This is a genomic window from Pseudomonas sp. FP2309 (genome assembly GCF_030687575.1).
Taxonomy (GTDB): domain Bacteria; phylum Pseudomonadota; class Gammaproteobacteria; order Pseudomonadales; family Pseudomonadaceae; genus Aquipseudomonas.
In genome coordinates this window covers 1552221-1664181 of the sequence record NZ_CP117439.1, presented here as the reverse complement: position 1 = coordinate 1664181, position 111961 = coordinate 1552221, and the positions used below count along the sequence as shown (strand labels likewise).

The following is a 111961-nucleotide window of genomic DNA, read 5'->3' as shown; positions in this document are numbered from 1 at the left end:
TATGGCCCCTGACATGCAGGGCCGGCGGGGTGAACAGATCGCCGGCAATTTTGTATTGGTTGGTATGGAAGAACTCCAGCTTGCCGAACTCCAGGTTCTTGCGGTCTTCCAACGGCAGTGTGGCGATCAACTGCCTGACCTTGCCCTGGTGCCCCTCTTCCTGGGCGCGGATAGCCCCGTCGAAGGCGCTCTTGAACGCGTCGGCCACCCCCAGCTTGCCCCTTTCGTAAAGGCTGCAAAATGCAGTGATGGGAAGGCGGCTGTCGTTACTGACCCAATGTTCCTCGGCCTTCAGCTTGCCGCCCTCCATGACGATGTCCAGCATCGACCGCGCGCCCGGATGCAGCCCTGGCCGTCCCGTTTTGAGCCTGGCTTTCTGAATGCTTTTGACCTCGAAAAGGCGAGGATCCAGATCAGGAAAGGCCGCCGAGAGCTGGGCCAGCGCCAACGCCCTACGGCTCGGAATTTGCGTTTGCAGCAAGGTAGTGGTGGTTTTCAGGGCGCTGAGCTGATGGTTGTACGCGGCCCGCACACGCTCCATCTCGGTCACCGAGGGCGTCTCGGCAGCGCTGCGCAGCACGCCGTTGACGACGCCCCAGTCCCGGAGTGCGTCATGGTTGATCGCCTGGCCCAGGGCTGGGTCGCTCTTGAGCTGCTCGGCGGCCAGCAGGATCTGCGCATAGCCCATGGCGAGCGTACGGCCAGGGGTCTGCGCTTCGATCCTGGCCACCGCCATCGCCAGTTGCGCCCACATCACGCTGCCATAGGTCACACCGGCCGGGAGGTCTTTGACCAGATACTGCGGTGCCGTCCGCGCCAGCAGCAGGTACGCCCCCAGCCTGGCGGTGCGTGCGCTGACCCGGCCTTGCTCAAGTAAATGCTTGCCCAACCCGTCAATCACCGCCGAGGCCGGTTGCCCCCAGTATTGACTGCTCGCCAGATCGAACCCGGCAATGTGATTGCGCGTGGGGGCCGCCTGATCGTGGGGATCGAGGCCCAGGTGCAGGGCGGTCAACACATAGTCGTCGCCCGCGCCGGGTGTCGGCACGCCGCCCAGCCGGGTCTGAAGCACTTCGCCCAACGCCTGGGCCTTGGGCGAAGCGAGCAATTTCTCCAGGGCGAGCATTGGGTCCGCGAGGTCGGCGTCGGACACCGAACTGCCGCTGAGCAGGTAGCCCAGGGTGCCGGTGCCGCCTTCGGGCAGCGGCAGCCCCGGCACCTGGCGGGTGCTGCTGTGCAAGAAATTGACGAGGCTGTCCTGGTCCTGGCCGGGCATCGCCAGTGGCCAACCCAACGCGCCGCTGAAATTGCCCAGGGGGTGAATCTGCGCCTGCCTGGCGGTTGAGTCCTTGAGGTCGATCAACGCCTCCAGGGTCGTGGGCGGCGTCAGGCCCCAGCCGCGCAGATAAGCGTCCAGGCTGATCAACCGGTTGGCGGGTAAAGGCGGTTGCGGGGGATAGGACGAGTCTTCGCACACGTACATCAGCGTGCTTTTAAGGCGCGCGGCCAGCGTCGCTTCCATCTGCGCCCTGACCGCTGGCAAGGACGACGACGCCTCGGCACGTACCTGTGCGGGGAGCGTCTGCACGATGTGCTGGAGCCGGTCGACCAGAGTCCGTCGGTTGCACTGGTCGCCCAACGCCGTTTTCAACGCCGATATCTGGCGGGGTGCAGGCGAGTCGCTGGCGACGGACCTGGGCGTTTCGTCAAGCGGGGTGAGCGAATGGGGAAGCGCCAAAGGGCGCATATAAAGCGGGGGCGCAATGAGAGAGGTCATGAGCGTGCCTGTCCTTAGTCAAATGAATGTCCTTCAAGGCGCCTGTGCAGACGCCTTGCGGGCACTGGGTGGAACGACCGGGCAAGGCAGTTCCAACTTGACTATGAGGCGATGTGTATCGGCGCCCGGTTGCCGGGCGCCCACCTCAGTAACCGCGTTCGAAGCTCACTTCGCCGCGCAAGGCATGCCCGGCTTGATAGGCGCGCACGTTTTGCACAAATAACTCCACCATCATCGACGGCGAGGTCGGTGCCGAGCTGTGACCGGTCAGCAGCAGGCCCCACGCGGTCCAGAACGGATGACGCTGAGGCAAAGGTTCCTGGCGGCACACATCAATCACCGCGCCGGCCAGGTGCCCTTCTTTCAAGGCCTCCACGAGATCGGCATCCACCACTGCCACGCCGCGCCCGACGTTGATAAACAGGCCGGTGGGCTTGAACTGCTTGAACAGCGCCGCGTCGTACAGGTCATGGGTATTGGGTGTGTTGGGCAGCAGATTGATCACATAGTCGACTTCCCCCACCAACCGACCCAGTTGATCGAGCCCGGCCACTTCGATAAACGGCGCTTGCTCACGTGCGGTACTGGCGATGCCATACAGCTTGACGCCAAACGGCACGAGGAACTCGGCGACGCTCTGGCCGATGTCACCGGTGCCGACGATCAGCGCCTTGCGCCCCGCCAGGCTTTGGCCGGTGCGGTTGTCCCACTTGCGCTCGACCTGGCTGACCAGCCGCGCCAGCACTTCACGTTCGTGGCCCAGCATGTAGGTGAGGACAAACTCGGCCATGACCTGGCCGTAAATACCCACCGCGCGGGTCAGGCGGTAGTCGCGGGGCAAGCCTTCGGCCAACAGCGGCGTGATGCCGGCCCAGGTCGATTGCAGCCACTGCGGGCTGTGGCCCTGGCGCAACAGGGTGGCCAGCAGGTCCGGTTGGCCCAGCCATACCGGGCAATCGGCGGCCAGGCGTGACAGCTCGGCCGAGTCGCCGCTGGTCAGTACTTCAAGGTCGGGAGCGGCTTCTTTGAGCAGTTGGGCGTAGAGCGGGTGATCCTGTTCAGCAATCAGAACACGCATGGTTCAAACCTTTCAAAAACAGTGCAGACGGCCGCCCGCTTCCTTACGGCCACCGCCCGCCAATACGATTTCATTGAAGCAGGTGCCCCAGGCAGGGCACCGGTCGCTTACATCGGGTCGTTGCGACGCAGCAGCTCTTCGGGCAAGTGCTCGATGTACTCGTCCTCGGCCGGCGGCATTTGCAGGTGATAGCCCTGGGTGTCGAGGTTTTCCAGGACCACCACGATGTCTTCGCGCGACAGCTTGCGCTCGGGCGTGAGCACCATATCGAATGCGTGGTGCGGCTTGCCGAAGGCAGCCATCAAGGGCTCCGGCACGCGCTCCAGGGCATCGCTTTTGAGCACGTAGAGGTACATGCCGTCTTTTTTCAGGCTGCGATAGATGGAGCAAATACGTTTCAAGGCTGTTCTCCGGCAGTGGCCAGGCTGTCGAGCAGCGCCTGGCCCATCAACTCGCGGCGCCAGCCACGCAGCGAGTCTGGCAATTGGTAAGGCCCATCGGGGTAGCCACTTTTGACCAGGGCTTCGAGGGTTTTCTTGCGCAGCATCAGCTCCGGCGCCATGTCCAGGCGCTCGGCGAACGTCTGGCCCAGGGCGCGCAGTTGCTTGATCAGCGCCGCGGCGTCCACCGGCAGCGGCTCAGCCACGGCCGGCGGCCATTGGTCCATGGGCACGCTGGCGGCACGTTTGATCAGGTCCAGCAGGAACTGGCCATCCTGACGCACGGTGCGCGGGTGCATGTCTTCGATCTTGCCCAGGGCGGCGAGGTTGTCCGGCTGCGATTTGGCCAGCGGCCACAACGAGTGCTCGCGCACGATACGGTTACGCGGCAGGTCGCGGGCGCGGGCTTGCTGTTCGCGCCAGGCGCACAGTTCACGCAGCACCGCGAGTTGCGCGCGGGACAGTTTCCACGCCAGCTTGGCGTCGCGGTACACCTCGTAAGGGTCGATTTCGCGGCGCAGGTTGGCCACCAGTTCGGCGCCGTCCTCCAGCACCCAGGCGTATTTGTCGTCACTCAGTTGCGGGCGAAGACGGATGTAGACCTCGGCCAAATGCACCGCGTCTTCGGCGGCATAGCTGATTTGCGTCTCGGACAATGGCCGCTGCAGCCAGTCCGAGCGGGTCTCGCCCTTGGGCAATTCGATGTCGAGCACCGCTTGCACCAGGCGCGAATAGCCCATGGAGAACCCGAGGTTCAAGTACGCCGCCGCCAATTGGGTGTCGAACAACGGCACCGGCAGGCTGCCGGTCAGGCGCAGCAAGACTTCGAGGTCTTCACTGCAGGCGTGCACCACCTTGATCACGGCCGGGTTTTCCAGCAGCGCAGCCAGCGGTTGCCAGTTGTCGATGGTCAGGGGGTCGATCAGGTAAGCGCGTACGCCATCACCGATCTGGATCAGCCCGGCAATGGGATAAAAGGTGTCGACCCGCATGAATTCGGTGTCGAGGGCGACGAATGGCAACTGCTGCCATTCGGCGCAGTGCTGGCCGAGGCTATCGTTGTCGCAGATCCAGTGAATATCGATGGCCACACGGCTCTCCCTTGAAGAATGGCGCGCAGTATATATCGCGAACGGGGCTAGCGAGCATCCGCAGTGCACAGGCAACCATGAAAACTCAGACAGGAGGCGAGGAATAGTCCGACAGGCGGGCGTTATCCTCTCTTACGCAGAACATAGACCCGCCACAGCGCGGAGCCCGGAATGAATTCCTGATGATTCAGGACCTTGAAGCCCGCCTGGCGAAACTCGTCCTCCACCGCCGTGCGCGAGTTGACCGAGACGATCACCGTGTCGCGGCTGACCCGGTGAAACTCGCGCAGCAACGCCAGCCGCCCTTCACCGCTGGGGACATGGCGAAACAACTCCAGGCAGAAGATGCAGTCGACCGCATTCGCCGACAAGCCGATATCAAACGCAGAGCCCTGGAAGGTCTTGACCCGTTTGAGCAGTGCCGCCGGGTGGTGGGTACGGGCGTGATCGAGCATGGCCTGGGAATTGTCCGAGGCCAGGATCACGCGGTTGATATGCTCGGCCAACACCGGCCAGAACCGCCCCGACCCGCAGGCCAGGTCCAGGATCAGGCCCGGCTCGCCGGCGACTTTCAACGCCTGGCGCACCAACCATTCGTCGCGCCACGACGCCAGACGGCGACGCAGCCCAGGCGGGCGCGTGTCGCCGCAGACCCTGGCGTGTTCACGGTCACAGCGTTCGGCGTATTCGATCTCGATAGACGATGGAGGTTGTGGCGACATCATGGGCTCATAGGGGGTAAACGACCTTGGTTGGCAGCTTAACCACCCCAACGTGAAAAAAAGGTAGAAGCCTTCCCCCCTTCAATCGACTCAGGCCTGATGCAGGTACCAACGCCAATCCTGCTCACCCACCTGGCCCATGAACTGACGGTACTCGGCGCGCTTCACCGCCAGGTACACCCCAAGAAACTCACTGCCGAACGTCTCACGGGCCCAGTTCGAAGCTTCCAGCGCGCGCAACGTGGTGAGCCAATCGGTGGGCAGTAATTGCTTGGCCTGGGCGTAGCCGTTGCCTTCGACCGGGGCGCCGGGGTCGCGCTGTTCGCGAATGCCCCGGTGGATGCCGGCAAGGATCGCGGCGGCGGCCAGGTAGGGGTTGGCGTCCGCACCACAGATGCGGTGTTCGATATGCCGGGAATGGGCCGGGCCACCGGGCACGCGCAGGCTGACGGTACGGTTGTCCACGCCCCAGGTGGCCGCCAACGGCGCATAGCTGTTGGTTTGGAAGCGCCGATAAGAGTTGGCGTTGGGGCAGAACATCAACAGCGAGTCGAGCAACGTGCTGAGCATGCCGCCCACCGCATGGCGCAACAGCGGTGTACCGTCGCCGGCCTCGCTGGCGAACAGGTTGTTGCCGTGGGCATCGGCCAGGCTCACGTGCATATGCATGCCGGTGCCCGCCAGGTCATCGAATGGCTTGGCCATAAAGCAGGCAGTCATTGCGTGTTTATGCGCCACGCCCTTGACCAGCCGCTTGTAGCGCACCGCTTCGTCCATGGCTTGCAGGGCGTCGGCGCGATGCTCCAGGGTGATTTCCACCTGGCCTGGGGCGTATTCCGAGATCGCCGTGCGCGCGGGGATGCCCTGCAGTTTGCAGGCGCTGTAGAGGTCGGCGAGGAACGGTTCGATCTGCTCCAGTTCGCGCAGGCCGTAGACCTGGGTCGCGCGCGGGCGGCCGCCATCCACGTCCCGCGCCGGTTGCGGGCGCCCGTTGCTGTCGGGTTTCTGGTCCAGCAGGTAAAACTCAAGCTCAGCGGCCATCACCGGGAAATAGCCGTCGGCCTTGAGCCCATCGATGACCCTGGCGAGCAAATGCCGGGGGTCGGCCACGGTGGCGGGCAGGCCTTCGGTGGGGTGCATGCTGACCTGCACCGCCGCCGTCGGGATCAGGCGCCACGGCATACGCTGCAGACTGCCGCTGATCGGGTAGGCGCGGCAGTCAATATCGCCGACCTCCCAGACCAGCCCGGAGTTTTCCACGTCATCGCCATTGATGGTCAGGCCGAGGATGGTGCTGGGCAACGGGCGGCCGCTTTCATACAGCGCCAACAGCTCATCGCGGTGCAGCAACTTGCCGCGTGGTACGCCGTTATTGTCGAGGATAAACAGCTCGAACATCTCGATGTCCGGGTGTTGCTCAAGAAACGACTGGGCTTCGTGCAGGCTGGCAAAAACACTCATAGGGGGTCTCATACGTTTGCTTCAGGCAGGCGCGCAGGCGCCGCCGGGCAGATGCGCACAGGTGCGCGTCATCCATGGAGTCGATCAACGTAGGAGAGAGGTATCTGGCGGGCGCGCGTGCCGACAGTGAAACAGCGCCCAGAACGCCAGCGTGGACGGCAGTGTCGCAAGGTGAGTGGCGGCGGAACCGTCCATGGGCGAATCACGATGAGGGAGATCCGCCCAGCGTCACACGCCTGCGTAAGCACTTAAATTCACCGATTACGGAGTAGGGTTGCAGCCCCGCTAAACATTCATCGCGCCTTGCCACCCTGCCCCACGCTGGAAATAATGGCCGCCCCACCATGCCCCAAGGACTCGACCGCATGAAAGCTCCGCTAGCCCTGTGTGTATTGGCAACCCTGGCCACCAGCGCCCTGGCCGACACCGCCCCCTCGCGCCTGGACGAAGTGCTGCAGCGCGGCACCCTGAGCGTGTGCACCACCGGCGACTACACGCCTTACACCAAGTTGCGCGCCGACGGCCGTTATGAAGGCATCGACATTGCCATGGCCGAGTCCCTGGCCAAGAGCCTCAACGCCAACATCACCTGGGTGCCCACCACCTGGAAAACCCTGATGCCAGACTTCGTTGCTCAGCGCTGCGACATCGCCGTGGGCGGTATTTCGGTGTCGCTGGAGCGGCAGAAGAAGGCCTTTTTCAGCCAGTCCCTGGGGGTCGACGGCAAGATCCCGCTGGTGCGCTGCGCCGACGTGCAGCGCTACCAGACCGTCGAGCAGATCAACAAGCCCGAGGTGCGCGTGATCGAACCGGCAGGCGGCACCAACGAGGTGTTTGCCCGCGCCCACCTGGGTCAGGCGCAGATCCGCCTGCACGACAACGTCACCATTTTCGACGAACTGCTCGCCGGCAAGGCCGACGTGATGATCACCGACGCCAGTGAAGCGCGTTACCAACAAAAACAGAAGCCAGGGCTGTGTGCGGTCAACCCTGAGCGGCAGATGCAGTACAGCGAAAAAGCGTTTTTGCTGCCCCGCGATGACGTGGCGTGGAAGAGCTATGTCGACCAGTGGTTGCACCTGAGTGTGGCGACCGGCGCGTACCAGGGCATCGTTGATCAATGGTTGGCGGCGCCCTGAGCCAGAGCCGTCTACGCTGTGGTCACACCGACAAGAACGAGGGATAGACCATGAAGGCAATGCTGCGAATCACCTGGCTGCTGCTGTTGTGTTTCGGCCAGGTGCAGGTTGCAACGGCTCACGAAGAAGACGCCCAGGCGGCCAAGGCCTTGCTGCAAAAAGCCCTGGCCTACTACCAGGAAAATGGCGACAAGGCGTTTGCCGCGTTCAGCCGCCAGGGTGACTTTATCGACAAGGACCGCTATGTGTTCGTGGTCGACACCAAAGGCGTGCTGCTGGCCAGCGGCGGGCCGTCCTCCGCGCTGATCGGCCGGGACGTGAGCGAGGTACTGGGGCAGGATCTGCGCCAGTCCTTTGCGGACGCGCTCAAAGTGCCTGAAGACCAGGGCATGCAGCAGGCCGATTACCGCTGGCAGAACTGGAACGACGGCAAGGTCGAGCACAAGCACGTGTTTTACCAGCGGGTCGGCGAGCGCATCCTCGCGGTGGGGTACTACCTGCCACGGGCCACCCCGGAACAGGCGCGGGCCCTGCGCAAGAAGGCAGTCAACGCGCTGGTCAAGGATGAAGCCGGCACGCTCAAGGCCATCAACTCATTGCAGGGCGGCTTCCTGCAGGATGACCTGTATGTGTTCGTGGTGGACCTGAACACCCATCGCTACGTGGCCCATGGCACCAATCTGCGGTTGATCAACACCGACTTCAGCAAGGTCAAGGACCCGGACGGCAAACCGGTGGGCGAGCCGATCCTCAAACTCATGGCCGAACAGGATCAGGGCGAATACAAGTACCGCTGGAAAAACCCGGTGACCGGCAATGTCGAGAACAAGCACGCCTATATCCGCAAGGCGGGGCATTTCATGGTAGCCGTGGGGTATTACAGCCCGTAATCCAGGCCTTGGAATACGAGCGACTGTGGGCGCTGACTTGACAGCGGCGGGCCAGCGCCCACAGGTTGATCGTCATCGTTTCAGTTAGTCAGTCTTTTCTGCACGACCGCGCAAGGTCCGGTTGGGCATCGCTATCGCCGCCGCCAACCCCAGCAACGACACCGCCGCACTGACCATCAGCAAATGCCGGAACGTCACCGCCAACTCGCCGCGCAGCGCATCCTGAGCCGGCCCGGGGGCGGCGTTGAGGCCGTCCAGGAGCACGTTGCCGGAACTGCCTTCGGCCACCAGCGCACCGCTGGCCAGGTGGGCGAAGCTGGAGTCCTGCAACAGCGCCAGCAGCAACGCCGACATACACGCCACCCCCACCGCGCCGCCCAGTGAGCGGAACAGGTTGGTGGTGCTGGTAGCCACGCCGATATCGCGTTGCTCCACAGCGTTTTGCGCCCCCACCAGGGAGGTGGGGAATTGCATGCCGGCAGCGATCCCGCACAGCAGCATGAACAGGGCGGTGAGCAGCACGTCCTGGGGCGCACTGAAGGCCATGCCCAGAATCGCCAGCGGGCTCAATATGGCGCCGCCCAGGATCATCGGTTTATAACGCCCGGTCACCGAGGTCATGCGCCCGGCGGTATACGCGCCCATCGGCAGGCCCATCGCCAGGGGCAGCAAGTGCAAGGCAGCGCTGTCGGCTCCGCCGCCGGTCACCGTCTGAAAGCGCAGCGGCATGAGGACCGTGAGGGAAATCGCCTGGAAACTGGTGAAAAAAATCGTGCACCAGCACAGCACCGCACTGCGATTGGCGAACAGGTGCATCGGCAGCAAGGGCTCCGGCGCGCGGCGTTCGTGCCACACAAACAGCGTCAGGGCCACCAGTGCACAGGCCAATAGGCCCAGCACCTGGCTGTCACGCCATTGATGGCCCTGGCCGATTTCGGTGATGCCCAGTAACAAGGCGGTGAGGCCGATGATCATCAGCACCGTGCCGAGGTAATCAATGATCGGCTTGCGTTGCGGCGTCGGCAGCCCCACCAGGGTGCGATGGGCCACGTACCAGGCGCCGGCCCCCAGCGGCAGGTTGATCAGGAACACCCAGCGCCAGGACAGGTACTCGGTCATGTAACCGCCCAACACCGGCCCAGCCACGCTCGCCACCGCGTACATGCTGCTGAAATACCCCTGATAACGCCCTCGTTCGCGGGGCGGAATGATGTCGCCGATAATCGCCTGGCTCACCGAGATCATGCCGCCGGCGCCGATGCCCTGCAGCACCCGCGCCAGCACCAGTTGCTCCATGCTCTGGGCCATGCCGCAAAACAGCGAGGCCACGGTGAACAGGCCCATGCCGATCAGCATCATCGGCCGGCGCCCGTACAGGTCGCCGAGTTTGCCGTAGATCGGCACCGCCACGGTCATCGCCACCATGTAGCCGGAGATCACCCAGGCCAGCAGGTTGACGTCATGAAACTGTGCGGAAATGGCAGGCATGGACACGGCGACGATGGTCTGGTCCAGGGCGCCAAGGAAGATCGCCATCATCAGCGAGGCGAGAATACTGCGCACCGCAGGCAACGGCGGCGCGGGTTGATTGAGCTGAGTCACGGCAGAACCTTCGAGCAGGGCCCGTGGAAACAGGCAGCCCACGGGAATGCTCGATACGATAGCAGGCTATTCGATAGCTTCGTAAGGAAGTCCGACGTAATTTTCCGCGATGGTTTTACGCCCGGCTTCGGAATCAATGAAGTACTCCAGCTCGCTCTGGGCAATGCGCTGGCTGAAGCCGTCGGCCTCCGGGAACTGGTGCAGCATCGAGGTCATCCACCAGGAAAACCGCTCGGCCTTCCACACACGCCGCAGGCAGATCGCGGAATAGCGTTCGAGCAGATCCACCCTGCCCTCGCCATAGACCTTGAGCAAAATCCGAAACAGCGTACTGACGTCGCTGGCCGCCAGGTTCAAGCCCTTGGCCCCGGTGGGCGGCACGATGTGCGCCGCATCGCCGAGCAGGAACAGGCGCCCGTACTGCATGGGCTCCACAACAAAACTGCGCAGTGGCGCGATGCTTTTTTCGATCGACGGGCCGGTCACCAACCGCTCGGCCAGCGCGCTGGGCAGGCGGGTTTTCAGCTCGTCCCAGAAGCGCGCATCCGACCATTCGTCCAGCGGCTCTTCGGCGGGCACTTGCAGGTAATAGCGACTGCGGGTCGGCGAACGCATGCTGCACAGGGCGAAGCCTCGCGGGTGTTTGGCGTACACCAGTTCTTCATGCACCGGCGGGGTGTCGGCGAGAATGCCGAGCCAGCCGAAGGGGTAAACGCGCTCGAAGATCTTCAACGACTCCGCCGGGATCGACTGGCGTGCCACGCCGTGGAAGCCATCACAACCGGCGATGTAGTCGCACTCCAGGCGAAACGCCTGGCCCTGATGCTCGAAGGTCAACCAGGGCTGATCACTTTTGAGGTCGTGGGGCTGCACCTGGCTGGCTTCGTACAGGGTGGTGGCGCCAGCGGCCGCGCGGGCGGCCATCAGGTCGCGAGTGACTTCGGTCTGGCCGTAGACCATCACCGATTGGCCGCCGGTCAGGGCCTTGAGGTCGATGTGGGTGAGTTGGCCATTGAGCGCCAGTTCGAAGCCGTCGTGCACCAGGCCTTCGGCGTCCATGCGCTGGCTCACACCGGCCTCGCGCAGCAGGTCGACCATGCCTTGCTCCAACACCCCGGCGCGGATGCGGCCTTGCACGTACTCGGCACTCTGGCGCTCGAGAATGAGGGTCTGGATGCCGGCGTTGTGCAGCAGTTGACCGAGCAACAGTCCCGAGGGACCGGCGCCGATAATGGCGACTTGGGTATTCAGCGTTTTCATTATTTTTATCGCCCGCAAGTTCCACTCGAACAGATTGAGTGAAAGAGTTGTCATTGATCGTGTGGCTGACATTTTTCACTTGAGTGCGCGCCATAAGAAGGTGAAAACTGCGCCAAAGCCTGCGCTTTTTGCCAATTTGGGCGATTACCGAACCACTTTCCTGAGTATCGGATTGAAACCATGACCAATACCGCGATTCCGGTCTTCAAGCTTTACGGTGAAAGCCAGCAATGGCCGACCCCCGATTTGTTGCACTGCGAAACCATTTCCCGGCGCAGTCGGGAGTACCAGTGGGAAATCCAGCCCCACCGGCACGCGGATCTTTGCCAGCTGCTGTACGTGCACAAAGGCCAGGCACAGCTGGAAATCGAAGGCCAGCGCACCACCCTCAATGAGGCGACCTTGCAGGTACTGCCGCCGTTGTGCGTGCACGGTTTTCGGTTTTCTGAAGACGTCGAAGGCTACGTGGTGACCCTGTCGGCACCGCTGGTCAGCCATTTACAGGCGCAGTTGGGCGCGGCGGCGGGCGGTTTGCAGAGTTTGGGCAGTTACCCGGCGGGCAAGGACAGCGACTACCTCAACAGTCAGTTCGCGCGTTTGCAGGATGAATACGCCGACGCGCAACCGGCACGGGACATGATGATGCACGCGCTGGTCAGCGTGCTGCTGGTGTGGATCAGCCGCCAGGCCATCCAGCGCCGCCATCCACGCGCGCCACGGGGCCGCGAGTATTTCCGGCGCTTTACCCAACTGGTCGAACAGCATTACCGCGAGCACCCCAAGATCGAGGACCTGGCCCACAAGCTGGGGATCTCGGTTTCACACTTGAACGGGACGTGTCGGGAGCTGGGCGGGCAGCCGGCGTTGCAGATCATGCATGACCGTCAGTTGCTGGAAGCCAAGCGCCTGCTGACCTACACCAGCATGACCATCAATGAAATGTCGGAGGTGTTGGGCTTTTCCGACCCGACCAACTTCTCTCGACTGTTTCGCCGACGGGTCGGGTTCTCACCCAAGGCGTTTCGCGAGCAACTCAAGGGCGATTGAGGGCGGCACAGAATGTTCCTGGCTGCCTTCGCGGTTACCTGAGTGCGCTGAAACTGCCGGTGTGAGGCACGCATTGGTCTTGATGGCAGCTGATCGCAAAGGTCGGCTGCATACGGGTCATTTCCACCCGGTAGGCCGCGGTCCCATAGAGGGCGCTGGCCAAGGCGCACAGGGCGAAAATCATCAGGTACTTTCTGGTTTTGATGTTCATGGCACAGACCTCTGAACGGATCTACACGGTGCTGTTTAAAGCATAGGTCAGTCAGGGCAAGTTGCCATTATTGGGCGACATTCAACCGGGTGATGTCGCCCTAAAGACCGACGTCCCACGCCGGCTCCGGCGGGAACCTCACCACCAGAAAATCCAGCAGGCTGCGCAGCGCCGACGGCATGTGCTTGCGCGAGGCATACACCGCGTAAATGCTCATCTGCCGGGGCTCGGCGTGGGGCAGCAGGCGCACCAGGTCGCCACGGCGGATGTGCTCACCGGCCTGATAACTGGGCAACATCGCCACCCCGGCGCCGGCCAGTGTCACGTGCAGCAACGTACTGGCTTCATTGGAGGTGATGTTGCCGTGCACCGGCACCGAGACCTGCTCGCCGTTTTCCTCGAAATGCCACAGGCTTCGGCCGAAGTAGGAGTGGGTCAGGCAGTTGTGCGCAGCCAGGTCTTCGGCTTTGTGCGGCGCCGGGTGCTCCAATAGATACGCCGGCGCGGCGCAGATTACGGAGCGACAGACGGTGAGGCGTCGGGCGATCAGGTTCGGGTCCAGGTCATTACTGGTACGGATGGCCAGGTCGATGCGCTCATCCACCAGGTTCACGGTGCGGTCGAGCATTTGCAGGTCGACCGTGACCAACGGGTAGCGCGTGACGTACTCGGCAATGGCCCCGGCCAATTGCGCCTGGCCAAACGAGGTGCTGGCGCTCAGGCGCAGCAGGCCACGGGGCGCATCATCGGGCTCGCTGACGGCGGCCTGCATATCGCCGCACAGTTCCAGCAGTTGTCGGCAACGCGGCAGGGTTTCGCTGCCGGCGGCCGTGAGGCTGAGCTTGCGCGTGGTGCGGTGCATCAAGCGCGCGCCGACCCAGTCTTCCAATTCGGCCAGGTAACGCGATACCACCGGACGCGACAGGTCCAGATGGTCGGCGGCGGCGGACTGGCTACCCAGGTCGACCACGGTGACAAATACGCGCATTGCTTGAAGACGGTCCATGATCTGCCCGATTTTAGAAACAAACTATGTCCCAGCATCGCATTTTTAGTCGTGTTTGGTGCAACTAAGCTCTGTGCATCCTTTGAACCGATTGCTGGAGTTGCCCGATGTTGTCCACCCTCAAGCGCCTGACCCTGGCCACCGCCGCCCTGGCCTTTACCGCCCATGCGGCCGCGGCCGACCTGACCCTGGACGTGTACAACCCAGGCGAGGCAGCGATCTTCCCGGTCACTTCGGTGCTGGTCAGCGGCGCCAAAGACGCGATCCTGGTGGACGCGCAGTTCGGCAAGGGCCAGGCCGAGCAACTGGTGCAAAAGATCCGCGCCAGCGGCAAGCACCTGACCACCATCTACATCAGCCACGGCGACCCGGACTACTACTTCGGCCTCGACACCCTGACCGCTGCCTTTCCGGACGCCAAGGTAGTCGCGCCGCAACCGGTGATCGACCATATCAACGCCACCGTGGCCGGCAAACTGGCGTTCTGGGGTCCGAAAATGGGCGCCGACAAACCGGCTAAAACCATCGTGCCGCAACCGCTGCAGGGCCATAGCCTGATGCTGGAAGGCCAACAACTGGACGTGATCGGCCTGGACGGCCCGCAGCCTGATCGCAGCTTTGTGTGGATCCCGTCGATCAAGGCCGTGGTTGGCGGCGTAGTGGTCGCAGAAAACATCCACCTGTGGATGGCCGACACCCAGAGTGCGCAATCTCATAAAGACTGGCTGGCCACCCTGCAACGCATCGAAACCCTGAAACCACGCACCGTGATCCCCGGCCACTACCTGGGCAGCCCCAGCCTTGCGTCGGTGAAATTCACCGCCGACTACATCAAGGCTTTCGACAGCGAGACCGCCAAGGCGAAGGACTCCGCCGCGCTGATCGCCGCCATGAAACAGCGTTACCCCACCCTTGCCGACGAAAGCTCGCTGGAACTGAGCGCCAAAGTCGCCAAGGGCGAAATGAAGTGGTGAAACCGTTCATCCCTTAACCGTACTGGAGAACAGCATGAGCAAGATCGCAATCATTGGGGCTACCGGCCGTGCAGGTAGCCAATTGCTGGAAGAGGCCTTGCGTCGTGGGCACAGCGTTGTGGCCATTGCACGCAACACCGACGCACTGGCCGCGCGCCCAGGCGTCACCGTCAAACGCGTCGACGCGCTGGACGCCGAGGCACTGCAACAGGCCATCAGCGGCAGCGACGTGGTGATCAGTGCGGCACACTTTGCCACCCTGCCCGCCAGCGCCGTGATCGGCCCGGTGAAAAAAGCCGCGGTGAAACGCTTGCTGGTGGTGGGCGGTGCCGGTTCGCTGCTGCTGCCAGATGGCGGACGTGTGATCGACAGCGCAGGTTTCCCCGAGGCATACAAAGTGGAAGCCAGCGCAGGCGCGGCATTCCTCGACGCGCTGCGCCAGGAGAAGGAACTGGATTGGACCTTCCTCTCGCCATCGGCCTTGTTCGATGGCACCCAACGCACCGGTCAATTCCGCCTGGGCCAGGATGATTTGCTGGTCAGCAGCGACGGAACCAGTTCAATCAGCTTTGCCGACTACGCCATTGCCATGCTCGATGAAGTGGAAACACCGAAGCACTCGCGCCAGCGTTTCACCGTCGGTTACTGAGACAAGCCGGTCACCACAATTGATGGCTTGGCATACTGCGGCCGCCCATGCATGAGCGGATTCTGACGGACTTTTTGTGCTGAGCGGGCTTGTTGTGGTGAGCAGGCTTGCCCCGCGCTGGGGCGCGAAGCGGCCCTGAAACCAGGCACTGCGGTTCACCTGGATAAGTGCGGTGAGCTTCGCAGCCCAGCGCGGGACAAGCCGCTCACCACACTAAGCCCCGCTCAGAACTCAGCTGCGTTCATCACATTCAGGGCTGTTGCGCTTGGCTCACCAGCCAGTCCATCAACGCTTCAAGCTCCACCGACGGTTGGCTGCCCGGTGGGTACACCAGGAAGTAGCCCTTCCCGGTCGGTACCCGCAGATCAAACGGCATTACCAGCCGGCCCGCCTTCACATCCTCGCCAATCAACGCACTGTCGCCCATGGCAACTCCCGAGCCCTGAGCGGCCACGTTCATGGCCAGATCCAGCGTTTCAAAATGGTGCCCCTGGCTGAGGTTGCCCAACCGCGTATCCGCCGCCGTGAGCCATCGCGCCCAATCGCGCTCGTCACGCGTGGGGTGCAGCAGCACTTGGTGCTGCAAATCCTCGGGTACGTGCAACCCCTTGAGCAGCGCCGGTGCGCAGATCGGGGTGAGGGATTCATCGAACAAATGCCGCGCCTCGGCCGGCTGCTCGGCGATAGGCGCGTAGATCACCGCCGCATCGAAGGGCTCGCGGCGAAAATCCACGCCATAGGCCACGGTGGTGGTGAGTTCCACCGGCACATCCGGGCGCTCCTTTTGCCACTGCATCAGACGCGGCAGCAGCCAGCGCATCACGCAGGTAGAGGCTTTGAGTTGCAGGGTCTGGCGGCGGCGGCCGATCTGCTCCACCGCCTCCCCGAGCAGGCCAAACACCTGCTGCGTGCGCAGCGACCATTCGCCGCCCTCTTCGGTCAGGCTCAAGCCCCGCGCCTGACGATGAAACAGCGCATAACCCAAGTGCTGTTCCAGACCGGCGATCTGTCGGCTCACGGCGCCCTGGGTGATGTGCAATTGCTCGGCGGCGCGGGTGAAGTTGCAGCACTGGGCCGTGACCCAGAAGGTGTGCAGTGCAGGCAGTGGCGGAAGGCGTTTCATTGGAGCGCAGCCATGACGTGGGGACATGGCGAGTATGACTTTTTATCGATTGTTGCCGCTATGGGCCTGCCGTTCCAATACCGCCTCGAATTCATCACAAGAGCGACCTGTATGGCGACCTGCGGCGAAGTGTTGGTCAACCTCCTGGAAGGCTACGGCGTGGACCAGGTGTTCGGCATCCCCGGCGTGCACACCGTGGAGCTGTACCGCGGCCTGGCCCGCTCGTGTATCCGTCACGTCACCCCGCGCCACGAGCAAGGCGCCGGGTTTATGGCCGACGGCTATGCACGTACCAGCGGCAAGCCGGGCGTGTGTTTCATCATCACCGGTCCCGGCATGACCAATATCACCACGGCCATGGGCCAGGCCTACGCCGACTCGATCCACATGCTGGTGATTTCCAGCGTGCAGTCGCGCAGCCAGTTGGGCGGCGGGCGCGGCAAGCTGCATGAGCTGCCGAACCAGAGCGCGATGATCGCGGGCGTCGCGGCGTTTTCCCACACGTTGATGTCGGCGGCAGAATTGCCCGGTGTACTGGCGCGCGCATTCGCGCTGTTCCAGGCGGGCCGGCCACGCCCGGTGCATATTGAAATCCCCCTGGATGTGCTGGTGGAAAACGCCGACGCCGTGCTCGCCAGCGCGCCGGTCAGCGTTGCGCGTGCCGGTGCTGCGCCGGCGGCAATCAAGCAGATGAGCCAGTTACTGGCTGCGGCCAGGCGCCCGTTGATCCTGGCCGGTGGCGGTGCCATCGATGCCGCGCCCGCGTTGACCCGCCTCGCCGAAACCCTCGGCGCGCCAGTGGCCCTGACCATCAATGCCAAAGGCCTGCTGCCCGCCGCGCATCCGCTGCTGATCGGCTCGACCCAGTCCCTGGTCGCCAGCCGCGCGCTGGTGGCCGAAGCCGACGTGGTGCTGGCGATCGGCACGGAGCTGGCGGAAACCGATTACGACGTGACCTTCGCCGGCGGGTTCGAGATTCCCGGCGCGCTGCTGCGCGTTGATATCGACCCGGACCAGACCGTGCGCAACTACCCGCCCCACCTCGCCCTGGTGGCCGACGCACAGATCGCCGCCGACGCGCTGCTGAGCGAACTGAACCGCCACCCCTTGCCTACGCGCAGCGATGACTGGGGCAGCCAACGCGTCGCCCGTCTGTGGGCCGAACTGACGCCCACTTGGGACGCCGCCACCCGCGCGCACACCCTGTTTCTGCGCAACGTTTTGCAGACGTTGCCCGCTGCAGTCATCGTCGGCGACTCCACCCAGCCGGTGTACAGCGCCAACCTGACCCTGAACCTCGACCACCCACGCCGCTGGTTCAACTCATCCACCGGCTACGGCACCCTGGGTTACGCCCTGCCCGCCGCCATCGGCGCCTGGCTGGGGCGCGGCGATGGCCAGCCGGTGGTGTGCCTGATCGGCGACGGCGGGCTGCAATTCACCCTGCCGGAACTGGCCAGTGCGGTGGAGGCACGCACGCCGGTGATCGTGCTGCTGTGGAATAACCACGGCTATGAAGAGATCAAGCGATACATGCTCAACCGCGCCATCGAACCGGTTGGCGTCGACATCTATACCCCGGACTTTATCGGCGTGGCCAAGGCGCTGGGCTGCGCCGCCGAACGCATCAACGGAATTGACGATTTACCTGTGGCATTGCGCTCGGCGGCGGATCGTCACGGGCCAACCTTGATTGAAATCGACCAACAGCTGTGGATGAGAGAGGTGGCGGTATGAACGATGCAGTGAACGGTGTGTATATCAATGGTGCATGGCGTGCCGGCCATGAAGTGCTGGAGGTGATCAACCCAGCGACTGAAGCTTGCCTGGCGCTGGTCAGCGTCGGCGACGCCAGGGATGTAACCCAGGCGGTGGACGCTGCCAGCCACGCGTTTATCGACTGGTCGAAAAGTACCGGCCGCGACCGTGGCGCTCTGCTGCGCAGGATCGCCAGTGGCGTGAGTGCCAGGCGCGAATCGCTGATGCAATTGCAGGCGCGCAACAACGGCAAGCCGCTGTTTGAAGCGGCCATTGATGTGGACGATGTGATCGCCACCTTTGAGTATTACGCGGCTGTCGCCGAGGCCATGGACGCCACGCAGGACGCCGCGGTCGCGCTGCCCGATGAGGGCTTCAGCGCGCGCCTGCGCCGCGAACCGTGCGGCGTGGTCGGGCTGATCGTGCCGTGGAATTTCCCCATGGTCACCACCGCCTGGAAGCTCGCCCCGGCCCTCGCCGCCGGGTGTTGCGTGGTGCTCAAGCCGTCGGAAGTCACGCCTTTGGCGGAGCTGCAATTGGCGCGGATCATTGCCGATGCCGGCTTGCCGGACGGCGTGTTCAACCTGGTCTGCGGCACGGGCCTGGCGGTGGGCGCACCGCTGGCGGCGGATCGACGCATAGCCAAAATCTCCTTCACCGGCAGTAACGCGGTGGGCGTGCAGGTGATGCAACGCGCGGCCGAAACCATCAAGGGCGTGAGCCTGGAGCTGGGCGGTAAATCCTCGCTGTTGGTGCTGGCGGACGCCGACCTCGAACTGGCGGTGGAACTGGCGTGTGGCGGTGGCTTTTTCAACGCGGGGCAGATGTGTTCAGCCACCAGCCGCGTGCTGGTGGCCGACAGCCTGGCGGACGAATTCATGCAACGCTTGCAGACGCGGGCGCAAGGCATACGTGTGGCAGATGCCTTTGCTGAAGACGTGGAGATGGGCGCGTTGATCAACCGCGCGCAGTATCAACGGGTGTTGGGGCATATCAGGCGCGGCATCGAGGACGGCGCGCGGTTGCTGTGTGGTGGCGAGCGTCCGGCTGATCTGCCGAAGGGCTACTTTATTCGCCCCACGGTGTTTACCGACGTGCCGCTGGACAGTGCGTTATGGAACGAGGAAATTTTTGGGCCGGTGTTGTGTGTACGGCGCTTTGCCACTGAGCAAGAGGCCGTTGCCCTGGCCAACGACAGCGATTTTGGTCTGGTCGCCAGTGTGGTCAGCCGCAATCTGGACACCGCAGAACGGGTGGCCAATGCCTTGCAGGTGGGGATGGTGTGGATCAATGCGCCGCAGGTGATCTTCCCGCAGGCGGCATGGGGCGGTTACAAACAGAGCAGCATCGGGCGGGAACTGGGGCCTTGGGGGTTGGCGGCGTTTCAGGAGATCAAGCATGTGATCCGATCCAACTGACGCTTGAGGCGCCGCCGGTTGATCGGCGGCGTGTCGGCATCTGCAATTTTTAGATAGCCCCAACGACTTTCTCATTTGCCCCGCGCGCCCGCCCATGGCCTGATTCGCCCTTGTTCACTCAAGGCAGGCCCATGGAAAACGTTCAGGCAAAACCCGCCACCGCCGTTTGGCTGATGATCAGTGTGGTGCTGGTCGCGCTCAACCTGCGCCCTTCGATGGCGGCGGTGGGCCCTTTGTTGTCGTCGATTCGCGCTGAAGTACCGTTGAGTTTCAGCAGCGCGGCCTTACTGACCATGCTGCCGGTCATGGCCATGGGCCTGGCGATGTTCTTTGGCATGGGCCTGGCCAAGCGCATTGGCGAGCACCGCAGCATCGTGCTGTCGCTGGGGGTCATTGGCGTGGCAACGCTGTCGCGCCTGTTTCTTGATTCGGCCCTGGAGCTGATCGTCAGCGCCATTGCGGCGGGTATCGGTATCGCGCTGATCCAGGCGTTGATGCCGGCGCTGATCAAGTCGCGCTTCAGCGCCAACGTGTCGCTGTTCATGGGCCTGTACGTCACGGCGATCATGGGCGGCGCCGCGCTGGCCGCGTCGTTCTCACCCTTTGTGCAACTACACACCGGCAGTTGGCGCATCGGCCTGGCGATCTGGGCCGGGCTGGCGCTGCTGGCGTTGCTGGTCTGGTACGCCCAGCGTTCGGCGCTGCCGCCCTTGCCCCACACTGCTTCCAGTGCGCAGGTGTGGTTTTTCGGCAACGGCCGCGCGTGGCTGCTGGCGCTGTTTTTTGGCCTGGGGACCGCGTCCTACACCTGTGTATTGGCGTGGCTGGCGCCGTACTACGTCGAGCAGGGTTGGAGCGAACAGAACGCCGGGTTGCTGCTGGGGTTTCTCACGGCGATGGAAGTGGTGTCCGGCCTGGTCACGCCCGCCATCGCCAACCGTCGCCAGGATAAACGCGGGGTGGTGGCGGTGTTGCTGGTGCTGATCATCGTCGGCTTCTGTGGGCTGATCCTGAGCCCGCAGCACCTGAGCCTGCTGTGGCCGTGCCTGCTGGGGCTGGGCATTGGCGGGCTGTTCCCGATGAGCCTGATCCTGTCCCTCGATCACCTGGACAACCCGCGTCGCGCGGGCAGCCTGACGGCGTTCGTGCAAGGCGTCGGTTACCTGATTGCGGGCCTGTCGCCGCTGATCACCGGGATGATCCGCGACTACCTGGGCAGTTTCGAGTGGGCCTGGTGGGCGCTGACGGCGATCGTCGTGGTGATGCTGCTGATCGTCACACGCTTCAACCCCAGGCACTACGCGCAACATATCCGTTGAAGTCGTGTTGCAAACAGTATTTGTCCCACGGCTAACATAGAAACGCCCTACAGCGCTTTCTATTGGTACGTACGTTCCGTTAAGCTTTTGCGCGGTTGTGTACTGAGTTCGGTACAGCGGGTTTACGGATGGAATGGATGCTAAACAGTAACTTGCTCAGAAAGCTCGATATGCAGGACTTGATGGTGTTTATCGCCGTCTATGACCAGAGCAGCGTTACCGAGGTGTCAGAAACGCTGTTCGTCAGCCAGTCCACCGTCAGCTACAGCTTGAAGAAGCTGCGCACCAGTTTTGAAGACGAGTTGTTTATCAACACGCGGGCGGGCATGCGTCCTACCTACAAGGCCACGACCATGTACGGTCATGTGCAGAAGATCCTCGAAAGCATCAACCTGTGCCACGCCGGTGGCCAGGCGTTCGATCCGACGCACAAGGCGGTAACCTTCAATGTGTGCGCCCCGGAATATTTCGAACAGTTGATTCTGCCGCGCCTGCTGCACACCTTCGACCGCGCCGACCTGCCGGTGATCGTCAATGTACAGAAGCTGGAAACCGACATTCCCGCCGAGGACCTGCGCGAAGGCCGTTTGGACCTGGTGATTTGTTTCGGCCCGCACTTTCACCGCGCCCACAAAGACTTCAAGACCCAGATGCTGCTGGAGGATGACCTGGTGTGCGTGTTCGACCGGCGTGCCGCACCCCGTGAGCCGGCGTTCAGCCTGCAATCGTTCGTCGAGCGTCGCCACGTATTCCCCACGCCATGGACCTCCGACACCAACATGATCGACGGCTGGCTGGCGCGCCAGGCCCGCAAGCGCCAGGTGATCGCCCGCGCTAACAGCTACAGCGCCGCGTTGAAGATGATCACCGGTACCGACTTCATCGTCACCCTGCCCCGCCGCGTGCAAAAACTGCTGGCGCCGGCGCCGACCTTCGGCCACTGCGAGGCCCCCAATGGGTTGCCGGGTTTCACCCTGGACATGCAGTGGAACGAAACCAGTGAACAGGACAGCGCCAATACCTGGTTTCGCGAACAGGTGGTGAAAGTGTGCGCAGATCAGGGGTTGCTATAGCGCTCAGCCAATGGCGACTTTGCTGTAGGCATCGCGGTCCATGTCGCGCAGCTCAACGCTCAGTTGCACCTTTACGTCATCGGGCCATGGGCCAAGGTCTTGCAACACCGTCAGCAGGCTTTCCGACAGCTGCTTCTTGACCTGCGGCGAACGCCCGCTGAGCAGTGCCAGACGCACCGCGACAAAACCACGTTGATCCAGGCTGGTGCCCACACGGAATCGCTCGACTTTCACCGCACGGCTTTTGATATCAAACTCGGCGCCGAACTGACCGGAGGCCACCAGCGCATGATTGAGGCGCAACAGAGCCTTGTCGGCGTCCAGTTGCGTCAGGTTGGCGGTGTATTCCAGGTGCAGATGCGGCATGGGTAGCTCCGAGCTTGTTGTAGGAAGATTCTCGAATATATAGCGTCAGGCCTTCGTCCCCAAGCCTCGATCACTCATAAAGGCTTCCAACCGCGAACGCACCCACCGCTCGGCCGGGTCGGTGTCGACGTGGCTGAGCCAGACCATCGACAAATCCAGCGTCGGGGTTTCGAACGGGAACGGCTCACAGAACAGCTGGCCCGACACCGCCATGGCTTCGGCGGTGTAATCCGGCAGGCTGGCGATCAGGTCGGTCCCGGCCAGCAAGGCGGGCAATGCGCTGTACTGCGGCACGGACAGCACCACATGACGCTTGCGACCGATCTCGGCCAGCCACTCATCGGCAAACCCCGACACGTTGGCCGTGTGGGACACCAATACATGGGGCCGCGAGCAGTATTCATCGAGGGTCAGCGGCGTGTCGGAGGCATCGGCGCGCAACAGCCGTGGACGAATATGGCGCAACAATTTGCGCTTGGCATTCGCCGGCAGGCCACGGGTCTGGGTGATGCCCACGGTGATATCGCCGGACGCCAGCAGGTCGGGAATGCGCCAGTAATCCACATGCTGCACCACGAACACCACCTGCGGCGCCTCCTGGCGCAACGCGCGCAGCAAGGGTGGCAGCAGGCCAAACTCGACGTCGTCGGACAGGCCGATGCGAAAGGTCATGGTGCTGATGGACGGGTCGAAATCATGGGTCAGGCTCAGGGCCGACGACAGCGAATCCAAGGCCGGCGACAGGTGCTGGATGATCTCTTCGGCACGCGCCGTGGGCTCCATGCGATGGCCGACGCGAATGAACAGTGGGTCGTTGAACAAGGTACGCAGACGGTTGAGCGCCGAGCTGATGGTGGGCTGGCCAAGAAACAATTTCTCGGCCACCCGTGTCACGTTGCGCTCGAGCATCAGTGCTTCGAAGACCACCATCAGGTTGATGTCGGCCTTGCGTAATTCATTGCGATTCATCGGCGCCTGCCCTTAGCCCAAGACAGCCCGCAGTGTAGAAAGCGCGACGGACGGCGTCTATGCGCCTATCTGCTGATAGGCCCGATTCGCGAATCGGGGTTGCACTTCAAGGCTTGAGCGGAAACTCCTGATCGCGCTCCGAAAGCTCTGTACCGTCGTCCGGATGCTTCCAGGTCTGGGGTTTTTCTTCTTCGCGCTGCCGCGCGGGCTGCTCGTGCTCCGACTCATCCGAGCGTTTGTGTTCGTTGCCCATCGCCACCTCCCATCCGTAAACATTGGTCACACCTTCCAGCATAGAACAGGCGCGACAACTTGCTGAAATCAACGATTCATAGCCGTCAAGCATGAATAAAACTAAATTTTTCACTTATCATTTCTAAATGTGTCAGCCACTATCTTCAGTCTTACGTGAAATAAGCACTTTAAAAAGAAAGCTGGAGACACAAAACCATGACAAGCCCTTCCCGGCCCGCCTCTGCCCGCTCCAAGATTGGCGCGGTTTTCCGTGTCACTTCGGGCAACTTCCTCGAACAGTTTGATTTCTTCCTGTTCGGCTTCTACGCCACCTACATCGCAGCTGCGTTCTTCCCCGCCGCCAATGAGTTCGCATCCTTAATGATGACCTTCGCCGTGTTCGGCGCCGGCTTCCTGATGCGTCCACTGGGGGCGGTGATTCTGGGTGCCTACATCGATGACGTCGGTCGCCGCAAAGGCCTGATCGTGACCCTGTCGATCATGGCCAGCGGCACGCTGTTGATCGTGCTGGTGCCGGGTTATCACACCATTGGCCTGTGGGCACCGTTGCTGGTGCTGCTCGGTCGCCTGTTGCAGGGCTTCTCGGCCGGCGCGGAACTGGGCGGTGTGTCGGTGTACCTGGCCGAAATGGCCACGCCGGGCCGCAAAGGGTTCTACACCAGCTGGCAGTCGGGCAGCCAGCAGATCTCGATCGTGGTCGCAGCGGCACTGGGCTATGGCCTGAACGTGTGGATGGAACCGGCCGTGGTTGCCGACTGGGGCTGGCGCATTCCGTTCGCCGTGGGTTGCGTGATCATTCCGTTCATCTTTGTGTTGCGTCGCAACCTGCAGGAAACCGAAGAGTTCGCCAACCGCAAGCATCGCCCCACCATGCGCGAAGTCATGGCGACCCTGGTGAAAAACTGGACGGTGGTCATCGGCGGCATGCTGATGGTGGCCATGACCACCACCGCGTTCTACCTGATCACCGTGTACGCACCGACCTTCGGCAAGACCGTACTGCAACTGAGCACCTCCGACGCCTTGCTGGTGACCTTGCTGGTGGCGGTGTCGAACTTTGTCTGGCTGCCGATCGGCGGCACCTTGAGCGACCGCTTCGGCCGCAAGCCGGTGCTGATCGCGATGACCGCGCTGACGGTTCTCACGGCTTATCCAGCGTTGTCCTACGTGGTTAACGCGCCCAGCTTTGCGCATATGCTGGAAACCCTGCTGTGGTTCTCCTTCCTGTATGGCATGTACAACGGCGCGATGATCCCGGCGCTTACTGAAATCATGCCGGTGGAAGTGCGCGTGGCGGGCTTCTCCCTGGCTTACAGCCTGGCGACTGCGGTGTTTGGTGGCTTCACCCCGGCCATTTCCACCTGGTTCATTCACATCACCGAAGACAAAGCCTCGCCGGCCTACTGGATGATGTTCGCTGCGGTGTGCGCGCTGTGTTCGACACTGGCCTTGTATCGCCGCGCCAATACCCGTGGGCAGGTCATGCAGGAGGCCGTGTGATGAAGCCGCTGTTCTACGCCCTGACGGCCGCGGCCCTCGGCGCCCTGGCGCTGACGGCTCAGGCCGAAGAACTCAAGGTCATGACTTCCGGGGGCTTCACCGCTGCGTATAACGTGCTTGGCCCGCAGTATGCCAAGCACAGTGGCGATACCCTCCAGACCACCCTCGGGCCGTCGATGGGCAAAGCGCCGGAAGCGATTCCCAACCGCTTGGCCCGTGGTGAACATGCCGATGTGGTGATCATGGTTGGCTACGCCCTGGACGACCTGATCAAACAAGGCAAGGTCGACCCTGCGTCCCGCGTGGAACTGGCGGACTCGCGTATCGGCCTGGTGGTCAAGGCTGGCGCAGTGAAGCCGTCCATCAGCACCGATGCCGCGCTGAAGGCCGTGCTGAGCAAAGCCAAATCGGTGGCGTATTCGGACAGTGCCAGCGGCGTGTATGTGGAGAAAGAGTTGTTCAAGAAACTCGGCATGCCGGCCAAGGGCACGATGATTGAACGTATCCCGGTGGCTTCGGTGGTTGCCAACGGTGACTACGAAGTCGGTTTGCAGCAGGTGGCGGAATTGTTACCCGTGCCAGGCGTGACCTATGTGGGCAAGATTCCCGAAGATGTGCAATCGGTGACGCGCTTTGCGGCGGGTATCCCGGTCAACGCCGAGCACCCGCAGCAGGCCCAGGCCTTGCTGCAGTTCCTGGCTTCCCCCGAGGCGCAACCGGTGGTGCAAGCCACCGGCCTGGACTCGGTGTCACGCTGACCGAAACCCCTCTCCTACCCCCACCGCTTCAACGCCAGCGCCGCAGGTGGCCATGCCCGCCTGCGGCGCACTCGTCCGAACTCACTACAGCTGAAACCGCGCCACTGCGTCATTGAGCGCAACCGCCAGCCGTGCCAGTTCCTGGCTTGAACCATTGATCTGCCCGGCGCCGGACGACGATTGCGCCGACAGGTCACGAATGTTCACGATGTTGCGGTCGACTTCCTTGGCCACCTGGGCTTGCTCCTCGGCCGCACTGGCGATGACCAGGTTGCGCTGGTGGATCTGGTCGATGGAGTCGGTGATCTGGCTCAACGCACCCCCGGCCCCTTCGGCCAAGGTCAAGGTCTCGGTGGCGCGCTGGGTGCTCGACTGCATCGAGGTCAGGGCGTCGTTGGAGCCGGTGCGCATGGCGGTGACCATCTGGTCGATCTCCAGGGTCGATTGCTGGGTACGATGGGCCAGCGCTCGCACTTCATCGGCCACCACCGCAAAACCGCGCCCGGACTCACCGGCGCGCGCCGCTTCGATGGCGGCGTTGAGTGCCAGCAAGTTGGTCTGCTCAGCAATGGAGCGAATCACGTCGAGCACCTTGCCGATATCCCGCGATTGTTCAGCCAGGTTCTGCACCAGGGTGGAGGTCTCGCCGATGTTGCTGCTCAGGCCCTGAATCGCGCTGACGGTTTCACCCACACGGTGCTGACCTTCGCGCGCAGTCTCATTGGAAAGGCGGGTGGACTCGGAGGTGGACATCGCATTGCGCGCCACTTCTTCGGCAGCCGACGTCATCTCGTTGACCGCCGTCGCCGCCTGCTCGATTTCCGCCGTCTGCTGTTGCAGGCTGCGGCTGCTCTGATCGGTAATGCCATTGAGGTCGGTGGCGGAAGCGGCCATTTGCGCCGCCGATTGACGAATCAATTGCAAGGTACTGCGCAAGCTGCCCTGCATGGATTGCAGCGCCACGAGTAAACGGGTGACCTCATCATTGCCGCTCACTTCCACACTCTGGGTCAGGTCGCCCCGCGCAACGTTCTCCGCCGCGCGCATCGCCTGGCCCAATGGCCCCACGATGCTGCGCGTCAGCAACCAGGCCAGCGCGACCGTACTCAAACCCGCCAGGATCACAAAACCAAAGACCATGGTGCGTGACTGGCTGTACTGCAACTCCGCCGTCTGGCCTTGCCGGTTGACTTGGGCGTTGTAGTAGTCGGCCAGTGCATTGAGCTGGGCGCCGGAGCCATCGACCACGGTTTTCATGTCCACCAGCAACAACTTGTTGAGCTCGGCGCTCTGCTGCTTGTCGGCCAGCACGAAGGACTGCGCCAGACCTTGTTGGTACTGGCGCAACGAGCCCTGGAACTGGTCATAGAGCGCGCGTACCTCCGGCGTGTCGATTACCGCATCGAGGTCAGCCAACCGCTTCGTCAAGTCCTGGCTGCGGGTGTCCATCTGGCTGCGGTACTGCGGCAGGCTTGCGGGGTTGGGGTCCAGTGCCATACGCAGAGAAATCGTGCGAATGCGCAGCATGATTTCGCGGATATCCGCCACCAGCCGAATCTTGGGCACCAGCCCGCTTTCCACCTGCACCGCACTGGCACGGATGCTTGCCATATTCGACAGCGCAAAAAAACCCAGCAGGGCCACGAGCAAAGCAATCAAGGCAAAACCCAAACCCGCGCGGCGGGCGATGGACAGGCTGCGAAGGGACATTTAGCAGGGCACTCTTATTGAGGGATACGACATCGCATGACAGCATTTCGGCCGCGCGGGTAAGGACTTTAGGGAAACAGCGCTCAATAAAAAGCCTGCTGAACCGTGAGGTGCGCAGGCTGTTCAGTGACAAGGACTTTCACAGATCCATACAGGCGGGTTCAGTCGACTACTGACACGTCCCACCCTTGTGATGCGACCCCGTCCCGCCCACGGGGTGAGTGCCTTTGGGGCAGCCCATTGCCAACATCGGGCTCGCGACCAATACCATGAGCACAACCACCATCGATAGCTTCTTCATAACCCCCCCTCCGTGGCCATCACGACACGTGATATCACAACGATATCACGCGCGGATGGAGTTTAGCGATTGCGGCGGCCTCAGTCTCATCAAGGCATTCGTTGGACTCGATCCGGCACTGCACCAACCGCCTTTATGATCACTTGCCTGTCTCCCCTGCCAAAGCGCTCTGCTCACAAGCGCCCACTTGCGGTACCAACTGGATATCCACGCGCCGGTTAGCGGTACGCCCGGCCTCGGTCTCATTGCTGGCGATCGGCTGATTGGCCGCCAGGCCCTGCACCGCAAAACAGCTGTCGGCAATGTCGCCCATCTGCTGCATCCAGTCGCGCACAGCGGAGGCGCGGGCGTGGGACAGGGCCTGGTTCTGCTCCAGAACCCCGGTCGCGTCGGTATGCCCGGCGATCACGATAAGCCAGCCCGGCTGGGCCTTGATGCCGACCAGGGCGTTGATCAGTACCTTGGTCGAGCCTGGCTTAAGGATTGCGCTGCCGGCGTCAAACAGCGACAGGCTGTCCAATCGCACGGGTTCGGGCATGCGGGGCGCGCGGTCCTGATTTGTCAGCCATGTCCGCCAACCGAGTCCAGCGAGCAAGACAACGACCATCGTCCCGGCAAACAGCCATAAGGTCACACGCCGCTGGGGTGGCGGCACCTCGGGAGGTGGCAAAATGACCACTTGAGGCGCCAATGTCGGAGCCATCACTCTGACAGGTGCCAGCACCTTCGTACTTGATACGTGGCTTTGCTCAAGACGCTGGATCAGACAGCCCAGTTGGTGGCGCAGAGCCTGCAATCTCAGCAGAAGATCAGCGCCCTGCGTAAGCAAACGCGCCTGTAAATGTGCCAGCTCAATGTCCAGTTGAGACAGCGCCGGCACACTGTGGGCAGTCACCGCCATGGTGCGCAGCAACACCTGCATTTGATCGAGCAACCACTCCAGCAGATCCAGGCGCGCCGAGGCGGTCGGCGGCCACAGCCGCGGCCACTCGCGGCTCAGGGCCTCCAGCAACACCACGCCTTGGGCGATGCCCTCAGGTCCATGGCGCTGACCACGTGCCAAGGTGTAAAAACAGGCGGTTTGAAAGTCGGCGCCATTTTGTTGGAACAGCGCCAGACAGCTTTGCTCCACCGCCGCCCAATCCACATCCGGGCAGGCAGGATGGCCGAGTTTGGCCAACTCCTCGCGCAATCGCGTAAATTCACTGAAGCCGCGCGGATCACCGCCGACTCGGATACGCACCTCAAACAACGCCGTCATCGGGCTTCCCTTGCATTATGGGTTCAGGGCTTGGTCAGGTAGTGCTGTCGCTTCAAGTGACGCACCAGCACCTTGCCTTCGGGCGACACGCGGGTGCCGAAGCTCACGTGCTGCCCGTCCTTAAGTTGCGCGTCCAAGACATACTCCAAATGCCCCGGCAACATCTGCGGCCGCAACTCAATGGCCACCGCCGCCAGCCGCGGTTCGTACTTGAGCAACGTGGCGGTCATGGTGCCGACCAAGCTCTGGGCCGAGGCGGGCAACCCTTGCAGGATCAGGCTCATATCCGGCAGCCCGTAATCGGGCAGATGACTGAGTGCACCCGCGCGGCTGTTGAGGATGCGCTGCAGGTTGTCCAGCACCGACAGGGCGTGCTGGTCCTCTTCGCTGACGCGATGCAAGTCCAACTCACCGTCGAAATTCTGCAGCAGCATTTCGTACAGCGAGCAGTTGTACTCGGTCATGGTTCAGTCCTTGGCCAAGGGCCGCAGGGTCAAGCGGTTATCCCCCAACTCGATGACCCGCGCCCGGTCCGGGTCCAGGTCATCGCGGGTCAACGTGAGGCGCCAGGTGTTCGATTGGGTATCGGGGCTGCGGAACAACGCCACCACCGTGACGAACTGCGCGTCCTTGTCCATTGGCACGTTCAACTGGGCGCCTTCCTCGGGTTTCACCACCACCGAGCGTTTGTCGAGCAATGCGCTCGCCAACAGTTGATCGTCATCGCCGAGCAAACCGTCGTAGGTCGCCTGCTCCGCCGCTTTGGTGTCGCGCAGTTGGTATACCCGCACCAGCGTCGGCACCGACAAGGCGCGACTGTCCGTGGCATCGGTGTTCAGTGCGGTGCGCGCACTGAAATCCAGGTGCAGGGTTTTGACCTGCTTGTAAAAGATCGCCCTGGCGGTGGAGGCCGTACCATCCGCGACGGTCTGGACCAGGCCACACCCGCCGAGCGCCGCAAACATCACCAGACTAAAAACGATACGCAACATGCTGTGTTTCCCTGTTGTGGGGATTAATCGAAAGGCCTCTGTAGCGGCCCAGGTTGATCGTGAGCGTGTCGTGCTCTGCCGCCTGCCAGGCAGCGCCGCCCAGGCCCAGCACGCCGGTCATACCGAGCCGGATGGGCGCGTGCCCCAGCACCGGTACCGGCAGGCTGTGCACCGGCAGTGACAACTGCAAGGTGGCCGTGCAGCGCCACCCCAGGTACACGCGCAGCAGCACCAGCAAATCATTGTGCAACTGCGCACCGGGCAACCAGCCCTCGGCCTCCTGCGGATCGTCTGTATGCAGCCTCAAGCGCAGTTGACTGTTGGCATCAAACCCGGCGCTGCCCAGCGGCGTGCCCTGGGACAAGCGCACCGGGCGCGCGGCACACAGCGCGGCAGGTTGCTCCAACGCAATTTTTTGCGGCCAACGCGCAGTGACCTGCGCCTGGGTGTTGGGCGCCAGCAACTTGACCAACGCGGTGATGCCTTCGGCATTGCGCGTGGGCAGGCGCATCACACTGAGCAGTGCCAGAAAACGCGAGACCGGCGTAGCGATCTGCTGCGCCGTACCGCGAATCCCCAGGCCGATCAGGCCCAACAGGCATTGCGAGGTGGCATCGGTGCCGCCCGCTTCGAACGTCGCCGGGTAGGAATATTTGCGCCAGACCCGGTAGAACTGGGTGAAGATCCGGTGGTTGAAAATATCCAGGAAGGCTTCCAACGCTTCATGCCCTTCCCGGCGCTGCGCGATGTCATCCAGAAATGCCGTCGGCATCGGCGAGTCGACCCCGTACAACCCGAGCAGACGCGTGCGTACCGTGGCCGGGCGCTGCGGGTGAGCGTCATCGGTTTCAATCGCCTTCAGTTCACTGGTCGGAAAGCCCATGCCCGGATCGGGCCGAAAGCGCACGGCGTCATCGGCCGGGTGCGCGGTACTGCCCAAGGGCGGGTGATCGGGCAAAGCCTGTTCCAGCAACTGGCAAAAGCGGTACAGGTTGGCCTCGGCCACTCGGCCCTGCAGGGCGTCGAGCAGACCGCCAGCTTTCAGCCGGGAATACGCTGACTGTGGTTCTCGTTCCATCGCAGGCACTTTCCAGTAGGTTGCAGGATCAGCGTGAGCTGGGTGTACAAATGAATGTCGGCATACAAGGCGAAGAAGCGATTGAGCATTTCGCCGAACAGGCTGATGTCGCCCTCCCCCGGGAAGCCATTGGCATCCAGGGTGATTTCGATATCCACTCCGCGCAGCACAAAGCCTTTCTCGAAGCGCTGCACCAGGTGATGACGCACCTCGACAATCGCTGCCAGACGCCGGCGATTCAGCTCGCTGCCGGTCCAGTCGTACAGCGCCAAGGTGCCGCGCAGCACCTCGGCGTTGTCGAGCATCGAGAGGAAATTCGAACCCAGGTGACTGAGTACTCGCCAGTGAAAACGATCGCGGTTCGGTGGGTAACACGGCAAGGTCGGCGCACACAGGTTGCGCACGCGCAAACCGAACTGGGTGGACTGCACCAGCGTATCGAGCAAGGTGCTTTGCAGCGCCTTGCGCGGCAACTGGCCGTGGGTGCCGGTCAAGCGTAACGACAGGTTTTCACACTCATGCAGGCGGTCCTTGTCGAAGCCTTCGCCGCCCAGGATCAGCCAGGTGTCATGCAAACCATTCGCTGCGCGCTTCAGGCGCGTGTGGAAGTAGCGTTCCGGCGCCTCGTCACGCAGCATGCCGCCCTTGTGGCGAAAGCTGGTGAAGGGCACGTAGTCCTGACGTTCGACGTTCTTCGACGCGGTGACCCGGTCCACCGAATAAATTTCGGTATGGCCGTCCTGCAAACGCATGGGGCGCAACAGGTAGTCGGTTTGCAAGGGCGCCAGGGTCAGCGGGTCGGACTCCAGCGAGAACAAATTGATTACGGGAACGGCGTGCAAACGGATGTGCTCGCAGCTCAAGTCGAAGTTGGCCGGCCAGGGTTCACGCAACACCACTTCCAGTTCGAACCAGGCGGTACAGGGCTTGATCTGCAACTGCTCCAAGCCACACAAAGTGACGAACATGAATTTTTCACGGAAGCTGAAATACTCCAGCAGCAACTGATAACCGCTGAAGGCACTGTCACCCTTGGGCCACAGCCGGTCCTCATCGGCAAAGCCCTTGGGCGCGAAATGCCCGGTCAGTGGCTGGCGTTCGGTCTGGCCGGGCCTGCGTACATACATCGCTTGCACATTCAGGGTCAGCGCTTGATGCAAGGCACTGGCCAACGGCGCATCGGCATTCAGGTACAGAGGTAAACAGCTGAGGTCGATCAGGCTCCAATCCGTCAACGCACCGCAGGCAAAGCGCAGGCGCAGCACTGAGCGACCATCCATTTCATGACCGCGCCCCACCGACTCCAGCGCCAACGGCCGCAGGGTCACGTCCTGGGTGGTGGTGTAACGGCAGCGGGTGCGTTGCGGCCCGATGGGTTGCGACAGCACCTCAAAACCCTGGGCGATCAACTCGCTGCGCTTCATCTGCGCAAGGTCGGGCATCAGTTCAACCACCGACAGCGACGGAATGGTGCGCAGGTAATGCGGCCACAGCAGACTGACCAAGCCTTCGGTCAGCTCCGGCAGGTCATCGTCGAGTTTTTCCCGCAGGCGCCCCATCAGGAAGGCAAAGCCCTCGAACAGGCGCTCCACATAGGGATCCTGCGCCCCAGGTTTGTCCAGGTTGAGCTGCGCGGCTCGATCCGGAAACGCGTCCGCGAACTCCTTGCCGGCCTCGCGCAGGTAGCGCATTTCGGCATCGAAGTAGCGCAGTGTCAGATTGTCCATGCTCACAGAAAGAATCCTGATGTAAGAGGGTTAGCCACAGAGCACTGCGGCGCGTACCGGATCGATGGCCACCAATGCCGACAGCAGCGCTTCCATGCGCCGCGCCAGGGTGGGTTTGTCGGCGTCATTGCGCTGGGCTTTGACCCGCAACAGCTTGAGCAGGCGCGCCTTGACCTCGAAGTTCAGCTCGGGCTCCCACTCGGCCAGGGCCTGGCGTTGTGCAGTGGCGTCCAGCTCTGCCAACAGGTGGATGGCCAGATCGCTTTTGGCATACTGCTCGGCCACGCGCGCCATCAGCAGGCGCAGCAGCCAGCGTTGGCGCCCGGTATGGATACCGGGGCGTGCGGCCAGCCAGGCCAGCGCCTGGTCCACGCCGTCGCTGTCGGCCTGGGCGACTGCCTCGTCCTCCAGGGACAGGATGTCGGTATCGCCGGTCGACGGCGCCATTGAAGGTACGGGTAACCATTGCCGGGGTTGGTTGCCGCTGACGTGCTGGGCAATCCACTCGCGGGTGGTCTCATCGGCGAAGGCGCTACCGTCGCTCCAACACAGCACCTCCAGGCCCGGCAGGCGCTCAAGGAACATGCCCAGGTCACGCTTGGCGATATCGGCCCAGCGATCCTGCGGCGCGGGTTGTTTGCTCAGCGCCTGATACAGGTACCACTGCAAGTCCAGCCAGAAATGGTTCACACCCTCGGCATAGATCCGCTCGACCTGCTCGATCAACTCCGACCAATTCTGTTGCAGGTACAAACGTTTGAGCTGTGCCCGATAGTCGCTGCGCGGTGGCGTCAGGCGCGTGTTGTTGTGCGCGTCTTGAGGTGGAGCTTGATGCACGGTGTCCCAACGCAAGCTTTTCATCAGGCGGTGGGCCGCCAGCCAGCCCAAAGGCTGATCACGCAGGTATTCCGCCAAGGCCCGGCCACTGTCCAATAGATCGCGCCCGGACTTGACCTGCGCCGCTGGCGCCTGTGCAGTCGATTCATGGCTGGCAATATTCTGCGGCACCAAGGCGTCCATGCCACCGGACTGCGCCAATCTCGCGGACAGGGCGGCATACAGGGGTTCCAGATTTGGGCGCTGCTCCTGCGGCCACGCACCCAGCCCGCGCTCCAGCCAGGCGAGTGCTGCGGCAGTGCGCTCGGCCTCGGCCTTGACCACTTCCGGGTACAGCGACAGCGTGTCCAGCACCTTGCCCCCGGCCAACCATTCCAGGGCCATCTTGCGACTGTTGGGGCGGAGGGGCAGCACTGCGTCGGCAAAGCGTTCCACCAGCGCGGCCAGCAGGCTCAGGCCATCGGCCAGGCCGACTTCACCGTCCTTGTGCAAGCGTGCCCACAGGTAATAGGTGGCGACACGCAGGTCCTTGCAGTTGTGGATCAACAGCTTGTGCGCCAGTTGGGCCACCTGCTCGGCATCGGCGCCCGAAAGTTTGTTGACCTCTTCGCGCATGCGCTGGAAGTCATCGTCGTAGCCGGGGTCTTCGCCGACGGGGAAGTCGGTGCTGATGGGATGCAGCCAGGCTTGCCAATGGGCGGTTTGCTCGCGGGCGACGGACAATGCGTCGCGCTCGCCGAGGCAGCGGGCGATCAAGGTGCGCAGGCTCATGGGAAACTCCCGTTCTGCGCATAAGGCGTTTGGGCGGCGTTCTCACTGAGAAATATCTGCTGAGGCAACTTGAACCCCCTTAATTTGAGCAGCGCCAGCGGCCCCGCATCCAACTCAGTGCGCAGGTGCCAGATCAGGTTCAGGCCATCGGGCGCCTTGAGTACCATGCGGTAGCGACTGTCAGCATCGTCCAACGGCGTGACCCGGGCTTTCTCCAGCAAGCGAATCAGGCCCCAAGTGCCGGGGTAATCGCCGAATAACCGTTCGCCGGCCAGCACGCTGGTCCAGCTCAGGCTGACGCCGGGATAGTCACTACGCCCCGGCCAGTTGAAGCGCTGCCAGCTCTCCTTCTGATTGAAGTACTGGTGCTTGTCGCCGTTGAGGATGAAGGTGGTTTGCACCACATCGCGTACGGGTTTGCCCTGCAGTTCAAAACTCAGCCCCATACCACCATCGGTGTAGAGCACGTCGGCCAAATCACTGAGCTGGTTAATGGCAGTCAGAAATTGCGGGTTGAAGCGCAGCCCTTGGCTGTGGCGCGGGTCTGCCACCCAGCGGCTGCCCTCCTTGCGCAACACGCCACTCAGTTGCCGCTGCAAAAACTGCTCGATGCGGCCGGAGTCTGCGCGGATCATCTGGCCCAGCATCGGCAAGGACGCATCGCTGGCAGTGGCGGTGAACGGGTAGCGGCTGGCGAAAGCATCATCCCAATGGCTGACGATCGAGCGTTGCCACTGGCTGTTGATGCCCGCCGCCGACGGTTGCAAAACGCGTTGCCACGCGTGTTCCAGGGGTTGCACGAACAACGTTTGCGCCGCCCCGCCCCACTCTGCCCCCAGGCTGGCGGCCATCAGGCTGCCGTAAGCCTGAGTGTCGGTCAGGTCGATGCTGCGGCCTTGAAACACGGTTTGCGCCAGTGCCTGGGTCATCTCCAGCGGATCGGGCGCCGTGCTGATTTGCTGCAACTTCAAGCGCACCCGCGTCACGCGGGTGAGGAAAGATTGGAGACTGAGGCCATCGGCGCCGCTCTTGCCCTCCGGGCCTTTGCCCAGCAGCGCCAGCAAGGGACCAAAAGTGGCGTCCAAGGGGCTGCCGGGCAGGTGGGCCAGTTGGTCGATCAATGGCGCGTTGTCCTGCCCGATCAGCTGTTGCGCGGACTTCACAAGCGAGTCGGCCAACGCTTCGGTGCGGGTGCCCGCCTGAGCGTGATAGGCCACCGTGTTCATCAACGCAATCAGTGGGGATTGGCGCACATCACTCATCAGCGTCAGTTGGTCAATCACGTCGGCGAGGCTGCCGGCCTGCTGCCAGCGCAGGCTGTTGAGCAGTTCCAGCCAGGCACTGGCGTAGTCCTGGAAATAGCGTTCGGTGAGCCGCTCGCGGAGCTGGTCCGGGCTCAAGCGGGTGTCGATGTCGCTGGGCTTGTCGCTGAGCACCCAGTCGATTTCCTCGCGGCGGGCCGCGGCGATCGCGTCGATGGCCTGACGCACCTGACCCTCCCAGGCCTGGCGGGTGAAGACGCCCGGCACGCTGGCATCGGTGGAGAACAGGGCCAGGGCATCGGTGTCGCCCACCAATTGGTGGAGGCCCAGATCGGCGTAGTGATTGGCGGCGTCGTCGAGCAGTTGTTGGTACAGGCTGGCCTCGGCATTGCGTCGGCCCAACTGGCCGAGCAGCACCTGGCGGACCTGTGCCACCAGCCTGGGATCGGTCTCGATGCGCCAGGCGGGGTTTGCGCTCAGGTGTTCGCCGTAGAACTGCCACAGGTTGGGCGCCAGGATTTGCCAAAGCCCGGGAGATATACCTGCGCGCGACGGCTCAACGTCACTCAGGGTCTTGACCAGGAGACCGGCATCGGCTTTTTCCGGACGCGCCATCATCAGGTAAGCCTTGAGCTGGGCGTAGGCCTCTTGGGCACGTTCGGCACGCTCGGGGCTGTCCGGCGCCAGCTTGACCAGCGCGTTGAGCTGCTGGCGCAGCGTGGCGGCGGCCGGGTCGCGGATCAAGCGGTTGTTGGCCTCGACATAACGTGGCCACAACGTTTCGAGCAGTGCCTGATTTTGGCTCAAGCCGAAGCGTTGATACCACGGAGCGCCGCCCTGGACGCGATCGTCCAGGCGTGCCAGTTCGCGGACCAGTTCGTTGAGGGCCTGGAGTTGCTCGTCACCGTGCAAGGCGTATTGCAGGGCAGCAAGCGAGGTGTGTATCTGGGCGATTTGCGCGCGGTTGCTGACGAAAGACAGCAGCAGTCCAGCCCCCCACAGCACGGCCAATCCCAAGGCCAGCGCATAGGCGGTTCGGTGTGCGCCCCAGCCCAGTCGGCGGCCACTGGCAGCTTTATCGTTGAGAACGCCTTGCCAGGCCGTATTCACCGGCCAGAAGTGTTCAAGCGTGCTCTCAACAGGCGGCAGCGGCAGACTGAACCACAGGCCGCGTAACGGTACACCGCGGGAAAACTCGCCCAATAGCGGCGTCAGTATCTGGCGCCAACGGGCAATGCCCTCGGCCTGTAAATCGCGGGACAGCCGCAGGAGGAAGTCATGAGTCATGGCATCGTGCATTTGCGCCAGGCCCGCGCGGCGCAAAGGGTCGAGCAAACTATCCAGGCTGTTTTCCAAACCCGGGGAAGTGAGTCGTGATGGCAGCAGACAACCCACGGGTTGGCTATCGCGACCGTCCTGAGACCATGCACTGTCGCCGACCTGCCATAGGTGCAACGGCAGTTGCCAACGTAAAGCACTGGCCAGGTTTTGCAGGCGACGAACACCGGTGCTCATGGCGGCAGCATCGGTGCATTGGTCTTTGCTCACTGCCCAGACCACCCCATCGAGCGCACGCCTGCGACACAGGCCACGCCACTGTAAAAGCGACGCGTCTTGGGGATCCCCCTGAACGCTGCCGGCCCACAGCAGCACGGTGTTTTGGCCTTCCAGCCAACATTTCTTGGTCAGGTTCGGAGCGATGGCTTCAATTTGGGACGGTTCACCGACCACCAACAAGAGTCGGACTTTGCGCCGCCAGAAGACACCATAGCGTTCTCGAAGATAAGCACCATTGGGAACGGCACTTTGCGCAGCCTGAGCAACGTGAGGTTTAGGACGGGCCACTTGGGGGAAATCCTTTGCTTCTTCCTTACGATAGGCCGAACGCCCCAGTTCGCGGCCCAGCAAATGGTAACCCAGCAGAAACAGCACCACGATCGCCGTGGTCGCAGCGATCGCCAGCAGCCAAAAGATCTGGCGTTCGCTGCTTGGCTGGATACCCAACCAGTCCGGGTAGCGCCATACCATCACCCCCAGCGACATGCCGGCCAACAACAGCATGCCAGCCAGAACCCAGAAGCCTACAAAGCGTCGAAACTGCATTCGAGATCCCTATTTCGAAAGCGACAGCACAGGCGTCATCGCTGTGCTCCAGAGCCCTGCATCCGCGCAGCCGCCCCCGCTGAAAATAAACTGCGGCCCAGCGCCGCCTTGCATGGTGTGTGTTGCAGCGGCGATGGCCAGCCACGGTGCGGCTTTGCCTGAGTAGCCCAGCCATGTGTCCAAATCCTGAATTCCTTGGTCACGCGTCACCGACATGGGCACCGCACCCAGCACCGTGTTGATCGCCGCGTGACGTTGAGCCTCTATTCCTGCCCGCCAGACATGCCGCACCGACGTCGCATCCACCGGCCCCCAGTTCAAGGCTTGCGTCACGGCGTAGTGCAACGCTTCAGTCGATGGTTGCTGTTCAAGTTCCGGGCGATGCAGAACAGCCACGGGAGGCAAAGTCGTTTGCATCAAACGATTGCCAAGCAGCAACCCCACAACCACCTCCCCTGTTGCCTCGGGCTGCTTCGGTGCGAAGTGCACTGCAATCACCAGCAGCAGCGCCTGATCGTCGCTACGCTCATCGAGCCACTGGTCCACAGCGTGTAAACCAGACCCCTCCAAGACGACGAACTTCTGGCGGATACCCGAATCACGCCATGCTCGTTGCCACACACGGCCCCATGCACGATCCAGCAAGCCGCTCTCGACCTCCAGCAACACCGCCAACGGCGTTTCATCAGGTAACTGCTTCAATGATGGAACCAGTTCGGTAAACAACTGCCCCAGCGTGCGCAGCAACGCCGGCTCAGGATCTTCATTTACATCACCAGCCAAACGACTATGACGTAGCGTTACGCTGTCCCGCCGAGCGGGTTGCGCCTTTAGGGCTTTGACACCCCCGAGCAGCGCATCCAGCTGTGCTGCGGGGCTTTCGTCCGGTTTGCGCAAGGCGGTACGCAGACTTACGCTCAACACATCCAGAGCACGTCGCCCTTGACGGACTCTCTGCAGCAAATCGTACTCACGGGCCTCATCCCAGCCATCCGCCGCATGTTGCTTTCCGAGATACAGCAGCACCCTCGCAAAGCTCAGCACACACCAGCCCAGAAACGGGACGCCCAAGGCCCATCCCCAGAACATAAGCGGCTGCTGGCTCACCGGCGCCGTACTGAACAGCATCGCCCCCCCTGCCCCCAACAACAGGAAGAGCACCAGCAGACCCAGCCACCGCCACACGCGAGGACGGGCCGGCCGAATCGCCACGGCGGGCACCTGGCCCATCCTGACCGGCATGGCTAGCTGGCACCTGCAACAGACAGCGATGAAATCAACGTACAACCACACGCACAGGCGTGCCCTTCAAAGGCAATCGGGATACCGTTGTCACGGAAGACCGGGTGGCCCTCGGAGATTTCGGTGCGGCCATGGCCTGGGATTGGGCAGTCCACCGGGTCGCCTTCGCGGGCGACGCCGATACCGCCGAACTTCATGGTGGTGGAACCGGAGAGGACTTCGCCTTCGCCGGTTGTTTTGTCACCTACGCGGATGATGCCTTTCATGCAATACACCTTCTTAAAAGAACCAATAAACGAGCAACTTAGCACGCAAATTTTAGACTCAATAAACCCCCGACCAACACCTATCCCAAAAATTTATACACTTCACATTTAAATACTGAACTACTTGCCTACATACATCCCGAAGCACCGTCAACACCCCACTCCAAGTAAGCAACCATCCCCTCAAGGTCGTCTACTTATACTTCTCCACACGATACTTGAACAGCCGAATTTTTAGATATATTAAAAACCAATACCTCTGAACTTTTCGCCCCCTCCCAACACCTTCACCATCGTATTTTCTATAAAGACCATACATATAATAGTCGATGCAAAACTTAACTACCTTGTAGTCAATTTGATAGCGAACAAAGTGGTTCGACTTGAAAGCATCAAAAGCAAAATCCGCCTCAGGAAAGACAATCTCTATATTTTCTCTCTCGACCAAAGCAGTATTGAACTCCAGCCAACACCCCATCAACATAACTTGGACATAGCGCAAAACTACCTTCTCCGCCTACCTGACCCTGAAACAATGCGAGCCAGCCATCACAAATATCTCCCGGCATTGCCCATATTGGGCCAGACCAGAACATTGTAAAAAAAATACGTTATTAATGAGAAAGCCAGACACACTTAAGCGCATTAACCAAATCAATAGAACCATTTATTTGCACTAATTCAATGGCCCGTAACCCGGCTGGAAATTGGAAATTCCAAACCATCAATATCCGCATGGGCCCCACATACTCCCAACCCAAGAGCGGTCGGATCAACGCCACCCGAAGACACTTTCAATAGGTTGTATTTTTTTTCTATAAACACCACACCAAGCTTCGAATCATACTCTAACGCACCACCTTTAACAGCCATCTGAAAAGCAAAAGAACAAACATGCTGACCCGCTTGAATACTATAAAGCTCAACAAAATAACCAGACGAATTTTTCCTGACCTTTAAGGTATCTCGAAAGCTACTCGAGCAACTTTCTTCCGACCCAACATAAGTGCAAAAACTGCTATCTTTAGAATAATTCCCAGTCCAAGTAATGTCGAGATCAGCTTTTGGACCACCCCCGCCCAACGCTTTGGCCGAAGTAAAGAAGACAACGAGAGCGCAGGTAAACAAAAAAGACCATCCATTTTTCACTTCTATTTACCTCCCCTTAGATAACGAGCTCTTTGTCGCCCCTTTTCGTACTGCACCAACTCTGGAGTCTCCTCAATATAACGTGCCAGCGACTCCGGATCATTTCCTGAAATATAAGGCAACTGCCTAGACCATATACTTCCTTGATGATATGTAAAATCCACTGCAACGTCTCTAATCCTTTCATTCAATTCATTCCATTTCGGCGAATTTTGGCCTGCCACTGATTCGTATCTGCGTACGGCCGCAGCCTCGTATGCAGGGTACAAAACCTCCTCAAACAAAACTATTTGTTCCTGGTGAGAAATCGCCCCAAAAACATCACGATTCTGCTTTACAAAAGCTTGAGCACTTGGCCCAGAAAGTGTCGCGCCTGAAGAAAAGTTTTCCGCAGCCGCACTATCAAAACCAGCCTCAATTAGCTGTGCATAAACTTGAGACCTAGTTCGATGCCGCATATCATAACCACGTCCGAGTGTAACCCCTGACTTACCGGCAGGCCAATGCAACTTCCGACTAAAATATAAACTATCAACCAAATCATTACCTTCAGCATCAAATGTAACTTGCCCACGTCGCACGGTCAGCCGCCCCCGTTTTACTGCTGCATAAAAATTCCCCACCAAGCCGATAGCATGTAAGTGATACACCTTCCCATCTGCTGGCAAACCAACCTTATCCGCCACTTCCCCCCACCAACTTAGCTGTTTAATCCGTTCCTTCTCCGCCAACCAATTAATATGAGGAGTCGAACCACCATGACCAAGCATCTCATCCAACCCATCCCACTTCTGTGGTTTGTAATACCACTCGCTTTCGCAACAAATGATTAACTGCGAGATCGACTGAGCATGTGCAGGTATTCGAATTGCCGTTTGTATTTCCTCGGCGGTCATTTTCTTATTGCTATCACGATCAATAATGTCGTACAGCCGCTCCTTCATCGGCCCCGCGTCCCCGGCATCGGCTAACGGGCCGTAGCGCTGGAGTTGCTCATCAGTAAAGCGCTTAAGCGATCGAAGGAACGCCGCCATAAATGCAGGAGCAGAGGTATAGTCCGTGATGACAGCATAGCCTTGCCACTCCCAGGGACTGACCCATGGAGTAATGCCGACTTCCTCGCGCACCCAGCCGTTCAATAGCTTGTTGTCAGCATCGTTGAGAAGCTGATTAAGGCGATACCAGTTGTAAGCCTTGTGCCCCTCCATTGCAGGCACCGTGATTTTCTCTGCGGCAGGCAAACTATCAAGCAAGCTTTTGGGAACCAACAAATCGGTACCGCTTACCGTATCAGCCGTACTGAAGGTAGGTAGTTGTTTGGCATTGAAATGGTCTTGATGGGCCACAACGGCAGTACCCTTGGCAAGCTTCAGCCAAGTCCTACCCGTGGTGGGCAAATTCAACGCCCAGTTGCGGCAGCCTTCGATGAATTTTTCCACATCATCTTCACTGAACACCTCAAGGTGCAGCTTCTGTTCCGGCCTGTCGGCGGCATAGTCCTGGTACCACCCGATGTGGCCGATCATCTCTCCAGCCTTGATGGGCAGCGGCTCACTTAGCACATGTAAGCCGTCATACTGGGGGACACGCAGACTTTGTAGCGACTTGATATAGACGTATTGAGTGATGTGCTCCAACTTTCGAAATTTGCCCTCACCACTGACCTTGACTTGGGTTCCGGTCGGCAGCTTTTGGCCAATGGTTTTACTTTGAACCGTCGGGTCGACATGAACGTTCAAATCATTTTTGAGGCGATACTCTCCCCCTTCGACCGGCTCCAGACGGTCGAAATCAACGTACCCAAGCAACGAGCCATCCTTGTTCTGCAGGTAACTTGGCCCCGTGGAGTTTTCCAGTTTGCGGAAATCACCTTCGCCGCTGACCGTTACCTGTGCCCCTCTCGGCAGAAGATCGAGTACTTTACCTTGGTGCGCCCGATGACGAACATTCAGTCCGTACTGTTTGGGAGTCCCGGCACTTACATCTTTTGCGGTCTCCGGAACGAAACAAACTTTACTCTCCGGCCAAAAAGCGGGCCGAGCAATGGTTAAATCACCTTCGTAGGTTGCCCCGTCTTGCAGGTGCATGTACAAACTGTAGAAAAATAGACTGGGAGGAGACTCCGTTTCCCCCTCAATCTTCGGCGGCTCCAAACGGTGACGAACTAACACAAAGTTGCGGGAGTAAGGCTTCATCACATGCAGTTTATTGACAACATAAGCTGTTTTTGCTGAATTCTTATCAATATGGTAGGCCACTACCTCACCATCAGCGATACAGTGCACGCCAGTCTTATCTAAATTCTCCGAAGTACCGCTGTCAAAATGCACACCACCATGCCACAGCCCGCCCACTCCCAGTGGATATGAACCCGCCACCGCATTCGCCAACTGCGTGAGTTGTTGTAGCGGATTGCTTTTATCCTTGAGCGGGTGACTCCAATTTTTGATTGCCTCAGGTCGCAACGCGGCAGTGACCGGAGACAACAGGATAGGTTTTCCATCAGGCGTCGGATAGAAAGGCTTCTGCGAGCTCCTCGTTTGCGAGTCACTTGGGCTAAATGTATTGGTAAGCCGTTTGAAAACACCATCAGCCATGGTGCGCCCCTCCTGGTCACGAAAAGAAGTCATCCCGAGAATACCGTCGAACTCAAAGAGTCAGCGTCATACTCAGTCACCGGGGGAAGTTGTGGCATCTGCGCTACTTGTTTGGCAGCCCCTACCACGTACTCGTAGCTCGCCGACTTGACGATATAATCCCCTTCGGTACCCGATTCGATGCTGAACGGATCCAAGGTGATGTAGCTGCCGCCGGCGTTGAAGATGATTTTCTTCTTGGCGGTAATGCGGATCTCGTCCTCTGTGCTGCTGATCTCCAGCCCACGGCGTGCCATCAACTCCAGCTTGTCGTTCTGGGCCTGAATGCTTACCGCACCCTGGTTGGCGATCAGCTTGATGCCCAGCTTGCGCACAAATACGCTCAGCCCCTGCCCCACGCCCATGAACAGGCGCTTGACCACGCTGATATCGGCTTGCCCGCCGGCGTTGAGCATCAGGTGGTGCTCAGCGGCCAGTTGCAGATGGTGGCCGCTGGTCAATGCAATGCCCTGTGGGGCGCTGAGCAGCAGTACCGCCGATTGGAGTTGCTCCAGGTCTTTCTGCAGCAGGTTGAGTTGCGCCTGCACGTCCGCCGGATCGGCCTTGCTGGCTTCGGCATCCACGGAGAGGGCCTGCAACTGCTCGCCGGCCTGCTGCAACCGGCCCACGGCGGCGGTCATCTCCAGCATCGGCCCCTGCGCGCGGCGCTGGGCATCGGCACTGATAAACAGGCCTTTGCCGCCACGGATCGCGGCATGCCCATCGGTGCGCAATTCCGCACCCTCGCCGCGCGGCTGGCGCTCAGCATCCACCAAATGCCCAAGGTTGAGTTGGCTCTTACCACTGTGCTCTGTGCTGAGCTTGATGTGCTCCTGCCCGCGGGTGTCGTCCATGCGCAGTTTGTTGTTGGCCGGGGTGCGCAGTACGTTGCGCTTTTCGTTGCGCAGGGTCACGTGGTCCACATGCCGGCTGTCGTGCATGGCATGGGCGATGTAGGGACGGTCCGGGTCGCCCTGTTCGAAGGCGATGGCCACTTCGGTGCCGGCAATCAGTGGTAGATGCAGGCCGTGGGTATCGCCAGCGTAAGGCCGGGCCAGGCGTAGCCAGACGCTTTCTTCGCCGGCCTTCCAGCTGTCGCGATCGAACAGGAAGTTCACCCGGTAGCGCCCTTCGAGGTCGATATTCGCGTAGGGGTCGTTGGCCTGCGGGCTGGTAACGCGGGCCGGAACGGTGCCGGCGATTTGGGGTTTGGCTTTCAGTTCGGGGCGAAAGCACACGGTTTCTGAATAGGGGATGGCTTCAAAGGAGGCGATGAAGCTGCTGTCACGGGCGGCGGTGGTGATCAGGCCGGTGATCACTGCCCCTGGTGTAAAGGCCTGCGGCGCGCCGCCGGAGACCTTGAGCACCTGGCCCGGTGCCAGGGTGGCGCTGCTGCTCACGCCACTGAGTTGGGTCTGCCCGTTCAGATAACGTTCGTGGCGCAGGCGCGCGTAGAAGTAGCCGCTTTCACTCTGAAGGTCTTCGTCCTGATCCAGCCGATCGCCGAGGGCGGTATAGGGTTCGGCGTAGTGGTAAGCCTCGCCGTAGGTCGTTGTGGCGCCCCGGCTCTGGTCGATTTCCCCGCTCAGGTGGGCGCTGGCATCGCGATGGTGGTAAGCCCGGAAATGCACCTGCTGCTCGACTACCTGGTGCTGCGATTGCAGTTGCCACACCGCATCCTGCCCGCTGCTGCCCAGCCCGGATTGCGGCCGAAGGGGCAGCTTGACGCCGAATTGGTAGAGGCGTTGATCGTCGCAGAACTCGATCACATCGATACCCAGGCGTTCGTCGCTGGTGAAGCGGTACCAGATGCCGACCTCGGCCAGCAGGCGGGCGATAAAGGCCAGGTCGCTTTCGCCGTATTGCATGACCTGTTCGCGCCTGGGGTATTCACGCTTGAGGCTGAACAGGAAGTCCTGGCCTTCCAGTCCGTGGCGACCGCGCAGGATGCTCTCGACAATTTCCGGCACTGATTGGTGCTGGTAGATACGGAACTGCCGGCCGCGACCGAGCAGGGCCAGGCGCGGCTGCAAGGTGATCTCATAGGAGGCCTGGTCATTGGAGCCGGACTGGCGCTTGAAGCCGGTGACCACGCCATGCAGGGTGCGCAGCGGTTTGACCTCCGGTGCGCTGAAGCCTAAAGGCGGCGGTTTTAGCGGCGGGGCGTGCAGGCTGAATCTGGCGTCCTGGCCGAGCAGGCTTGCTGCGGCCAGGTCACGTTCGGTGCTGGTGAACTCGACGCGATAGGTGAAGGGCTGACTCAGGTGTTCCTGGCCTTCAAAAGCCAGCACATCGAGCCGGGCCTCGACGTTGCGTACCTTCAGCGTATGCCGACTGTGATCAAAGAAGTGTCGCAATCCACTGGACATGCTCATACCTCCAGAGCGACGGGCTGCGCCGTGTCTTGAACATCGGTGAAGTGCAGGCTGATACCGTCGTCGTCGCTGTAGCCGAGCCTCACTCCATGGGTGCGCTGCTGCGCCGCCCGACGCTCCAGCAGTTGCTGGCTGATAACCGGCAGAATTTGCTCGTTGAGCAGGCTGTCGATATTGCGCGCGCCTGAATCGGGCAAGAGGCAGGCGGCAACCAACGCATCGTTCAGGGCGTCGTCAATCCGGCACTCCAGTCCGTAATGGCGTTGCAGGCGCGTGGCGACCTGGGCCAGCTTGATCGCCACGATGCGCTTGAGTGCGTCGGCTTGCAGCGGGCGATAGATGAGGGTTTGAAAGCGTGCCAGCAATGCGGGCTGGAAGTGCTCGCGCAAGATCGGGCGCAGCCGTTGATGCAGCACGCTGTCCGGTGCATCCGGTTGTTCCTGCGCACAGGTTTGCAGCAGGTCGCTGCCAAGGTTGGAGGTCATGAGAATGACGGTGTTGCGAAAGTCGATTTCGCGTCCTTCGCCATCGCGCATGAAGCCGCGATCAAAGATTTGGTAGAACACATTCAGTACGTCGCGATGGGCCTTTTCCACCTCGTCGAGCAGCACAACGCTGTAGGGCCGTTGGCGCACGGCTTCGGTGAGCACACCGCCCTGGCCGTAACCGACATAGCCGGGCGGTGAGCCTTTTAGCTGGCTGACGGAGTGGGCTTCCTGGTACTCGGATAAGTTGAGCGTGATCAGTGATTTTTCGCCGCCGAACAGGCTGTCGGCCAGGGCCAGGGCGGTTTCGGTCTTGCCCACGCCGCTGGTACCGACCAGCAGGAACACGCCCAGCGGCGCCTTGTCATCGGTGAGGCCGGTTTTAGCCGCGCGCAGGCGCTGGGCCATGGCGCTCAGGGCCGGGGCCTGCCCGATGACACGCTCGCCCAGTTGCTGCTCCAACAACAGCAGATTGGCCTGTTCATTCTTGAGCAAACTGCCCAGTGGCACCCCGGTCCAATCGGCAATAACTTGCGCCACGCTACGCGCGTCGACATCCAGCGACAGCAGCGGCTGGTTGCCCTGGACATCGCTTAACTGCCGTTTCAACTGTGCGCAGCGTTCGCGCTGCGGCGGCTGCGCCTGACGCGCATCAATCAGTTGCAGGGCCAGGTCAAGCTCTTGCTGGTATTGCTGCTCCAGATTGATGTACTGGCGTTGCAGCTCGGCATGTTGCGCGGCAATCACTGCCAGGCGCTCATCAGCACCGTTGCCGCCAAGCTGCTGATCCTGCTCGAGGGCTTGGCGCTCCAGTTCCAGCGCTACTTGCCGGGCACTCAAGCGAATCAATACCTGCGGTTCGCAGTCCAGGCTCATGCGCACCCGGGCGCTGGCGGTGTCCAGCAGGTCGACGGCTTTGTCCGGCAGCTGGCGCCCGGTGAGGTAGCGCCGCGACAGGCTGACCGCAGCCTGCACGGCCGCATCCTGAATGTGCACGCCGTGATGGGTGGCGTAGCGCCCTTTGAGGCCGCGCAACATCAGGCTGGCACTGGCATCATCCGGTTCATCGACCTTGACCATCTGGAAGCGCCGCTCCAAGGCCGCGTCGCGCTCGAAATACTGCTTGTACTCGCTCCAGGTGGTCGCAGCGACAGTGCGCAACTCGCCACGGGCCAAGGCGGGCTTGAGCAGGTTGGCCGCGTCGGCGCCGCCAGCCTGGTTGCCGGCGCCGATCAGTGTGTGAGCTTCGTCAATGAACAACAGTATCGGTTGCTCGGATTGCTGCACGGCGTCGATCACGGTTTTCAGCCGTTGTTCGAACTCGCCTTTGACGCCTGCGCCAGCTTGCAATAATCCCAGGTCAAGGGTGCGTACGCTGACCGCTTTGAGACTGTCCGGCACCGTGCCGTGGGCGATGCTCAACGCCAGGCCTTCGACCAGTGCCGTTTTGCCAACGCCAGGCTCGCCCACCAGGAGCGGGTTATTCTTGCGCCGACGGCTGAGGATATCGATGACCTGGCGGATTTCGTCATCACGACCAAACACCGGGTCGATCTTCCCGTCCACTGCCTTTGCGGTAAGGTCCTGAGTGAATCTGTCCAGCACCGCCTGCAACGCATCATCCTTTTTCACGGCATTGGCAGGGAGCATGGACGGCTCAACCGACGACGTTGCAGGATCGTTCAACGATCCTGCCCCCTGCAGGTCGGCGCGCTCCTCGGAGGTCTGCTCCAGTAGCACCGTCAACCGCTGCAATTGAGCCTCACTGAGGCTGAGCAAGGGCCATGCGGCTTCACACACCAGCAAGCTGGGGGTTTCCATCAACGCACTCAGCAGGTGGACAGAGCGCAGGCTGTCGTTGTTGCCTTCCAGCGAGGCCCGCAACCAGGCGTTCTTGATCAGTTGCTGCAACGGTTCCGACAGCTGCGGCTTGCTCTGTACGCTACGTGGCAGACCATCGATATGCTCCAGCAGCCCGTACCACAGCGTTTCCATATCCCACTCGTAACGACGCGCGATCACGGTCAGATCACCGTCTCCCTGCCCCAGCAACTTGAGCAGCCAGTGCTCAATGGTGATGTGCGCGTGCGCACGGTTCTGGCACAGCGACGCCGCTGCACTCAATGCCTGGGCGCAGTAAGGGTTGAGACGGCGAAGCAAGCGGGTGGAATGGGCTGCCATACGGTTACATCCTTGTTCGGGGATCTGGGTGTGTCATCGATAAAACCGGCCGAGGAGTTGCAATTCGATGTGTTTGGCTGAACGCCCGCGAACGGACGCTCAGCCCAGCACACCGGGAGCAGCAGGCAAGAACCCACCTGCTGCTCCGCACGCATCAGGCGCTCTGACGTTCATTCCAGGAATCGGAGTGGATGATGTTGCCGTCCTTGTAGGTCCAGGTGACCTTCTCGTAGCGCAACTCAATCTGTTCGAGGTGGTTGTGCTTCTCTTTGCCTGGGTCTTTGACGTCGTGCATTTTCGGTGCGACTTTCACCACCTTGACGTTTTCCAGCTTGGTGATGAAGTACTCGACTTCCTGCCCGGCGTCGTCGATGCGGTACCACTTGAACTCAGCACTTTTGAGGGTTTGGCCGGTGGTCACGGCCTTGTAAAGGTAAGGGCTGGACGCGTCGATTTCCTTGGAGAACAGAAACGGGGTGTGTACCCGCGTACCGGTCAACTTGCCGGTGTTGTTGTCGGTGGGGATATACAGGCTGTGGTCCTGGGCAACGACTTCGATGCTGCCTTCGCGCTTCTGCACATCCACCGAACCTTTGATGTTTGCGCCGCCGTCATCTGTCAGCCAGAGGTAAACGGGAATTGCCATGTGAAACTCCTTTTCTCGGGAATTTAAATGTCGCTGGATGCGACAGGGGGTTGTCTGTCCGGCCCGGCGGTAGAGAGCGCGCACGCACCTGCCTCGGGTACCAGACGGATATCAACGCGGCGGTTGGCTGCACGCCCCGCCTCGGTGTCGTTATCAGTGATCGGTTGGCTCGCGCCGAAGCCCTGCACAGCAAAACAGCTGTCGGGAATGCCACCCATCTGCTGCATCCAGGCATGTACGGCGGCGGCGCGGGCATGGGATAGGCGAAGGTTGTTCTGCGGATCACCGGTGGCATCGGTATGCCCGGCGATCACGATCAGCCAGCCTGGCTGCGCCTTGATGTCGACCAGCGCCTTGATCAGGATCTTTGTCGAACCCGGCTTGAGCTGGGCGCTGCCAGTGGCGAACAGCGACAGACTGTCCAGCAGCACCGGCTTGGCAATGCGCACGGGGGCCGCAGCGGGCGCAGGTTCAACATGAGCGGCCAGTACCGCCAGCAACGGCGCACGAAGGCGTTCTGCGCGATACAGGCCCAAGCCGAATGCAGGGGGCGCGCCGTGACGGTAGTACGCGTCCAGACGCTGGGCGTCCTGACGAAGAATGGTCACAGCCTCTTCACGCCAGAGGAATTCTTTTTGCTCACGCTGGGTCGGCTGGGGAATGGCGGAATAACGCCGTAAATCATCACTGACTTGGCGTACCAGCAGGGTGTTCTGCCATGCCGAGCTTGCGAGTGCCACGGCAGCGGCAAGGGCAAACAACCACAGGGCTGCGACACTTGCGCGCTGCACAGGAGTGCGTAGCGGGCCGAGCGGGAGCAGGTTGAGTAGAGAATCCGGGAAAGGCAGAACCGCATCCTTCGATGCTGATCGGCGGTCAGTCAGCGCCACTCGACTGCACAACCATTGCCGCCACAGATTGCCCTGCGCGGCGCAGGGCAAAGCCGGTACGAGCCTGACCGCACAAACCGTCGCCAACCCTGGGGAGCGCCGAGTGGCAAGGTACGGCAGCACCGCTGCGTGCAACCAGGCCACGAGACTGTTCAGTTGTACACCGGCATGCATCCGCGCCGACTGTACGGAGGAGTCTGCGCTGTGCTGCTGCCACTGATCCAAGCTGACACAGGCACCCGCATCCCGCACAAGAACGTCAGTCCGGTCATTGACCCAAGTGAACCAAGGATTCTCGCCCTGCGAGGTTTGCAGGTAGCTCACCAGCAATAACGGCAGTGCAATGCCGCGTTTACGTACCAAAGACAATTGGTGACTGAAGGCCCGCACCTGACCGGCGAGTACAGCACCATCACTGTGCGCACCGGGATTAACGGTGAACATCACACTGAGTTGCCCACCCCAGCTTGGGCGTAACGCCAGGATCCCATCGGTGAAGGCCAGCAGTTGCTCCAGGCTTGGAACACGGATATAGCAACCTTGTTCGGTTACGCGCAAGGCCATTTGTTCGGCCGGAACCCTGCCGAACAAGCCATCCTGGCCGTCACCGCAGACCAGCACGACAGGATGGCGAAAGGCTGCCGCAGGCAGGAGTCTGTTATCAACCGATGAAACCAATGCACGGCGTTGGGCTACACGACGCCCCAACAGTACCCAGGCCCACGCAACACAAGCCACTGTGATCAACACACCCAACGCTCGCACCCACAGGCCGAGTGGAATGATGACCAGCAAAGCGAAGGTCAGAGCGCCCGCCCACAGGCAAAGGGCTCGATGCAGGTTCAAGGTCATCTCGCCCTTACCCCTGATCCGGCAAGAGCGAGGCAACAGCGTCGCTCAACAGATGATCCAATCCCCACCAGGTGGCTGTCAGCAATAAGCCCACGGCCACCATGTGGATCAGCGGTGATCGCAGCCAAGCCAAACCTGCAATGACCTCACCGCCACCCGGCTGCGTTATCAAGCTTTGACTGACGTTAAGCGGCGTGGTCCGTGCACCGAGAGCAACCAACAACTGCTCGCGCTCAGGATCACTCAGGTCACGGTAGCGTCCACGAAAGCCCAACATCAATACCCGCTGAAAGGCCGTCAGCACATGTGGATCCGGGGCGGGCTCGCGCAAGACTTCGCGCATGTCCTCATACAGAAATTCACCCGCCTGATGACGATTGAAGAACTTGGTCTGCAGCGGTCCGCTGGCCCAGGAGGCGTGCTCGTCACCTTCGGCGCAAGTGAGTACGGTCTCATCAAGTAACGCGCACTGAGCGTGACTGATGTGGTCGATGCTGCGCTGACTCAGGCCCGACACTTTCAACTGCTGCCGAACGTGCTCAACCTGCTCGACACACAGTTGCGACAGGTCCTGGCTGCGCGTCACGGAGGCGCCCTGGCGCAACTCGACCACCAGCAGGTAGGTGTCCTGCAACAGCGCATCAATATCCACAGCCGCCGCTGTGCGTTCTTTGGAGGCAGTCAGGTTCATGAGCGCAGCACCGCAAACAGTTCAAGCTTCACGTCGACCAAAGTGCTTGGCACATAGAAAGCGCATACCCCTTCGTCCAGCACCGCCTGCCCCTTGGAATGATCGAGGTCCAACGCGAAATACTGGTTCTCCAGGCGCAATGGAATCGCCGCCGGCACATGGCTGAGAGAGTGCAGTGGAACGCCGTCGAGTGCAGCGTTGACCAAGTGATTGACCTCGTCAGGCGTACCGATCTTGCACAGGCGTGGGAACTGGTCCTGCAACTGCGCGGCGGGCAATCGGCAACGCACCGACAAATAAAAATCAGCCCCCTCACGCTCGCGCAGGCGCGGGTCGTTCAGCGTGACCTGCCAGCGATTGGCGCCCTGCTCGTCCAGCTCCAGAGCAATCACCCGCGACGGCAGGCTGGCTTCCAGCAACAGGGAAATGGTGTGCATCAAAGGCGGGAACACAGTCTCCAAAGACTCGTGCCGGTAGGCTGGAATCTTGTCGACATCGTGCTCCAATGAGAACGTCAGCAGGCTGCCGGCCAGCTTTATCAGTTGCTGATAGACCTGCTCGGGGTGCCGTGCGGGAAACGCCTGAAGGTCCGACAATACCGGTTGATAGGTATTCAAGGCATTGAGCAACCAGAACAGCGACACATCGGCCACGGCAAAATCGGCCATGCGTTGGTTGCTTTCTCGGCGCATGCCCATCAGCCGTTGCCGCTTGGCCGATAACTGCGTCAACAGGTTGTCCAACTGGTTTAACAACCCGGCATGGGCAGCGAAGCTCAGCAACGGCGGCACATAGGCCGGGTCGAGGCTCCAGGCGCCCTGCCCGTCACGCACCAGTCGCGCGATCGGGCAGGTCACGTAATCAGCATTGTCATCGCGATGCAGGCGCAGGCTCAGCGCGTGCTCCATCACACCGATTGTCTGAACCTCATCCGCATAGATGTCTTGTACCTCACACCACGCCTGGCGATAGCGCATCGGGCGATCAACTCTGCCGCCCTCAAACAGGCAGTTGTTGCCATTGGCCTGCTCCAGTGGCAAGGCCAAGTGCAGCAACGCGTGGTGATCGTCATCACCCAACAGCTGCGCCAGCTCCAAGGCTGGAGGCAGGCGATCTACTTGCTCAGTGTCGATCCAGGTACCATCGGGCATGCGCGCACGCAACTGGGTCGCCTTGAGTTTGCCCAGCCGCAAAGCCTCCAGGTCAAAGCCTGCGACCTGAACACCCCAGGGGTGGGCCAGGGTCAGACGGGCGAGCTGCTCGTTGGCCCAAGCCTCCCAGCGCGCCTGCTGCTGGAATTGCTGCGGGCACAGCAGCGCCCCGGCAGCCCATAGAGGGCGATCGATTTTCATGGCATCGTTCCCTACGACTGAGTCAGGCTTTGGCCTTGGGCATCTGCGAAACCAACGACAGGTTCACGTCCATACCCTCGACCTGGAAATGAGGCACGGCGTACAACTTGATACGGAAGAATCCGGGGTTGTCCTCGATGTCTTCCACCGTCACCTTCGCATCCCGCAGCGGGTGTGAGGCCTGCAGGTCATCGCCGGGATCAGTCATTTCGGTCACCAGCCCGCCGATCCATTTATTGAGTTCCAACTCCAGCAAACGACGGTCTTTGGTGGTGCCGATGTTTTCGCGCTGGATCACCTTTAAGTAGTGAGCGATGCGCGATAACAGGAAGACGTAGGGCAAGCGGGCGTTGATGCGGCTGTTGGCGGTGGCGTCAGGGGTGTCGTACAACGCCGGTTTCTGGACCGAGTTGGCAGAAAAGAAGCACGCGTAGTCACGGTTTTTGTAATACGAGAGTGGAATGAAGCCGTGGTTGGCAAATTCGAACTCGCGAGTTTCCGGAATCATCACCTCGGAAGGGATCTTCACCTGATTGCCGGTGCCCAAGTCATACAGGTGAATCGGGAGATCCGTGACCGCACCACCGGACTGAGGCCCACGAATCTGCACACACCAACCATTGGCAATGAAGCTTTTGACCATGTTTGCAGCAAAGGAGAAGGCTGCGCTCACCCACAGGTACTTCTCGTGGTCAGGCCCTTTGACACTTTCGCCATAGTTGAAACTGCGCACAGGAGCGGTGTCCGGCCCGTAAGGCAAACGGCCCAGCACCCTTGGCGTGAGCAGACCGAGATAGCGCGCATCATCGCTCGCAGCCAAACTGTGCCACTTGATGTATTCGGCACGATCCAGATAGTTTCCAATGTCCTTGATAGCCGCGACGTCCTCCATGGTTTTCTTGCCGAAGAATGCCGGCCCGACGGAACCAATGAATGGCATATGCGCCGCGGCAGCCACCTTGGAAATATTGCGCAACAGAGTGATGTCCTGCGGCTGGTTATCGAATTCGTAGTTGGAAATGGCGGCGGCAATGGGCTCACCACCCGGCGTGTCGTACTCCTGGGTGTACGTATGCGCGTAGAGACCGCTCTGGGCAATTTCCGGCGCATCGTCAAAGTCCTGCACCAAGTGATCTTTACTGACATCCAACAACTCAATTTTCACGTTCTGACGAAAGTCGGTCTGATCAATCAGCGACTTTGTGCCACGCCAGATAGACTCAACACGTTGAAAGTCTGGATGATGCATCACCGCATCCAGTTGGCGGCTTATTTGAACATCCAAGGATGCGATGTGCTCATCCAACAGCGTCTTGTCCAGACGCTCAACTTTCTGCGACGATTCTTTGAGCACCTTCAAGAACACACTGACTGCAGCGGTGACCCGCTCATCGGCAGAAGCCTCCGACAATGCTTCCGTACACTGAAACATGTCAATATCCCCCAGTTCTGAAACCGGGCTCAAATTGATCTTACTGAACAGTGAACTGTAGACACCGCTACTTTCTTCAGACAACACAACAGCGTCGCGCGATTGCACGTTAGAGCTTTCAACAGACATTTGATAACTTCCTTTTAAGCGAACCGAGGCAGATTAACAATCGTTGCTTGGCGCCAGTGCAGCCAGCTCAGCGCGAAGCTCATCGCTCAATGCGTCATCCTTCACGATATTTTCCAGCTCGTGGCGGAAGGTGGCGTTATCCAACAAATTGGACTTGAGATCGCGCAGCAGGTTGCGCATGGCCAACAAGGCTCGCAACTGCGGGATCTGCCGTACGACTTGCTCCGGTTCGAAATCCTTCATGCGTTGAAACTTCAGTTCGACAGAGGCTTCTGAGTCGTCATGAGCCAGGGTATTGGCCACCGCAAACTTCACACCAGGAGAGAACTCAGCCATGACACTGTCGAAATTGTTTTTATTGATACTGACCTTGCTTCGCTCGGACAGCGAGCGTTGTTCTTTGCCGTTGCTGTAGTCACCCAACACCATCAGCTTAAGTGGCAGTTCAACTTTTCTTTGCGCGCCACCGGTGTGCAGGTCCAGCTTGATATTGACACGTGCTTTAGGCACTTCATTCTGAAAGCTATTCGAAGCCATGACCCATTCCTCCAGGTACTTCTTCAACAGCAGTTACTGCTGCAAAGTCAGCAAGACTGGAACCCATGTTCTCTACTGGCGCTACACAATGCACCAAAACAAAGTACATAAATTCCACTTCATGAGGTCAAAGTGCTAAAAACCGTGCACTTAAGTCCTTCATCGCCAGAATGAGACATCTCAATCAAACTTTGCTAGCCCCTGAAGCGTGATCGGGAACTTTCGACAAGCCATTGGCGAATTTTCCCACAAGCAGTCCAGATTGACTCTATTCCACTTGCTGGCTCACCAAAGGTGTCACATACGAAATGAAGCGTGGACATCAAACTGACAAAACCACTCCCCTATCGAGGGTCTTTTTATCTCTATCGAAAGATTACTCTTACACCTCTGCCAACCACTTCCGACATCTCTTTCCGAAAAAGCTCGCAATAGCAAAAAATGACGAGCCCATTTGCCCGATAAACGTTATCTATTGAGATGCTCAGGGCAAGAAGCCCACTTCTCCCTTCATCTCGTGAAGAATCAGGATCATGTCAAACGACTCATTTCCTCCCCCACTGCGTACCGCCCCCAACACGTCCCTGCGACCTCGCCAGCTCAATCGAGAGGAAGAGCGGCTGGTACGTTACTACCGCTCATTGTCGGACCAGGACCGTGAAGCAGTACGCTGTTTACTGTTTGCGGTCAGAGAAACCAGCAAGGTCCGAGCGCGCTAGCTTGCCGGACAACAGAAACGAAAAAGCCCCGTAGCTTATTCAGCTACGGGGCTTTTTCTGTGTAATGGCGGAGAGATAGGGATTCGAACCCGACCTGCACACCCCACACCCCGCTCCAGGCCGCAATTGTATTGTGTTTTGGGTGGACGGCAAGGGCAGAAACGGTCTACAGCGGCCTGAGTTTTGCCCTAAATTTGCCCTAAGACTGAGCGCGCATATGGAAGCCGCATTGCGAGACTCAATGCAAGCGTGTCATCCGCCACAATGCACAAAACCGTAGACAGTTCGAGTTCCCATGTCGTCCGATGACAAATCGGACGCAGCCTTACCGCTATCGCTGATCGCAAAACGCGGAGAGGCCGATCTGCAAGCTATTTCCAAGCAATCTGCAATCTGGCGGACCACTGCTATGCTTCGCTATTTTCGACGGAGCAGTGCACATGTCAGGGGAATACTCATTACCGGATTTGCTCGAAAGAATGTACGACAATCAGCTTGCGTTGGAAGCTGCCGTGATGGAGCTGGCCCTCCAAAGCGAGAAGCAAGGCTTAAGCGAGGTCGGTGATAACGTACGTGGTGCTCTGTTCGTGATCGGTGAAAACGCCGGCTACATCAAACAGGGCTTAGCCAAGCTCAAGGGCTCGAGTTCCGGCCAAGCCTAAGCGATCTCAGGTTTGCAGCCGGTAATCCCAACGCGAGCAGCGCAAGGTGCTCGCAGGCAGCAATCGGCCAATAGCAGACAGATCGTTCTACAGCCTCGGCGCTTTGTATCAGCCAGCAGAGCACTAGCGCAGAGAGGAAAAATACTGAGTAGGCGGTTTACCCAGTGCTTTCTTGAACATCGTGATGAATGCATTAACAGAGTCATATCCCAGGATGCCCGCCACACGTTGCACGGATACCCCCTCCGCCAAATGACTCAGTGCGATCATCAAATGCAATTGTTGACGCCAGCGTCCGAAGCTCAGCCCGGTCGTGCTTTCTACAAGCCTGGCCAGCGTTCGTTCACTGGTTGCAAGCCGAGTGGCCCACTCGCGCAACGTGGTTCGGTCGCCTGGATCTGAGAAGAGCGCATCCGCGATTTGTTTGATCTTGGGGTGGTCTGATATCGGCAAATGCAGCTCTTTCAGCGGGGCATCGGAAAGCTGCTCAAGCAGCACTGCAACCAGCCGAGCTGTCTTGCCCTCGGAATGGTAAGCAGGTTCCTGTTCAGCGAGATGCAGGACCATCTCCCGAACAAGGGGCGTAATGGCAACCGTGCAGCATTCTTCAGGCATGGCTGCCGCACCGGGCTCAACGAACAGAAAGCAGGTCCGGGCGTTTTCGGTCACTCGGCAACTGTGCGGCGTGCCGCCCGGGATCCATACGGCGTGCTGGGGAGGGACAAACCAGAGTGCATTTTGCACCTCACAGCTCACTGCGCCATGCAAAGACAGGATGAGCTGGCCTTTGCGATGATCATGCGGACGGGCACCCGAATCATTGAGGTCAGGCGCAACCTTGAGGGCAATCGCTGCCTGGGCGAAAAGGTCTGAATCGAAATCTTCCGGCGAGGAAACGACATTTTTTGAGCTTGGCATAATTTAGATATCAGGTGTCTTGATATCTATATTAGACGGTTCTGAAGTTCTCTACAGTTGTCTTCTTTTAAGAGGACAGATAAAGAATATGTCAGATACAAAAAACAAGTGGCATGCCATCGCGCTCGTCGCAGGCATTCTGCTTATCGCCGTGAACCTGCGCGTTCCCTTTACCAGCATCGCGCCCGTTTTGCCGCTGATCCAGAATGATTTTGGCTTGAGCGCCTCAGCTCTAGGCCTGCTTACTTCACTGCCATTACTTGCCTTTGCAGCCTTCTCCCCGCTCAGCGCATCGGTCGCCCGCAGGTTCGGCATCGAGCGCACGCTTTTCGCTGCACTGTTGGTCATTTCAGCGGGCATCCTGCTCCGCTCCGCAGGCAGCGCGTGGGCGTTGTACGGCGGTACGATATTGATAGGCACTGGGATCGCCCTGGGCAACGTGCTGCTGCCCGGCCTGATCAAACGCGACTTCTCGACAAAAATGGCGTCCATGACCGGCGCTTATTCCATCACGATGGGTGCAGCGGGCGCTGTCGGTTCAGCCGTAATAATTCCGCTGACCCAATCATGGGGATGGCCGATTGCCCTGAGTTTGTTGGTCGCAGCCCCGTTGTTGGCGCTGGTGGTGTGGCTGCCGCAGTTGAAAAAACACGAACACGTAAATCTGTCAGGTCCGAAACAAGCGCCAACCGTGGCCGTCTGGCGTTCGCCGCTGGCATGGCAGGTCACACTGTTCATGGGGCTGAACGCGATGCCTTTTTATGTCGCCGTCGGCTGGCTGCCGACCATTCTGATGGACCATGGCATATCCCCGGAGCAAGCAGGCACGGTACACGGCACGCTTCAACTGACCACGGCCATTCCCGGCTTGATTCTGGCGGCCACGCTTCGCCGTCTCAAAGACCAGAAACTGGCAGCCGCTACCGTCAGCCTGTTAACCGCCTCATCCCTGATCGGGCTCATTTACGCGCCAGACTACGCCATGTTGTGGGCCGCGGTCTTGGGCTTCGGCTCTGGTGCCAGCATGATGCTCGGCCTGACCTTCATCGGCTTGCGCACAAAAAATGCCGGTGACACGGCGGCACTTTCAGGAATGGCGCAGTGCGTCGGCTACCTGATGGCAGCCGCAGGCCCATTGCTACTGGGCCAACTGCACGACTGGACCGGTGGCTGGACAGCACCGCTGCTGATCACAGCCGCAATCTCCGTAGTCGGCGCATTCACCGGCATGCTGGCCGGGCGCAACGTTCAACTTGAATCTGCTGAATCATCTTCGCGAACAAGCCCAGCAATCCAGTCAGCGAATGCGCTCACAGCTGGCGATAAAAAGCGCTGATGCGGGTATAGCAGGTGCACAGGAACCGATGCGGGCTGCCAGCCAGCAAGCACTTCGACCAGTCGCCCTTCTCGCAGATGCTCGCTGACCACATTCTCAGCGAGCTGCACCAGCCCGAAGCCTTCAAGGCACATTTTGATGTAAAGCCCAGTCTCGTTGACGGCCGCTGTGCCGTTCACCGGGACTGAGATTTTTTCGGTACCACGGGCAAAGCGCATTTCACCTGCTTGCCTTGCGCGGCCCGAGAAGTAATGGATGGCCCGGTGGTGAGACAAATCTTGCGGATTTTGCGGAGTGCCGTTCTCTTCGAGATAGGCGGCAGACGCACAGGTTACCCACCGAAACCGACCGAGTGGGCGCGCAACGAGCGTTGAGTCATCGAGCTCGCCTGTACGAATAACGCAATCGACACCCTCTTGAACTAGATCAACCTGCCGATCGTTGACGCCTATCATCAGGTAGATATCCGGGTAGCGCCTGTAGAAGTCTTGCAGGTTTGGCATGACGATGAAGTGTGCAATGCCACCCGGCATATCGACACGCAAACGCCCCTGTGGCCGTTTTACGGAATCCGTCAGGCTGGTCTCTGTGTGTTCGATCAGCTCCAATATTTCCCGGCATTGCGCCAGATATTGTGCGCCCTCAGAGGTCAGGCTGACCCGACGCGTTGTTCTGTTCAGCAGGCGCACCTGCAAGTACTTCTCAAGATTTTTGACGCTGCTGGTAACTGTCGAGGCCGGCAGAGAGAGCGTCTGCGCCGCCTGGATAAAGCTTCCTGCTTCAGCCACACGTACGAAAACCTGCATCGCTTGAATACGGTCCATGACTGTTAGCAGCCTCAAAGCAGTGATCGGGTAAAGTCGTTATTATTCGTAGATATTGAATAATAAAAACAGTTTAACCATCTTTTTCCCGCAGTATCGCATTGCGTACATTGCTTCCAACGAAATTTGAAGAGGTGTACAGAAAATGGCTGAATATAACCGCAGCATTGTGCAGGCCCCGGCCGCTCCGGCCGCCCGCACCCTTATCCGCGGCGCCACTGTGCTGAGCATGGACGGTGATATCGGCAATCTGGCGCGCGGCGATATCCTTATCGAAGGCAGCACCATCACGGCCATAGGTGAAAACATCGAGGCCGGCGACGCTATGGTTATCGAGGCATCCGGCATGATTGCCATGCCCGGCATGGTCGATACGCATCGTCACTCCTGGGAGGGCCAACTGCGTCGAATCAATCCGAATGCCGAAACCCTGGAAGACTACTGCAACGCAACGCACTTCTCGTTCGCCAAATACTATCGCCCGGCTGACATGTATATCGGCAATCTACTGACTGCATTGGGGTGCATCGATGCGGGCATCACGACCGTGGTCGATAACTCGCACAACAGCCGCACCGGCGCGCACTCCGACGCCGCGGTCGAGGCGCTGCTCGATGCTGGTATCCGGTCTGTACACGCCTCCGGTGCGCCAGTTTCTGGTGAGTGGGACAAAGCCCACTGGCCCGGCAACCTGGAGCGTCTCCAGGGGAAATACGTCAAGAACGTTGACAACCCGCTGCTCTCGCTGGCGGTAATGGCGCAGCTGGAGCCTGAGCTATGGGCTGAAGCCCGGCGCTTGGGGCTGCCGATCATTACCGAATTCTTCGGCGGGGACATGGCAGCTGAGTTGGAGGGTTTGCATCGCGAGGGTCTGCTGCGCCCCGACAACATCTTCAACCACTGCACAGCGCTGCCGGACGCCGGCTGGAAAATCATTCGCGAGGCTGGCGTGCGGGTCAACGTATGCCCGCGTTCAGATGCCCACTACGGCATTGAAGATGGAATGTTCGCCATGCAGTCGGCCCAGCGTCACGGCATCAGCCCGGGGCTGAGTGTCGATAACGAAACCTCCTACAGCGGTGACATGTTCATGGAGATGCGGGTGGCGTTCTACCTGCAACGCGTCATGGGCATGCACCAGCAGCGCTGCTGCGGCGCAGAGCATCATCCGGTGACCCTGCCGGCTCATGGCCTGCTCAAAGCCGCCACTCTTGACGGCGCCACCTGTGCAGGATTGCAGGACAAAGTCGGCACCCTGACCCCCGGCAAACAGGCCGACCTGATCCTTATCAATGCGCAGGACATCAACCTTTACCCGTCGGGTAACGCATTCGGCACCGTGGTACACGCGGCCGAACGCAGCAATGTCGACACGGTCATGATTGGCGGGCGCATCGTCAAGCGCGGCGGCAAGGTGCTGGGCGTGGACAGCGAAAGGCTGCGTGCAGCAATCGACGAATCCCGTGAGCATCTGTTTGCTGCCGCAGGCTACCAGCCGGATATTTTTGCCGAGACATTCATGCCGCTTGAGTCAGCCAAGTAAGGAGGCGCGAAATGAACGCAGCTTACTACCTGCTGGCCATCGCCGCGGGGCTTGGCATTACCCTGCAGACCACGCTGAATGGTCAACTCGCTAAAGGTGTGGGTGGAGATTCCGTAGCGGCGGCGCTGTTCTCATTTACTGCCGGAGCGGTGTTCCTGGGCGTCTTTTCATTGATGCGTGGCGGGATAGTGGCCTCACTGGCGGCTATACCTGCCCAGCCCTGGTGGAGCCTGCTGGGCGGTCTGCTGGGTGCCGGTGCCTTGCTTAGTTATGTGGTGCTTGCGCCAAAAATCGGCCTGTCAGCCCTGCTGGGCCTCGCTATCGCAGGGCAGATTATCTCCTCACTGGTTATCGATCATTTCGGATTGATGGGGGCATCGGAAAGGCCGGTGTCTCTCATCAAGTTGGCCGGGTCGATGGTGATGCTCGCAGGACTGGCCATCGCCCTGTTCGGTGACAGGTGGTCAGCGCTTTTCTCCAACTGACTGCCTTGTTTGCCCCATCCTGTTTCGTAGGACGCAACCATGTTTAAAACCCTAACCGGCACCACCAGTCTTCTTGGCGAGTGCCCTGTCTGGTGTGAAAGAACCGAACGCCTGTTCTGGACCGATATCCCCGGCTGCGAGTTGCTTGCTCTGGACCCCTTTAGCGGTGAAGTGCAGCGCTGGTCACTGCCGGAGCCGCTGGGATCGTTTGCCCTTACGACAAATGCAGACGTATTGCTAATGGGATTGGCCTCCTGCCTGGGTTATTGCAACCTGAGTACTGGTCGTTTCAGCAAAATCACAGCCACCCCTGGCGTGCCAGGAACCCGGATCAATGATGGCCGCTGCGACCGCATGGGCAACTTTGTATTCAGCACAATGGACGCCGGTGAGCAGGTGCAAACCATAGGCAGATTTCATCGGCTCAACGCGGCAGCGCTCGAGACAGAAACTCTGGACCTTCCCGCAGTGGCGATCCCGAACAGCATCTGTTTTAGCCCGGACGGTTCCACCATGTATTACGCGGACTCCCTGCAAGGATGCATTTTCTGCTGCGATTACCCGTCGCTGGAAAACCAGCGTGTATTCACTACAGTCAACGGTCAGGGTGCTCCAGACGGTTCTTGTATTGATGCGCAGGGTTTTCTCTGGAATGCCGAATGGGGCGGCAGCAGGGTGGTGCGGTACGCGCCAGACGGCAGAGTTGACCGTGTGATCGAATCCCCGTGTGTTCAGACCACTTGCCCAGTATTAGGGGGCCCCGGTTATGCAACGCTGTACAGCACCAGCGCACGGATAGGGCTGGATAAGCCGACAGATTTCGATGGCACGCTGATAAAAGCCGAAGCCGTTTTAGCTGCCGGATCCCCTGAAGAGCGATTTACAGGACGACTGCACTGAATAGTGGGTTCTAGCCTGTCGCGCCGTTCTGAATGCCAACTTGGTAGACGCGTATAAATGACCGCTTCTGGCCGATTGCTGCCCGTCACTAGCGGCAGAAATCGGCCATAAGCGGTCAGTCACCAGCAAATGCACCTACAGCGATTACGACGTAAGCTGAAATCGAGCACTCTTAAATTAAGTAGTAACGGCTAAAAAAATCGCTTGTTAGATTCAAGCCCTAAACTCCTAGGTTTTTACCGGCTGACGCAAAAGAAAAGCTAAAGATTTAACAGCGGTATTTTCACTACGAATTCGCTTCCCTTGCCTTCCCCCGCACTTGTGCCAGTAACTGTTCCGCTATGGGCTTCAATCAACTCTCGCACCACCGTCAGACCAATGCCTAAGCCCGCTCCATTGAAACCCACGGCATGAACATCTTGGACAAACGGCTCAAAGATGAAAGGCAGCGCTTTGGCTGAGATACCAATGCCGGAATCCCGAATGCGAATTTCCAGCAGATTGGCGTCAACGGAAACGGCAAGTTTGACAGTGCCGCCCGTCGGCGTGTACTTGGCCGCATTACCCAGCAAATTATCAAGAACCTGCGTCATCCGTACAGGATCGCCGTTCACCGCTAAACGAGATTCCAAGAGTTCAGAGCTGAAATTTAAGCCGTGGGCGAGCATGACCGGAGTACAGATTGCTATTGCGTCACTAATGATGTCAGCCATGTTAATAACTTGGTAGTTGAGGCGAAATTTACCGGTGGTAGCCCGAGCAATGTCGAGCAAATCTTCCACCAATCGGGACATCTGCTTTACTTGGCCCTCAATCAGTAGCTGCATGCGTGGCAATTCTTCGCGGGGAACCCGCACCAGCCGGCCAGCAATCATGCTTATGGGCGTCAGTGGATTTCGCAGCTCGTGGGCCACTAGAGAGAGGACATTGCGCTGCTGCTCCAGTGCGTTTTCAGCTGCAATTTGTAAATCTTGGGCGCTAAGCGCTGCTATAACCAATTGTTCGTTGGCTTCACGCATTTCCAAGTACAGATGCTGTTCTGCCTGAGCGTTTTTCTGATATTCAACATCCGACTGCGCCGATAAAATTGCCAACACTAACTGCTGATTGGCCTCAATAAGTTGCTCGACTTGCAAGCTATCAACAAGCTGGCTGTTAGCTTCGCTGAGTTCCTTATGCAGCGCCGCGAGTACCGCACGAGCCGCGACCGTTTTTCGGCCCAGTAGGAGCAGTTCGCGTGCAGCAGTGGCTAAAGCCTGTTCATTCTCGCCGCTGGCCTCACTCATTATTCTTCGCTCATCTGTCGACCTTGCTCAAAATCTGCCTTGTCGGTCGCCCACCGAGCAAACCTTCTTGCTCCGGCAACATGTCACCGATGTGTAGACCGTTATCATCAATGAAGTACTGACGTAACTCATCAGAGTGCGCACTGGCGCGAACCTTAACCACGGCCATGATGCGCAGCAACCGGCTCTCCACCTCAATATAGCGCTGGACGATGATTGCATCCGTCAGAAACGCCGTGCCGTAAGGGCTGAAACGCAGATCGGTGTAACGATCTTCCAGCTCCGAAGTCATCAATACACTGACCCCGGAATTGGTCAGCGCCGTGACCATGCGCGACAGCGACTCGCGAAAATCCTCGCGAAAGGTCGGCGCCACTGCCAGTTCGAAGCCCGACAGCGAATCGATGACCACGCGAGTGGCTTTCAGCCGGGTGATCTCGCCGAGCAATAGCTGGACAATTTCGTCAATCGAAAGATCGGGAGCGCGACTATCCACCAGACCGACCTGCCCGCTCTCAATCAAACCAGATAGGGTCGCATTCTGCGAGTGATTGGGCCGTTGTTCGAATACTGCGATCACGCCAGTTTCGCCATTGCGCGCGCCTTCGGCGAGGAAGGTCGCTGCGAGAATGCTTTTGCCTGACCCCGATGGCCCGGCCACCAGCAACGAATAGCCCCGAGGCAGGCCACCCCCCAGCATCTCGTCGAGCCGCGCGACCCCCATGTTCAGGCGCTTGATCGGTGATTCCAGCGGCGTATCAAACGGGGTAGCTATTACGGGTGCAAAAACCTTGATCCCGGAAGTTGCAATGCGGAAGGTGTGCAGGCCCGGCAACGTCGGTTGGCCGCGCATCTTCATGATTTCCAGCTTGCGTACCATGGAGTTGCGCTGAACGCTTTGTCGAAGCCAGATCAGGCCATCTGCCACGGTGAAAATCGGGTTGGTGTCGGTTTCAGTGAAATACTCGCCGATGAGGAACGTCGTCGCTTGCCAAGTCGTCATCAGCATGCCCAGTTGCTGAACGAACTGCGGCAGGTTGTTGTTGGGGTTGTCCTGGGTCTGGCTGGCCAGCACCACGGAGCGGAACGAATCGACAAACACCAGCGCCGGCGAATGCGTTTCGACTTCGCTGACTATGCGCCGCAGCACCTCGTCCAGATCCCCGGCTAGGGTATCGGCGGCCAGGTTGATGTAACGGATTGACTGGTTGATCGCTTCGCTGTCGAAAAAGTCGAATTGCTGCTGATAACGTAGCATCTTCAGTGGCGGTTCACCTAGAACGGTAAAGAACAGCGCCGGGCGTTCGGGCGTTGCCAGGGCAAACATCATCTGGTGGGCCAGCGTGGTCTTACCGCAACCAGGAGGGCCGGCGATCAAGTTGAACGAAAATTCTGGCAATCCTCCGCCCAGCACCTCGTCCAGTCCAGGCACGCCGGTGGCCAGACGGTTGATAGTCACTTTGGTGCTCATGGCGAATTTTCCTGCGAGGGGGTGTCGCTCAAAGAAGTTTCCCACACGCCACGAAGCAAACTAGCGGTGAGCGAGGGCCCGATCAGTGTGGTCAGAAGCTCGTAGAAAGTAGTCAACAACACTTCACCAAAGAACAGTGCTTCGGTGTCCTGCTGCTCGACGAGTACGGATTTAAGGGCAGTAACATCCATCGAGGCCGGCAGACTGTCATAGGTGCCAGAGAGACGCGGATTAGCAGAAATACAAAGATGCAAACTGCGCCGGAACAGGGCGACAACCCCTTGCTGGCCAATAATCGGCGTAAGGGCTGCGTCCATAGCCTGCAATTTCGCAACAATCGCCTCGGCGATGCTTGCAGTGTCAGCTTTAAGACCGACACTCTGCGCCAGAGAAGCTACGATCTGGCGGCTCTCTTCGCTAAGCGTGGACATGACTGACTGATATCTGATGAGTAGAGTCTGATGGTACACCCTAAAGCGAACTATTGAGCCCCTTGGACGCAACATTACAAATGCGATAGCAAGTGGAGACGAAACAGGACTGCTTGGTGAACAGCTTGTACAACCGCTTTGGCCTGAGGCGGCGATTCACGAATGGCAGTTATTGGCCGTTTTCTGCCTGTGCTGCCCGGCAGCGGTACGTTCCTGCATGGCGGTATCACGTTAGGCTCAAGCACGCCGAAAGATGTCGTTATTTGCATGTGATCGACCAAAGCTGATCTAGCTTGGTCGTGTAGCTCTGGCTCATCATCTCCCGGCGCATAGCCCAAGCTGGGGTCGACGGCACACTGGCCGAGCGTAATGTCCCTCTACCCCACCGACCATTAATCTCGTCCAGCACCATCATTACTCGAGTTGACTCGGCTGGTTGCGACATTGCAAACAGATCATCGGAGTACTCGCCGGGTTGGCACAAGTTGAGCAAAATAACCTCTGCCTTGCTGTACTTGAAGCCGGGCCTAAATATCCGATCAAGCGCACCCACTGCTGCCTGCGTTAACAGCCGGACATCATCAGTGGGATACGGCATATCCACCACCACCCCATTGGCATACTTCGCCTCCTCCGGGTTGAACATGCCAGTGCGGATGCACACTCGTACCTTCTTGCAAAGCGAGTTTTGAGCCCGGAGTTTCTCAGATGCACGCATCATATAGGTGGCCACCGCCTCTTTGATGGGCGGCAGCTCCGTCAGCCTCTTGCCGAACATGCGGCTGCAGCAGATCTCCTGCTTTGGCGGATCCGGCTCATCCAGCTCCAGGCAAGGAGTACCGGACAACTCCCTGGCCGTCTTCTCGATCACAATGCTGAACTTCTTACGGAGCGTCCACGGATCGGCCTTAGCCAGGTCCATAGCTGACTTGATACCCATGGCATCAAGATGGAGTTTCATCTTGCGGCCAACGCCCCAAACTTCCGCCACGTCAGTATTGCGTAGCACCCAGTCACGCTTAACCGGTTCGGTGATGTTGACCACCCCACCAGTTTGGGACTGCAGGCGCTTCGCGGTGTGGTTTGCGAGCTTCGCCAAGGTCTTAGTGTGAGCGATACCAACACCGACCGGGATACCAGTGCAACGAAGCACCTGGGCCCGTATCTGCCGGCCTAGGGCATCCAGTCCGTCTATACCAGTCAGGTCGGCGAATGCCTCGTCGATACTGTACACCTCAACTGCCGGCACCATCGCCTCGATCAGGCTCATCACACGCTCGCTCATATCGCCGTAAAGCGCATAGTTGGAGGAGAACGCGACAATGCCGTGCTGCTTGAGCTTGTGTTTGATTTGGAAATAAGGCTGACCCATCTTGATGAAAGGCTTGGCGTCGTAGCTACGGGCGATGACACAACCGTCGTTGTTGCTGAGCACCACTATGGGCACCTTCGCCAAGTCGGGCCGGAATACCCGCTCGCAACTGGCATAGAAGCTATTGCAGTCGATCAGTGCAAAGGTTGGCTCGTGCTTAGACATGGCTGCGCACTGTGCTGGTGATGACGCCCCAGATCGACAGTTCGTCGCCTTCAAGAACGTAGCGTGCGGGGAACTTGGGGTTTTCGGACAGCAGGACGATCTCCCGGCCGCGCTTACACAAGCGCTTGCAGACAGGCTCATTGTTCAGCAGGGCCACCACCACGTGCCCATGCATAGGCTCAATGGCACGATCCACCACGGCCAAGTCACCATCGAAGATCCCGATACCCTGCATGCTCTCACCGGTGATTGCTACCAGGTACACGTGGGGCGCACGGATATTCAGGACCTCATCCAATGAGATGTGCTGCTCAATGTGATCCGCTGCAGGCGAAGGAAAGCCGGCCGGAACCTGGAACGAGCACAAAGGCAGCTTCGCGCCGACTTCTGCGATGGGACCAAGAATGGTGAAGCTCATGATGCGGCCTTTTACAATTACTGTATGAATGTACAGTTAACTTTGTAAGGCGCTTGCGGTCAATTTTTCTGTAGGGGATTTCGACAAGTGGAGAGGTGCGTATGTGCGGAAGATTCGTGCAGTACGAAGGGATGGCGATCTTTATCGAAGAGCTAAACCCACAGATAGAGCTATTCAGTGGGTACGACGCCGTGCCGATCAATCGCTACAACGTCGCTCCAACGACACGGGTGCAAGTGCTGCACGCCGCAGAGACTGGCCTGCATATCGATGCCGTCAAATGGGGATGGGCGCCGTTCTGGGCCAAGGGCAAACGCCCCGATCCGATCAACGCCCGCGTGGAGACGGTCACTACGGGCAAGTTTTTCAAGCAACTGTGGCCGAATGGCCGAGCCGTAGTGCCGAGTGAAGGTTGGTATGAGTGGGTCAAAGACCCTGACGATCCGAAGAAGAAACAGCCTTACTTCATTCGCCTGAAAAGTCAGAAACCCATGTTTTTCGGGGCGCTCGCCCAAGTGAGCCTTGGCCTGGAGCCCCACGAAGGAGACGGTTTCGTGATCATAACCGCCGCCAGCGACCAAGGGATGGTGGACATCCATGATCGCAAGCCTTTGGTGCTGACGCCTGAGCATGCCAGGGAGTGGCTGGATCCAGGTCTTGCGCCAGAGCGCGCTCAAGAAATAGCCACTGAGTGCTGCCAGCCAACCGAGGATTTTGAGTGGTATGCCGTTGGCAAAGAGGTAGGGAACGTGAAACATCAGGGAGCCGAGCTACTGCTCCCGTTGTCATCAGCGGATGATTAGCCCTGTAAGTGCTGCTCGAGCAGTTGAGCGGCCGCCGGGAACCCTACCCAGGTTGCGTTGTGATCAAGCCCACGACCAGCCAACACAACAGCAGCCAATTCGTTAAGGTCAATCTCTCCTCGCGAGGCCGCCGCGAGAAGCTGAGAGGGCAGGACATTCAAATGGTGGGAGGCAGTTTCCATGGGGTTCATCCTTCGTTTGTGTGACGACAGTAACGCTCTACCATAAACACATAGCAAGCCAATCAGATCGAACATGGCGACCATCAAAACAACCCTCCAAATGCGGCTGGCTCCCAGTTCATGATCACCAACTCTCCACTGACATCGGCCCTTCCCTGCCGCTGGTTGGTAGTGCTGTAGCGAATATCAACGGTTTCAAAATGGAAGCCGTCAAAGACCTGCCGAATGTCCGGGTGATCATTGATGCTGACCATGACCTTGCCTTTGCAGCGACGCATAAAGTCCGCCATGCGCTCGTAATTCTCAAAGGGAAAATCCACACCATAACCGGCGGTCTGCCAGTAGGGTGGATCCATGTAGTGGAAGGTATGGGCACGGTCGTAGCGCTCAGCACAAGCAAGCCAGGGTAGGTTTTCAACGTAGGTGCCGGACAACCGCTGCCACGCTGCTGATAGGTTTTCCTCAATCCGCAGCAGGTTGATGGCCGGTCCAGTGGTGGCGGTGCCAAACGTCTGCCCGGTCACCTTGCCGGCAAAGGCATGGTGCTGCAGGTAGAAGAATCGCGCGGCGCGTTGGATGTCGGTAAGGGTTTCAGGACGGGTCATCTTCTGCCACTCGAACACCTGGCGTGAACTGAGCGCCCATTTGAATTGACGCACGAATTCTTCCAAGTGGTTCTGCACCACGCGGTACAGCGTCACCAGGTCGCCGTTGATGTCGTTGAGGACTTCAACCGGCGCGGCCTGGGGACGCATGAAGTAGAGCGCCGCGCCGCCGGCAAAGACCTCGACATAGCATTCGTGGGGTGGGAAGAGCGGGATAAGGCGGTCGGCCAGGCGGCGTTTGCCGCCCATCCAAGGGATGATGGGTGTGGACATAAAAAGCAAGACCTTTGCTGTATGGATAAACAGTGCTAGGCTCGCTCCGCTTTGTGCACGAAGCAGGAGCCTTGGCTGGACTTGCAGGGATGTTCTGCGGGGAAGGTGGCCGGGTTGGATGTTGACGCATCCTGCCCGGCCGCTCCTTTTACTTCGGTGTAGAGACTTCTTTTGCGTAGGCCTGACAGGCCCGCAGGGCGATCAATCCCTGGTCGCCGGCATCGGTGATTCCGATAATTCGTTGAGCATGCGCTGGGTCAAGTTGGGCTCTTGTGGGGCCATGAACCACGCGGCCGGTGGCGGTGGTGGTTGGCACTGAGCAGTCGCTGGTGGCGTCGGTGGTGGCGAGTACGACTGACAGCCGCAGATCAGCAGTAGCCAGGCGATCACGCAGACGAGCTTGCTTGGTTTGCTCATCGGTCAATTCCTTGTAGTGGGTTTCATCTTTTTCTTGCAGGCGTTGCTCAAGGGCGAAACGCTTGTCCTGCTCGTTGCGTTGCTGGGCAGCAGCAGCCCGGGATAATTCGCCGAGGGTGTCGGCGTGCAGCCTGGCCTGGCGCTCCAACTGCTGACCGTAACGCCAACCTTGCGCGGTCCAGGCGAAGGCAGCAGATCCGACCGCCAACATCACCAGCAACATGCTGACCGCCACGAGCCGGTATTGCGGGGGGATCAGGTCGAAGAGACGCATAACACCGCCCTCGCCCTGCCCCACAACTGCAGCCGATCCTCCAGGCCGTTGAGCCCGCCATTGATCCGGCGGGTGATGGTGTTGAACTGCTCTTGATCCGCGAGTGCGTTAAGCCCATTCACCGACCAAAACCAAGCTGCCGATTCAGCCGCCCATTGCGGCTGCTCGAGCAGCTCCGGCGTGCGTAGCAATCGATCATCACCGAAAAACGCCAGACTGCAGCGCAGGTAGTTGTCGTGGCCGGTGATCTGGATCAGGCCACGACCGCGATAGCGTTGGCCGTCACCGTCGGCTGCAGGCGTGTTCCCCAACTTGGCGGCCAGCGCGCCGGTGTCGTACTTGCTGAGGTATTGATCACCCCCAAGTTCACGCACGTACTGCAGCTGACCCGACTCGTGGCCGACCTGGGCGAGGAATGCTGCCTGGCGCTTCGGCGTGTCGATCTTTCGATTCGCCATAGCCGCGTTTAGGGCGGATACAAAAACGCCGGCTTGGCGGCCGGCGTTCGGGAGGATCTGCTGCAACTGCTGCTGAGTAATTGGCATACAAGCTCCTAACGTGAATAGCCCGCACGCGGCGGGTATAGATGGTGCACTGCGCCGCTACGCCAGGCTGACAACCTTGACGGGCTTCGCGGCTTTCTTCGTTTTCTTGCCCTTGGCTTTGGCCTTGCCCTTTTTGCCGCCGTTGCACTCAACGGTGGTGGACCAGCCCGCCTGGGTGAATGTCTGCTCGACTGAATCCACCAGATACTCGCCATCAAGCCCCACCTTGAAACCCTGGGCATTGATTGAGCGCTCAGCAAACAGATCCGTACGCCCGGGCATTTCCAGACGCACACCGGCCGTGGAGCGGTTGAACGCCGCCAAACGGGCTTTAGCTGCGGACTCGGCGGCGGTTTTGTTCGGGTGAATATGGCGGTCGGTGTGCACCGCCGGCAGGCCATCCGGCACGTCGTCATTGTCTAGGGAGACCACCGACAACTTGCCCGTCTTCTTGTCCTGATGCTTGGCCGCCACGGTCTTATGCGCGTTACGGTCTCCAAGCCGGAATTGCCAACGGCTTACGTCGCTGCGCGTGAGGGTGATCGCGCCAATCACCTTGCCGCTGGCACTCAGGCCCGCTTGGCGCTGCATAACCATCAACTTACCGTCGCCCACCTTGGCGGTGCAGTCGTATTGCTTGGCCAGGCGCGTGACAAAGCTGAAGTCAGATTCGTGGAGCTGGTCAGCCCGGGCGACTTTCGTGGCAATGGTGCAGGCCGGTGTCCAGCCATTGCGGGCCGCGATATCGGAAACAATTTTCGACAGCGGCACGTCTTCCCAGCTACCGCTGCGGATTGACTTGCCGGTACCGCGCATGTCGCTCGCCTTGCCCCGGATAACGATGGTGTCCGGCGGACCGGATACCTCGATTTCATCAACCACATAGCGACCCAGGCGCACCAGGGACGTTTCGGCATAGCCCAGGTAGACCTCGATCCCGGCGCCACGCTTAGGCAGCGTTACTAGGCCGTCGCGGTCATCAATGCGCAGCTCAAACTCGTCCGACTCCATGCCGGGCTTGTCCGTGGTGCGCAACAGCAAGAGCCGATCGTTAATCAGCGACGTAATGTCGGAACCGTTCGCGACGATTCTAAATTGGGGAGTCATAGGGCATTGGCCAATAAAAAACCCGCACTGGGCGGGCTTTAGGGAAAGGAGGCGTCACGCGTAATGAACGCCGGGCCTGTCTGGATGCGGCGAACTGAATCAATCCCACAAGGCCACTTGCTCATCCACAGGGCCTGGCAGATCCGGCAAGACAATCAGCACGCCGGCACGGTAAGGCTGATCCTCATCGGCCAGGCCCTGATTGGCTGCCAGCACCGCCTCGACACTGCCCACCAGATGGCCATAGAAGTTATGACAAATGATGTCCAGCAGATCCCCGTCAGATGTTCTGCATGTCGTCGCCATAGCGCACAAACTCCAAGATAAACGCCTGTTTGCGGGGGATGCCGCCCTGCATCAGCGCGCTTTGGTCTTCATCAATGGTCTTGAGGCACCAGGTGCCCAGCACAACGCCATAGCCCGTGGTCAGGGTTACAGGCTTGAGCTGGGAGCCCATCGAGCGCAGCGTATTGAGCTGTTCAAGCCCGCCACGGTAGCCCGGGAAAATATCGCCCTTGAGCGTGATTTTCTCGTCACCCATGCCCACGGCCTGCTGGGCCGGCCGACGCGTCAGGCGCTCCTGGGAGGCCCAGCGGTATTCGGTCGAGCGACGCAGCGAATCAAAGGCCGCCGTATCAAGGTTGAAGTAATACGGCTGCGCCTTCGGGTCCAGCGGCTGAATGATCAGCAGATGGGGAAAAGGCTTCACCGCCTCTTTCGCCGGCGTGCCGTCCGTAGCAAACGCACCGGTGGGCAGGATGTTGGCCAGCGACGGGTCGATCTTGCCGGCGATCTTGTTGATCGCGGTAGCCGCCCGCCCGGCCTGCTCTTTCAACGTGCCCAGGCGCTCATCAATCTGCGACAGGGCGCGCGTGGCACGGTTGTAGGTCGCCACCACCTGGCCAACCTTGGCCTGGGCGGTGGCAATGCCTCGCATAACCCGCTGAAGCTTCTCCCCCACCGCCGGGCCAATGAACGGCAGATCCTCCAGCTCGTTCGCGGCGCCGGTGATTTCGCTGATGGCACCGTTTACCGGCCCCACCATGCCGTCGATACTGCGCCGGCCCGCTTCACCGGCCGAGGCCAGATACTTCAGGCCGGACTGTAGCTGTGCCAGTGATTCCATATTCCCCCCTTAGATATGCGGCGCGTCGTAGAGCTGCCGGTTTTCGAGCTGCTGGGCGATCTCCCGGCGGTGCTGCTCGAGCAGCGGCTGCAACCTGGCCGCAAGCTCATTCGGGTCTTTCACATCGCCTTGCACCGTCAGGGTGAAGGGCGCGCTAATGTCCACCTTGGGCTCGATCTTCGCCGGCTGGACCTTCGCCACCACGGCCGCCGCAAGTGGTGCTGCAAGCGCGTCTGCATTGGCCTGAGGCATCATCATGGCGCGCGCGGCATCACCCGGATTAACCGTGCCCGGCGTTGCCGGCAACGCGCCCTGGCCTGGATTGGTCAACATGAGCGGCCCAGTGCGCGACGGGGCAAACGACTTGGCGATATCCCCCAGCACCGGCGGGATGTCCTTGCCGGCATCCTTCATCATCAGCGGCCCGGCCACGGGCATGACCTTCTTGCTTTCGTCAGAGCCAAACATTGACTTGCCGATGGCACCGCCCAGGGCGTCACCGCCCAAGCTGCCCAGATAGCCCCCAATCAGACCGCCCACGATGGTGCCAATTACCGGCACTGCCGAACCAATGGCCGCACCGGCCGCCGCACCGGCGAGCGTGCCAGCAAGTTCGCCAGCAGCAGCACCGTAGCCCTCGGCTTTCTCGTCCTGGGTTTCCGCGTTGTCGTACGTGTCTTTAACCTTAAACCCGGCTTCAATCACGGCCAGTACGGCCGGCCCCTTGATTCCAGCCCCGATGCCGCGCCCAGGGCTTCGGCCACCACGGCCGCCGCCCCTGCCCTTGCCTTTGCCCTTCCCGTCCTTGCCGCCGGCGTCATCGAGGTCGCCCATTCCCATGCCACCAGATCCGCCCAAGGGCATGTTGGTGACAATGACTTTTTGCGGGATGTTCGGATTACCCATCAGCGAGCCGCGCCCAAGGTTGAGTAAGCCCTTGGCGATCTTGAATCCGCTCATAGCGGTCTGAAACGCGATCACAGCAGCAACAGCGGCGCCGATGCCGGTCACAACCCGGGGCGACTCGTCCGACAGCTTGGCCAGCCCCTGGGTGACATACGCCAAGCCATCCGCCACTTTGTCAGTGACGGGCCGGAATGCGTCACCAATGGCGCGCATGGCCTCGTCCATACCCTGGGCCATTTCCGCCCATTTTTGCGCTGACGCCTGCCGGCGTTCCTCAAGGTTCTTATCAAGGATCCCGATGGCACTGGCCGAGTCTTTCTTGAGCTGCGCGTACAGCTCTTTGTTCTGCATGTAGGCCGTCAAAGCGCCCTTAACCTGCATATCCGCGAATAGATCCCCGGTACGCAAAGCCTGTTCAAGGGAGGCAATCATGGCCTTGGCTTTCTCGGGGTCAGTCTCCTTACTGATCTTCGCCGTAGCGGCCGCCATGGCGGCGGCCTTCTTCGGATCCGTTGCCGCAATGTACTTCTGTGCCAGCTCAAAGCTGGATTCCAGGGTTGATTTACCGTTCTGCAGGCCGGTATTCATCGACGCTTGGTAGTCAATGCCGGCGTCCTTGTAGGCCTTTACCGTATCGCCAGAACCGATTTTCTCCATCCAGTTCTTGAGGTTGTTGGCCGCTTCGTCGGCACCGCCGGCGGTCTTCATTTGCACTTGAAGCATTGAGCCAAGTTGCGTCACTGCATCCATGCCAGTAATGCCGATCTTGCCCATGCCGGCCAGCAACTCGGGGAACCAACGGGCCATGTCGGCCGCTTCAAAACTGCCCGCCTGGCCCTGATAGGCGATGGCCTCCAGCGCCTTTTGCATCACGGCCGGGTCGGAGATTTTGGCGTTCTGCCCCAGGGCATTGATCATGCGGGCCGTTTCGCCGCCGTCCGAACCCTGGCCCACGGCAAACTTGGCCGCCACCGGCGCATAAGACAGCGCCTTATCAAGCTCCATGCCAGCCCCCACCAGGGCGTTGACCACCTCGGCCACCTGATTACGAGCCATGCCGGTATCGCGCGACGTGCCAACAATTGTCTTGGCCATCTGCGCTTCTTCGGGCTTGTTGGCAATGTTCGCCTTGATCGCAATGTCACGGACAATTGCGCCAAAGTCCGCGCTCACCTTCGTGGGAACGGCCATTGCTGCCGTGGCGGCGGCTGCCTGGCCAATGCTGCTTTTCAGACGCTGTTTGCCAGCATCGAGCTGCATGTGGCCCTTGGCTTTAAACTCGGCCTTTGTCGCCGCCTGCCCCATGGCCGAGTAAGCCTTGGTCAGGTTGCGCACTTCCACGCCCTGCTTACGCAGGCCATCCAGATTATTCTCAAGCTTTCGCCGTAGCGCGTCCGCGCCTTTGTCGCCAGCCATGTGCGCCTTGCGCCATTCATCACGCAAGCGCATGGTTTCGCCAATGGTTTTTTCCAGCACCCGCGCGCGGGAACCTTGTTCCTCCAGCTTCTTGATTTTGTTGCTGACGTCCTTGAACGCCGCCCCTACCGTCGAGCTGACGGCCCCGCCAATCACCAGGCCGAGAGCAAGTTTATTCGCCATGTGCGCGCCCTATACGTCGGGAAGATCAACAGCGGCTCAATCCGTGAGCCACCACACCATCACGTTAAAGGGCATGGCCAGGATCTCGGCAGACGAGAAACCCGTCTCTTTTGCCAAGCGCTTGGCCAGCACCTTAAGCGTGCCCTCATTACACGTCGTCTTCCTCAACCAGGCGAAAATAGCCCGCCTGAAGGCGCATGTAGTCCTTGTATTTGAGGGACGTGAGTTCTGCCTCGGTGGCCGTGAGCAAGCTGCAAAACAGGTTCAGCTCCACTTTTTCATGATCACCATTGCCGGCGATCTTGGCGGCCATAACATCCTTTACGCTGGGCGCGCGCATCATCAGCTTGTCCGTCACAACACCGTTAAGGTTGGCCTTGTGCTTGAGCGTTACGGTAACGCCGTCATCACTCAGGACCAGCCAGGACGGCAGCGGCGCAGTAAGAGAATCAGTCATGTCATCAATCCTTAGAGGCCCAGGGCCGAACGTTCAGCGGCCAGCTGATCAACACCGTTGATCACCTGCACCATGTTGGCAAAGTCGATTTCGTACATCACACGACCATCGATTTCGAGCTTGTAGTAGGTGACGGCCACGGCGTGCTTGATTTCGGCCTTGTCGCCAGGCTTCCAATCGCCCATATCGACTTCTTTGAGCGATCCGCGCAGGGTTACGTTTACCGACTTGACGGTGCCTCTCTGCCCCTTGAAAGATCCACGAAAAACGAGGTTGCACGCGGTCTGATCCGCCAGGCCAAAGAACTTCAGTGCCTCTTTACGCACGCCGTTGGTGGTGAACGCCGCCTCCAGCTTTTCCAAGCCGGTCGGCAGATCGACCGGGCCGCTCATACCGCCGCCCCGGTATTCCTCGGTTTTGATCGACAGCTTGGGCAGCGTCATAGACGGCACGTCACCGGAAAAGCTAACGCCATCAGCAAACATGACGCAGTTGGTCAACATTTCAGGAATCATTGCTCGGCCCCCTTAGGCTGCTTCAAGTACTTCGGTCAGCCACTCGTTGGTGACCTCGATCAGGAAATTCGGGTTTTCGGCCGGCGGCACGTCGGTGAAGCGAATGCGCCAGTAGACTTTGCCCTGCTCCAACTGGGCGGCCGTGTTCATTTCGGTGTCCGCGTACACCTCAAAGTTGATCACGGCGCCGGCGTTTTTCTGGTCGCGCATGAATGCCTGAAGCCCTTCGGTCACCTCAGACACATAGGTTTTCGTGATCGAGCGGTCTACCGCCCACTTGTGGCCCGCCTGGATCGCATCCATGAGGATGTCGCAGGTACGCACACGGGTGACAAACGACCACTTGGCATCAGCCGAACACGTGCGGTTACCCCACAGGCGATAACCGCCGTCGCGAATGATCGTGGTGATATTCGCGTTATTGAGCAGGTTGGCCCGGCACGTGGCGTCGCCGTCCAGGTACTCCACCGGCCGGGTGGTACCGGTGATGCCAACAAACTCCTTGTTCGATGGCGAAGCCCAATAGCCGTACTCGGCATCGGTCCAGGCAAACAAACCCGCTACCCAGGCAGACGCCGGGGCATTCACGGTCGCGCTTTCCACAGTGCTCCAGAACTGCACACCCGGATCCACCAGATAGATGCGCTTACTGCCGAAGTTCAACGCGTAGGCCATGGCGGCCTCGTCGGTGGTGTTAGGACCGTCCACAATGGCAATCGCGCGCAACTTGCCGGCCAGCGCATCCATGGCCGTGGCCACCGCCTGGGTGGCCGAATGCCCCGGGGCAATCAGCAACTTGGGCTGGGCATTGTGTCGGCTCTTGCCGTCCAGCAGCGCCTGAAGGCCCGTGCGCTGCCCATCTGCCAGAACGCCACCGATGATGGCGGACGTTTGCAGCGCAGCGTCAGCAAGCTTAGGCACGCCAATAGCGACGATTACAGCCTTTGCCCGCACATAGATCGCCTGACAAGCCCGGGTGATCGCCGAGTCAGTACCGAAGGCGGCAATGGCTTCGCGCTCGGACGTGATCAGCTTCAGCTCGCCAGCCTTGGCGCTACCGCCACCGAGTACGCCCGGGGCGAAGGTGTCACAAAGGCCGATGATCGAGGACGACGGGAGCGAGATAGTGCGCGCGCCGGTGTCGATCAACGAGGTAGTGACGCCGTGAAAGAAACTCATAAGGCTCAATCTCCAGAAACGAAAAAGCCCCGCATAAGCGAGGCCGTAGGTTGTTCGTGTTACGAGTAACGGAAAAGAAAACGCCCCGTCAGTGCGGGGCGTTATTCGGCTTGGTCGGCGATCCAGGCCGGTGCTACGGGGCGATGCTCGACACCGGGGAAGTCCGGCGATTCCGGCCAGTCGCGCAGAGCCTGCCGATATAGCAGCAACTCGGCGAACTGCTCCGCAGTGAGGGTCGTGTCCCGGCCAATGTCTTGCTCGTCACGGTGACGCGTAACCAGCCACTCAGTAGACGCGACCACCTGATTGCGCCACTCCCGCTCAAAATTGGCAGGCTCCGACAGAACATAAAGCCTTGGTCGCTTGGTCAACTTGTCGGCATCGCTTAAATGCCAAACGCAGCTGATGTCTTGCGTAACCTCATACCAACGCTTTGCATCAATCACTACAGCCTCGGCAGGGATGTCGTGGACCCCCTCAATCAATTGCGCGACAACTTCACGGTCACCATTCAAAACCAAATACTTACGCATAACCCAGCCCTCAGTAACCGAAACAGAAGAAGAAATAAGGGTTTGCAGTGCTCGATGAATCAGCCGTGTAGTGCGGGCGGTTACCGATAGTGATCTGGCTTAGCGTTGTAGAGACCGTTGCGGAGTTATTCCCAGACCCGCTACGAAATGCTCCTGGACAGATCGCTGCCGTAGGGAAAGGTATCGTGTAGTTGAACGAAGCGGCCGACGAATTGGCAATGCTCGGGGTCAGTCCCCACTGGATGATCCAACCACCCAGCCAAGTCGGGAAGACAATCGCCCCATTGACGCCCTTAATGAACTGAAACCCAAAGCGCATTTTCTTTGGCGTAACAATCGCTGCATCGTCAACGCCCAGATCAACCTGGGATTGGGTGGCGACCTTTGCTGTACCCTGATTGTTTTCGGTCGCCTGCGCCGCCAACGCAACGAGCGCGGCAATATCAATGTTTCCTTGATTGATCGGTGCGTTCCAGGCCTTTATGCACCAGATCACCGCCAAGTTGCGCGGGCGGGTCTCAGAACCGCCTGCAGCGTCAGAAACTTTGTTCGATGGCGGGTTTGACACATAGAATCCCGTACCCGCCGACAATGTATCGTTACGTCCGCCCCAAAGGTTGGGCGTAGCCGAGATATTGTGAGTGTGAGACTTGATCTCGTCAGCCTGCCAGCTACCAATCGCACGGCCAGCATCAACCCCGCGCCCATGATCCCAACCCCGCAGAAACTCACCGCGCGACTCGGGCAGGCGAAAGTTACCGGCACCCTCGTCGCCCTTGTTAAACCCCCCGCCCAAGAACGTGGCCAGGTCTGGATAAGCGGCCGCGCTTTTGACGCTGCCGTCCAACTCAAGAAAGCCCGGCGCGACCTTATTCACGGGAAAACCGATCATCGAGCCCACTGGCAGCGCCGAGGCCTGGGCGATCAGCGCCGCGATTTCGGGCTTGGTGTAAGTGTCGGTAATGCCGTGGCCCGCCAAGGTGGTCGGGTTGGTACCAGCGATCACCCGGCCGTACTTATCGACGGTGACATTGGCGTAAGAGCCCGCGCTAACGCCGGTGCGACCCACGGCCATTTCAAAGGACAGAGCAGTAGTGCCCAGAACAATCGGCGCATCCGTCACCAGCTGCCAAACGCTGTCACCATTGGCCGTGCCGGTTTCGACACTGACAAACAGACCCGGCGTCACCTCGACGCTACTGTCTGCGTCCTGGGTACGCTTCCAAACGCCGGTCGAAGAAACCACGTACAAGCCGTTTTCCTTCGCGGCCGTCTGATTCTTCACCAGCACGCGCGCATCCGCCGGCAACAGCACCCCGTCGATGGTCTGCACACCACTCAAGGCGATGTTGGCCGTGGTGGCCACCAACACCGAATGCTTGAAGTCCATTTTTGCCATGGCTTCAACAATCTGTGTGTCAACGTATTCGCGGGTCGCCAGGACAATCGCCGGGTCAATCTTCAGGACGACGCTCGCGGTATTCGCGACGATGAAATTCATCCGAATGATTTGGGTCTTGCCCGTACCCTGCACCAGCAACGGTTTGAAGCTCGGGGCACAGTTGGCCACCGCCACCATGTCGCCGTCGGCGTCATACAGGCCGATTTCCCGGATCCACTTACCGCCCACGTCGGCCGGGATAACCTGCTCGGTGATGATGATGTTCGGGTTGGCCGGATCGGTTCGCACCTGATTGACCGCAGCGCGGCGCCATTCGTTGATCAGGCGCGTTTGCGCGCGGTTGGGGATTGGGTCGGTGCCGTTGGCATCACCCACGCCCATTTGGGCGAAGGTCCAGGGCTGGCCCAGAGCGGTTGCGTTTGCCTGTTTTGCCTCCCCCACTGCAGTGAGAATGGCAAAAAACTGACTGTTCTGATCAATCATGGGTACACGTCCAGGGTGTCAATTTCATCAATACACATGACCAGGCCATAAGTGCCGGTCACCTCGATATCGCGGGGGCTTGGTGGGTAAACGTCGATCACTTCACCCTCGCTTACACAGGCGCCGATGCCGATGTAACCGGTGGTCTCCAGGCTTATCGCCAGGCCGGTCATGTGCCGACTGACAGGCTTGGCGTCATCAATGAGCCGGGTCAGCTCTTCGTACATTTCTTCGGTAATGCCGGTGTCCAGAACGCCGACCTTAAGGGCGAACGTGCCCGGTACCCCCTCGGGTACCGTCTGCCACCACTCCATGACCTCGATCAGGTAACCCAGCGGCTCGACCACGCGGCGCAATGCGCCAATCGTGCCTTTGTGCTTGTGGATGTAATACGAGGCCTTGATGGCGGCCCGCTTGGTCGCCTCACTCCACCGGTAATCCCAGCGGTCGACCGACCAGGCCCACGCCAGATGCAGCAGCAAATGGGCCGGACAGGTATCGGCGTTGTAGAGCGTGCGCAACGAAACAATGGTTTTTTCGTAAAGCGCAGCCTCAAGGGCGCGCTCCAGCTGCGTGCTATTGCTGGGCAGTAGGCTTTTCATCCGCCAACCTCACGCTGTAACCCGTGCAGTACGCGGCCTGGGCTTTAGTAGGGGCCAGATCGACCCACCCGGGCAGCTCGACACGCGAAACGCCGGCAACATGCACCTGGGCGTCCACCGCAGACCGCGCCACCTCAACGCCAAGACGTTTACGAGGGTTGACCCATTTCGACAGACGGCTCAAGGCTTCGGCCAGGGCGGCGTCACCTTCTGGTCCGGCGCTGTTCATGTGCAGGATCGCGTCAATTCTGTAATTCAGAATTTCGGCACCCTGGACTGTCACCCGATCCCCCAGCGGCCGCACGTCGTCGTCATTGAGGGCTTTAGCCACCGTGGCCAACAGCGCCGGCGTGGCCGTCCCATCCCCTTCGGTACTCAGCACCGTTACGGTAACGTGCGCCGGCGAGGGGCTTTCCGCCGTAGCGTCCCGCACGAGCCCGGATGCGTTACGTGCGTGCAGGATGTAGCTGTTACGCGGCCCCGCCGTAGTCAGGCCCTCATAGGCCAACTGGATACGCTCGCGGAACGAATCATTGTCCTCAAGGACTTCAGCCACCGGTGGAACAGCCAGAAGATCCTCGGGTTGAATCACCAGGCGCTGAAGGTTGACGTTTGCGCCCAGCTGATCGAGGTCGCCATTGATCGCGTGAGCCAACAGCAACGCCTTGCATGCGTCGTTAACCCGGGCGCGGTTGCCGACCTTGTTATAGGCCCCAACCTCCAGCACCTTGGTAACAGGATCGCTTTCAAGCGCGGCGTTCCAGTTGTCGCCCATATAGGCGCGGAACGCTGACAACCCTTCTTCGTAGACATCTTCAAAGTCCAGCGGCTCAAGCACCTCCGGCGCCGGTAAGGCCGACAAGTCCACGATGCTCATACGCTTACCTCCAAAACAAAACTGTCGCCCAGGTACTCGCCGGCAACGAGCATGTTTATTTTCCCATCCAGCAGCGAAAGCGCCGTCACTCGCTCAAGCTTCAGGCGCGGCTCACTACGACCGAGGGCACGGGCCGCTTCGGCCTGGACCGCGCTTTTCCAGCCGGCATTGATTGGCAAGTCAACGAACCCGCGTAGCTTGCTGCCGTACTCCGGCCGCTGCCGACGGCTGCCCAGGGGCGTGCTCAAGATGTCAGCGATGGACTGCCGCAAATGCTCGATGCCGGATATGGGTTGCCCGGTGTGGCGATCCATTCCGATCATCTGGCTTAGCCCTCCTGGGCGGCGTATTCGCTATTAGCCATCAGGAAGGCCACAGCCTCTTTGTCGGACTCCGGCACCACCACCAGGCCCTTGACCACCGGGTAAGTGCGTTCGGTATCAGGCACAACCAGCGTGCGGGACGTGTAGACCAGATCGCGGAACGTCAAAGACGCCGGCACGGCAGTGGCTTGCTCTTCGGTTGCGGGCTTCTCGATGGGCTTGGCCATGATTTCTCCGGGCATGAAAAAGCCCGCACGCGGCGGGCTGTAGGTGATTTTTGGTTAATGCTTATGGTGATTGTCGCTATTACCGGCCGCCAGAATATCGGCGTCGCCGGTGATGCTTTTCGTTACGTGTAACGTGCCGTCGATTTCTACCGCACCTATCAACGCAATTTGAGGCGATTTGATCGCGGCCCAACCGGGCGCCAGATCGAACTCGGTTCCGCCAACCTTGGCATTCACCGCGTTATCCGTAACGGTTACAACCGTGCTACCCACCTTGATAGTGACCATGCCGGTAGGCAGGGTGATTGTGTAGGTCTTGGCCTCCCAGTCATAAACCAGGGATCCACCATCATCAAAACGCCAGACCTCGACATGATCACGATTATCCGGCGGGCCGCCGGCATTGCCGTACAGCCCGGGAATAAACGTGCCCATGCCAGCCTGGCCGCTTGGGTTAAACAAAACCCCCTGCTCGCCCAGGCTTGGCGCCCGCCAGTGCCGCGCCTTACCGGCCGCCAGGCTGTGCCAGCGCACCCAGGCACTCGTCCATTCGCCATTGCTGACACGCACCGCCGGGGCCGCCAGATCCACACCGACCACCACACAGGGCATCAGCATGGCGGCAATCATGCGGTCATGTTCGGCACTGGCGTAGCTCATTGCAGGTCCTCCGGGTTGATCGGCCCGACGCCTGGCCCCAGGTCGATGACCAGCGAACCTGGAGGCTCATCCGGCCACGGCCATTCCTCAGCACCCAGGAAAACCGTCTGATCCCACTCCACCAGCCAGACGAAGTAGCCATCCAGTTCGGGTTTGGTCCAGTCCTGGGTGGAGCGCACGAACTGCGCGCTGGCGACCTCCAAGCCCCAGCTCTGCGCCCGCAGAAGCACTGCCAGTTGTGAGGCCAGTTGCACCGCCTGACGTTGCGGATCCACGCTGATCGAATCGACAATGATCCGCGCCTCAAACTTGCAGGTCAGTGCGGTTTCACCGGTACCGATATCCGTCGCCGGTTCCATCTCGGCCATTTCCAGCAGCACCACCGGCGTGGGAATGCTGGTGTCTGCCGACAGATCCGGCCAGAACGACGCGCCCCGAATGCCCGGCAAGTACTCCTGCAGGTGCTGCTCGATGGCGTCATACAGACGGTCGAGGCTGAAAGGCTGATCAGACACGGGCAGTCCCCTTGAGGTACTTCTGCAATTCAAAGTTGAGTTCTTGCTTGAGGATCTCCAGCAAAATTTCATCGGCGCGCTTCACCCAGTTGTCGAAGTGCGGTCGCACCTGGTCCAGCGAGACCTTGGCTTTCGCCAAGGGGAAGCGGTTGTCGCTTTCCTCAATGAAGCCAGAGCTGCGCCGACCCTGCGTGCTTTCGGGGTAATCCGTGGCATTGAAGTGTTTACTCGACGTGCGGATCCAGATGTCAGGACTGCTGCCGTACACCTGTTTGAAGAACGCCCCCTGGTAGCGCCGCCCCGCCACCGAGACACCGGTGCGGGATTGCCGAGGCCGTCCGATGCGGCTGGCCTCGATGGCGTTGACCCCAAACCACAACTTACCGCGCATCGCCCCACCGCTGACCGGATAAGCCCGCAAGCGTTGCCGGACGGCGCCGATGGCGATCCGCTCCTGCTTGCCTACCGCCCGTGCGATGTGGGTACGCAGCCGGCCCAACGTCTTATTGATCGCTCGACGCTGAGCCGCTGCCGCCGCCTTCGGCACCCGTTGGCCGAACTCGCGCAAGGCCTGGGAATCCACTGCAGACGGCAGGATGTTGATCATCCCGCTATCTCGGTTTTGCTGCACATGGCTGCCGACACTCATGGACGCTTCCTCAAGATCAGGGCCACCAGGCCATTACCGTTGGGCTCCAACTGCAGCAGGTCGTATTCGCCACCACCGTCCAAAACCGGTACGTCGACCGTGACCCGCAGTCCTTTGCTGAGGCCTTCCGAATCCTTCACGCGGATCTCAAAGCGAGGCTCGCGTATGGCGGAGTGGACCTTGCCAAACGCTGGTTGCTTCCACGGTGCCGAGAACATGCCTAACACTGGATCGGCGCGGCCTTCGATCTGGGCACTGTCGCCCAAGGTTTCGAAGACCACATCGTCGAGGTCGTCGATCAGATCGCGGAAGGCCACGGTCACATCTCCAGCAGGATCTGCGCCAGCGGTCGAGTGCACATATGCAGCGGGTTGGACTGGGCCTCACCAGATACGCCCTTGTTGAAGGGCAGCGGCTCAATCTTGCTGTAGTACGGAATCCCTTGAGTATTGACCGTTTCCATGTAGTCGGCCGGCGCAAAGGACGAGATGTACAAGTCAGGGACACCTTCGGGAATCAGCAGCGCTTTGTCGTCGTGGATGAATGAAACACCCGCGATCTTGCCGCGATAGCGTTCCCAGACGATCCCACCGAACTCAAAGCTTTCACGCCCATCACCGCGCAACTCGGCAGCTTGCTGAGTGTTGAGGTACGTTTCTTTGAGAGACTTGTGAACGATCAGCTTATTCCAGAAGTTTTTCCCGCAAAGCGCGCGTGCGCCGTTGCTGGTGACACTACCCAGAGCTTCCTCTTGCATATCGAGCGCTTCGCCAGCGCGGACCCGAAGTTCCGTATCCGGGTTGCCAAGCCCCATGGACATTTTTTTGCGATTGACGCCAAACGTTTTGTAGAGATCCAGCAACACCGTCTTACCGTCGGCGTCCAGCACTTGACCGTTCAAAGCCCCCATGCGTTGAAATTCGTGAGTAGCGTCCAATTGGCGACGCGCTTTCGCCAGGCGCTTGTTAACCACATCCTGCACAGCTTGCAACTCACTGCGGGTGCCGAAGGCGCGGATGCCCTGGATCTCATCGGCCTTGATGGTGAAGCGTTCCGGCAGGTGCACGGTGTTGAAAGGGATAAGCGTACGCTTGGTGCCACCGACCACCAGGCCCGAGGTGCCGCGCTCACCGGCAGGCACCAGGGCCAGGGTGTCGCCATCCTTCTCGATCTGAACGGTGATCGTGCTGATGCCCTCTTCACGGAACAGGCCCAAGCTACTGATGCGGCCCGGCAGGTATTCCTGTTCATTGATTGCAGCGGTCAACGAGGAGACGCTGAACGCATCGTCTTCAAAAATGGCGATATCGGCCATGGGGTACTCTCCAGAAACGAAAAATCCCGCACTCGGCGGGATGGATAAACATGGTGAGCGTCTTAGCGGACGATCACGGAATGGGCGGCCAAAGCCTTTTCGGCAGCGGGGTCGAGGCCAGTCAAATGAGCTTCGCTGACCTCGGCCAGCCGCACGACAGCGCGACCGCGACGGACAACATCAGACTGCCCCAGCGGACCGTAGAGGATCGCGATAGCGTTTTCAGTGCCGTCTTCAGCAGTTGGCTGATACGGCCCGAACTCACCAGTGGCAGTGATCAATCCCAGGATCTGGCCCGGTTCCAGCGCCGGTCCGGCTGCGACATTGATCGCCTCGCGGGAAATGGTGCCAGCGCCTTCGGACAGCAGGAATTCGCCCGCGTGCATCGATTCGATTTTCATGCTCTTGCTCCTTTCGAGGTTCCGTTCTGTGATGCCTGGCGAGCCGCCCAGACTGCATGGGTATCGACCTGTTTGGCCTTGATCGTTGGAGCTGGATCATTGTCCAGCGGCAAACTGTTGTTGATTTCAAACCCACCGCCGCTGCCCACCAGCTTGTCGAACAGGCGCGCCCTAACGGCCGCCTCGTCCAAACCTGCGCTGATAAACTCGCCGGTCAGCTCTGGCAACCGAGCAGCTACACACAGGCCATGCAGCGCTTTGGCCTTAGTTAGCGCCGCCTGGACTATCGCCTCGCTTTCCAGCTTCGTCGTCGCGAGTATCGGGTCCACCAGGTTGCTGATACCTGCCGCTGCACATCCCTGAGTGACCAGCAGCGCCAGTTTGGCCGCGTCCAGCACGGGGGCCGGATCGGGTTCCGGCGGTTCAACTTCCGGTTCTTCGTTCAGTTGGGCGAGCAGCTCGGGCGGGGCATTCTGGAAGCGCTGCAACACGCTGCCCTGGCCGAGACAGGCGCTGACCTTGAGGCCGTCGCCGACTTCATCGGCCAGGCCCAGCGCCACCGCCTCATTGGCAGTGAGCCAGGTTTCGGCGTTGACCATGCGCCGCAGCTCGGCTTCGTCGATGTCCGGCGCCTTGGCTTTGTAGGCCGCGATGATCGCTTCCAAGGTCTGATCCAGGACATCGGCGACACGGCGGAAGTCTTCGGCATCGCCACCGGTGAAGGTGTACGGGTTGTGAATCATCAGCATGGCATTGGCGGCAATCACCACCCGATGCGCGCCGCACACCGCAACACTGGCCGCGCTGGCCGCCAGGGCATCAATGCGGCCAGTACAGCGCTCACCCAGGCGCGAGAGCGCGTTGTGGATCGCCAGACCATCGAACAGATCACCGCCGATGCTGTTGAACGCAACGATCACCGGCGACACGCCGTCATCCATGGCGCGCAGATCCTGCACGAACTGATTGGCGGTGACTCCCCAGGCGCCGATCTCGCCGTAGACGAAGATCTCGATATTGCGCTGCTCGGCTTCGCCGCTGGCCTGGAGCGTGTACCAGCTTTTATCGGCGACCGTTACCTGCTTGCCCGCCTTGTCATAAACGCGGGGCTTTGTCTTTTTGCTCATGGTTGTTCCTTGTCATCGATCACCTCGATGGCTTCAAGAGTCGTGTAGTTGAGGCCAAGATTGGTGGCCCTAACGAGGTCGGCGGCGTTTTCCGTGTCGACCGTTTCCGCGTCGTAACCGGTGCGCAGCACCATCTCGCTGCGTGAGGCAAAGCCTGCTTGCACTTCCATGCGCCTCGCCTGTACGTCCTGCACCGGCTGGATGTAGGCCCAACCTTGCGGTACCCAACGGGTGCGCAGGTATTCGCGTCGACGTTGCGCGTAGTCGTCCAGCACCAGGGCGCCGGATAGCACGGCCATATCCATCCAGGCGGAGCGCACTGGGCGACAAAGTTGATGCACGTAGACGCCAAATTGCAGTTGCTCCAGGCGTCGGCGAAACTCGTTGAGCACGACCCGCAACGCCCGGTCATTGACCTCGCGCATGTCGCCGGTGAGGATCTCGTAGGGCGTGCCCGAACCCGCCGCCGCAGCCATCAGCTGCTGCCGCATGAAGTCCGGGTAGTTGTTGCCAGCGTCCGGTGGAGTGGAGAACTCCACCTCTTCACCTGGCCCCAGTTCCTGCATGGTGCCGGGTTCAAGGGCGACCATCGGCGTGAATCCGTCGCGGTCGGTAGTCAGCAACTGCCCCGTCACCGGATCGCGTGGTTGCTGCCCGCTGTCCGGTGCCGGTCGCTTGATGAAACCAGCAAATAGGTTCGCTACTTCCTGGCGGAACAGAACCGCGTCGTCGTAGTTGTCGAGGCTGCGCAGGCGCTTCAACACCGGCGCCAGACGCGGTACGCCGCGCAACTGCCCCGGCTCCATCGGTTCGAATATATGCAGCACCTGCGCCGCCGGCACACGCACCAGCTGGTTGTAACCAGCGTTCAACGACGATGAGTCACGTGGGTGCGACAGATACATCCAATACGCCACGCGCTTGCCGGCCGGGTTGAACTCGATCCCGGCGCGGATGACGTTGCCGTTTTTGGCGGTCTCGAACTTGTCGTGGGGGACAAACTCAGGGGCCAGCGCCTGCAGCTGCAGCGGTACCGCCAAGCCTTCACTCGGGCTGCGGGGCCGCAATCGCACAAAGCATTCACCGGCCGTTTCAACGGTGCGCGCCACCAGAGCCTGCATGCCGTAGAAGTCGGTCAGCTCATCGGCGTCAGCCTCATCCACCCAGTCATCCCACAGCTGCTGCTTGAGCTTGCGCAGTGCCGCGTCATCCGTGGTCGGCCTGGGCGTGATGCCGGTGCCGATCAGGTTGCTGACGCGCTTGTCGATGACGTTGAACGCGTACGGGTCATTGCGCACCGCCGCCCGCGAACGTGCCCGTAGGTTGCGCAGCGCCGGGGTGTTGATGCTGTTGATGCCGTTGTCGGTGGCTTCCCAACTGGCCGAACGTCGGCCCTCACCGGCGCCTTCGTAACTGGCCTTGATGTTCGACGGCAGCAAGAATCCATTACGGGTCAGCGTCGGATAATGTCGGGCCATTAGAGTCCCTTGCCTCCGTGAGTGAGCCGAACCACGCGAGAGCGCGGTCCGGCGGCGTTGGTCAGCGACGTGCGGATCTCGTCGCGCGCCTTGAGCAGTTCGTCGATGGAGCGGTACTCCACCGTGCGGTCGCTGTAGCGCACGGTCTTTTCACCGCGCGCAATGGCGCGCTCGATGGCTTCGAGGTGCTTCGGGGTAAACGACATATCAGCGTCTCTTCAGGTAACCGCTGGTGGAGCTGCGGCGTTGAGGGGGTGCAGCGGGGCGCGGTTGGGCGACAGGTGCAGCAGGTGGCGGTGCGGGTAGCGACTGACGCGCCGCTACTGGTGTCGGTATTTCGTCAGCGTCAACGCGCTCGCCCTGCACGGGCTTGACACCCAACACATCGTCGAACAAACCGGACTGAGCCAGCGCTTGCCGCACCCGTTCCCATTCGTGTTCCTGGTACCGGTTGATACCGAGGTAATGCGCCATCGACAGGCAATACACCATAAGGTCGAGCGCCTCGTTGCGCTCAGCCTTGCCCTTGACCCACTCGATACGCTTGTAGCCTTTGACGTATCGGGCGACCTTGCGCTCTGCCACGCACTGGGCGAAGAACTCGTCCGGCAAGTCGTTGGCAAAGTGCAGCGAGCCAGGGCCGTCCTCGAAGGCGTAGCGGTTGTAGATCCAGTCCTTGGCAGTGTCGGTACCGACAAACCACAACTCGGCTCCGCCGCGTTCGGTTTGGCCCTTCCAAGTCACGTCGACCATAGAAGGCCGCTGAGCAATCACCGGTCTTCCGGGCTTGCTCGCGCCCTTGATCGCGAAGATGTTTCGCCAGCGCCGCACACGGCAGAACTGATACACCTCATCGGTGTGGTGACCGCCAGAGTCGACGCCCGTCGCCAGGATCGCCAGCGCGACACCGCAGGGATGCCGGTAGCGAACCTTGAGCTTTTCGTCCAACACAGCCCAAGTGCGCTCATCGGCTGGATCGCCCCAGATCACCTGGTGGTCGACCACCCACCGTTCCATGCCGACACCGAAGCCCATCACCATCAGTTCCAGGCGGTTGGCCTGGACGTCGACGGCGCCGGTCAGCATCAGCACGCCCACCGGCATGCTGCCGAGGGTGTAGGTCTCCAGCCGTGCCCGAGCGACCAGCACTTCGGCCTTAGTCTGCTCTTGCGCGCTGTCCCAGACCTTGGCGAGTCGGGTGTTGTAGAACACCTGCATCAGGCCCATGTCACCCTTGGCCTGGGCCTTCTTGGCGTCTTCGAACTCCTCGGCAAGCGAGGCCCAGTCCTTCCAACCAATCGGCGAGTAGAGGGCATTCAGGTGGAAACCCACCGTCTTGCCATCGCCGCTGCCATGGGCACGCCACTCGCCACGGGCGAGCATGTCGGTCTTGTGATGCTCCTCGATCAGGACGTCACATTCAGGCGCGGCGCACTGGTAGTGAACCGTGCGGTAGTCCTTGCTATAGAGCAGCCGCTCCCACTCCAGCACCTGCATATGCCCGCATGAAGGGCACGGCACGTAGTAGTAACGCTGGTCGCTGGACTCGAACAGGTCCGCGATCCGCGAGGCGCCCTTGATCGTCGGCGAGCTAGAAAAGTAGATCTTGGCATTGCGCCCGAAGTTGGTCGCCCGCGTCTCTGCCAGCACGATGGGATCACCCTCCTGGCCGACGTCATTCTCCCATCGGTCGACCTCATCACCGTAGATGTAGCGTGCCGACAATTCGGAAAGGTTTGCAGCCGAACCCGCTGTGGTGACGTACAAGGCGCCGCCCTCAAACTCCTTTGTATCCATGGTGTTGCGGGCATCCCGCGAGCGGCTGGCCGCTACTCGCTTCGCCAGTTCTGGGGTCGCCTTGATCGTCTTGCTGATCCGTCCGGACACCCGCTTGGACAGACTCAGACTGGGCAACAGCGCCAGGATGTTGGACGGTGCCATGTGGATCAGTCCGCCCATCCAGTTCAAGGCGATCTGGGTTTTCATCAGCTGCGAGGCCACCATGGTGATGACTCGCCGGCAAGGGTGAGCCGGTGACAGGCAGCGCATGGGTTCGCGAGCGTACGGCGTCCGATCCGTGCGGTACTGGCCGGGTTCAGGGGCGCCGGTATCTCGCGGGATGCGCATGTACTCGTCGGCCCACTCGTCGATCCAGAGGTCTGGGTCGGGTCGCAGCCCACGGAAATACGCCTCACGGTACGCACGGTCACCGTCAGGAAATTCCGTGGTCATAGGTCAGCTCGTTGTCATTGCTCGTTCAAGGTCGGACGAGGACATGCGCTCAGCCTCTTCCAGTGATTTACGAAGTGTGGCCGCCAGGTGTTTCTCGATGTCCCAGGGATCGGTCATGGCTGCCACCTTGTGGGAAAGCTGGGGGAGCAAGCCGAACAACTGGTCACGCAGATGGCGCCCCGCGTTATAGGCCCCCAGCTCAACCGCATCCCTGGCAACCAGCGAGCCCTGCGCCTTGTGCAGCTCGATCTCGGCCAGTTGCGCCAGGTTGTGTTCGCGCATGGCGCGAGCCTTCTGGAAGTCGTGACCCTTGGCGGTAATGGGCTGCGGCGGCGCAGCCGTGTTAGTCGGCTCGACCTGGGTGGACAGTTGACTGTAAACGTCACGCTGGATCCGGCCCTGCTGGTGTCGAGCAGCAACGGCGACCTTGCTGGGGTCGGCGGTTTCGAGGATCAGCGCTTCGGTTGCCAGCACATCCACCATCTTGCCGTCAGGCGACAGCACCAGGCGGTTGTTACCTTTGAGCCAAGTGATGTAGCTCGGCGTCCTGCCGATGCGAGCCGCGAAAGCGCTTTTAGACAGAAAGAGTGGATCCGTCATAAGCCCTCCTTTTCAACGGCTTTTCAATGGAAACCTTTCAATTTCAATGGATTGAATTTCAGTAAGCTGGCAGCCCATCCGCTAACGCTTTCCCGCGGGTTTCATGCCCCGTGTCCGTCGGATGCCTCCAGGGTCCCCGGCGATTTTCGGCGCCCCGAAACGGTGCATCATCCCTGCTCCCCACAGGCGGAGGCGCTTCGTCGACACCAGCACGCGTGAAGGTCCGGGGTTCACAAAGCCGAGTGCTTACGCAAATTCCCGGAGTGCCTCTTGCAGGCGTCTGGCTTTGACGATGGCCTCAGCATTACTTTCGCGCTCAGCCTCAACCGATAGGGCTACCTCTTCAATACGGCCAGCCAACGCCTTCATGCGCTTGCTGAACTCTTCCGAAAGACTCACCACCTCACCAGACAGTGCCGCCAGCACATCCAATGCGCCCTCAGGCTTCTTGATCGAAATAATGGTCTGCTTGGCTCCCTGAGTCACGACTTGCTCCTTCTTTGGTTTTGGGGTGGCGGCATCACGCTGAAACTTTCCGGCTACTGGCTCGCGGATAAGACCGGCGTCTTTGAGCTCGCCAAGAGCACGGCGTATTGCAGGGGCTGTGGCACCAGTGGCTTTTGCTGCCTGAACGGCGGCGTAGATAGCGGGAACGCTCCAGCTCGTTTGGATCGGTACATAACCAAAGATTTTTTGAGCAATAGAAGATTGCCCTGCAAGCATCTGCTGCTGCCTGGATACATTCATTTCTGGAGACCTGCTTAATAAGTGGCTGGGGTGGGAGCTATTCAGAGCGATTCGATTCGGCGGACACTTCGCTGACGCCCAGCCGCTTGGCGACCCAGCGTTCGTAAAGGCCGATGGCGACATCGGCGCCGGCCATCGCGGTCAGGCAACCCAAAGCGCCTGCCGTCCAGATCGACATGCCGGCGGCAATCATCAACATCATCGCGGTCACACCGCAGGCAATACAGGCACCAGATCGCAACGCGAGGCGGCGTAACAATGCCCAGCCCCGCGCCCCGTCCTTATCGGCTCGCCACATCTCCCCCGAAACACCGCCGACCAGGGCCAGAACGATCACTAACCAGATCGGCATCTCTGCCAGCGCTTGCTGCTCATTTGTCATGTTGTGCCTCAAGTGAAGGAGTGTGCCGAACACAAAAAAGAAAACCCCGCCGGGGGGGCAGGGTTTCAGTGTCATGACAAACGCCAGGACGGAGTGCACAGCACGTGCTCGGGGAGCGCCAAGGCGCAAATTCCATATCGTGGGGACTTTTTACCCCGCTCCGGAAAAACCGAAAAGGGGTGTTTTTCGGTTGATACGCTCGACGCACCTTTGACGCACGTTGACGCAACTTTGAGGCAAACCATCCAGACGAACGGCAGTCAGCAAGATCTGACGCGGGCTACAGCGGAAGCCCGGGTTAAGTCAGTAACCGGCGACTTCACTCGCTTGTTCCGTGCCCGACCTGGCGCACTGCGTACAGTCAAGATCACCTGTACCTGCTGATGCAAAGCGTGGACCCAGTTCCTATACGTCCGATCCGCATCATCTCCCAAGCCCAACAATGGCAACTGAGAGCGTACAGACCACGCAGGCCGAGGCAGATAGCGATTACGCGCCAGTTTAGCGAGCAACGCCCCTTTTTCGGACTGCCGCTCCAGCTCCGCGAGGGCAGCCGCGACCTCCGATGCTGCGTGATCCATCCCACCACCTGTTGCCATCATCAAGTCGCGAGATCCCGGAGTGCCGCGAGGGGCAGAGCCGCCCCATTCCATAATTGTCGCCATCGGGCTACCAAGACCGCCGCCGTCACCTACCTGGTTGAACTGGTTACCCCAATGCTGCATCAGTTCTTCGATTTCTTCGATCATCGCCCCGCTCCCCCGGTCAAAATCCAACCCGACACAAAAAACGCCATACCCAACACAAACCCAACACACCTAAAACCCTTTAAATTCAATAGTTTTAAATCAAATGTGTTGAGTGTGTTGGGTGTGTTGGGTTTAACGGTTCTCGCATAAGAAAAAAATCTTGCCGCCATGGATTCAAATAACGTCGCCCATGCGCGTGCGCGACGCCAAACCCAACACACCCAACACACAAGGCAGAAAGCCGCGAAATAGAAGGCTTGAAATTGTGTTGGGCATCTAAAACCAACCCAACACATACCCGACACACCCAACACACTTTTAGACGGACTCATGCTGCAGCCGCCTTAATGTGGTCCCAGTTGTCGACGCTCCATCCCGCCAGGCGCGCCGCAGCCCGCCAAGCAACCACCGCTTTGCCCAGGTCGGCCGAGCTGAGTGATGGGGGCAGGGAAGCCTGCTCATCGCGGGGAAAGAAGAACGCCGCGAACTTGCGATTGCTGCCATCGGTCCAGGGGATGGCGCGGGTCTTGTCCACCTCCGAGCTGATGAACAACGAGAACTTCGTCTGACTCATCACATGCTCTTTGTTGCGGTGGCACCACTCCAGGAACATCGCATAGAGGTCGGTGGACAAACAGGCACCCCACATATCACGCCCAAGCTCGCCGTATTGCCAGAGGAACAGGAAAGTCTGCCAGCTGGCTCGACTCAACGACACCAGCCGCTCACGCGCATCAGTGCTGGGCGGCCTTGTGCGCTGGTCGAAGTCACCCAGCTCAACGGACAGCAACCACGCATAAAGCGCCGCCACACCACCGCTCTCCAGCTCCCGGCCAACGGCCTTCTGGCGCTCCACCGGCAAAGTCTCCATCGGCCACAACACCAGCATTCGCCGATCACTCGGCGCGATCGGCCACGGCATAATCTCGTTACTGAGGAACGCGGCGTTCATGTGGTTGGCTTCTTCCCATCCGTTTATGAACTTCGATTCCATGCGCACCGTCTTGCCGGTCACCAGGTGTTTGATCTTGCCCACCTGGTTATAACGCTGATCACGGCTCACGACCTCTTCGAACACCGCCCACAACTTGCGGCTTTGCCAGGCGTTGAAGTTGCTTTCGAGCTGAGTTTGCCCGACCGTGGCCGCGTACTGCCCATAGAGCAAACCGAAGGCATCGGCGAACAGCAGGCTTTTGCCCGAGCCCTCCATCGTCGAGTGAGCCAGGACAGCCGTATCCATCTTCGCGCCCAGGTGCTGCAACGGGTACGCCAACCACTTCACCAACCAATCGCGTGACGACTGGTCGTGGTTGCAAAGGAATGAAATCAACCACCGCAGGTTCTCGCACGCGGCATCATCGCGCGCTGGCTCCATGGGCAGCCCGTCGAACGTGTTGATGTAAACGTTGGGATCCTTGGTCATCGTCGGGTCGAACACGATGTTCTCTACGTCGACGACACGCCGCTCCGGGCTGTTCAACCACATACCGTACATATCACCGAGGGCCATCTTGACCGCGCCTTCGGCAACCCGCCGCTTCTTTTCCCGGTCCCAAACATCCTTGGTACCATCGATGTACACGTACCGTTCAATCGGCTCCAGGTTCAGTGCACCACCCTTCTTGCCAGCCATCTTGCGGGCTTGCTCGATCTCCTTGACCTTGTCATCCGAGATCAGCTTTTTGCTGGTATCGTCGACCCACTGTTTCGCCAATGGCTTGCCGACGCGAGCCTCAAACGCGGTTTTCTTCATCACCCGCGCCTTGTCGAGATCCCACACTTGCGTGGTGCCTTCGACCAGCACGTAACGCCGCAGTACTTGTTCATAGGTCAGCACCTCCCCCGCCCCCCCATCATCAGCAGGAGCGGCCTCACTTGCCGTCGCACTGGAGTCCGGCTCGCTGGCATCCGCCGATGGGGCCGGGGGAAGATCTTGTGTGGCTGGGCGCGACGCATGCTGCATACCCAACATCCGGGCGGCTTCCTTCACCGCCTTCGACTGATCGCCATCGTGGTCCAGCAGGCAAAACACCTCAAACGCGTCATTCTGGTGACCGTTGGCCAACGGATCCGCGCCATGGTGCGAATAGACCTTGCGGTCGGTGACCGTCACACCAGGTAGCCCGGTGCTGCTGTGTGGATACAGCCATTTGTTACCGCGCTTGATGTAATCGTGGGCACGCAACAGCTCTTCCACATCGTGGCATCGGTTGAATTCATCAATCACCGAAGGTTTGCCGTCAGCAGGTGGAGCACGCTTGATAGGTTTCGCGGCGGGCTTCTTCGGTTTCGGTGCCCAAGGGCACGCGGCCTCGGCGTTGCGTTTGAACACATCCCAATTTTGCCAAATGTTCAGCAGCTCGTTGGTAAGCACCGGCAGACCATCTGCAGCATTCGGCGGCGTGCGCCAGGTGTACGACTTGCCAGTGCCTGGGTGAATCGATGGCGGGAACACGTCCTGCACCAGGCCCGCACGAAGTTCAAACACCGTGAAGCGTTTGTATTCATCAGCCTCGGCTTTCGCAGCAGCCTCGCCTGCAGCATTCCCCTGCTCTTTTGCCGCTTTCGCGCGAGCCATCAACCCCTTGTGAATCGACCCATCGGGGTCTTTCTCATTGGGCCAAGAAAGCGAGTGGCGCGTCAGCTCAATGTCATCCGGCATTTTGAACAGCACGCGGAACCGCAAAGGGTTGCCCACGATGGTCGGATAGACCACTGCCATGGCATCTAGATCGAGGCCCATCTGGTCGAACAATACAAACCGCGTCCACTGCACATCGTCCACGTCCAACGAGCAGACACGGCTGGGCCCGAGCACTACGCCCATGTTGTGATTGGGATTGCGTTGCCAGAATGTTTCGGCGGCCGCCGGGTCAGTGATGTAACCACCCGGCTTGTTCCAGCCCATGCCCTTCGGCGCCTTTTCGCCCGGGTCAATTGGGACCAGGGCAAGGTTAAAGGTTTCGATGTAACGGCGAGCCCAGGACGATATCGCTGTGCTGGTGGATTGCTCACTCATCGCCGCCGCTCCCGCAACCCCTGACAACTGACGCAGGTTGCACAACCCTGTATCGCCTGCTGACGAAGCAGCGGGATAGGTTCGTCGCAATCCTCGCAGATTTGCGCGCTGACGGCGTACGTTGGGCGCGGGCGGCGGGCAAGCGCCATTTGCAGGAAGTATTCGGCCTGCTCGTTGGCTACATCGATGATGTCAGACATATCAGCCATGAACGCGCGCCTCCATGGCGTCGCGTGCGCCGGCCATGATGCCGAGCACAGCACGGATCACATCAGCGCCGTGTTTCTCCAGCAACTGGACTTCATGCAGCTCCCAGATGTTGTCCGCAGCACCTTCATGCATGCTCGACACGAACAGGCCAGTCTCGTGCAGCACCTTGCTGACGGCAAGCAACGCCGTCTTGGTAGGCGCCGCCGCCTCAGGTTTGTACCAGACCATACCGGCGGGCCGCATGAGCGCATCCAGGAGCAGAGAATTTCCCGTAAGCCGGATAAGCTCCTCAAGCTCATCAGGATCCAGCCAGCGTTGTTCGAAGTCGTGCTTTACCTTCTTTTGCAGGCTGTCGTAATCCATCACCATGTCGAGCGCCAAGGCGGTCACACCACCTTTGTAATCATGGGCCGCGCGGTAGATGGCTTTGCGAAGTGAAAGAACCGGCGCGGTGGCCGGTAATTGATCTGTTCGACTCATAACCGTAAATACCCCTTTTACGGTCTAGCCATAGAAACGGGCACGCCCTATCCTACGACCACGACCGATGTGCATGTGCTGTGTATCGTCGTAGTCGGGCTGGGGGATTCTTTGGTGAGAGGCCCCAGCTCGACACCTGTTTAAGCCGCTTTGGGCTTGCGTCGAGATCCGATTGGACGAATCTCTACCGCAGAACACGCCCCTTTCTCGTCAACCCGAACACGAATATCCCGAGCCGAGTTGAGCATTTGAGACACAGCGCTTTGCGAAACCCCAATGAGTAAAGCCAGCTCTGGTTGAGTCTTTCCCTCTGCAAATTTCTCCAGAGGGATACCTATTTCGTTAGCCATCCACGTTTCCTCGAATGGGCGTTGCGGCATAGATATTAGTGTTACTTCTTTTAAACAGCAAGAAAAAAGACGCATCACTATTTTGAAAAAATAAGCCTTCCTTATAAATTGGGACGCATGATTATCTCAATCCCACTTGTTGCCGATGACGAGACCCGAAAAGCCGAAGCCATGCGCTTGAAGGCTATTTATCAGGATCGCAAGCGGAAAGACCCATCCATCACCCAGGACAAAATCGCCGATCTCTGCGAGTGGTCTGGACAAAGCGTCGTGAGTCAGTACTTGAATGGCCGCATTCCACTTAACATCGGAGCGCTCATCAAATTTGCCAACGTGCTGGGCTTTTCTCTCGACGAGGTCAGTCCGCGCCTAGCAGGGCTTGCAGAAATGCCTCGCTTAAGGCATCGGGAGGGAGCCTCAGAAAAAACCAGAAACACCGATTGGGAAATACACCCAATCGAGGCTTGGGACGATGACACCCCGCTCGGCCCTGATGAAGTCGAGCTACCATTCTTTAAGGAAGTGGAATTGTCGGCAGGTAAGGGCTCCGAGGTGATGCTTGAAACAAACGGCCGAAAGTTGCGTTTTGGCAAGCGAACGCTGAAGAGAAAGAGCATTGATCCTGCGGCAGCAGGATGCGTACCAGTGACTGGCAACAGTATGGAACCCGTGCTTCCGGACGGCAGCACCGTTGGCGTAGACACTGCGAACACAACCATTCAAGACGGAAAGATGTACGCAATCGATCATGACGGACAGCTCCGCGTGAAGCTCCTTTACCGGCTGCCAGGTTCTGGGCTACGTCTTCGAAGCTATAACACTGAAGAGCATCCAGACGAGCGCTATGAAGGCGACTACGTTCAGCAACACATACGCGTCATCGGGAAGGTGTTCTGGTATTCCGTCATGCTCTGAATCACCTCAATCGAAAAGGCCCCACTGGGGCTTTTTTTTTCGACTACTACTTTTATTTAACTCATTTTATAAGTGATACTGTTGACTTATTAAATCAGTAATACTAATTTTGCACTCGTATCTACCTCTCACCAAAGAGTACGAGCCATGCAAACCACACAGCACAGCAACACCCGCTGCCCGGTCTACCTTCACCCGGCGGCGGCAACCAGCCCCGCCGCCGTAGAACGCATCCAGCGCAGCACTGGCCTTTTGGTCATCGTCAATCTGGGTCGCGCCACTATTGCACGCGCCCCGGCAGCGGTTGCCAGCGATGACCAGGGCCCATGGGGAGGCAACGCAGCATGAAGCCTCTTCTGATTGGCCTCACTGGCAGTGCCCGCTCCGGCAAGTCGACCGCAGCCGAGCACCTGGTTGGCACTTACCTGCTGGAGCACTACGCATTCGCTGATCCGCTCCGCGATGGCCTGATGGCGATCTTCAACCTCGACCCTACCGACTTCGAAGGCGACCGCAAGGAGCAGCCTCTGGCCTGGCTGGAGCGTTCGCCGCGTCAACTGATGCAGTCGATGGGTACCGAGTGGGCACGCAATACCGTGCACCCAGATGTCTGGGTGAAGCTCGCCGAACAGAACCTCGATTACATGACGAAGGCTCTCGGGGCGGTACTCGGCTTCGTTGTCAGCGACGTGCGCTTTGAGAACGAAGCTGACCTCATCAGGCGCCGCGGCGGCACGATCGTTCACATAAGCCGGGCCGACGCCCAGGCCGTGAATCCCCACGTCAGCGAAGCCGGTGTCGCGGGCACCAAGGATGACCTGTTGATGTTCAACAACGGCACTATCGAGGAGTTCTTGCGTTCGCTTGATGAGGTATTCCTCATGATTCGGGAACGGCAGCAACAACCAAAACAGCTGTCTGCCTGAGGTCGCAGCCATGAACCGCACCCTGGATCAAACAGCTGCTTTGCTCGGGCTCAAGCCCCGCGCCTTCCGCACCAGGTTGCGGGAACTCGGCGTGATCAATTCGTCTGGCGATCTGGCCAGCGCGCACCGCGAGCGCGGATACCTGTTCTCCGACCCACGCAGCCGCTGGAATCCAACACTCAGCAACTACACCCACTACTCCGTGGTGATGGTCAAGGAAGCGGGTGTTGAGTGGATCGCCAAGAAGCTGGACATCACCATCACCAAGAAGGACGCAGCAGCATGAAGCCGAACGCCATCAACTCCGCTGTAGGCGCTCTGAAATTGGTGCCGATGTACCTCAACCACCCGACGGTGATCAGCCGCGCCACGCTGATTGGCGCCTCAGCCGAAGCTGTCGCATTGCTGGAGTCATTGCCCTGCGTGTCGGTCGAGTTGGCCGAAGTGTTCCGCTGCGTTGACGCAGTGATAGCAGAAGGTCAGGTCGCCTACGTGACGCCGGTCAAGTGCCCGGAATACCCATACGGCGCCGTCGTCGCAGACGCCCTGGGCAACGTCCTGGCAGCGGCCAAGGGCAAAAGCAAAGAAGGCCTCGCCGAATTAATCCGCCTCAAGCTGGTGCCTCAAAAGGAGGGGCATGGGGAGGAACGCACGTGACCACCACCCTGGAACAACTCCGGCGCCAGTTCGCCACACCGTGCCCAACCTTGACCGCCGTGCGCGAACAGTACTTCACGCACATCCGCACCGACCGCTACCTGCTGAGCGAAATCAAGGCCGGTCGGATTGCGCTGGTGGTCAAGCGGCTGCACTGCTCGGCCCGCGCCAAGCCAGTCGTTTACCTGCACGACCTGGCTGACTACCTCGACGCCCAAGCGACGAAGCAAGCGGCCTGATTCAAACGGTAGCCCCTGCCGACCAGGGGCGACACAGCCAATGAGGCACAGCACATGAGCACCAAAGCACGTCCCTTTATGGACACCCTGCGAGACATCGAGGCCGGCGGCCTGCTGGACGAACTGACAGAGGCACAGCACAGCCTGATCGACGCCATCCGCATGACCGGCAAAGGTGGCGACCTGATCATCAAGCTCACCTACAAGCCCGATGGCGGCGGCCAGATGACTGTGAAGGCAGACGTTAAAGCCAAAGAGCCCGTTCTAGCTCGCGGCACGTCCCTGTTCTTCCTCACACCCGAAGGCAACATCACCCGTCGCGACCCACGCCAGCAGGAAATCCCGCTGCGCAGTGTCGAGGACGAACCCGGCCCTGGAGCTTTGCGCCAGGTCAGCCAATAACACCCACCCCACAAACCTCTCACCAAATCGTCACCCACTGGAGCACATCCAATGCAACAAGCCCTACAGCACCTGGTCACCCTGGCTCAGTCCCTCGGCAAACCAATCGAGGTTCCGGGCATCCTTGCCCCGCTGGCACTCGTACCGAGCGGAGTAAGCATCGAAAGCTTGGAACACCTGCTGCCAGCTCCCTCGCGCATCAAGCAGAAGCTCACTGTGCTCGACGCGGAGTCGTTCATCAGCTACGTGAATCGCTTTTCCACCCAGGCCACGGCAGTTTTTTGCAACGGCCCAGAGGGCCGCACTTTCATCGCGGTCATCGACTACCACGATCCAGCGGCACCCGCCTGGCGCGAACACGTTGCGACGTACCGCTGCCCGACCACAGTGGAATGGGGCAACTGGAAGGAAAAAGACCGCAAGCGCATGGACCAGGCCACCTTCGCTGAATTCATCGAAGACAACGTGAAGGACATCACCCACCACCCCGAGCATGAGAACACCCCAAGCGCTGCCGATATGCTCGAAATCAGCCGCACCCTGGAAGCAAAGAAGAACATCACGTTCCGCCAAGGTACTCGCCTCGACAACGGCCAGGTGCAACTGACCTATAACGAAGAAATTGACGGGCGCGCCGGCGAAGCTGGCCAACTGCGTATCCCCGAAGAGTTCTTCATCGCGCTCAAACCATTCCTCGGTGGTGACGCCTTCTGCGTGCCCGCTCGCTTCCGCTACCGCATCCAGGAAGGTCGATTGGTCATGTGGTACGAACTGGTGCGCGCCGACAAGGTGCTTGAGGAGGCCTACAACGCCGTGCGCGCCAAGATCGAAAGCGCCATCAAAGATGTGCCGCTCTATGAAGCCACGATCTAACTAACTCCCTGCAACACCCCGCCGCCGTCCTCTCACCAAAACTGTCCGGCGGCAGGCACTACCGAGGTACACAGCACATGACAACAATTCAGATTTGCGCACTGATCGTTCTGACCGTACTTGTTGGTCTTACTTATTTGGCAGGCTATCGCGGTGGCCTTAACGATGGCCGCATCGAAGGTACCGACGAAGGCAAGGCCATTCAGCAATTAGATAGTTCAGAGACGATCCTGGACCTAAAGCGGTCGCTTGATCAGGCGCAGGACCGCCATATGCAACTGTATTCCCACTACGAGCGCGCATTGGCCGCCTCAAAACTTGGGGAAGCGGAACGTCAGACTTTGCTGGCCATCGCCGAACAACTGCGTATCGCGGCCGAGACATTCAGCGCATTTCGCACAGGCAAGAAACTCGAACGAGATACCGTTGCGCTCCGTGACCAAGCTCTCGCCATGGCAGGCACTCTGGAACGGGAAGCACAGGAAAGTGCCGCATGATCGTCCGTCGCCGAACAGTCCAAATAGGTAGCGGACAAATGCCTCCCCTCGACCTCAACGTCAGCTGCGACAAATGCGACAAGTCGCGAGCACACGGCAACCACCAGAAGTGCAGCAAGCAGCGCCTGGCCGAAGGCATCGGCCGACGCACAGGAGAGAAATCACAATGAGCGCAGCAGAGAAACTCGACTTCCACATCACACCAGGCGCCTGGTTTCGCCAGGATCTGCTGTACCCAGTCTTCGGCCTAAGCACCGAAGCGGTTCGCAAATATCGCACCCGAGGCCTGTGGCTAGAGGGTAAACACTGGCGTTACGACCCAGCCAACGTGATCGTATACAACCGCGCGGCCATTGAGCGCTGGATGGAAGGAAAGCCATGATCGACAAGATGCCGACCGGCGTTGAGATGAATGGCAAGCAGCTACGCATTTGGTTCATCTTTAACGGCCAGCGGTGCAGGGAACCTTTGGAAGGCATCTCGAAAGTCAATAAGTCCGCGATCTCGTATGCCGACAACAAGCGGCGCACCATTCTCGCGGAAATCAAAGAGGGCCGCTTCGACTATGCGGCTCACTTTCCCAACTCGCCAAGGGCCGCGATGTTCACTGGAACCGGCGGCCCTTCGCTCAAGCGCACTGTAAAGGAAGGCATTGAGCGCTGGCTGGAGGTTCAGCGCGCGCTTAAAGCGTCGAGCACTGTCATCAACTACGTGAGCAAGGCTGTGCACGTAGAAAAGAAGTTCGGCAAACGTCGAATCGTCGACATCAGCAAGAGCGACATTGAGTTGTTTCAAGCACAACTGCTCAAACAGGGCCTGGCCCCGAAGACAGTAAACGACATTTTCACCGTCGTTCGTGGTGTGTGGGCGGACGCCTTCGGCGACGGCATCTTGAAGGCCAATCCACTCGACAGGATCAGTAACGTCGGATCGGATGTCGACCTGGAGCATGCCGACCCCTTCAGTCGCACCGAGATCGAACTGATCAGCAAGACGGACACCAACCGCCGGCCTGATACCAGGATGATTGAGTTCAACTGCTGGACCGGGATGTCCCTTTCAGAGCTAATTGGGCTTGCCGCTGAAGATGTAGACCTGGATGCCGGCCTGGTGCACGTGCGACGCGCATTGGTCGTGGGCGAGTTCAAAGTCCCCAAAGAGCGCTCCAGGGTTCGAGTCATCGAGCTTATAGACCCGGCCCTAGCACTGATGCGGGAGATAGTTGCCGCCGCCAAGGACACGGTAGCCGAGGAAATCACCGTTATCCAGCGCGACAACATCACGTCCAAGAAGATGAAGGTCAGGTTCCTTTTCCGCAGTTCGACCAGCGGGTTACTTTGGAACGGCAAAACTTTGAGCAACTGGTTCACTGCCCATCTTAAAAAAGCAGAGGTTCGCCACCGAGGTGCCAACCAATGCCGCCACACGTTTGCCAGCCAGATGCTGTCAAGTTATGTTCCGGTCGAATGGGTGGCCAGGCAACTGGGGCACGCCGATACAACTATGGTACGAAAGCATTACGGGCGATGGATACCGAAGGACACCAAGAGCATGGCGGGTATCGTTTCGAAGATGCTGGGTTTCCGGGAAAACAATGATGGCTGAACTAGAGATCGAGATGCGTTGCAGCGCATCTCAAGTCTATTTTGACATTCTTTTCAGGAGTCTAATTTATCGGCGAACTCATAACCCTTTGCCGTGATCTCGAAGATCTCGCCCTTTCCCCGCGGAATGATCAGCCCTTCGCTCTTGAGTTGATTCAACCCAGCCTCCCACCTTGCAATCACTCGGCGCTCAGCACTCTCTATGAAGCTTTTACCGTTTGATTGCAGCACAGATCCGCCTAAAAGGTGAATATAGATAATCTGGCCCTGCGGATCCTGGCTTGCTTCTTTCAGCAGAGTTCTAGCTTCCAACGTCAGCGACTGAGTCGCCGCAGGAAAAGTGCCTAGTGGCCCAGGCTTTGCACTCGGAAGCTGAACCTGTGCAAGCTTGAACATTTCGTGAGCGTTGAGTTTTTGTTGCAGTTGTCTGGAGAACTTACTACGAAACTCAGCGAGACTTTCAAAAGACTCGAACAGGCCACGCCCTCGACAGGATGCTTTAAATGCCTTCAGAGTTTGATACTGCTCTTGATCAACATCATCCATCACAGCTGGTGTACTGGAGAAATACAACATAGCCAAGCGCCCAGCGGCTAAATGCCTTTCAATCTCCTCAATCGTTCCACTGGCAAACTCCGTTGTAGGAGTGCCGGCTTTAGTCCAGAAAATACCTACCAAAAGATCGCAGCTGTGAAGTACTTGCTTGTTGATGATGTCTTGAGGGCCGCCCCCCATTTCCGGAGAAGAATGAGTTTCCCAACCGACTGGCATGAGTACAACCTTCCTCGCTTCAGAATGGACGGCGTTCCATTCGTGGATGACCTCACGGAAAACTGCTCGCTCAGCTAGGACATCCCCAGGTGAAGCAACCATCACGTTAAAAACCTTAGCGTCGTAACTCATCCTTCTAGCTCCCTGACAATCCGATATTCCGGTTAACGGGAGAGTATCAGATTGGCATCAGTGGAAGGCATGGCCCGGTATAGAACGGTTTACCACGATGGATTTCTGCCCTAAATTTGCCCTAAACAAAACGCCGAAAACGAAAAAGCCCCTGTAATCTCTAACGATTACAGGGGCTTAGTCTTATTCAATAATGGCGGAGAGATAGGGATTCGAACCCTAGGTACCGGTGAAGGTACAACGGATTTCGAATCCGTCCCATTCGGCCACTCTGGCATCTCTCCAACGGCGCGCATCATAACAGCATGATTGGTGGATGCAAAGCGCGGAAGCGATTTTTTTCCGTGCTATCAGATGCTTGCGTCGATTAAAGCGGTACGCCGAGACGATTGGCGACTTCTTCGTAGGCTTCGATGACGTCACCGAGGCCCTGGCGGAAGCGGTCTTTGTCCATCTTCTTCTTGGTGTCTTTGTCCCACAGGCGGCAGCCGTCCGGGCTGAATTCGTCGCCCAGGACGATGGAGCCGTCGTGGAACACGCCGAATTCCAGCTTGAAGTCCACCAGCAACAGGCCTGCGTCGTCGAACAGCTTGCTCAGCACGTCGTTGACCTTGAGGGACAGCTCCTTCATGCGCGCCAGTTGCTCAGCGGTGCCCCAGCCGAACGCCACGACGTGGGATTCGTTGATGAACGGGTCGCCCTTGGCGTCGTCCTTCAGAAACAGTTCGAAGGTGTAAGGGTTGAGCTTGATGCCCTCCTCCACACCCAAGCGCTTGACCAGGCTGCCGGCGGCGTAGTTACGCACGACGCACTCGACGGGGATCATGTCGAGCTTCTTCACCAGGCATTCGTTGTCGCCCAGCAGTTTGTCGAATTGGGTCGGAATGCCGGCCTCTTCGAGTTTCTGCATGATGAAGGCGTTGAACTTGTTGTTCACCATGCCTTTGCGGTCCAGCTGTTCGATGCGCTTGCCGTCGAACGCCGAGGTGTCGTTGCGAAACAGCAGGATCAAGCGGTTAGCGTCATCGGTCTTGTAAACCGACTTGGCTTTGCCGCGGTAGAGTTCTTCACGTTTTTCCATGATGGGCTCCGCTTTGAGTGAGGTGGGCTAGGCGATGTGTCGCCAGTCGAGCCCTGAATCTTGATCGGCCAGTTGCAGCCAGTCCGGGTCGCACCCAAGGGTGTCGACAAAACATTGCCGGGCAAGCGTCGGCAGGTTGTTCTTGCTGCTCAGGTGGGCCAGGACCAGGTGTTGCAGGTCTTGCCAGCCCAACTCATACACCAGGTACGCTGCCTGATGATTGTTCAAATGTCCCAGTTCGCCGCCGACCCGCTGCTTGAGAAAGTACGGGTAGTGACCGCGAGCCAGCAGGTCTCGGCAGTGGTTGGACTCGATCATCAACGCATCGAGGTCGCGATAGCCGTCCAGCACCTTGCTGCAATAAGAGCCCAGATCAGTCAGCACACCGAACCGTCGCTGCCCATCACTGAAGACGTACTGCGTGGGCTCTTGGGCGTCATGCGCCACGGCAATCACATCGATGCTCAGTGCACCGATCTGCAGTTGCTCACCACCGGCCAGGAAACCTGCAGGTTCAATGGGTTTGCGCATCCCGCGCAAGGTACCGCGACTCAAGTACACCGGAAGATTGTAGCGCCGAGACAGCAAACCCACGCCATGCACGTGGTCGGCATGTTCGTGGGTCACCAGGATCGCGCTCAGCTGCGCGGGGTGAACCCCCAGCCGCAGCAGGCGCCGCTCAGTTTCTTTTAACGAGAAACCACAATCGATCAGTACGTACGTGTCGTCATGGGCGACCAGCGTGCCGTTCCCTTGGCTACCGCTACCGAGAACAGCAAAACGCATCGGATCAGCCCAGGTTGTCCTGAATCACGCCCAATACTTTGCGCGCTGTTTCAGCCGGCGCAACGGTATTGATGTTTTTCTCGACGGTGACTTGTACGGTCTCGCCCACCTTGCTCAAACGAACCTGATAACGCTCGGCGCGGGTCTCGATTTCTTCCTTGGTCGGCTTGCTGCCGAACAATTTGCCGAAGAAACCTGGCTCGTCGTCTTTGCGCTCGGCCTTTTCAGCCACGTTGATGTAGTACAGGCCCAGGCTGCGGTTGATATCTTCAACGCGCCAAGGCCCCTGCTCCAACGCGCGGCCGACGCTGGCCCAGGCACGGTCCAGGTCTTCACCCAGGTTCAGCACCACGTTGCCACTGCCGTCCTCGGTGAGGCTGACACGGCTTGGGGTGTCGTAATCACGTGCGGCGAGCAGGGAGACGGAACCACCTTTCTCGGAGATACGGCTCATGCTGGCCAGCATTTCGTCGACGAGTGCCGAGTCAACGCCGGTGTTGACCGAGCGGTTGGTGAAATCGACGTTGGCGGTGCTGCCGGCAGGACGCTCGGCGCTCACCACGTAGACTTCACTGGTATTGCGCTGCACGCCTGGCTCGATGCGCACCCGTACACGGGCTTCGCTGTCGGCAGCTACACCGCCAGCCTGCAGGCGCTTGGCCATGGTGGCGGAGAGTTCGCTGCCCTGCTGCCATGCGGTGGTGAACTCGCCGGTCTGCGGACGCTGCTCGTCGATGCGAAAACCGTTGTCCTGGAAGAACTGCACAGCCACCGGCCAGACTTCTGCAGGCGGGCGCTGAGCCACGATCCAGCGCGAGTCACCGCTCTTCTGCAGGCTGTAGTCGCTGGCATCGGCCACGGCCGAGATCGGCTGTGGACGTGGCACGACGTACTCACCTTTGGCGGTGTCGTCGGCGACGTTGCGCGGAATCGGCAGCAACGGGTCAAGACGCTTGGCGACGTTGACGTTCGGCGGCAGTTGCATCGGTTTGGTGGGTTGTGCTTCCAGGTAATCGCTGCCGCGGTCACGGAAGTAGCCTTCCGGGCCCCAGACCCAACCGCAGCCACTGGTGCTGGAGATAATCAAGGCAAGTGCGGAAAGTCCGGCCAATCGCTTCATGCGTAGTGCTTCCTCAATTAAACCAGGACGCCGGACTGGCGCAGGGCCTGTCGCAGCGGTTCGTGACAGGCTTCGCTGAGACGGGTGAGCGGCAGACGGATACCGTCCGGCATCAGGCCCATTTCAGTCAGCGCCCATTTCACGGGGATAGGGTTGGATTCAATAAACAAAGTCTTGTTGAGCGGCGTCAGTTTCTCGTGAATCGCTCGGGCAGTAGCGACCTCACCCTTGAGCGCGGCGGCGCACATGTCGCTCATGGCACGCGGGGCCACGTTGGCGGTCACGGAGATATTGCCCTTGCCGCCCAGCAGGATCAGCTCGACAGCGGTGGCGTCATCACCGGAATACAGCAGGAAATCGCTGTTTACGCCAGCCAGGATGTCCTTGGCACGCTGCAGGTCGCCGGTGGCCTCTTTAATGCCGATGATGTTCGGCACGGTGGACAGGCGAATTACGGTCGCGGCCTGCATATCGCACGCGGTACGGCCGGGCACGTTATAGAGAATCTGCGGGATGTCGACGGCTTCGGCGATGGCCTTGAAATGCTGGTACAGGCCTTCCTGGGTCGGCTTGTTGTAGTACGGTGTTACCAGCAGGCAGGCGTCGGCCCCGGCCTTCTTGGCGTTTTTGGTCAGCTCGATCGCTTCACGCGTCGAGTTGGCGCCCGTACCGGCGATCACGGGAATACGGCCGGCAACGCGCTTGACCACGAACTCGATCACCTTGATGTGTTCTTCCACATCGAGAGTGGCCGATTCACCTGTGGTGCCGACCGCAACGATGGCGTTGGTGCCTTCTTGCAGGTGGAAGTCCACCAGTTTGCCCAGGCTGTCCCAGTCGAGATGACCTTGTGCATCCATGGGTGTGACCAGTGCCACCATACTGCCCGCAATCATGCAACCGCTCCTGCCGGAAAAAGAGAGCCGTAATGGTACTGGCGCCAAGATGCTTGCACAAGCGAAGTACCACGTGAGGATGCGTTCTGGCGCAACTAAACGATGAGCAATGCCATCATTGGGCACAAGTGCTGGTTTCAGCACGGTGAAATCCAGCCGATCACGCAATGAAAACGCCACCTCCTATCCCTTGGCGACGCTTTTCGCTACCCTTGATCCTTTGATCGATACGGCCCTCACAGTATCGACCGCTCATCGTTTAGGAAGGCTGCATGTCCACCCCCACAGTTCGCGAACAATTCCTTGTTATCAGTGCCCTCGGCGCCAACCCCATGGAGCTGACCAACGTCCTGTGCCGCGCCAGCCATGAAAACCGCTGCGCCGTCGTGACTTCCCGCCTGACCCGCCACGGCGAGTGCAGCGCGCTGGTGTTGCAGATCTCCGGCACCTGGGATGCCCTGGCGCGCCTGGAGACCGGCCTGCCGGGCCTGGCCAAGAAGCACGACTTCACCGTCAACGTGGTGCGCAGCGCCGCACTGGAGAATCGCCCGCAGGCCCTGCCTTACGTGGCCTACGTCAGCTCTGCCTACCGCTCGGATATCGTTAACGAGCTGTGCCAGTTCTTTATCGACCATAACGTCGAGCTGGAAAACCTGACCTGCGACACCTACCAGGCCCCGCAAACCGGCGGCACTATGCTCAACGCCACGTTTACCGTGACTTTGCCGGCCGGTGTGCAGATCAGCTGGTTGCGCGACCAATTCCTGGATTTCGCCGATGCCCTGAACCTCGACGCACTGATCGAGCCATGGCGCCCACAGAACCCAATGTAAGGAAGCTTTCATGGCGGTAGTCATCGATACACCGGTCGCCGATTTCGGGGCCCAGGCCACCAGCGGCCAGACCTTCAGCCTTGCCGCACTCAAGGGCAAGCAGGTCGTGATCTACTTCTATCCGAAGGACAGCACCCCGGGCTGCACCACTGAAGGCCAGGGCTTTCGCGATCACTATGCAGCGTTCCAGGCGGCCAATACCGAAGTGTTTGGTGTATCGCGCGACAGCGTGAAGTCCCACGAGAACTTCAAGGCCAAACAGGCATTCCCCTTCGAGCTGATCAGCGACAAGGATGAGGCCGTCTGTCAGTTGTTTGATGTGATCAAGCTGAAGAAGCTGTACGGCAAGGAATATCTGGGTGTTGATCGCAGCACCTTCCTGATCGACAAAAATGGCGTGCTGCGTCAGGAGTGGCGCGGCGTGAAAGTGCCTGGCCATGTTGACGCTGTATTGGCCGCCGCGCAGGCCTTGAACGAGGCCTGATCGGGTCAGCGGGGGAGCCAGGCTCCCTCGCTCCCATTCAGAGCAAAGGCGCCACCACCGGCTCTCGCCGCGGCCAAGCGTCCAACACTGCCTTGAACAGCGTTGCCAGGGGAATTGCAAAGAACACCCCCCAGAATCCCCACAACCCGCCAAACAACAACACTGCACAGATGATCGCCACCGGGTGCAGATTGACCGCCTCGGAGAACAGCAGCGGAACCAGCACGTTGCCATCCAGGGTCTGGATAATGCCGTACACCGCCATCAGGTAAATAAACTGATCGCTCCAGCCCCACTGGAACAACGCGATCAACGCCACCGGCACCGTCACAACCACCGCGCCCACATACGGCACCACCACCGAAATGCCGACCAGCAACGCCAGCAGGGCGGCGTAATTCAGGTCCAGGGCGATAAAGGCGATGTACGTCACACCGCCGCAGATAATGATCTCAATGACCTTGCCACGGATGTAGTTGGCGATCTGCCGGTTCATTTCCTCCGCCACCCGGGCAATCAATGCCCGTTCACGCGGCAAGTAGCCACTTACCCAGCGGCCGATCATCGCGCGATCCTTAAGGAAGAAAAACACCAGGATCGGCACCAGCACCAGGTAGATCATGATGTTGACCAGCAATGGCAAACTGGACAGGGAAAAGGTCAGTGCCCATTGCCCGAACTTTCCGATTTCACCGCGCGCCACTTCAATGGCCTGCAGCACCTGCTCATCCGATACCAAGTGCGGGTAGCGCTCCGGCAACAGCAGCAACAGCGACTGCCACTTGGCAAGCATGCCCGGCAACTCGTTGAACAGGGTGATGAATTGGTGCCACAGCAGCGGCAACACCACCACGATAAACACCACCAACAGCCCCATGAACAAGGCAAACACCAGCCCCACCGCCGCGCCACCCGGCAAGCGCAAGCGCTCCAAGGTGGTGACCAGGCCCTGCATCAAATACGCCAATACCATCCCCGCCAGGACCGGCGCGAGCATACCGCCCAAGGTGAGCACGGCCGTAAACGCCAAGAACAGCAGGACGGCCAGCACAACGGCTTCTTCATCGGAGAAGTAGCGCTGGATCCAGTCTCGTAACACTTTGAACATCAATCAACCTCGGACATAGGGACAAACCATTCAGGCCTTGCGCAACCAATAACGGTACACACCGGCGGCGTCTTCTTCGTGCAGCAGGGTGTGGCCGGCCAACTTGGCGAATGTGCGGAAATCTCGCTGGGAACCTGCGTCCGTGGCGATCACCTTAAGCACTGCGCCACTGGCCAGTCGATTGAGCTCCAGCTTGGCCTTGAGCAACGGCAAAGGACAATTGAGGCCGCTGGCATCGAGTTCGGCATCAAAGGCTACAGCGTCAGTCATGGTTTTACTCCGGGCATCGGTTATGGGTGCGTAGAATATCTGGTCCGACGCTCAGTGTCCGGCTACAGTAAGGTCTTTGTCGAAAGGCTTTGTGCATGACTTTTTTGCGCCCCACCCTGCTGACGCTGGCTTGCCTGCTGGCCTCCCCAGGCTTCGCTGACGACCTGCCGTCGCTTGGCGACGCCAGTTCTGCCATTGTCTCGCCACAACAGGAATATCAACTGGGTCGTGCGTGGCTGGCCTATCTGCGCGGGCAGGTTTCGCAATTGAACGACCCGCAGCTCAAGGACTACGTCGAAACCAGCGTGTACAAACTGGTCGAGACCAGCCAGGTCAATGACCGACGCCTGGAGTTCATCCTGATCAACAGCCCGCAGCTCAACGCCTTTGCCGCGCCAGGCGGCATCGTTGGCGTGAACGGCGGCTTGTTTCTCAACGCCCAGACCGAAGGTGAATATGCCTCGGTGATGGCCCACGAATTGGCGCACTTGTCCCAGCGTCACTTCGCCCGAGGCGTTGAAGCGCAGCAGCGCATGCAACTGCCGATGATGGCCGCCCTGCTCGGTGGCATCATTGCGGCAGCGGCCGGCGCCGGCGATGCGGGGATCGCGGCGATTGCCGGCACCCAAGCCGCGGCCATTCAGGAGCAACGACGGTTCTCCCGACAGAATGAGCAAGAGGCTGACCGCATCGGCATCCTCAACCTGGAAAAAGCCGGCTACGACCCGCGCTCCATGCCCGCCATGTTCGAACGCCTGGGGCGCCAGTACCGCTTCGACGCCAAGCCGCCGGAGTTTTTGCTGACACACCCGGTCACCGAATCTCGGATTGCCGACACCCGCAACCGCGCCGAACAAGCCAAGCCAGGCGGCAAAGAAGACAGCCTGCGCTATCAACTGATCCGCGCACGGGTGCAACTGCAATACGAGGACACATCAGGGCTCGCCGCCAAGCGCTTCCAGGCGCAACTCGACGAAAACCCGAAGAACGATGTCGCGCGTTATGGCTTGGCCATCGCCCAGATCAAAGCCTCACAGTTCAAGCAGGCACGGGACAACCTGCAACCTTTACTGGCCAAGGCGCCCAACGACATCACCTACAACCTGGCGCAGATTCAGCTCGATATCGATAACAACCGCTTGCCCGATGCCCAGCAACGCACCGACCGGATGCTGACCCAATACCCCGGCAACTATCCGCTGAATCAGATGCGTGTAGACCTGCTGCTCAAGCAAAACCGTACCGCCGATGCTGAAAAAGCGCTGGACGGCTTGCTCAAGTCTCGCCCGGACGATCCGGACGTGTGGTACCAGGTTGCCGAGACGCGCGGCTTATCCGGCAACATCATCGGGCTGCATCAGGCGCGCGCCGAATACTTTGCTCTGGTGGGCGACTTCCAGCAGGCCATCCAGCAACTGGATTTCGCCAAGCGGCGCGCGGGCAACAACTTCCCGCTGTCGTCACGTATCGATGCGCGTCAACGTGAGTTGATCGAACAGGAACGCCTGGTTAAAGGGATGATGAGCTAAACCCATCGCCCAATGAAAAGCCCCGCTCTCGTTAACCGAAAGCGGGGCTTTTCATTGGGCTAGCAGATTACTCGGCCAGCTTGAAGGTGATGAAGCTGGCACGGCCTTGACGCAACACACGCATTGACACCGAGCGGTTCTTCGGCAGCGCCTTGGCGATGTCTGTGA

The 111961-nt window shown here is 59.8% G+C and carries 114 protein-coding genes and 1 tRNA gene (2 of these 115 only partly in view); 31 read left to right on the top strand and 84 right to left on the bottom strand.

The annotated features are described in order from the left end of the window. From PSH59_RS07620 to PSH59_RS07595, 6 genes are all read right to left on the bottom strand, one after another. A protein-coding gene (locus tag PSH59_RS07620) for a hypothetical protein (RefSeq protein ID WP_305394713.1) crosses the window boundary here: on the bottom strand, positions 1-1777 show its 5' portion. It extends 1460 nt beyond the left edge of the window; only the first 1777 of its 3237 coding nucleotides appear in the window; its start codon is at positions 1775-1777; the stop codon falls past the left edge of the window. A 145-nt stretch (positions 1778-1922) separates the two neighbouring features. Then, on the bottom strand, positions 1923-2855 hold the full coding sequence (locus PSH59_RS07615; protein ID WP_305394712.1) for a D-2-hydroxyacid dehydrogenase: 933 nt from the start codon (positions 2853-2855) through the stop codon (positions 1923-1925). Between the two features lie 107 nt (positions 2856-2962). Further along, a complete protein-coding gene (locus PSH59_RS07610; RefSeq protein WP_248076700.1) occupies positions 2963-3256 on the bottom strand; it encodes a YcgL domain-containing protein in 294 nt (97 codons plus the stop codon). After that, the gene (rnd, locus tag PSH59_RS07605) at positions 3253-4386 is read right to left on the bottom strand and encodes a ribonuclease D (RefSeq protein ID WP_248076701.1); all 1134 of its coding nucleotides are present in this window, start codon (positions 4384-4386) and stop codon (positions 3253-3255) included. Before rnd ends, PSH59_RS07610 begins: the two co-directional genes overlap by 4 nt. A 122-nt stretch (positions 4387-4508) precedes the next feature. Further along, positions 4509-5108 (bottom strand): class I SAM-dependent methyltransferase, encoded by a 600-nt coding sequence (locus PSH59_RS07600; RefSeq protein ID WP_305394711.1) that lies wholly within the window; start codon positions 5106-5108, stop codon positions 4509-4511. Between the two features lie 90 nt (positions 5109-5198). Further along, positions 5199-6569: a glutamine synthetase family protein gene (locus PSH59_RS07595; protein ID WP_305394710.1), complete on the bottom strand. Its 1371-nt coding sequence runs from the start codon at positions 6567-6569 to the stop codon at positions 5199-5201. A gap of 365 nt (positions 6570-6934) precedes the next feature. Between PSH59_RS07595 and PSH59_RS07590 the strand changes: the two genes are divergently transcribed. Both PSH59_RS07590 and PSH59_RS07585 read left to right on the top strand, forming a co-directional pair. Continuing rightward, complete coding sequence (locus tag PSH59_RS07590) at positions 6935-7708, top strand: transporter substrate-binding domain-containing protein (RefSeq protein WP_248076707.1); 774 nt, start codon at positions 6935-6937, stop codon at positions 7706-7708. 50 nt (positions 7709-7758) lie between these two features. Beyond that, a complete protein-coding gene (locus tag PSH59_RS07585; RefSeq protein ID WP_248076709.1) occupies positions 7759-8598 on the top strand; it encodes a cache domain-containing protein in 840 nt (279 codons plus the stop codon). A gap of 84 nt (positions 8599-8682) precedes the next feature. On the opposite strand, the gene PSH59_RS07580 is transcribed toward PSH59_RS07585, so the two are convergent. Both PSH59_RS07580 and pobA read right to left on the bottom strand, forming a co-directional pair. Then, a complete protein-coding gene (locus PSH59_RS07580) occupies positions 8683-10200 on the bottom strand; it encodes an MDR family MFS transporter (RefSeq protein ID WP_248076711.1) in 1518 nt (505 codons plus the stop codon). A gap of 66 nt (positions 10201-10266) precedes the next feature. Beyond that, complete coding sequence (gene pobA, locus PSH59_RS07575) at positions 10267-11451, bottom strand: 4-hydroxybenzoate 3-monooxygenase (RefSeq protein ID WP_305395274.1); 1185 nt, start codon at positions 11449-11451, stop codon at positions 10267-10269. Between the two features lie 189 nt (positions 11452-11640). Between pobA and PSH59_RS07570 the strand changes: the two genes are divergently transcribed. Next, the gene (locus PSH59_RS07570; RefSeq protein WP_248076714.1) at positions 11641-12507 is read left to right on the top strand and encodes a helix-turn-helix domain-containing protein; all 867 of its coding nucleotides are present in this window, start codon (positions 11641-11643) and stop codon (positions 12505-12507) included. A 34-nt stretch (positions 12508-12541) separates the two neighbouring features. Here the strand turns inward: PSH59_RS07570 and PSH59_RS07565 are convergent, their stop codons facing one another. Both PSH59_RS07565 and PSH59_RS07560 read right to left on the bottom strand, forming a co-directional pair. Then, positions 12542-12718: a hypothetical protein gene (locus PSH59_RS07565; RefSeq protein WP_248076717.1), complete on the bottom strand. Its 177-nt coding sequence runs from the start codon at positions 12716-12718 to the stop codon at positions 12542-12544. 100 nt (positions 12719-12818) lie between these two features. Beyond that, positions 12819-13724 (bottom strand): LysR family transcriptional regulator, encoded by a 906-nt coding sequence (locus PSH59_RS07560; RefSeq protein ID WP_248076719.1) that lies wholly within the window; start codon positions 13722-13724, stop codon positions 12819-12821. A gap of 107 nt (positions 13725-13831) precedes the next feature. On the opposite strand from PSH59_RS07560, the gene PSH59_RS07555 reads away from it, so the two are divergent. Then, entirely contained in the window at positions 13832-14698 is an 867-nt protein-coding gene (locus PSH59_RS07555; RefSeq protein ID WP_248076721.1) for an MBL fold metallo-hydrolase, read from the top strand. A gap of 34 nt (positions 14699-14732) precedes the next feature. After that, positions 14733-15347 carry an NAD(P)-dependent oxidoreductase gene (locus PSH59_RS07550; RefSeq protein WP_305394709.1) on the top strand — a complete coding sequence of 205 codons (615 nt, stop codon included), beginning with the start codon at positions 14733-14735 and terminating at the stop codon, positions 15345-15347. 250 nt (positions 15348-15597) lie between these two features. Here the strand turns inward: PSH59_RS07550 and PSH59_RS07545 are convergent, their stop codons facing one another. After that, a complete protein-coding gene (locus tag PSH59_RS07545; RefSeq protein ID WP_305394708.1) occupies positions 15598-16470 on the bottom strand; it encodes a LysR substrate-binding domain-containing protein in 873 nt (290 codons plus the stop codon). 111 nt (positions 16471-16581) lie between these two features. Here PSH59_RS07545 and PSH59_RS07540 point away from each other — a divergent pair, with 111 nt between their 5' ends. The 4 genes from PSH59_RS07540 to PSH59_RS07525 all read left to right on the top strand — a co-directional run bounded on the left by PSH59_RS07540 (position 16582) and on the right by PSH59_RS07525 (position 22038). Then, the gene (locus PSH59_RS07540; RefSeq protein WP_305395273.1) at positions 16582-18207 is read left to right on the top strand and encodes a 5-guanidino-2-oxopentanoate decarboxylase; all 1626 of its coding nucleotides are present in this window, start codon (positions 16582-16584) and stop codon (positions 18205-18207) included. Next, a complete protein-coding gene (locus PSH59_RS07535) occupies positions 18204-19646 on the top strand; it encodes an aldehyde dehydrogenase family protein (RefSeq protein ID WP_248076725.1) in 1443 nt (480 codons plus the stop codon). The genes PSH59_RS07540 and PSH59_RS07535 overlap by 4 nt, the downstream gene beginning before the upstream one ends. Positions 19647-19777: 131 nt before the next feature. Then, the gene (locus PSH59_RS07530; protein WP_305394707.1) at positions 19778-20965 is read left to right on the top strand and encodes a cyanate transporter; all 1188 of its coding nucleotides are present in this window, start codon (positions 19778-19780) and stop codon (positions 20963-20965) included. A gap of 137 nt (positions 20966-21102) precedes the next feature. Next, on the top strand, positions 21103-22038 hold the full coding sequence (locus PSH59_RS07525) for a LysR family transcriptional regulator (RefSeq protein ID WP_305394706.1): 936 nt from the start codon (positions 21103-21105) through the stop codon (positions 22036-22038). Positions 22039-22041: 3 nt separating this feature from the next. Here the strand turns inward: PSH59_RS07525 and PSH59_RS07520 are convergent, their stop codons facing one another. The 3 genes from PSH59_RS07520 to PSH59_RS07510 all read right to left on the bottom strand — a co-directional run bounded on the left by PSH59_RS07520 (position 22042) and on the right by PSH59_RS07510 (position 23740). After that, positions 22042-22404 (bottom strand): 5-carboxymethyl-2-hydroxymuconate Delta-isomerase, encoded by a 363-nt coding sequence (locus PSH59_RS07520; protein WP_248076729.1) that lies wholly within the window; start codon positions 22402-22404, stop codon positions 22042-22044. Positions 22405-22449: 45 nt separating this feature from the next. Next, on the bottom strand, positions 22450-23373 hold the full coding sequence (locus PSH59_RS07515; RefSeq protein WP_248076731.1) for a LysR substrate-binding domain-containing protein: 924 nt from the start codon (positions 23371-23373) through the stop codon (positions 22450-22452). A 106-nt stretch (positions 23374-23479) separates the two neighbouring features. Continuing rightward, positions 23480-23740 carry a hypothetical protein gene (locus PSH59_RS07510; RefSeq protein WP_248076941.1) on the bottom strand — a complete coding sequence of 87 codons (261 nt, stop codon included), beginning with the start codon at positions 23738-23740 and terminating at the stop codon, positions 23480-23482. Positions 23741-23823: 83 nt separating this feature from the next. Between PSH59_RS07510 and PSH59_RS07505 the strand changes: the two genes are divergently transcribed. Continuing rightward, positions 23824-25128 (top strand): MFS transporter, encoded by a 1305-nt coding sequence (locus tag PSH59_RS07505; protein WP_248076733.1) that lies wholly within the window; start codon positions 23824-23826, stop codon positions 25126-25128. Beyond that, positions 25128-25886 carry a substrate-binding domain-containing protein gene (locus PSH59_RS07500; RefSeq protein WP_248076735.1) on the top strand — a complete coding sequence of 253 codons (759 nt, stop codon included), beginning with the start codon at positions 25128-25130 and terminating at the stop codon, positions 25884-25886. Before PSH59_RS07505 ends, PSH59_RS07500 begins: the two co-directional genes overlap by 1 nt. Positions 25887-25970: 84 nt before the next feature. Here PSH59_RS07500 and PSH59_RS07495 read toward each other — a convergent pair whose 3' ends face one another. The 20 genes from PSH59_RS07495 to tssB form a co-directional block, all read right to left on the bottom strand. Further along, the gene (locus PSH59_RS07495) at positions 25971-27596 is read right to left on the bottom strand and encodes a methyl-accepting chemotaxis protein (protein WP_248076736.1); all 1626 of its coding nucleotides are present in this window, start codon (positions 27594-27596) and stop codon (positions 25971-25973) included. Between the two features lie 440 nt (positions 27597-28036). Next, positions 28037-29158 carry a type VI secretion system ImpA family N-terminal domain-containing protein gene (locus tag PSH59_RS07490; protein ID WP_305394705.1) on the bottom strand — a complete coding sequence of 374 codons (1122 nt, stop codon included), beginning with the start codon at positions 29156-29158 and terminating at the stop codon, positions 28037-28039. A gap of 23 nt (positions 29159-29181) precedes the next feature. Beyond that, positions 29182-29622: a type VI secretion system baseplate subunit TssE gene (gene tssE, locus PSH59_RS07485; RefSeq protein WP_248076740.1), complete on the bottom strand. Its 441-nt coding sequence runs from the start codon at positions 29620-29622 to the stop codon at positions 29182-29184. A 3-nt stretch (positions 29623-29625) separates the two neighbouring features. Continuing rightward, positions 29626-30150, bottom strand: coding sequence for a type VI secretion system lipoprotein TssJ (gene tssJ / locus PSH59_RS07480; RefSeq protein WP_305394704.1), 525 nt, complete (start codon positions 30148-30150; stop codon positions 29626-29628). After that, on the bottom strand, positions 30131-31228 hold the full coding sequence (tssG, locus tag PSH59_RS07475) for a type VI secretion system baseplate subunit TssG (RefSeq protein WP_305394703.1): 1098 nt from the start codon (positions 31226-31228) through the stop codon (positions 30131-30133). Before tssG ends, tssJ begins: the two co-directional genes overlap by 20 nt. After that, positions 31192-32961, bottom strand: coding sequence for a type VI secretion system baseplate subunit TssF (gene tssF, locus PSH59_RS07470; protein WP_305394702.1), 1770 nt, complete (start codon positions 32959-32961; stop codon positions 31192-31194). The genes tssG and tssF overlap by 37 nt, the downstream gene beginning before the upstream one ends. Before the next feature lie 24 nt (positions 32962-32985). Continuing rightward, on the bottom strand, positions 32986-34563 hold the full coding sequence (gene tssA, locus PSH59_RS07465) for a type VI secretion system protein TssA (RefSeq protein ID WP_305394701.1): 1578 nt from the start codon (positions 34561-34563) through the stop codon (positions 32986-32988). Next, complete coding sequence (locus PSH59_RS07460; RefSeq protein ID WP_305394700.1) at positions 34560-37928, bottom strand: ImcF-related family protein; 3369 nt, start codon at positions 37926-37928, stop codon at positions 34560-34562. Before PSH59_RS07460 ends, tssA begins: the two co-directional genes overlap by 4 nt. A 9-nt stretch (positions 37929-37937) precedes the next feature. Beyond that, complete coding sequence (locus tag PSH59_RS07455; protein ID WP_305394699.1) at positions 37938-39056, bottom strand: hypothetical protein; 1119 nt, start codon at positions 39054-39056, stop codon at positions 37938-37940. 116 nt (positions 39057-39172) lie between these two features. Next, a complete protein-coding gene (locus PSH59_RS07450; RefSeq protein WP_305394698.1) occupies positions 39173-39436 on the bottom strand; it encodes a PAAR domain-containing protein in 264 nt (87 codons plus the stop codon). Between the two features lie 681 nt (positions 39437-40117). Next, on the bottom strand, positions 40118-40585 hold the full coding sequence (locus PSH59_RS07445) for a hypothetical protein (RefSeq protein WP_305394697.1): 468 nt from the start codon (positions 40583-40585) through the stop codon (positions 40118-40120). A 2-nt stretch (positions 40586-40587) separates the two neighbouring features. Continuing rightward, the gene (locus PSH59_RS07440; RefSeq protein WP_305394696.1) at positions 40588-43182 is read right to left on the bottom strand and encodes a hypothetical protein; all 2595 of its coding nucleotides are present in this window, start codon (positions 43180-43182) and stop codon (positions 40588-40590) included. Between the two features lie 29 nt (positions 43183-43211). Continuing rightward, on the bottom strand, positions 43212-45590 hold the full coding sequence (locus PSH59_RS07435) for a type VI secretion system Vgr family protein (RefSeq protein ID WP_305394695.1): 2379 nt from the start codon (positions 45588-45590) through the stop codon (positions 43212-43214). A gap of 2 nt (positions 45591-45592) precedes the next feature. Next, positions 45593-48262: a type VI secretion system ATPase TssH gene (tssH, locus tag PSH59_RS07430; protein WP_305394694.1), complete on the bottom strand. Its 2670-nt coding sequence runs from the start codon at positions 48260-48262 to the stop codon at positions 45593-45595. Between the two features lie 154 nt (positions 48263-48416). Continuing rightward, entirely contained in the window at positions 48417-48908 is a 492-nt protein-coding gene (locus PSH59_RS07425; protein ID WP_248076766.1) for an Hcp family type VI secretion system effector, read from the bottom strand. A 23-nt stretch (positions 48909-48931) separates the two neighbouring features. Beyond that, complete coding sequence (locus PSH59_RS07420; protein WP_305394693.1) at positions 48932-50650, bottom strand: OmpA family protein; 1719 nt, start codon at positions 50648-50650, stop codon at positions 48932-48934. Between the two features lie 7 nt (positions 50651-50657). Continuing rightward, complete coding sequence (tssL, locus tag PSH59_RS07415; protein ID WP_248076770.1) at positions 50658-51341, bottom strand: type VI secretion system protein TssL, short form; 684 nt, start codon at positions 51339-51341, stop codon at positions 50658-50660. Continuing rightward, positions 51338-52693: a type VI secretion system baseplate subunit TssK gene (tssK, locus tag PSH59_RS07410; protein ID WP_305394692.1), complete on the bottom strand. Its 1356-nt coding sequence runs from the start codon at positions 52691-52693 to the stop codon at positions 51338-51340. Before tssK ends, tssL begins: the two co-directional genes overlap by 4 nt. Positions 52694-52715: 22 nt before the next feature. Next, positions 52716-54254: a type VI secretion system contractile sheath large subunit gene (gene tssC / locus PSH59_RS07405; RefSeq protein ID WP_248076775.1), complete on the bottom strand. Its 1539-nt coding sequence runs from the start codon at positions 54252-54254 to the stop codon at positions 52716-52718. 33 nt (positions 54255-54287) lie between these two features. Next, positions 54288-54791, bottom strand: a complete 504-nt coding sequence (tssB, locus tag PSH59_RS07400; protein ID WP_248076937.1) for a type VI secretion system contractile sheath small subunit — start codon at positions 54789-54791, stop codon at positions 54288-54290. Positions 54792-55950: 1159 nt separating this feature from the next. On the opposite strand from tssB, the gene PSH59_RS07395 reads away from it, so the two are divergent. Next, entirely contained in the window at positions 55951-56172 is a 222-nt protein-coding gene (locus PSH59_RS07395) for a hypothetical protein (protein ID WP_305394691.1), read from the top strand. Positions 56173-56295: 123 nt separating this feature from the next. Here PSH59_RS07395 and PSH59_RS07390 read toward each other — a convergent pair whose 3' ends face one another. Then, the gene (locus PSH59_RS07390; RefSeq protein ID WP_305394690.1) at positions 56296-57090 is read right to left on the bottom strand and encodes a helix-turn-helix domain-containing protein; all 795 of its coding nucleotides are present in this window, start codon (positions 57088-57090) and stop codon (positions 56296-56298) included. Between the two features lie 88 nt (positions 57091-57178). On the opposite strand from PSH59_RS07390, the gene PSH59_RS07385 reads away from it, so the two are divergent. Next, the gene (locus tag PSH59_RS07385; RefSeq protein ID WP_305394689.1) at positions 57179-58426 is read left to right on the top strand and encodes an MFS transporter; all 1248 of its coding nucleotides are present in this window, start codon (positions 57179-57181) and stop codon (positions 58424-58426) included. On the opposite strand, the gene PSH59_RS07380 is transcribed toward PSH59_RS07385, so the two are convergent. After that, complete coding sequence (locus tag PSH59_RS07380) at positions 58339-59250, bottom strand: LysR family transcriptional regulator (protein ID WP_305394688.1); 912 nt, start codon at positions 59248-59250, stop codon at positions 58339-58341. The two genes, PSH59_RS07385 and PSH59_RS07380, sit on opposite strands and share 88 nt — an antisense overlap. A 145-nt stretch (positions 59251-59395) precedes the next feature. On the opposite strand from PSH59_RS07380, the gene PSH59_RS07375 reads away from it, so the two are divergent. From PSH59_RS07375 to PSH59_RS07365, 3 genes are read left to right on the top strand one after another with little or no spacing between them, the layout of a single operon-like run. Beyond that, positions 59396-60793: an amidohydrolase family protein gene (locus PSH59_RS07375; protein ID WP_040267290.1), complete on the top strand. Its 1398-nt coding sequence runs from the start codon at positions 59396-59398 to the stop codon at positions 60791-60793. An 11-nt stretch (positions 60794-60804) separates the two neighbouring features. Further along, on the top strand, positions 60805-61278 hold the full coding sequence (locus PSH59_RS07370) for a DMT family transporter (RefSeq protein WP_122705741.1): 474 nt from the start codon (positions 60805-60807) through the stop codon (positions 61276-61278). A gap of 39 nt (positions 61279-61317) precedes the next feature. After that, positions 61318-62178, top strand: a complete 861-nt coding sequence (locus PSH59_RS07365) for an SMP-30/gluconolactonase/LRE family protein (protein WP_122705739.1) — start codon at positions 61318-61320, stop codon at positions 62176-62178. A 260-nt stretch (positions 62179-62438) separates the two neighbouring features. On the opposite strand, the gene PSH59_RS07360 is transcribed toward PSH59_RS07365, so the two are convergent. The 5 genes from PSH59_RS07360 to PSH59_RS07340 all read right to left on the bottom strand — a co-directional run bounded on the left by PSH59_RS07360 (position 62439) and on the right by PSH59_RS07340 (position 67321). Beyond that, positions 62439-63464 carry a sensor histidine kinase KdpD gene (locus PSH59_RS07360; protein WP_305394687.1) on the bottom strand — a complete coding sequence of 342 codons (1026 nt, stop codon included), beginning with the start codon at positions 63462-63464 and terminating at the stop codon, positions 62439-62441. 10 nt (positions 63465-63474) lie between these two features. Next, the gene (locus PSH59_RS07355) at positions 63475-64935 is read right to left on the bottom strand and encodes an ATPase domain-containing protein (protein WP_305394686.1); all 1461 of its coding nucleotides are present in this window, start codon (positions 64933-64935) and stop codon (positions 63475-63477) included. Then, positions 64932-65366 (bottom strand): hypothetical protein, encoded by a 435-nt coding sequence (locus PSH59_RS07350; protein ID WP_305394685.1) that lies wholly within the window; start codon positions 65364-65366, stop codon positions 64932-64934. The genes PSH59_RS07355 and PSH59_RS07350 overlap by 4 nt, the downstream gene beginning before the upstream one ends. Before the next feature lie 259 nt (positions 65367-65625). Then, positions 65626-66903 carry a translesion error-prone DNA polymerase V subunit UmuC gene (gene umuC, locus PSH59_RS07345; protein ID WP_305394684.1) on the bottom strand — a complete coding sequence of 426 codons (1278 nt, stop codon included), beginning with the start codon at positions 66901-66903 and terminating at the stop codon, positions 65626-65628. Continuing rightward, entirely contained in the window at positions 66896-67321 is a 426-nt protein-coding gene (locus tag PSH59_RS07340; RefSeq protein WP_305394683.1) for a LexA family transcriptional regulator, read from the bottom strand. Before PSH59_RS07340 ends, umuC begins: the two co-directional genes overlap by 8 nt. A 101-nt stretch (positions 67322-67422) precedes the next feature. On the opposite strand from PSH59_RS07340, the gene PSH59_RS07335 reads away from it, so the two are divergent. After that, positions 67423-68124 carry an SOS response-associated peptidase family protein gene (locus tag PSH59_RS07335; RefSeq protein WP_305394682.1) on the top strand — a complete coding sequence of 234 codons (702 nt, stop codon included), beginning with the start codon at positions 67423-67425 and terminating at the stop codon, positions 68122-68124. Here PSH59_RS07335 and PSH59_RS07330 read toward each other — a convergent pair. The 34 genes from PSH59_RS07330 to PSH59_RS26250 form a co-directional block, all read right to left on the bottom strand. Beyond that, entirely contained in the window at positions 68121-68306 is a 186-nt protein-coding gene (locus PSH59_RS07330; protein WP_305394681.1) for a hypothetical protein, read from the bottom strand. The genes PSH59_RS07335 and PSH59_RS07330 overlap by 4 nt on opposite strands. Before the next feature lie 83 nt (positions 68307-68389). Further along, positions 68390-69184: a DNA adenine methylase gene (locus tag PSH59_RS07325; protein ID WP_305394680.1), complete on the bottom strand. Its 795-nt coding sequence runs from the start codon at positions 69182-69184 to the stop codon at positions 68390-68392. 148 nt (positions 69185-69332) lie between these two features. Continuing rightward, positions 69333-69875, bottom strand: a complete 543-nt coding sequence (locus tag PSH59_RS07320) for a lysis system i-spanin subunit Rz (RefSeq protein WP_305394679.1) — start codon at positions 69873-69875, stop codon at positions 69333-69335. Next, positions 69857-70420, bottom strand: coding sequence for a glycoside hydrolase family 19 protein (locus tag PSH59_RS07315; RefSeq protein ID WP_305394678.1), 564 nt, complete (start codon positions 70418-70420; stop codon positions 69857-69859). Before PSH59_RS07315 ends, PSH59_RS07320 begins: the two co-directional genes overlap by 19 nt. A gap of 57 nt (positions 70421-70477) precedes the next feature. Next, positions 70478-71527 (bottom strand): phage late control D family protein, encoded by a 1050-nt coding sequence (locus PSH59_RS07310; RefSeq protein WP_305394677.1) that lies wholly within the window; start codon positions 71525-71527, stop codon positions 70478-70480. Positions 71528-71626: 99 nt separating this feature from the next. After that, a complete protein-coding gene (locus tag PSH59_RS07305; protein WP_305394676.1) occupies positions 71627-71833 on the bottom strand; it encodes a tail protein X in 207 nt (68 codons plus the stop codon). Next, positions 71808-72653: a phage tail protein gene (locus PSH59_RS07300; RefSeq protein WP_305394675.1), complete on the bottom strand. Its 846-nt coding sequence runs from the start codon at positions 72651-72653 to the stop codon at positions 71808-71810. Before PSH59_RS07300 ends, PSH59_RS07305 begins: the two co-directional genes overlap by 26 nt. 9 nt (positions 72654-72662) lie before the next feature. Continuing rightward, entirely contained in the window at positions 72663-75158 is a 2496-nt protein-coding gene (locus PSH59_RS07295; protein WP_305394674.1) for a phage tail tape measure protein, read from the bottom strand. A 148-nt stretch (positions 75159-75306) separates the two neighbouring features. Beyond that, complete coding sequence (locus tag PSH59_RS07290) at positions 75307-75615, bottom strand: phage tail assembly protein (protein ID WP_305394673.1); 309 nt, start codon at positions 75613-75615, stop codon at positions 75307-75309. 11 nt (positions 75616-75626) lie between these two features. Then, positions 75627-76130 (bottom strand): phage major tail tube protein, encoded by a 504-nt coding sequence (locus tag PSH59_RS07285; protein WP_305394672.1) that lies wholly within the window; start codon positions 76128-76130, stop codon positions 75627-75629. Positions 76131-76142: 12 nt separating this feature from the next. Next, positions 76143-77309 carry a phage tail sheath family protein gene (locus PSH59_RS07280; protein WP_305394671.1) on the bottom strand — a complete coding sequence of 389 codons (1167 nt, stop codon included), beginning with the start codon at positions 77307-77309 and terminating at the stop codon, positions 76143-76145. A 101-nt stretch (positions 77310-77410) separates the two neighbouring features. After that, positions 77411-77842, bottom strand: coding sequence for a phage tail assembly chaperone (locus PSH59_RS07275; protein WP_305394670.1), 432 nt, complete (start codon positions 77840-77842; stop codon positions 77411-77413). A gap of 10 nt (positions 77843-77852) precedes the next feature. Next, entirely contained in the window at positions 77853-79727 is a 1875-nt protein-coding gene (locus tag PSH59_RS07270) for a phage tail protein (RefSeq protein WP_305394669.1), read from the bottom strand. Further along, the gene (locus PSH59_RS07265) at positions 79724-80329 is read right to left on the bottom strand and encodes a phage tail protein I (protein WP_305394668.1); all 606 of its coding nucleotides are present in this window, start codon (positions 80327-80329) and stop codon (positions 79724-79726) included. The genes PSH59_RS07270 and PSH59_RS07265 overlap by 4 nt, the downstream gene beginning before the upstream one ends. Further along, positions 80304-81206 (bottom strand): baseplate J/gp47 family protein, encoded by a 903-nt coding sequence (locus PSH59_RS07260; RefSeq protein ID WP_305394667.1) that lies wholly within the window; start codon positions 81204-81206, stop codon positions 80304-80306. The genes PSH59_RS07265 and PSH59_RS07260 overlap by 26 nt, the downstream gene beginning before the upstream one ends. Further along, complete coding sequence (locus PSH59_RS07255; protein ID WP_305394666.1) at positions 81203-81529, bottom strand: GPW/gp25 family protein; 327 nt, start codon at positions 81527-81529, stop codon at positions 81203-81205. Before PSH59_RS07255 ends, PSH59_RS07260 begins: the two co-directional genes overlap by 4 nt. A gap of 5 nt (positions 81530-81534) precedes the next feature. Beyond that, positions 81535-81756: a hypothetical protein gene (locus tag PSH59_RS07250; protein ID WP_305394665.1), complete on the bottom strand. Its 222-nt coding sequence runs from the start codon at positions 81754-81756 to the stop codon at positions 81535-81537. A gap of 54 nt (positions 81757-81810) precedes the next feature. After that, positions 81811-82416, bottom strand: coding sequence for a phage baseplate assembly protein V (locus tag PSH59_RS07245; RefSeq protein WP_305394664.1), 606 nt, complete (start codon positions 82414-82416; stop codon positions 81811-81813). Continuing rightward, the gene (locus PSH59_RS07240; RefSeq protein ID WP_305394663.1) at positions 82413-82931 is read right to left on the bottom strand and encodes a hypothetical protein; all 519 of its coding nucleotides are present in this window, start codon (positions 82929-82931) and stop codon (positions 82413-82415) included. The genes PSH59_RS07245 and PSH59_RS07240 overlap by 4 nt, the downstream gene beginning before the upstream one ends. Beyond that, positions 82924-83580: a hypothetical protein gene (locus PSH59_RS07235; RefSeq protein WP_305394662.1), complete on the bottom strand. Its 657-nt coding sequence runs from the start codon at positions 83578-83580 to the stop codon at positions 82924-82926. The genes PSH59_RS07240 and PSH59_RS07235 overlap by 8 nt, the downstream gene beginning before the upstream one ends. Beyond that, positions 83577-83897 carry a hypothetical protein gene (locus PSH59_RS07230; protein ID WP_305394661.1) on the bottom strand — a complete coding sequence of 107 codons (321 nt, stop codon included), beginning with the start codon at positions 83895-83897 and terminating at the stop codon, positions 83577-83579. Before PSH59_RS07230 ends, PSH59_RS07235 begins: the two co-directional genes overlap by 4 nt. Positions 83898-83899: 2 nt before the next feature. Continuing rightward, a complete protein-coding gene (locus tag PSH59_RS07225) occupies positions 83900-84895 on the bottom strand; it encodes a major capsid protein (protein WP_305394660.1) in 996 nt (331 codons plus the stop codon). A gap of 62 nt (positions 84896-84957) precedes the next feature. Beyond that, a complete protein-coding gene (locus PSH59_RS07220; protein ID WP_305394659.1) occupies positions 84958-85296 on the bottom strand; it encodes a head decoration protein in 339 nt (112 codons plus the stop codon). Further along, entirely contained in the window at positions 85293-86423 is a 1131-nt protein-coding gene (locus PSH59_RS07215) for a head maturation protease, ClpP-related (protein WP_305394658.1), read from the bottom strand. The genes PSH59_RS07220 and PSH59_RS07215 overlap by 4 nt, the downstream gene beginning before the upstream one ends. Beyond that, on the bottom strand, positions 86420-87901 hold the full coding sequence (locus PSH59_RS07210) for a phage portal protein (RefSeq protein ID WP_305394657.1): 1482 nt from the start codon (positions 87899-87901) through the stop codon (positions 86420-86422). Before PSH59_RS07210 ends, PSH59_RS07215 begins: the two co-directional genes overlap by 4 nt. Further along, positions 87901-88107, bottom strand: a complete 207-nt coding sequence (locus PSH59_RS07205; RefSeq protein ID WP_048729082.1) for a phage head-tail joining protein — start codon at positions 88105-88107, stop codon at positions 87901-87903. Before PSH59_RS07205 ends, PSH59_RS07210 begins: the two co-directional genes overlap by 1 nt. A gap of 1 nt (position 88108) precedes the next feature. Continuing rightward, positions 88109-90133, bottom strand: coding sequence for a phage terminase large subunit family protein (locus tag PSH59_RS07200; RefSeq protein ID WP_305394656.1), 2025 nt, complete (start codon positions 90131-90133; stop codon positions 88109-88111). A 3-nt stretch (positions 90134-90136) separates the two neighbouring features. Continuing rightward, positions 90137-90733, bottom strand: coding sequence for a terminase small subunit (locus tag PSH59_RS07195; RefSeq protein ID WP_305394655.1), 597 nt, complete (start codon positions 90731-90733; stop codon positions 90137-90139). Positions 90734-90979: 246 nt separating this feature from the next. After that, positions 90980-91480 (bottom strand): hypothetical protein, encoded by a 501-nt coding sequence (locus tag PSH59_RS07190; RefSeq protein WP_305394654.1) that lies wholly within the window; start codon positions 91478-91480, stop codon positions 90980-90982. Between the two features lie 37 nt (positions 91481-91517). After that, entirely contained in the window at positions 91518-91862 is a 345-nt protein-coding gene (locus PSH59_RS07185) for a phage holin family protein (protein WP_047541828.1), read from the bottom strand. A 1077-nt stretch (positions 91863-92939) separates the two neighbouring features. Further along, on the bottom strand, positions 92940-95630 hold the full coding sequence (locus PSH59_RS07180) for a bifunctional DNA primase/polymerase (protein WP_305394653.1): 2691 nt from the start codon (positions 95628-95630) through the stop codon (positions 92940-92942). Continuing rightward, complete coding sequence (locus tag PSH59_RS07175; RefSeq protein WP_305395272.1) at positions 95627-95830, bottom strand: TraR/DksA C4-type zinc finger protein; 204 nt, start codon at positions 95828-95830, stop codon at positions 95627-95629. The genes PSH59_RS07180 and PSH59_RS07175 overlap by 4 nt, the downstream gene beginning before the upstream one ends. A 1-nt stretch (position 95831) precedes the next feature. Continuing rightward, the gene (locus PSH59_RS07170) at positions 95832-96320 is read right to left on the bottom strand and encodes a phage regulatory CII family protein (RefSeq protein ID WP_305394652.1); all 489 of its coding nucleotides are present in this window, start codon (positions 96318-96320) and stop codon (positions 95832-95834) included. A gap of 140 nt (positions 96321-96460) precedes the next feature. Further along, the gene (locus PSH59_RS26250; RefSeq protein ID WP_370694394.1) at positions 96461-96670 is read right to left on the bottom strand and encodes a Cro/CI family transcriptional regulator; all 210 of its coding nucleotides are present in this window, start codon (positions 96668-96670) and stop codon (positions 96461-96463) included. A gap of 117 nt (positions 96671-96787) precedes the next feature. On the opposite strand from PSH59_RS26250, the gene PSH59_RS07165 reads away from it, so the two are divergent. The 11 genes from PSH59_RS07165 to PSH59_RS07115 all read left to right on the top strand — a co-directional run bounded on the left by PSH59_RS07165 (position 96788) and on the right by PSH59_RS07115 (position 102784). Beyond that, a complete protein-coding gene (locus tag PSH59_RS07165) occupies positions 96788-97585 on the top strand; it encodes a helix-turn-helix transcriptional regulator (RefSeq protein WP_305394651.1) in 798 nt (265 codons plus the stop codon). A 147-nt stretch (positions 97586-97732) separates the two neighbouring features. Further along, entirely contained in the window at positions 97733-97933 is a 201-nt protein-coding gene (locus PSH59_RS07160) for a hypothetical protein (RefSeq protein WP_305394650.1), read from the top strand. Next, positions 97930-98511 carry a deoxynucleotide monophosphate kinase gene (locus PSH59_RS07155; protein ID WP_305394649.1) on the top strand — a complete coding sequence of 194 codons (582 nt, stop codon included), beginning with the start codon at positions 97930-97932 and terminating at the stop codon, positions 98509-98511. Before PSH59_RS07160 ends, PSH59_RS07155 begins: the two co-directional genes overlap by 4 nt. 10 nt (positions 98512-98521) lie before the next feature. Continuing rightward, positions 98522-98797: a hypothetical protein gene (locus PSH59_RS07150; RefSeq protein WP_305394648.1), complete on the top strand. Its 276-nt coding sequence runs from the start codon at positions 98522-98524 to the stop codon at positions 98795-98797. Then, positions 98794-99168: a hypothetical protein gene (locus tag PSH59_RS07145; protein ID WP_305394647.1), complete on the top strand. Its 375-nt coding sequence runs from the start codon at positions 98794-98796 to the stop codon at positions 99166-99168. Before PSH59_RS07150 ends, PSH59_RS07145 begins: the two co-directional genes overlap by 4 nt. After that, positions 99165-99407 carry a pyocin activator PrtN family protein gene (locus tag PSH59_RS07140; RefSeq protein WP_032888577.1) on the top strand — a complete coding sequence of 81 codons (243 nt, stop codon included), beginning with the start codon at positions 99165-99167 and terminating at the stop codon, positions 99405-99407. Before PSH59_RS07145 ends, PSH59_RS07140 begins: the two co-directional genes overlap by 4 nt. A gap of 54 nt (positions 99408-99461) precedes the next feature. After that, on the top strand, positions 99462-99809 hold the full coding sequence (locus PSH59_RS07135) for a hypothetical protein (protein ID WP_305394646.1): 348 nt from the start codon (positions 99462-99464) through the stop codon (positions 99807-99809). A gap of 51 nt (positions 99810-99860) precedes the next feature. Then, a complete protein-coding gene (locus tag PSH59_RS07130; RefSeq protein WP_305394645.1) occupies positions 99861-100682 on the top strand; it encodes a YfdQ family protein in 822 nt (273 codons plus the stop codon). A 77-nt stretch (positions 100683-100759) separates the two neighbouring features. After that, positions 100760-101179, top strand: a complete 420-nt coding sequence (locus PSH59_RS07125; protein WP_305394644.1) for a hypothetical protein — start codon at positions 100760-100762, stop codon at positions 101177-101179. Between the two features lie 166 nt (positions 101180-101345). Beyond that, entirely contained in the window at positions 101346-101561 is a 216-nt protein-coding gene (xisR, locus tag PSH59_RS07120) for an excisionase family protein (protein WP_008036021.1), read from the top strand. Then, positions 101558-102784, top strand: a complete 1227-nt coding sequence (locus PSH59_RS07115; protein WP_305394643.1) for an Arm DNA-binding domain-containing protein — start codon at positions 101558-101560, stop codon at positions 102782-102784. The genes xisR and PSH59_RS07115 overlap by 4 nt, the downstream gene beginning before the upstream one ends. Positions 102785-102837: 53 nt before the next feature. Here PSH59_RS07115 and PSH59_RS07110 read toward each other — a convergent pair whose 3' ends face one another. The 6 genes from PSH59_RS07110 to dapA all read right to left on the bottom strand — a co-directional run bounded on the left by PSH59_RS07110 (position 102838) and on the right by dapA (position 107569). Then, positions 102838-103686 carry a DUF4062 domain-containing protein gene (locus tag PSH59_RS07110; protein WP_305394642.1) on the bottom strand — a complete coding sequence of 283 codons (849 nt, stop codon included), beginning with the start codon at positions 103684-103686 and terminating at the stop codon, positions 102838-102840. A gap of 194 nt (positions 103687-103880) precedes the next feature. Continuing rightward, a tRNA-Ser gene (locus tag PSH59_RS07105) sits at positions 103881-103970 on the bottom strand. A gap of 83 nt (positions 103971-104053) precedes the next feature. Next, on the bottom strand, positions 104054-104767 hold the full coding sequence (purC, locus tag PSH59_RS07100) for a phosphoribosylaminoimidazolesuccinocarboxamide synthase (RefSeq protein WP_248076777.1): 714 nt from the start codon (positions 104765-104767) through the stop codon (positions 104054-104056). Positions 104768-104794: 27 nt separating this feature from the next. Next, positions 104795-105553 carry an MBL fold metallo-hydrolase gene (locus PSH59_RS07095; RefSeq protein ID WP_248076781.1) on the bottom strand — a complete coding sequence of 253 codons (759 nt, stop codon included), beginning with the start codon at positions 105551-105553 and terminating at the stop codon, positions 104795-104797. 4 nt (positions 105554-105557) lie between these two features. Beyond that, on the bottom strand, positions 105558-106673 hold the full coding sequence (bamC, locus tag PSH59_RS07090) for an outer membrane protein assembly factor BamC (RefSeq protein WP_248076800.1): 1116 nt from the start codon (positions 106671-106673) through the stop codon (positions 105558-105560). A 17-nt stretch (positions 106674-106690) separates the two neighbouring features. After that, a complete protein-coding gene (gene dapA, locus PSH59_RS07085) occupies positions 106691-107569 on the bottom strand; it encodes a 4-hydroxy-tetrahydrodipicolinate synthase (RefSeq protein ID WP_305394641.1) in 879 nt (292 codons plus the stop codon). A gap of 272 nt (positions 107570-107841) precedes the next feature. Between dapA and PSH59_RS07080 the strand changes: the two genes are divergently transcribed. Further along, the gene (locus PSH59_RS07080) at positions 107842-108402 is read left to right on the top strand and encodes a glycine cleavage system protein R (protein ID WP_003172487.1); all 561 of its coding nucleotides are present in this window, start codon (positions 107842-107844) and stop codon (positions 108400-108402) included. Positions 108403-108412: 10 nt separating this feature from the next. Continuing rightward, entirely contained in the window at positions 108413-108886 is a 474-nt protein-coding gene (locus PSH59_RS07075; RefSeq protein ID WP_248076804.1) for a peroxiredoxin, read from the top strand. Between the two features lie 37 nt (positions 108887-108923). Here PSH59_RS07075 and PSH59_RS07070 read toward each other — a convergent pair whose 3' ends face one another. Then, complete coding sequence (locus PSH59_RS07070) at positions 108924-109994, bottom strand: AI-2E family transporter (protein ID WP_305394640.1); 1071 nt, start codon at positions 109992-109994, stop codon at positions 108924-108926. A 30-nt stretch (positions 109995-110024) separates the two neighbouring features. Then, positions 110025-110264, bottom strand: a complete 240-nt coding sequence (locus PSH59_RS07065) for a sulfurtransferase TusA family protein (protein WP_010212198.1) — start codon at positions 110262-110264, stop codon at positions 110025-110027. Positions 110265-110359: 95 nt separating this feature from the next. Here PSH59_RS07065 and PSH59_RS07060 point away from each other — a divergent pair, with 95 nt between their 5' ends. After that, positions 110360-111793, top strand: a complete 1434-nt coding sequence (locus PSH59_RS07060; RefSeq protein WP_305394639.1) for a M48 family metalloprotease — start codon at positions 110360-110362, stop codon at positions 111791-111793. A gap of 67 nt (positions 111794-111860) precedes the next feature. Here the strand turns inward: PSH59_RS07060 and PSH59_RS07055 are convergent, their stop codons facing one another. After that, a protein-coding gene (locus PSH59_RS07055; RefSeq protein WP_248076810.1) for a DegQ family serine endoprotease crosses the window boundary here: on the bottom strand, positions 111861-111961 show its 3' portion. Its footprint extends 1333 nt past the window's final position; 101 of the gene's 1434 nt are visible here — the last part of the coding sequence; its start codon lies beyond the right edge, outside the window; the stop codon is at positions 111861-111863.

What these genes read in the sequence shown, in the direction of transcription:
- PSH59_RS07615 (WP_305394712.1), bottom strand. Translation starts at nt 2,855, where the DNA reads ATGCGTGTTCTGATTGCTGAACAGGATCACCCGCTCTACGCCCAACTG.
- PSH59_RS07600 (WP_305394711.1), bottom strand. Translation starts at nt 5,108, where the DNA reads ATGTCGCCACAACCTCCATCGTCTATCGAGATCGAATACGCCGAACGC.
- PSH59_RS07595 (WP_305394710.1), bottom strand. Translation starts at nt 6,569, where the DNA reads ATGAGTGTTTTTGCCAGCCTGCACGAAGCCCAGTCGTTTCTTGAGCAA.
- PSH59_RS07590 (WP_248076707.1), top strand. Translation starts at nt 6,935, where the DNA reads ATGAAAGCTCCGCTAGCCCTGTGTGTATTGGCAACCCTGGCCACCAGC.
- PSH59_RS07585 (WP_248076709.1), top strand. Translation starts at nt 7,759, where the DNA reads ATGAAGGCAATGCTGCGAATCACCTGGCTGCTGCTGTTGTGTTTCGGC.
- PSH59_RS07570 (WP_248076714.1), top strand. Translation starts at nt 11,641, where the DNA reads ATGACCAATACCGCGATTCCGGTCTTCAAGCTTTACGGTGAAAGCCAG.
- PSH59_RS07565 (WP_248076717.1), bottom strand. Translation starts at nt 12,718, where the DNA reads ATGAACATCAAAACCAGAAAGTACCTGATGATTTTCGCCCTGTGCGCC.
- PSH59_RS07560 (WP_248076719.1), bottom strand. Translation starts at nt 13,724, where the DNA reads ATGGACCGTCTTCAAGCAATGCGCGTATTTGTCACCGTGGTCGACCTG.
- PSH59_RS07555 (WP_248076721.1), top strand. Translation starts at nt 13,832, where the DNA reads ATGTTGTCCACCCTCAAGCGCCTGACCCTGGCCACCGCCGCCCTGGCC.
- PSH59_RS07550 (WP_305394709.1), top strand. Translation starts at nt 14,733, where the DNA reads ATGAGCAAGATCGCAATCATTGGGGCTACCGGCCGTGCAGGTAGCCAA.
- PSH59_RS07545 (WP_305394708.1), bottom strand. Translation starts at nt 16,470, where the DNA reads ATGAAACGCCTTCCGCCACTGCCTGCACTGCACACCTTCTGGGTCACG.
- PSH59_RS07540 (WP_305395273.1), top strand. Translation starts at nt 16,582, where the DNA reads ATGGCGACCTGCGGCGAAGTGTTGGTCAACCTCCTGGAAGGCTACGGC.
- PSH59_RS07535 (WP_248076725.1), top strand. Translation starts at nt 18,204, where the DNA reads ATGAACGATGCAGTGAACGGTGTGTATATCAATGGTGCATGGCGTGCC.
- PSH59_RS07530 (WP_305394707.1), top strand. Translation starts at nt 19,778, where the DNA reads ATGGAAAACGTTCAGGCAAAACCCGCCACCGCCGTTTGGCTGATGATC.
- PSH59_RS07525 (WP_305394706.1), top strand. Translation starts at nt 21,103, where the DNA reads ATGCTAAACAGTAACTTGCTCAGAAAGCTCGATATGCAGGACTTGATG.
- PSH59_RS07520 (WP_248076729.1), bottom strand. Translation starts at nt 22,404, where the DNA reads ATGCCGCATCTGCACCTGGAATACACCGCCAACCTGACGCAACTGGAC.
- PSH59_RS07515 (WP_248076731.1), bottom strand. Translation starts at nt 23,373, where the DNA reads ATGAATCGCAATGAATTACGCAAGGCCGACATCAACCTGATGGTGGTC.
- PSH59_RS07505 (WP_248076733.1), top strand. Translation starts at nt 23,824, where the DNA reads ATGACAAGCCCTTCCCGGCCCGCCTCTGCCCGCTCCAAGATTGGCGCG.
- PSH59_RS07500 (WP_248076735.1), top strand. Translation starts at nt 25,128, where the DNA reads ATGAAGCCGCTGTTCTACGCCCTGACGGCCGCGGCCCTCGGCGCCCTG.
- PSH59_RS07495 (WP_248076736.1), bottom strand. Translation starts at nt 27,596, where the DNA reads ATGTCCCTTCGCAGCCTGTCCATCGCCCGCCGCGCGGGTTTGGGTTTT.
- PSH59_RS07490 (WP_305394705.1), bottom strand. Translation starts at nt 29,158, where the DNA reads ATGACGGCGTTGTTTGAGGTGCGTATCCGAGTCGGCGGTGATCCGCGC.
- tssE (WP_248076740.1), bottom strand. Translation starts at nt 29,622, where the DNA reads ATGACCGAGTACAACTGCTCGCTGTACGAAATGCTGCTGCAGAATTTC.
- tssJ (WP_305394704.1), bottom strand. Translation starts at nt 30,150, where the DNA reads ATGTTGCGTATCGTTTTTAGTCTGGTGATGTTTGCGGCGCTCGGCGGG.
- tssG (WP_305394703.1), bottom strand. Translation starts at nt 31,228, where the DNA reads ATGGAACGAGAACCACAGTCAGCGTATTCCCGGCTGAAAGCTGGCGGT.
- tssA (WP_305394701.1), bottom strand. Translation starts at nt 34,563, where the DNA reads ATGAGCCTGCGCACCTTGATCGCCCGCTGCCTCGGCGAGCGCGACGCA.
- PSH59_RS07460 (WP_305394700.1), bottom strand. Translation starts at nt 37,928, where the DNA reads ATGCAGTTTCGACGCTTTGTAGGCTTCTGGGTTCTGGCTGGCATGCTG.
- PSH59_RS07455 (WP_305394699.1), bottom strand. Translation starts at nt 39,056, where the DNA reads ATGCTGTTCAGTACGGCGCCGGTGAGCCAGCAGCCGCTTATGTTCTGG.
- PSH59_RS07450 (WP_305394698.1), bottom strand. Translation starts at nt 39,436, where the DNA reads ATGAAAGGCATCATCCGCGTAGGTGACAAAACAACCGGCGAAGGCGAA.
- PSH59_RS07440 (WP_305394696.1), bottom strand. Translation starts at nt 43,182, where the DNA reads ATGGCTGATGGTGTTTTCAAACGGCTTACCAATACATTTAGCCCAAGT.
- PSH59_RS07435 (WP_305394695.1), bottom strand. Translation starts at nt 45,590, where the DNA reads ATGTCCAGTGGATTGCGACACTTCTTTGATCACAGTCGGCATACGCTG.
- tssH (WP_305394694.1), bottom strand. Translation starts at nt 48,262, where the DNA reads ATGGCAGCCCATTCCACCCGCTTGCTTCGCCGTCTCAACCCTTACTGC.
- PSH59_RS07425 (WP_248076766.1), bottom strand. Translation starts at nt 48,908, where the DNA reads ATGGCAATTCCCGTTTACCTCTGGCTGACAGATGACGGCGGCGCAAAC.
- PSH59_RS07420 (WP_305394693.1), bottom strand. Translation starts at nt 50,650, where the DNA reads ATGACCTTGAACCTGCATCGAGCCCTTTGCCTGTGGGCGGGCGCTCTG.
- tssL (WP_248076770.1), bottom strand. Translation starts at nt 51,341, where the DNA reads ATGAACCTGACTGCCTCCAAAGAACGCACAGCGGCGGCTGTGGATATT.
- tssK (WP_305394692.1), bottom strand. Translation starts at nt 52,693, where the DNA reads ATGAAAATCGATCGCCCTCTATGGGCTGCCGGGGCGCTGCTGTGCCCG.
- tssC (WP_248076775.1), bottom strand. Translation starts at nt 54,254, where the DNA reads ATGTCTGTTGAAAGCTCTAACGTGCAATCGCGCGACGCTGTTGTGTTG.
- tssB (WP_248076937.1), bottom strand. Translation starts at nt 54,791, where the DNA reads ATGGCTTCGAATAGCTTTCAGAATGAAGTGCCTAAAGCACGTGTCAAT.
- PSH59_RS07395 (WP_305394691.1), top strand. Translation starts at nt 55,951, where the DNA reads ATGTCAGGGGAATACTCATTACCGGATTTGCTCGAAAGAATGTACGAC.
- PSH59_RS07390 (WP_305394690.1), bottom strand. Translation starts at nt 57,090, where the DNA reads ATGCCAAGCTCAAAAAATGTCGTTTCCTCGCCGGAAGATTTCGATTCA.
- PSH59_RS07385 (WP_305394689.1), top strand. Translation starts at nt 57,179, where the DNA reads ATGTCAGATACAAAAAACAAGTGGCATGCCATCGCGCTCGTCGCAGGC.
- PSH59_RS07380 (WP_305394688.1), bottom strand. Translation starts at nt 59,250, where the DNA reads ATGGACCGTATTCAAGCGATGCAGGTTTTCGTACGTGTGGCTGAAGCA.
- PSH59_RS07375 (WP_040267290.1), top strand. Translation starts at nt 59,396, where the DNA reads ATGGCTGAATATAACCGCAGCATTGTGCAGGCCCCGGCCGCTCCGGCC.
- PSH59_RS07370 (WP_122705741.1), top strand. Translation starts at nt 60,805, where the DNA reads ATGAACGCAGCTTACTACCTGCTGGCCATCGCCGCGGGGCTTGGCATT.
- PSH59_RS07365 (WP_122705739.1), top strand. Translation starts at nt 61,318, where the DNA reads ATGTTTAAAACCCTAACCGGCACCACCAGTCTTCTTGGCGAGTGCCCT.
- PSH59_RS07360 (WP_305394687.1), bottom strand. Translation starts at nt 63,464, where the DNA reads ATGAGTGAGGCCAGCGGCGAGAATGAACAGGCTTTAGCCACTGCTGCA.
- PSH59_RS07355 (WP_305394686.1), bottom strand. Translation starts at nt 64,935, where the DNA reads ATGAGCACCAAAGTGACTATCAACCGTCTGGCCACCGGCGTGCCTGGA.
- PSH59_RS07350 (WP_305394685.1), bottom strand. Translation starts at nt 65,366, where the DNA reads ATGTCCACGCTTAGCGAAGAGAGCCGCCAGATCGTAGCTTCTCTGGCG.
- umuC (WP_305394684.1), bottom strand. Translation starts at nt 66,903, where the DNA reads ATGTCTAAGCACGAGCCAACCTTTGCACTGATCGACTGCAATAGCTTC.
- PSH59_RS07340 (WP_305394683.1), bottom strand. Translation starts at nt 67,321, where the DNA reads ATGAGCTTCACCATTCTTGGTCCCATCGCAGAAGTCGGCGCGAAGCTG.
- PSH59_RS07335 (WP_305394682.1), top strand. Translation starts at nt 67,423, where the DNA reads ATGTGCGGAAGATTCGTGCAGTACGAAGGGATGGCGATCTTTATCGAA.
- PSH59_RS07330 (WP_305394681.1), bottom strand. Translation starts at nt 68,306, where the DNA reads ATGGAAACTGCCTCCCACCATTTGAATGTCCTGCCCTCTCAGCTTCTC.
- PSH59_RS07325 (WP_305394680.1), bottom strand. Translation starts at nt 69,184, where the DNA reads ATGTCCACACCCATCATCCCTTGGATGGGCGGCAAACGCCGCCTGGCC.
- PSH59_RS07320 (WP_305394679.1), bottom strand. Translation starts at nt 69,875, where the DNA reads ATGCGTCTCTTCGACCTGATCCCCCCGCAATACCGGCTCGTGGCGGTC.
- PSH59_RS07315 (WP_305394678.1), bottom strand. Translation starts at nt 70,420, where the DNA reads ATGCCAATTACTCAGCAGCAGTTGCAGCAGATCCTCCCGAACGCCGGC.
- PSH59_RS07310 (WP_305394677.1), bottom strand. Translation starts at nt 71,527, where the DNA reads ATGACTCCCCAATTTAGAATCGTCGCGAACGGTTCCGACATTACGTCG.
- PSH59_RS07305 (WP_305394676.1), bottom strand. Translation starts at nt 71,833, where the DNA reads ATGGCGACGACATGCAGAACATCTGACGGGGATCTGCTGGACATCATT.
- PSH59_RS07300 (WP_305394675.1), bottom strand. Translation starts at nt 72,653, where the DNA reads ATGGAATCACTGGCACAGCTACAGTCCGGCCTGAAGTATCTGGCCTCG.
- PSH59_RS07295 (WP_305394674.1), bottom strand. Translation starts at nt 75,158, where the DNA reads ATGGCGAATAAACTTGCTCTCGGCCTGGTGATTGGCGGGGCCGTCAGC.
- PSH59_RS07290 (WP_305394673.1), bottom strand. Translation starts at nt 75,615, where the DNA reads ATGACTGATTCTCTTACTGCGCCGCTGCCGTCCTGGCTGGTCCTGAGT.
- PSH59_RS07285 (WP_305394672.1), bottom strand. Translation starts at nt 76,130, where the DNA reads ATGATTCCTGAAATGTTGACCAACTGCGTCATGTTTGCTGATGGCGTT.
- PSH59_RS07280 (WP_305394671.1), bottom strand. Translation starts at nt 77,309, where the DNA reads ATGAGTTTCTTTCACGGCGTCACTACCTCGTTGATCGACACCGGCGCG.
- PSH59_RS07275 (WP_305394670.1), bottom strand. Translation starts at nt 77,842, where the DNA reads ATGCGTAAGTATTTGGTTTTGAATGGTGACCGTGAAGTTGTCGCGCAA.
- PSH59_RS07270 (WP_305394669.1), bottom strand. Translation starts at nt 79,727, where the DNA reads ATGATTGATCAGAACAGTCAGTTTTTTGCCATTCTCACTGCAGTGGGG.
- PSH59_RS07265 (WP_305394668.1), bottom strand. Translation starts at nt 80,329, where the DNA reads ATGAAAAGCCTACTGCCCAGCAATAGCACGCAGCTGGAGCGCGCCCTT.
- PSH59_RS07260 (WP_305394667.1), bottom strand. Translation starts at nt 81,206, where the DNA reads ATGAGCATCGTGGACTTGTCGGCCTTACCGGCGCCGGAGGTGCTTGAG.
- PSH59_RS07255 (WP_305394666.1), bottom strand. Translation starts at nt 81,529, where the DNA reads ATGATCGGAATGGATCGCCACACCGGGCAACCCATATCCGGCATCGAG.
- PSH59_RS07250 (WP_305394665.1), bottom strand. Translation starts at nt 81,756, where the DNA reads ATGGCCAAGCCCATCGAGAAGCCCGCAACCGAAGAGCAAGCCACTGCC.
- PSH59_RS07245 (WP_305394664.1), bottom strand. Translation starts at nt 82,416, where the DNA reads ATGAGCTACGCCAGTGCCGAACATGACCGCATGATTGCCGCCATGCTG.
- PSH59_RS07235 (WP_305394662.1), bottom strand. Translation starts at nt 83,580, where the DNA reads ATGAGTGTCGGCAGCCATGTGCAGCAAAACCGAGATAGCGGGATGATC.
- PSH59_RS07225 (WP_305394660.1), bottom strand. Translation starts at nt 84,895, where the DNA reads ATGGCCGATATCGCCATTTTTGAAGACGATGCGTTCAGCGTCTCCTCG.
- PSH59_RS07220 (WP_305394659.1), bottom strand. Translation starts at nt 85,296, where the DNA reads ATGAAAATCGAATCGATGCACGCGGGCGAATTCCTGCTGTCCGAAGGC.
- PSH59_RS07215 (WP_305394658.1), bottom strand. Translation starts at nt 86,423, where the DNA reads ATGAGCAAAAAGACAAAGCCCCGCGTTTATGACAAGGCGGGCAAGCAG.
- PSH59_RS07210 (WP_305394657.1), bottom strand. Translation starts at nt 87,901, where the DNA reads ATGGCCCGACATTATCCGACGCTGACCCGTAATGGATTCTTGCTGCCG.
- PSH59_RS07205 (WP_048729082.1), bottom strand. Translation starts at nt 88,107, where the DNA reads ATGTCGTTTACCCCGAAGCACCTCGAAGCCATCGAGCGCGCCATTGCG.
- PSH59_RS07200 (WP_305394656.1), bottom strand. Translation starts at nt 90,133, where the DNA reads ATGACCACGGAATTTCCTGACGGTGACCGTGCGTACCGTGAGGCGTAT.
- PSH59_RS07195 (WP_305394655.1), bottom strand. Translation starts at nt 90,733, where the DNA reads ATGACGGATCCACTCTTTCTGTCTAAAAGCGCTTTCGCGGCTCGCATC.
- PSH59_RS07190 (WP_305394654.1), bottom strand. Translation starts at nt 91,480, where the DNA reads ATGAATGTATCCAGGCAGCAGCAGATGCTTGCAGGGCAATCTTCTATT.
- PSH59_RS07185 (WP_047541828.1), bottom strand. Translation starts at nt 91,862, where the DNA reads ATGACAAATGAGCAGCAAGCGCTGGCAGAGATGCCGATCTGGTTAGTG.
- PSH59_RS07180 (WP_305394653.1), bottom strand. Translation starts at nt 95,630, where the DNA reads ATGAGTGAGCAATCCACCAGCACAGCGATATCGTCCTGGGCTCGCCGT.
- PSH59_RS07175 (WP_305395272.1), bottom strand. Translation starts at nt 95,830, where the DNA reads ATGTCTGACATCATCGATGTAGCCAACGAGCAGGCCGAATACTTCCTG.
- PSH59_RS07170 (WP_305394652.1), bottom strand. Translation starts at nt 96,320, where the DNA reads ATGAGTCGAACAGATCAATTACCGGCCACCGCGCCGGTTCTTTCACTT.
- PSH59_RS26250 (WP_370694394.1), bottom strand. Translation starts at nt 96,670, where the DNA reads ATGGCTAACGAAATAGGTATCCCTCTGGAGAAATTTGCAGAGGGAAAG.
- PSH59_RS07165 (WP_305394651.1), top strand. Translation starts at nt 96,788, where the DNA reads ATGATTATCTCAATCCCACTTGTTGCCGATGACGAGACCCGAAAAGCC.
- PSH59_RS07160 (WP_305394650.1), top strand. Translation starts at nt 97,733, where the DNA reads ATGCAAACCACACAGCACAGCAACACCCGCTGCCCGGTCTACCTTCAC.
- PSH59_RS07155 (WP_305394649.1), top strand. Translation starts at nt 97,930, where the DNA reads ATGAAGCCTCTTCTGATTGGCCTCACTGGCAGTGCCCGCTCCGGCAAG.
- PSH59_RS07150 (WP_305394648.1), top strand. Translation starts at nt 98,522, where the DNA reads ATGAACCGCACCCTGGATCAAACAGCTGCTTTGCTCGGGCTCAAGCCC.
- PSH59_RS07145 (WP_305394647.1), top strand. Translation starts at nt 98,794, where the DNA reads ATGAAGCCGAACGCCATCAACTCCGCTGTAGGCGCTCTGAAATTGGTG.
- PSH59_RS07135 (WP_305394646.1), top strand. Translation starts at nt 99,462, where the DNA reads ATGAGCACCAAAGCACGTCCCTTTATGGACACCCTGCGAGACATCGAG.
- PSH59_RS07130 (WP_305394645.1), top strand. Translation starts at nt 99,861, where the DNA reads ATGCAACAAGCCCTACAGCACCTGGTCACCCTGGCTCAGTCCCTCGGC.
- PSH59_RS07125 (WP_305394644.1), top strand. Translation starts at nt 100,760, where the DNA reads ATGACAACAATTCAGATTTGCGCACTGATCGTTCTGACCGTACTTGTT.
- xisR (WP_008036021.1), top strand. Translation starts at nt 101,346, where the DNA reads ATGAGCGCAGCAGAGAAACTCGACTTCCACATCACACCAGGCGCCTGG.
- PSH59_RS07115 (WP_305394643.1), top strand. Translation starts at nt 101,558, where the DNA reads ATGATCGACAAGATGCCGACCGGCGTTGAGATGAATGGCAAGCAGCTA.
- PSH59_RS07110 (WP_305394642.1), bottom strand. Translation starts at nt 103,686, where the DNA reads ATGAGTTACGACGCTAAGGTTTTTAACGTGATGGTTGCTTCACCTGGG.
- purC (WP_248076777.1), bottom strand. Translation starts at nt 104,767, where the DNA reads ATGGAAAAACGTGAAGAACTCTACCGCGGCAAAGCCAAGTCGGTTTAC.
- PSH59_RS07095 (WP_248076781.1), bottom strand. Translation starts at nt 105,553, where the DNA reads ATGCGTTTTGCTGTTCTCGGTAGCGGTAGCCAAGGGAACGGCACGCTG.
- bamC (WP_248076800.1), bottom strand. Translation starts at nt 106,673, where the DNA reads ATGAAGCGATTGGCCGGACTTTCCGCACTTGCCTTGATTATCTCCAGC.
- dapA (WP_305394641.1), bottom strand. Translation starts at nt 107,569, where the DNA reads ATGATTGCGGGCAGTATGGTGGCACTGGTCACACCCATGGATGCACAA.
- PSH59_RS07080 (WP_003172487.1), top strand. Translation starts at nt 107,842, where the DNA reads ATGTCCACCCCCACAGTTCGCGAACAATTCCTTGTTATCAGTGCCCTC.
- PSH59_RS07075 (WP_248076804.1), top strand. Translation starts at nt 108,413, where the DNA reads ATGGCGGTAGTCATCGATACACCGGTCGCCGATTTCGGGGCCCAGGCC.
- PSH59_RS07070 (WP_305394640.1), bottom strand. Translation starts at nt 109,994, where the DNA reads ATGTTCAAAGTGTTACGAGACTGGATCCAGCGCTACTTCTCCGATGAA.
- PSH59_RS07065 (WP_010212198.1), bottom strand. Translation starts at nt 110,264, where the DNA reads ATGACTGACGCTGTAGCCTTTGATGCCGAACTCGATGCCAGCGGCCTC.
- PSH59_RS07060 (WP_305394639.1), top strand. Translation starts at nt 110,360, where the DNA reads ATGACTTTTTTGCGCCCCACCCTGCTGACGCTGGCTTGCCTGCTGGCC.